This window comes from Motilimonas sp. E26 (assembly GCF_021278025.1).
Classification (GTDB): Bacteria; Pseudomonadota; Gammaproteobacteria; order Enterobacterales; family CBDFNC01; genus Motilimonas.
The window spans coordinates 1-115343 of sequence record NZ_JAIBHJ010000014.1; the positions used below are offsets into that span (position 1 = coordinate 1).

General features: G+C 44.4%; 101 protein-coding genes and 1 riboswitch (1 of these 102 running past the window's edge). Of the genes, 42 read left to right on the plus strand and 59 right to left on the minus strand.

Translation table 11 applies throughout. The annotated features are described in order from the left end of the window. The 4 genes from K1M91_RS12675 to tkt form a co-directional block, all read right to left on the minus strand. Window positions 1-3999: retention module-containing protein (locus tag K1M91_RS12675; RefSeq protein ID WP_232802138.1), on the minus strand; the 3999-nt coding region annotated here is incomplete at its 3' end. A gap of 343 nt (window positions 4000-4342) precedes the next feature. Beyond that, the gene (gene fbaA, locus K1M91_RS12680; RefSeq protein WP_232802139.1) at window positions 4343-5419 is read right to left on the minus strand and encodes a class II fructose-bisphosphate aldolase; all 1077 of its coding nucleotides are present in this window, start codon (window positions 5417-5419) and stop codon (window positions 4343-4345) included. Window positions 5420-5525: 106 nt separating this feature from the next. Beyond that, the gene (locus tag K1M91_RS12685; protein WP_232802140.1) at window positions 5526-6692 is read right to left on the minus strand and encodes a phosphoglycerate kinase; all 1167 of its coding nucleotides are present in this window, start codon (window positions 6690-6692) and stop codon (window positions 5526-5528) included. 522 nt (window positions 6693-7214) lie between these two features. After that, window positions 7215-9206: a transketolase gene (tkt, locus tag K1M91_RS12690; RefSeq protein WP_232802141.1), complete on the minus strand. Its 1992-nt coding sequence runs from the start codon at window positions 9204-9206 to the stop codon at window positions 7215-7217. Window positions 9207-9510: 304 nt separating this feature from the next. Between tkt and K1M91_RS12695 the strand changes: the two genes are divergently transcribed. From K1M91_RS12695 to ruvX, 8 genes are all read left to right on the plus strand, one after another. Then, complete coding sequence (locus K1M91_RS12695; protein ID WP_232802142.1) at window positions 9511-10770, plus strand: chloride channel protein; 1260 nt, start codon at window positions 9511-9513, stop codon at window positions 10768-10770. 226 nt (window positions 10771-10996) lie between these two features. Then, a complete protein-coding gene (metK, locus tag K1M91_RS12700; RefSeq protein ID WP_232802143.1) occupies window positions 10997-12151 on the plus strand; it encodes a methionine adenosyltransferase in 1155 nt (384 codons plus the stop codon). 18 nt (window positions 12152-12169) lie between these two features. After that, window positions 12170-12685: a SprT family zinc-dependent metalloprotease gene (locus K1M91_RS12705; protein ID WP_348983266.1), complete on the plus strand. Its 516-nt coding sequence runs from the start codon at window positions 12170-12172 to the stop codon at window positions 12683-12685. 88 nt (window positions 12686-12773) lie between these two features. After that, entirely contained in the window at window positions 12774-13475 is a 702-nt protein-coding gene (locus tag K1M91_RS12710) for an endonuclease (protein ID WP_232802145.1), read from the plus strand. 40 nt (window positions 13476-13515) lie between these two features. After that, window positions 13516-14253, plus strand: coding sequence for a 16S rRNA (uracil(1498)-N(3))-methyltransferase (gene rsmE / locus K1M91_RS12715; RefSeq protein ID WP_232802146.1), 738 nt, complete (start codon window positions 13516-13518; stop codon window positions 14251-14253). Between the two features lie 3 nt (window positions 14254-14256). Beyond that, complete coding sequence (gshB, locus tag K1M91_RS12720; RefSeq protein ID WP_232802147.1) at window positions 14257-15207, plus strand: glutathione synthase; 951 nt, start codon at window positions 14257-14259, stop codon at window positions 15205-15207. A gap of 98 nt (window positions 15208-15305) precedes the next feature. Continuing rightward, entirely contained in the window at window positions 15306-15866 is a 561-nt protein-coding gene (locus K1M91_RS12725) for a YqgE/AlgH family protein (RefSeq protein WP_232802466.1), read from the plus strand. A gap of 58 nt (window positions 15867-15924) precedes the next feature. Further along, window positions 15925-16347, plus strand: coding sequence for a Holliday junction resolvase RuvX (gene ruvX, locus K1M91_RS12730; RefSeq protein ID WP_232802148.1), 423 nt, complete (start codon window positions 15925-15927; stop codon window positions 16345-16347). Window positions 16348-16432: 85 nt separating this feature from the next. On the opposite strand, the gene K1M91_RS12735 is transcribed toward ruvX, so the two are convergent. Both K1M91_RS12735 and K1M91_RS12740 read right to left on the minus strand, forming a co-directional pair. After that, complete coding sequence (locus tag K1M91_RS12735) at window positions 16433-17215, minus strand: OmpA family protein (protein WP_232802149.1); 783 nt, start codon at window positions 17213-17215, stop codon at window positions 16433-16435. Between the two features lie 237 nt (window positions 17216-17452). Then, window positions 17453-18868, minus strand: a complete 1416-nt coding sequence (locus tag K1M91_RS12740) for a sodium:alanine symporter family protein (RefSeq protein WP_232802150.1) — start codon at window positions 18866-18868, stop codon at window positions 17453-17455. Window positions 18869-19133: 265 nt separating this feature from the next. Between K1M91_RS12740 and tal the strand changes: the two genes are divergently transcribed. The 3 genes from tal to K1M91_RS12755 all read left to right on the plus strand — a co-directional run bounded on the left by tal (window position 19134) and on the right by K1M91_RS12755 (window position 21582). After that, the gene (gene tal, locus K1M91_RS12745) at window positions 19134-20087 is read left to right on the plus strand and encodes a transaldolase (protein ID WP_232802151.1); all 954 of its coding nucleotides are present in this window, start codon (window positions 19134-19136) and stop codon (window positions 20085-20087) included. Between the two features lie 141 nt (window positions 20088-20228). Continuing rightward, window positions 20229-20402: a DUF3545 family protein gene (locus K1M91_RS12750; RefSeq protein WP_232802152.1), complete on the plus strand. Its 174-nt coding sequence runs from the start codon at window positions 20229-20231 to the stop codon at window positions 20400-20402. A gap of 139 nt (window positions 20403-20541) precedes the next feature. Continuing rightward, entirely contained in the window at window positions 20542-21582 is a 1041-nt protein-coding gene (locus K1M91_RS12755; RefSeq protein WP_232802153.1) for a carbohydrate-binding protein, read from the plus strand. 82 nt (window positions 21583-21664) lie between these two features. Here the strand turns inward: K1M91_RS12755 and K1M91_RS12760 are convergent, their stop codons facing one another. Beyond that, a complete protein-coding gene (locus K1M91_RS12760; protein WP_232802154.1) occupies window positions 21665-22147 on the minus strand; it encodes a YajQ family cyclic di-GMP-binding protein in 483 nt (160 codons plus the stop codon). A 105-nt stretch (window positions 22148-22252) separates the two neighbouring features. Here K1M91_RS12760 and K1M91_RS12765 point away from each other — a divergent pair, with 105 nt between their 5' ends. Then, window positions 22253-22630 carry a VanZ family protein gene (locus K1M91_RS12765; protein ID WP_232802155.1) on the plus strand — a complete coding sequence of 126 codons (378 nt, stop codon included), beginning with the start codon at window positions 22253-22255 and terminating at the stop codon, window positions 22628-22630. Then, window positions 22627-23532, plus strand: a complete 906-nt coding sequence (locus K1M91_RS12770; RefSeq protein WP_232802156.1) for a 2-dehydropantoate 2-reductase — start codon at window positions 22627-22629, stop codon at window positions 23530-23532. Before K1M91_RS12765 ends, K1M91_RS12770 begins: the two co-directional genes overlap by 4 nt. Here the strand turns inward: K1M91_RS12770 and K1M91_RS12775 are convergent. From K1M91_RS12775 to pomA, 8 genes are all read right to left on the minus strand, one after another. Further along, window positions 23505-23840, minus strand: a complete 336-nt coding sequence (locus K1M91_RS12775) for a hypothetical protein (RefSeq protein WP_232802157.1) — start codon at window positions 23838-23840, stop codon at window positions 23505-23507. The two genes, K1M91_RS12770 and K1M91_RS12775, sit on opposite strands and share 28 nt — an antisense overlap. Before the next feature lie 102 nt (window positions 23841-23942). After that, entirely contained in the window at window positions 23943-24977 is a 1035-nt protein-coding gene (locus tag K1M91_RS12780; RefSeq protein ID WP_232802158.1) for an iron ABC transporter permease, read from the minus strand. Between the two features lie 7 nt (window positions 24978-24984). Further along, window positions 24985-25920 carry an ABC transporter substrate-binding protein gene (locus tag K1M91_RS12785; RefSeq protein ID WP_232802159.1) on the minus strand — a complete coding sequence of 312 codons (936 nt, stop codon included), beginning with the start codon at window positions 25918-25920 and terminating at the stop codon, window positions 24985-24987. An 8-nt stretch (window positions 25921-25928) separates the two neighbouring features. After that, entirely contained in the window at window positions 25929-26729 is an 801-nt protein-coding gene (locus K1M91_RS12790; RefSeq protein ID WP_232802160.1) for an ABC transporter ATP-binding protein, read from the minus strand. Window positions 26730-26794: 65 nt separating this feature from the next. Continuing rightward, a riboswitch (cobalamin riboswitch) is annotated at window positions 26795-26998 on the minus strand. 68 nt (window positions 26999-27066) lie between these two features. Further along, window positions 27067-27192 carry a hypothetical protein gene (locus tag K1M91_RS21415; RefSeq protein ID WP_282561146.1) on the minus strand — a complete coding sequence of 42 codons (126 nt, stop codon included), beginning with the start codon at window positions 27190-27192 and terminating at the stop codon, window positions 27067-27069. Window positions 27193-27290: 98 nt separating this feature from the next. Continuing rightward, window positions 27291-28745: a tRNA uracil 4-sulfurtransferase ThiI gene (gene thiI, locus K1M91_RS12795; RefSeq protein WP_232802161.1), complete on the minus strand. Its 1455-nt coding sequence runs from the start codon at window positions 28743-28745 to the stop codon at window positions 27291-27293. 115 nt (window positions 28746-28860) lie between these two features. Beyond that, window positions 28861-29769 (minus strand): flagellar motor protein MotB, encoded by a 909-nt coding sequence (locus tag K1M91_RS12800; protein WP_232802167.1) that lies wholly within the window; start codon window positions 29767-29769, stop codon window positions 28861-28863. 11 nt (window positions 29770-29780) lie between these two features. Continuing rightward, a complete protein-coding gene (gene pomA, locus K1M91_RS12805; RefSeq protein WP_232802175.1) occupies window positions 29781-30542 on the minus strand; it encodes a flagellar motor protein PomA in 762 nt (253 codons plus the stop codon). A 215-nt stretch (window positions 30543-30757) separates the two neighbouring features. Between pomA and xseB the strand changes: the two genes are divergently transcribed. Genes xseB through dxs form a run of 3 tightly spaced genes read left to right on the plus strand, consistent with a single transcriptional unit; the run spans window position 30758 to window position 33781 of the window. Further along, on the plus strand, window positions 30758-30997 hold the full coding sequence (xseB, locus tag K1M91_RS12810) for an exodeoxyribonuclease VII small subunit (RefSeq protein ID WP_232802177.1): 240 nt from the start codon (window positions 30758-30760) through the stop codon (window positions 30995-30997). A 3-nt stretch (window positions 30998-31000) separates the two neighbouring features. Beyond that, window positions 31001-31891: a (2E,6E)-farnesyl diphosphate synthase gene (gene ispA / locus K1M91_RS12815; RefSeq protein WP_232802179.1), complete on the plus strand. Its 891-nt coding sequence runs from the start codon at window positions 31001-31003 to the stop codon at window positions 31889-31891. A 6-nt stretch (window positions 31892-31897) separates the two neighbouring features. Then, complete coding sequence (gene dxs, locus K1M91_RS12820) at window positions 31898-33781, plus strand: 1-deoxy-D-xylulose-5-phosphate synthase (RefSeq protein ID WP_232802181.1); 1884 nt, start codon at window positions 31898-31900, stop codon at window positions 33779-33781. Window positions 33782-33828: 47 nt separating this feature from the next. Here dxs and K1M91_RS12825 read toward each other — a convergent pair whose 3' ends face one another. Further along, window positions 33829-35430 carry an ABC transporter substrate-binding protein gene (locus K1M91_RS12825; RefSeq protein WP_232802184.1) on the minus strand — a complete coding sequence of 534 codons (1602 nt, stop codon included), beginning with the start codon at window positions 35428-35430 and terminating at the stop codon, window positions 33829-33831. A gap of 64 nt (window positions 35431-35494) precedes the next feature. Continuing rightward, entirely contained in the window at window positions 35495-36073 is a 579-nt protein-coding gene (locus tag K1M91_RS12830; protein ID WP_232802186.1) for a hypothetical protein, read from the minus strand. Between the two features lie 224 nt (window positions 36074-36297). Between K1M91_RS12830 and K1M91_RS12835 the strand changes: the two genes are divergently transcribed. From K1M91_RS12835 to K1M91_RS12845, 3 genes are all read left to right on the plus strand, one after another. Next, window positions 36298-37557 carry a paraquat-inducible protein A gene (locus K1M91_RS12835; protein ID WP_232802188.1) on the plus strand — a complete coding sequence of 420 codons (1260 nt, stop codon included), beginning with the start codon at window positions 36298-36300 and terminating at the stop codon, window positions 37555-37557. 76 nt (window positions 37558-37633) lie between these two features. After that, window positions 37634-39238: an intermembrane transport protein PqiB gene (gene pqiB / locus K1M91_RS12840; protein WP_232802190.1), complete on the plus strand. Its 1605-nt coding sequence runs from the start codon at window positions 37634-37636 to the stop codon at window positions 39236-39238. Then, window positions 39238-39837, plus strand: coding sequence for an ABC-type transport auxiliary lipoprotein family protein (locus tag K1M91_RS12845; protein ID WP_232802192.1), 600 nt, complete (start codon window positions 39238-39240; stop codon window positions 39835-39837). The genes pqiB and K1M91_RS12845 overlap by 1 nt, the downstream gene beginning before the upstream one ends. Window positions 39838-39902: 65 nt before the next feature. Here the strand turns inward: K1M91_RS12845 and K1M91_RS12850 are convergent, their stop codons facing one another. The 10 genes from K1M91_RS12850 to glyA all read right to left on the minus strand — a co-directional run bounded on the left by K1M91_RS12850 (window position 39903) and on the right by glyA (window position 48635). After that, window positions 39903-41177, minus strand: coding sequence for a sodium:proton antiporter (locus K1M91_RS12850; protein WP_232802194.1), 1275 nt, complete (start codon window positions 41175-41177; stop codon window positions 39903-39905). Window positions 41178-41321: 144 nt separating this feature from the next. Further along, entirely contained in the window at window positions 41322-41819 is a 498-nt protein-coding gene (locus K1M91_RS12855) for a phosphatidylglycerophosphatase A (RefSeq protein WP_232802474.1), read from the minus strand. Beyond that, window positions 41797-42774: a thiamine-phosphate kinase gene (thiL, locus tag K1M91_RS12860; protein ID WP_232802196.1), complete on the minus strand. Its 978-nt coding sequence runs from the start codon at window positions 42772-42774 to the stop codon at window positions 41797-41799. Before thiL ends, K1M91_RS12855 begins: the two co-directional genes overlap by 23 nt. Window positions 42775-42833: 59 nt before the next feature. After that, window positions 42834-43259: a transcription antitermination factor NusB gene (gene nusB, locus K1M91_RS12865; RefSeq protein WP_232802202.1), complete on the minus strand. Its 426-nt coding sequence runs from the start codon at window positions 43257-43259 to the stop codon at window positions 42834-42836. An 11-nt stretch (window positions 43260-43270) separates the two neighbouring features. After that, entirely contained in the window at window positions 43271-43738 is a 468-nt protein-coding gene (ribE, locus tag K1M91_RS12870) for a 6,7-dimethyl-8-ribityllumazine synthase (RefSeq protein ID WP_232802204.1), read from the minus strand. A gap of 143 nt (window positions 43739-43881) precedes the next feature. Beyond that, window positions 43882-44991 carry a bifunctional 3,4-dihydroxy-2-butanone-4-phosphate synthase/GTP cyclohydrolase II gene (ribBA, locus tag K1M91_RS12875; RefSeq protein WP_232802213.1) on the minus strand — a complete coding sequence of 370 codons (1110 nt, stop codon included), beginning with the start codon at window positions 44989-44991 and terminating at the stop codon, window positions 43882-43884. 12 nt (window positions 44992-45003) lie between these two features. Continuing rightward, window positions 45004-45663, minus strand: coding sequence for a riboflavin synthase (locus K1M91_RS12880; protein WP_232802215.1), 660 nt, complete (start codon window positions 45661-45663; stop codon window positions 45004-45006). Window positions 45664-45710: 47 nt separating this feature from the next. Beyond that, complete coding sequence (gene ribD / locus K1M91_RS12885; protein WP_232802217.1) at window positions 45711-46838, minus strand: bifunctional diaminohydroxyphosphoribosylaminopyrimidine deaminase/5-amino-6-(5-phosphoribosylamino)uracil reductase RibD; 1128 nt, start codon at window positions 46836-46838, stop codon at window positions 45711-45713. Beyond that, a complete protein-coding gene (gene nrdR / locus K1M91_RS12890; protein ID WP_232802219.1) occupies window positions 46810-47259 on the minus strand; it encodes a transcriptional regulator NrdR in 450 nt (149 codons plus the stop codon). Before nrdR ends, ribD begins: the two co-directional genes overlap by 29 nt. Before the next feature lie 122 nt (window positions 47260-47381). Then, window positions 47382-48635 (minus strand): serine hydroxymethyltransferase, encoded by a 1254-nt coding sequence (glyA, locus tag K1M91_RS12895; RefSeq protein ID WP_232802226.1) that lies wholly within the window; start codon window positions 48633-48635, stop codon window positions 47382-47384. 363 nt (window positions 48636-48998) lie between these two features. On the opposite strand from glyA, the gene K1M91_RS12900 reads away from it, so the two are divergent. Next, entirely contained in the window at window positions 48999-50306 is a 1308-nt protein-coding gene (locus K1M91_RS12900) for a DASH family cryptochrome (RefSeq protein ID WP_232802241.1), read from the plus strand. Between the two features lie 119 nt (window positions 50307-50425). Here the strand turns inward: K1M91_RS12900 and rraB are convergent, their stop codons facing one another. The 9 genes from rraB to nudF all read right to left on the minus strand — a co-directional run bounded on the left by rraB (window position 50426) and on the right by nudF (window position 61000). Next, a complete protein-coding gene (gene rraB / locus K1M91_RS12905) occupies window positions 50426-50791 on the minus strand; it encodes a ribonuclease E inhibitor RraB (protein WP_232802244.1) in 366 nt (121 codons plus the stop codon). Beyond that, window positions 50788-51537, minus strand: a complete 750-nt coding sequence (locus K1M91_RS12910; protein WP_232802245.1) for a 1-acylglycerol-3-phosphate O-acyltransferase — start codon at window positions 51535-51537, stop codon at window positions 50788-50790. The genes rraB and K1M91_RS12910 overlap by 4 nt, the downstream gene beginning before the upstream one ends. A 15-nt stretch (window positions 51538-51552) precedes the next feature. Beyond that, entirely contained in the window at window positions 51553-53859 is a 2307-nt protein-coding gene (gene parC, locus K1M91_RS12915; protein WP_232802247.1) for a DNA topoisomerase IV subunit A, read from the minus strand. Between the two features lie 46 nt (window positions 53860-53905). After that, window positions 53906-56281 (minus strand): EAL domain-containing protein, encoded by a 2376-nt coding sequence (locus tag K1M91_RS12920; protein ID WP_232802248.1) that lies wholly within the window; start codon window positions 56279-56281, stop codon window positions 53906-53908. 329 nt (window positions 56282-56610) lie between these two features. After that, window positions 56611-58509 carry a DNA topoisomerase IV subunit B gene (gene parE, locus K1M91_RS12925; RefSeq protein WP_232802250.1) on the minus strand — a complete coding sequence of 633 codons (1899 nt, stop codon included), beginning with the start codon at window positions 58507-58509 and terminating at the stop codon, window positions 56611-56613. A gap of 10 nt (window positions 58510-58519) precedes the next feature. Further along, window positions 58520-59098, minus strand: coding sequence for an esterase YqiA (gene yqiA, locus K1M91_RS12930; protein ID WP_232802252.1), 579 nt, complete (start codon window positions 59096-59098; stop codon window positions 58520-58522). Beyond that, entirely contained in the window at window positions 59098-59925 is an 828-nt protein-coding gene (gene cpdA / locus K1M91_RS12935) for a 3',5'-cyclic-AMP phosphodiesterase (RefSeq protein ID WP_232802254.1), read from the minus strand. The genes yqiA and cpdA overlap by 1 nt, the downstream gene beginning before the upstream one ends. Continuing rightward, window positions 59912-60367, minus strand: a complete 456-nt coding sequence (locus K1M91_RS12940; protein WP_232802257.1) for a DUF1249 domain-containing protein — start codon at window positions 60365-60367, stop codon at window positions 59912-59914. Before K1M91_RS12940 ends, cpdA begins: the two co-directional genes overlap by 14 nt. Further along, entirely contained in the window at window positions 60368-61000 is a 633-nt protein-coding gene (gene nudF / locus K1M91_RS12945; RefSeq protein ID WP_232802259.1) for an ADP-ribose diphosphatase, read from the minus strand. A gap of 198 nt (window positions 61001-61198) precedes the next feature. Between nudF and tolC the strand changes: the two genes are divergently transcribed. Then, window positions 61199-62521 carry an outer membrane channel protein TolC gene (tolC, locus tag K1M91_RS12950; RefSeq protein WP_232802277.1) on the plus strand — a complete coding sequence of 441 codons (1323 nt, stop codon included), beginning with the start codon at window positions 61199-61201 and terminating at the stop codon, window positions 62519-62521. Window positions 62522-62772: 251 nt separating this feature from the next. On the opposite strand, the gene hldE is transcribed toward tolC, so the two are convergent. Further along, window positions 62773-64212, minus strand: coding sequence for a bifunctional D-glycero-beta-D-manno-heptose-7-phosphate kinase/D-glycero-beta-D-manno-heptose 1-phosphate adenylyltransferase HldE (gene hldE, locus K1M91_RS12955; protein ID WP_232802279.1), 1440 nt, complete (start codon window positions 64210-64212; stop codon window positions 62773-62775). 213 nt (window positions 64213-64425) lie between these two features. Here hldE and lpxL point away from each other — a divergent pair, with 213 nt between their 5' ends. Continuing rightward, entirely contained in the window at window positions 64426-65349 is a 924-nt protein-coding gene (gene lpxL / locus K1M91_RS12960; protein ID WP_232802281.1) for an LpxL/LpxP family Kdo(2)-lipid IV(A) lauroyl/palmitoleoyl acyltransferase, read from the plus strand. A 113-nt stretch (window positions 65350-65462) separates the two neighbouring features. Here lpxL and K1M91_RS12965 read toward each other — a convergent pair whose 3' ends face one another. Both K1M91_RS12965 and glnE read right to left on the minus strand, forming a co-directional pair. Next, on the minus strand, window positions 65463-65723 hold the full coding sequence (locus K1M91_RS12965; protein WP_232802283.1) for a hypothetical protein: 261 nt from the start codon (window positions 65721-65723) through the stop codon (window positions 65463-65465). 49 nt (window positions 65724-65772) lie between these two features. Then, window positions 65773-68634 carry a bifunctional [glutamate--ammonia ligase]-adenylyl-L-tyrosine phosphorylase/[glutamate--ammonia-ligase] adenylyltransferase gene (glnE, locus tag K1M91_RS12970; protein WP_232802291.1) on the minus strand — a complete coding sequence of 954 codons (2862 nt, stop codon included), beginning with the start codon at window positions 68632-68634 and terminating at the stop codon, window positions 65773-65775. A 238-nt stretch (window positions 68635-68872) separates the two neighbouring features. Between glnE and K1M91_RS12975 the strand changes: the two genes are divergently transcribed. From K1M91_RS12975 to K1M91_RS12990, 4 genes are all read left to right on the plus strand, one after another. Continuing rightward, a complete protein-coding gene (locus tag K1M91_RS12975; RefSeq protein ID WP_232802293.1) occupies window positions 68873-69286 on the plus strand; it encodes a DUF2170 family protein in 414 nt (137 codons plus the stop codon). A 19-nt stretch (window positions 69287-69305) separates the two neighbouring features. Beyond that, complete coding sequence (locus tag K1M91_RS12980; RefSeq protein ID WP_232802295.1) at window positions 69306-69992, plus strand: PspA/IM30 family protein; 687 nt, start codon at window positions 69306-69308, stop codon at window positions 69990-69992. Window positions 69993-70082: 90 nt separating this feature from the next. Then, window positions 70083-70727, plus strand: a complete 645-nt coding sequence (locus K1M91_RS12985) for a hypothetical protein (RefSeq protein WP_232802298.1) — start codon at window positions 70083-70085, stop codon at window positions 70725-70727. A 5-nt stretch (window positions 70728-70732) separates the two neighbouring features. Next, window positions 70733-71056 carry a hypothetical protein gene (locus tag K1M91_RS12990; protein WP_232802300.1) on the plus strand — a complete coding sequence of 108 codons (324 nt, stop codon included), beginning with the start codon at window positions 70733-70735 and terminating at the stop codon, window positions 71054-71056. Window positions 71057-71123: 67 nt separating this feature from the next. Here the strand turns inward: K1M91_RS12990 and K1M91_RS12995 are convergent, their stop codons facing one another. The 8 genes from K1M91_RS12995 to K1M91_RS13030 form a co-directional block, all read right to left on the minus strand. Continuing rightward, entirely contained in the window at window positions 71124-71528 is a 405-nt protein-coding gene (locus K1M91_RS12995) for a DUF2057 domain-containing protein (protein ID WP_232802301.1), read from the minus strand. 77 nt (window positions 71529-71605) lie between these two features. Continuing rightward, complete coding sequence (locus K1M91_RS13000; protein WP_232802303.1) at window positions 71606-72463, minus strand: STM4011 family radical SAM protein; 858 nt, start codon at window positions 72461-72463, stop codon at window positions 71606-71608. After that, on the minus strand, window positions 72460-73836 hold the full coding sequence (locus K1M91_RS13005; RefSeq protein ID WP_232802311.1) for an STM4012 family radical SAM protein: 1377 nt from the start codon (window positions 73834-73836) through the stop codon (window positions 72460-72462). The genes K1M91_RS13000 and K1M91_RS13005 overlap by 4 nt, the downstream gene beginning before the upstream one ends. 48 nt (window positions 73837-73884) lie before the next feature. After that, the gene (locus K1M91_RS13010; RefSeq protein ID WP_232802313.1) at window positions 73885-74748 is read right to left on the minus strand and encodes an STM4013/SEN3800 family hydrolase; all 864 of its coding nucleotides are present in this window, start codon (window positions 74746-74748) and stop codon (window positions 73885-73887) included. Then, window positions 74748-75374, minus strand: coding sequence for an HAD family hydrolase (locus tag K1M91_RS13015; protein WP_232802315.1), 627 nt, complete (start codon window positions 75372-75374; stop codon window positions 74748-74750). The genes K1M91_RS13010 and K1M91_RS13015 overlap by 1 nt, the downstream gene beginning before the upstream one ends. Further along, window positions 75365-76501, minus strand: coding sequence for an STM4014 family protein (locus K1M91_RS13020; RefSeq protein WP_232802317.1), 1137 nt, complete (start codon window positions 76499-76501; stop codon window positions 75365-75367). The genes K1M91_RS13015 and K1M91_RS13020 overlap by 10 nt, the downstream gene beginning before the upstream one ends. Then, on the minus strand, window positions 76501-77436 hold the full coding sequence (locus K1M91_RS13025; protein WP_232802324.1) for an STM4015 family protein: 936 nt from the start codon (window positions 77434-77436) through the stop codon (window positions 76501-76503). The genes K1M91_RS13020 and K1M91_RS13025 overlap by 1 nt, the downstream gene beginning before the upstream one ends. Window positions 77437-77635: 199 nt before the next feature. Beyond that, window positions 77636-79882: a carbohydrate-binding family V/XII gene (locus K1M91_RS13030; protein ID WP_232802327.1), complete on the minus strand. Its 2247-nt coding sequence runs from the start codon at window positions 79880-79882 to the stop codon at window positions 77636-77638. Window positions 79883-80247: 365 nt separating this feature from the next. On the opposite strand from K1M91_RS13030, the gene K1M91_RS13035 reads away from it, so the two are divergent. Further along, window positions 80248-80946, plus strand: coding sequence for a DNA alkylation repair protein (locus tag K1M91_RS13035; RefSeq protein WP_232802329.1), 699 nt, complete (start codon window positions 80248-80250; stop codon window positions 80944-80946). On the opposite strand, the gene K1M91_RS13040 is transcribed toward K1M91_RS13035, so the two are convergent. Then, the gene (locus K1M91_RS13040; RefSeq protein WP_232802343.1) at window positions 80943-81650 is read right to left on the minus strand and encodes a UTRA domain-containing protein; all 708 of its coding nucleotides are present in this window, start codon (window positions 81648-81650) and stop codon (window positions 80943-80945) included. The two genes, K1M91_RS13035 and K1M91_RS13040, sit on opposite strands and share 4 nt — an antisense overlap. A gap of 262 nt (window positions 81651-81912) precedes the next feature. Between K1M91_RS13040 and K1M91_RS13045 the strand changes: the two genes are divergently transcribed. The 12 genes from K1M91_RS13045 to oppF all read left to right on the plus strand — a co-directional run bounded on the left by K1M91_RS13045 (window position 81913) and on the right by oppF (window position 94017). Next, the gene (locus K1M91_RS13045; protein WP_232802353.1) at window positions 81913-82968 is read left to right on the plus strand and encodes an ABC transporter substrate-binding protein; all 1056 of its coding nucleotides are present in this window, start codon (window positions 81913-81915) and stop codon (window positions 82966-82968) included. Window positions 82969-83087: 119 nt separating this feature from the next. Beyond that, window positions 83088-83234, plus strand: a complete 147-nt coding sequence (locus tag K1M91_RS13050; protein WP_232802355.1) for a hypothetical protein — start codon at window positions 83088-83090, stop codon at window positions 83232-83234. After that, window positions 83231-84052 (plus strand): alkaline phosphatase family protein, encoded by an 822-nt coding sequence (locus K1M91_RS13055; RefSeq protein ID WP_232802370.1) that lies wholly within the window; start codon window positions 83231-83233, stop codon window positions 84050-84052. The genes K1M91_RS13050 and K1M91_RS13055 overlap by 4 nt, the downstream gene beginning before the upstream one ends. Continuing rightward, entirely contained in the window at window positions 84045-84932 is an 888-nt protein-coding gene (locus tag K1M91_RS13060) for an ABC transporter permease subunit (RefSeq protein WP_232802372.1), read from the plus strand. Before K1M91_RS13055 ends, K1M91_RS13060 begins: the two co-directional genes overlap by 8 nt. Then, window positions 84919-85734, plus strand: coding sequence for an ABC transporter permease (locus tag K1M91_RS13065; RefSeq protein ID WP_232802374.1), 816 nt, complete (start codon window positions 84919-84921; stop codon window positions 85732-85734). Before K1M91_RS13060 ends, K1M91_RS13065 begins: the two co-directional genes overlap by 14 nt. Before the next feature lie 10 nt (window positions 85735-85744). Continuing rightward, on the plus strand, window positions 85745-86764 hold the full coding sequence (locus tag K1M91_RS13070) for an ABC transporter ATP-binding protein (protein WP_232802377.1): 1020 nt from the start codon (window positions 85745-85747) through the stop codon (window positions 86762-86764). Window position 86765: 1 nt separating this feature from the next. Beyond that, the gene (locus K1M91_RS13075; protein WP_232802378.1) at window positions 86766-87431 is read left to right on the plus strand and encodes an HAD family hydrolase; all 666 of its coding nucleotides are present in this window, start codon (window positions 86766-86768) and stop codon (window positions 87429-87431) included. 1051 nt (window positions 87432-88482) lie between these two features. Next, window positions 88483-90102 carry an ABC transporter substrate-binding protein gene (locus tag K1M91_RS13080; RefSeq protein WP_232802379.1) on the plus strand — a complete coding sequence of 540 codons (1620 nt, stop codon included), beginning with the start codon at window positions 88483-88485 and terminating at the stop codon, window positions 90100-90102. Between the two features lie 76 nt (window positions 90103-90178). Further along, the gene (oppB, locus tag K1M91_RS13085; RefSeq protein ID WP_232802381.1) at window positions 90179-91099 is read left to right on the plus strand and encodes an oligopeptide ABC transporter permease OppB; all 921 of its coding nucleotides are present in this window, start codon (window positions 90179-90181) and stop codon (window positions 91097-91099) included. Between the two features lie 15 nt (window positions 91100-91114). After that, complete coding sequence (gene oppC, locus K1M91_RS13090; protein WP_232802383.1) at window positions 91115-92023, plus strand: oligopeptide ABC transporter permease OppC; 909 nt, start codon at window positions 91115-91117, stop codon at window positions 92021-92023. Window positions 92024-92032: 9 nt separating this feature from the next. Further along, on the plus strand, window positions 92033-93022 hold the full coding sequence (locus K1M91_RS13095; RefSeq protein ID WP_232802385.1) for an ABC transporter ATP-binding protein: 990 nt from the start codon (window positions 92033-92035) through the stop codon (window positions 93020-93022). Then, window positions 93019-94017 (plus strand): murein tripeptide/oligopeptide ABC transporter ATP binding protein OppF, encoded by a 999-nt coding sequence (oppF, locus tag K1M91_RS13100; protein WP_232802387.1) that lies wholly within the window; start codon window positions 93019-93021, stop codon window positions 94015-94017. The genes K1M91_RS13095 and oppF overlap by 4 nt, the downstream gene beginning before the upstream one ends. Window positions 94018-94083: 66 nt before the next feature. Here the strand turns inward: oppF and K1M91_RS13105 are convergent, their stop codons facing one another. The 5 genes from K1M91_RS13105 to K1M91_RS13125 all read right to left on the minus strand — a co-directional run bounded on the left by K1M91_RS13105 (window position 94084) and on the right by K1M91_RS13125 (window position 106251). Next, window positions 94084-102438, minus strand: coding sequence for an Ig-like domain-containing protein (locus K1M91_RS13105; protein ID WP_232802393.1), 8355 nt, complete (start codon window positions 102436-102438; stop codon window positions 94084-94086). A 226-nt stretch (window positions 102439-102664) separates the two neighbouring features. Continuing rightward, a complete protein-coding gene (locus K1M91_RS13110) occupies window positions 102665-103282 on the minus strand; it encodes a tail fiber protein (RefSeq protein WP_232802407.1) in 618 nt (205 codons plus the stop codon). Between the two features lie 147 nt (window positions 103283-103429). Further along, the gene (locus K1M91_RS13115; protein ID WP_232802409.1) at window positions 103430-103906 is read right to left on the minus strand and encodes a hypothetical protein; all 477 of its coding nucleotides are present in this window, start codon (window positions 103904-103906) and stop codon (window positions 103430-103432) included. A gap of 149 nt (window positions 103907-104055) precedes the next feature. Beyond that, entirely contained in the window at window positions 104056-105006 is a 951-nt protein-coding gene (locus K1M91_RS13120; RefSeq protein WP_232802411.1) for a formyltransferase family protein, read from the minus strand. Window positions 105007-105012: 6 nt separating this feature from the next. Then, window positions 105013-106251 carry a hypothetical protein gene (locus K1M91_RS13125; protein ID WP_232802418.1) on the minus strand — a complete coding sequence of 413 codons (1239 nt, stop codon included), beginning with the start codon at window positions 106249-106251 and terminating at the stop codon, window positions 105013-105015. A gap of 458 nt (window positions 106252-106709) precedes the next feature. Here K1M91_RS13125 and K1M91_RS13130 point away from each other — a divergent pair, with 458 nt between their 5' ends. Genes K1M91_RS13130 through K1M91_RS13140 form a run of 3 tightly spaced genes read left to right on the plus strand, consistent with a single transcriptional unit; the run spans window position 106710 to window position 108749 of the window. Continuing rightward, the gene (locus K1M91_RS13130) at window positions 106710-107225 is read left to right on the plus strand and encodes a hypothetical protein (protein ID WP_232802420.1); all 516 of its coding nucleotides are present in this window, start codon (window positions 106710-106712) and stop codon (window positions 107223-107225) included. Window positions 107226-107284: 59 nt separating this feature from the next. Next, window positions 107285-107902, plus strand: a complete 618-nt coding sequence (locus K1M91_RS13135; protein WP_232802422.1) for an alpha-ketoglutarate-dependent dioxygenase AlkB — start codon at window positions 107285-107287, stop codon at window positions 107900-107902. 49 nt (window positions 107903-107951) lie between these two features. Continuing rightward, a complete protein-coding gene (locus K1M91_RS13140) occupies window positions 107952-108749 on the plus strand; it encodes a hypothetical protein (protein WP_232802435.1) in 798 nt (265 codons plus the stop codon). Between the two features lie 150 nt (window positions 108750-108899). On the opposite strand, the gene K1M91_RS13145 is transcribed toward K1M91_RS13140, so the two are convergent. From K1M91_RS13145 to K1M91_RS13170, 6 genes are all read right to left on the minus strand, one after another. Then, window positions 108900-109742 carry a phytanoyl-CoA dioxygenase family protein gene (locus K1M91_RS13145; protein ID WP_232802443.1) on the minus strand — a complete coding sequence of 281 codons (843 nt, stop codon included), beginning with the start codon at window positions 109740-109742 and terminating at the stop codon, window positions 108900-108902. Window positions 109743-109745: 3 nt separating this feature from the next. After that, window positions 109746-110594, minus strand: a complete 849-nt coding sequence (locus K1M91_RS13150; protein ID WP_232802450.1) for a DNA-binding domain-containing protein — start codon at window positions 110592-110594, stop codon at window positions 109746-109748. Then, entirely contained in the window at window positions 110591-111601 is a 1011-nt protein-coding gene (locus K1M91_RS13155; RefSeq protein WP_232802458.1) for a DUF692 domain-containing protein, read from the minus strand. Before K1M91_RS13155 ends, K1M91_RS13150 begins: the two co-directional genes overlap by 4 nt. Window positions 111602-111678: 77 nt before the next feature. Continuing rightward, the gene (locus K1M91_RS13160) at window positions 111679-113796 is read right to left on the minus strand and encodes a ferritin-like protein (protein ID WP_232802460.1); all 2118 of its coding nucleotides are present in this window, start codon (window positions 113794-113796) and stop codon (window positions 111679-111681) included. A gap of 243 nt (window positions 113797-114039) precedes the next feature. After that, a complete protein-coding gene (locus K1M91_RS13165) occupies window positions 114040-115245 on the minus strand; it encodes an SAM-dependent methyltransferase (protein ID WP_232802462.1) in 1206 nt (401 codons plus the stop codon). A 97-nt stretch (window positions 115246-115342) separates the two neighbouring features. Further along, on the minus strand, window position 115343 holds a 1-nt sliver of the coding sequence (locus tag K1M91_RS13170; RefSeq protein ID WP_232802464.1) for an MFS transporter. 1169 nt of this gene lie beyond the right edge of the window; just 1 of its 1170 coding nucleotides falls inside the window; the start codon falls outside the window, past its right edge; the stop codon is cut by the window's right edge — 1 of its three bases falls inside, at window position 115343.

Sequence of the window (115343 nt, forward strand, 5' to 3'; positions counted from 1 at the left end):
GTCGCTGCCATCTGCTGTGCCATCAACCAATGACAAAGTTAACACACTGCCCACCGCCGCTTTACCCACATTAACCGCGAAGGTCGCTTGCTCACCTTCTATAACGTCAACGTTGTTGGCATTGGTGTTCGGGTTCACTATCAGGCTAGTAGTATCATTATCAGCAATAGTGGTGGTAACAACACTGTTGCCTTTAACGAGGTTTTCAAAACCACCGCCAGTGGTGGTGCCTAACGTGACGTTAAATAGTTCATTACCTTCAGTCAACTCATCATCTTTAGTATCAACAGTAAAGTCTGTGGAGGTGGAGCCTGCTTTGATCACTACATCTTGCGTTTGTGCAATCACATCACCGTTATCGGTGGTTATGTGGCCAGTAATTACTTGGACCGTTAAGTCTGTTGCGGGCGCGTTATCAACGGCTATTGTATAAGTTGCACTTTCCCCTTCCACCACCGTCGTCGCACCACCTAAGGTTAAAGTGGCGTCTTCCGGCGTAGGCGGCGTTACCACACTGTCGTCGGTAATAGTCGCGGTACCCGCTGCGTTTAAGATATTGGTGCTGCTAGCTAACTCAGCATTCAGTGAATAGGTTTCTGGCGATTCTTTGATGATGTCATCAGTGGTTTGCGTGCGCACGAGCACTTCTTGGTCGCCGCCATTAGTCAAGACGACTTGGCCGTTTGATGCCGACCATGTTTGGCCGCCATCTAAACTCACTTCAAAAGCGGCTTCATAGTCACTGCTATCCGCCGTGCCGTCAGCCAATGACAGGGTTAACACGCTACCCACAGCCGCTTTACCCACGTTAACCGTGAAAGTCGCTTGCTCACCTTCTATAACGTCAACATTATTGGCATTCGTGTTGGGATTAACACTTAAGGTAGTATTACTATTATCATTATCAACAATAGTTGTTATGACAACGCTATTACCTTTAACGAGGTTATCAAAGTCACCACCAGTGGTTGTACCTAAAGTCACGCTATATTGCTCATTACCCTCAGTTATAGCGTCGTCAATCGTATTGATAGAGAAAACCGTTGAGGTTGTGCCCGCTTTGATCACTACATCTTGCGTTTGTGCAGTCACGTCACCGTTATCAGTGGTTATGTGGCCAGTAATTACTTGTACGGCTAAGTCTGTGGATGGCGGTTTATCGACGCTCACGGTGTAGCTGGCATTTGTGCCTTCTTCTACAACCGTTGCACCACTTAATGTTAATATCGTCGCTACTACGCCATCTGTAATAGTTGCCGTGCCTGAAGCTTGCAATGTGTCAGAAGCACTATCTAATTTAGCATTCAATAAATAGGTTTCTAGTGCTTCTTGGATCGTATCTTCAATCGTTTGTGTACGAACTAATACGGTTTGATCACCACCATTAGTTAGCACTACTTGTCCATTCGATGCCGACCATGTTAGGCCGCCATCTAAACTCACATCAAAAGTGGCTTCATAGTCAGAGCTATCCGCAGTGCCGTCAGCCAATGACAAAGTTAACACACTGCCTACCGCTGCTTTACCCACGTTTACAGTGAAGGTTGCTTGATCACCTTCTAGTACGTCAACGTTGTTAGCATTATTGTTAGGGTTCACTGTCAGGCTAGTGTTATCATTATCAATAATCGCTGTCGTAACAGCGCTATTGCCTTTAACTAAATTCTCAAAGCCACCGCCAGTGGTTGTACCTAAGGTAACGTTATATTGCTCACTCCCCTCAGCAATAGCATCGTTTGTCGTATTGATCGAGAAATTCGTTGAGGTACTACCTGCTTTAATTACCACATTTTGGATTTGTGCTAGCACATCACCGTTATCAGTGGTGATGTGACCGGTGATCACTTGGACGGTTAAATCGGTCGCAGGCGCTTTATCCACACTCACGGTGTAGCTAGCACTCGCCCCCTCAGCCACAATGGTAGCACCGCTTAAAGTTAGTCTGGCGGTGTCTTCTGTGCCGGGTACTCTATCGCTACCCGTTTGATCATTAATGGTGGTTTCGATTACCGAGTTACCTTTCACTAGGTGCTCGTAACTGCCGCCAGTCGTGCTACCCAATGATACGTTGAATTGCTCGCCGCTATCCGCAATGGCATCATCTGAGGTGGCCACGGTGAAATTAGTTGATGTTGTTCCGGCTTGGATCACCACATTCTGCGTTTGTGCAATAACATCACCGTTATCGGTGGTAATGTGCCCTGTGATTACTTGTACGGTTAAGTTCGTGGCTGGCGCTTTATCCACGCTCACTGTATAGGTTGCACTTTCTCCTTCAACCACGTTAGTAGCACCACTTAAGGTTAAGGTAGCTGTGTCTACAAGGGTGGGCGGAGTCACCACACTGTCGTCGGTAATGGTCGCGGTACCCGATGCGCTCAAGGTATTTGTGCCACTAACTAATTCAGCATTCAATGAGTAGGTTTCAGGCAACTCTTTGATGGCATCATCAATCGTCTGAGTGCGCACCAATACGGTTTGGTCACCACCATTGGTCAACACAACTTGGCCGTTTGACACAGCCCATGTTTGACCGTCATCTAAACTTACTTCATAAATGGCTTCATAATCTGAACCATCTGCCGTGCCGTCAGCAAGTAATAAAGTTAACACGCTACCAACCGCAGCCTTGCCAACGTTAACCGCGAAAGTCGCCTGTTCACCTTCTAATACATCAATATTATTTGCATTGAGACCCGCGTTAACAACAAGTGATGTCTCGTCATTGTCAATAATATCTGTGGTCACGGAGCCTTGGTTTGGCTCGATTACAACCGCTTCGAATGCACCGTCATTATCGGTAATAGATTTAATTGAAACAGTAATCGTTTCTGTTGACTCAGGAAGTGCATCTTCAAGAGTGGTGAGGGTGAATTGACCTGAGCTGGCAGGCCCTGTTAATACAACCGATGTAACACCTGTAAAATCAGAACCGTCTTCAGCAGTTCCCGTATATTCAAATTCAACCGTAATTGTTTTACCTGCAGGAATCGCCTGACTTAGTGTAATGTTATACGGCGATGTTGTTTCACCTTCTATCACCGACACTGGGCCATCTAAGCTGACAAATACCGTATCGCCTGCCTCAGGTGCTGGGGGGGGTGCGATAGCGTCCTCTCCAGCATCGTCATAAATAGTGCCATCAATTACCGCAACTTGGGTGTTATCACCTGTGACTAATGTGGCTTCAACTTGGAACGTTTCCGCTACTTCACGGATCGCATCATCTGTGGTATCAATGCGAACCATTACAACCGAACTACCGTCTAGTGCAATAGGTGTATCGGCATATTTATTCCAAGTCACCCCATTATCAATACTAATTTCAAAATCTGCATTGTAATCACTAATACTTAATGCTGAGCCATCTTTAACAACCAGAGACAATAAAGAGTCTTTTGCATTACTCACTAGCACTGAAAAGACGGCAAAATCTCCTTCAGAAACAGTTACATTCTGCGAGTTGATACTGGCGTCGGCTGAGGTTAAGATAACCGATGGAATAGTCGGAACACTAGGCACAATGTCTGCAGCTGGGATGGGATCAACTGAATCAGCGCTTTCTGGAACGGGAAAATCAATGCCATCTGTATCATAGCCTGCGCCAGATAGTAATTGCTCACCTGTTCTAGAAATACCTGAGCCACCGCTGATACTAGAGCCTGTAGCGGCCTCTTCACCTGCAGCTGGCGCTTCAAAATCATCGAGCTGTGTTGGATCTGCACCAGCCAATAGGGCTTGCTGAAGCGCGGCAATTTCGCTTTCAACAGCGCTCGGTATATTGCTATCGCCATCACTCACTGTTGCGGCTTGGAACACCTCAGGGTCGTCAACTGGCTCTAAGTCAAAAGCATCAAAATTCGTTGCTTCTATTACCTGACCGGGTTGGACTTTATCACCAAGCTTCAATAAGGTTTTAGAGCCATCACTATTAACTAAAAAAACCTTTCCATTTACAGCACTAACAACAGAAACTGACTTAACAGATAACGAAACCATAGTTTTCCCTCGGTATTCCATTCAGGCTATCCAACGCTTTGGACCCAATCCATGGCCGCCTTACTATTCCTTTGTAGGTATCAATATTTTTACGTACTATAGTATGAATAACACTAATACTCAGGAGTCTATAACATATCCAAAACAGATAAAACATACACGGTCAATAACCTGAGTCAGTCTCACTTATGTAGAGTAAGTATTAAGGTAATTATGCTACATGTCACATATATTATGGGCATAATAGCAGGTGGTGTATAGGCAGGAAAGAGAGTGAATTTAGCTTTAAAAGCAAAAAAGCCAGTCATTAAGACTGGCTTTTGCAATTTAATGACAGTTTAAATTATAAAACGTCGATTGCGTTTAGGTCAGAGAATGCTTTCTCAAGACGAGTAACCATAGAAGATTGACCAGCACGTAACCAAACGCGAGGATCGTAGTATTTCTTGTTAGGTGCGTCAGGACCCGTTGGGTTACCGATTTGACCTTGTAGGTATTCACGGTTAGCCGCTTCGTATTGACGAATGCCATCCCAAGTTGCCCATTGCGTATCAGTATCGATGTTCATTTTGATAACACCGTAGCCGATTGACTCTTGGATTTCTGCTTCAGTTGAACCAGAACCACCGTGGAATACAAAGTTAAGTGCATTTGGCGCAATACCGAATTTCTCAGCACAGTAAGCTTGAGAGTCACGTAGGATAGTCGGCGTTAGTTTAACGTTACCTGGCTTGTATACACCGTGTACGTTACCGAAAGAAGCAGCGATAGTGAAACGTGGGCTAACTGCGCTTAGTTTCTCGTATGCATATGCAACATCTTCTGGTTTAGTGTATAGCTCAGACTCATCCATATCAGAGTTGTCTACGCCGTCTTCTTCACCACCAGTACAGCCTAGTTCGATTTCTAGTGTCATGTTCATCTTAGCCATACGCGCTAGGTATTTAGCACAGATTTCGATGTTTTCTTCTAGTGATTCTTCAGATAGGTCGATCATGTGTGAAGAGAAAAGTGGCTTACCAGTTTGTGCGAAGAACTCTTCACCCGCATCTAATAGACCGTCGATCCATGGTAGTAGTTTTTTAGCAGCGTGGTCAGTATGAAGAATAACAGGTACGCCGTAAGAGGCAGCAACTGCGTGAACGTATTTAGCACCCGCTACTGCACCAAGAATCTGTGCGCCTTGACCTTCAAGTTTCACGCCTTTACCAGCGAAGAAACCAGCACCGCCATTAGAAAACTGAACTACAACTGGCGCTTTAACCTTAGCAGCGGCTTCTAATACACCGTTGATTGAGTCAGTGTTAACTACGTTAACCGCAGGAAGAGCGAATTTGTTTGCTTTAGCGATTTCGAATACTTTTTGTACGTCGTCGCCAGAGATAACACCTGGTTTTACAAAATCAAAGATCTTAGACATGAATATAATCCTATTTATCTGTCACACTGAATAAAAGATTTTCGGCGCACATTATACACAAAAGCACGCCATAAAAAACGGGGGCATGAGCCCCCGTTCTATTTAATTACGCACGCGACTCAAGCATCGCGACAGCTGGAAGTACTTTACCTTCAACAAACTCAAGGAAAGCACCGCCACCAGTTGAAATGTAAGACACTTGGTCTTTAATACCAAACTTATCGATAGCCGCTAGTGTGTCACCACCGCCCGCGATAGAAAAACCTTCGCTCTCAGCAATTGCTTGAGCAATCACTTTAGTACCGTTAGCAAAGTTTTCAAATTCAAATACGCCAACAGGGCCATTCCAAAGAATTGTTTTAGCTTCACGAATGACCTTAGCAAGTGCTTCTGCTGAGTCAGGACCTAAATCGAAGATCATATCTTCGTCAGCAACATCACTAGCAGCCTTAATAGTGCCTACTGCTGTTTCTGAGAACTCAGTACCCACAACAACATCTGTCGCCACAGGAATAGCACACTCTTTCATTAGTTTTTGTGCTGTAGGGATCAAGTCTTCTTCACATAGAGACTTGCCAACATTTTTGCCTTCAGCAGCAATGAAAGTGTTTGCAATACCGCCACCAACAACTAGTTGGTCAGCAATTTTAGAAAGGGATTCAAGCACTGTTAGTTTAGTTGACACTTTAGAGCCACCCACAATCGCAATCATTGGACGTGCGGGCTTATCCATTGCCTTGCCTAATGCTTCAAGCTCAGCAGCAAGAAGAGGACCGGCACATGCTACTTCAGCAAATTTTGCAATACCGTGAGTCGACGCTTGTGCACGGTGAGCCGTACCAAATGCATCCATTACGTAAACGTCACATAGCGCAGCAAGTTGCTTGCTTAATGCTTCGTCATCTTTTTTCTCACCTTTGTTAAAGCGAACGTTTTCAAGAACAACCACTTCGCCTTCATTTACTTCAAGGCCGTTTAGGTAATCTGTTGCTAAACGCACAGGCACATCTAATGCTTCGTTTAGGTAATCAACAACAGGTTGTAGGGTAAAAGGAGCATTCTCTTCAGCGGTACCACCTTCAACAGGACGGCCTAGGTGAGAAGTGATCATAACTTTAGCGCCTTTTTCTAGGGCTAATTTGATGGTTGGAATTGACGCTAGAATACGTGCGTCAGATGATACTTTGCCGTCTTTAATTGGCACATTAAGATCTTGACGAATAAAAACACGTTTGCCGGCTAAATCCTGTTCAACCATTTTTTTTACTGACATGTTCTGTCCTCTAACTGTAAGTTATGAAAATTAAAATCAACACAGGAAAACGCCTGTTTTCCTTTATAAACTCTAAAAGCTGTATCTAACTAATGCCTTTTATTAGGCACCAATTTGGTTACATTTAGCTTGATTTACATCAGTAACTGTAACTTTTTTTCTTTTTTGTCGTTTAAATGCCATTTATTCTGATTTTGTCGACCTCTAGTACACACGAAGAAAGCAACATATCACACGCAATAAAACAACATATCCACCACTTATAGCTTAATAAAACCTGAATAGGCAGAATTAAATATCACCATTCCACTAATTGGCGTTATTTTTTGACAAAATAAACGAATTAGCATTGGCAAAATCTGTAGTAATACTACCACATTATTTTGAAATCACACTAGCTAGCACAAAAAATGAAGTGGCTATGATTACCGCTACAGGGCAAGAAAACATCAACGAGAGGGAAAGCACAATAAAAAAGGCCGCTTATTATAAGCGGCCTTTTATTAGACAGGTAATAGCAGCTTAAAGGCTTAACGCCTGCTCCACTACATTTTCAACGGTGAAGCCAAACATCTTAAATAGTTCGCCAGCAGGAGCTGATTCACCAAAGGTAGTCATACCGACAATCTTGCCGTTCAGACCAACGTACTTGTACCAGTAATCTGCAATACCAGCTTCCACAGCCACACGTTGTGTTACTGCTGATGGTAATACAGACTCTTTGTATGCTGCGCTTTGCGCATCAAAAACGTCAGTACAAGGCATAGATACCACGCGAACCGCTTTACCTTGAGCCGTTAACTCTTTCGCAGCAGCGACCGCTAGCTCAACCTCTGAGCCCGTTGCAATCAGGATAATGTCCGCTTGGCCATCACAATCAACTAATACGTAGCCACCTTTTGCTGCATCAGCAAGTTGCTGTGCATCACGCGCTTGTGGCGCAAGGTTTTGACGACTGAAGATCAATGCAGTTGGGCCATCAACACGCTCAATCGCGTATTTCCAAGCAATAGCAGATTCAACCGAATCACATGGGCGCCAAGTGCTCATATTAGGAGTTAAACGTAAGCTAGCAATTTGCTCAACCGGTTGGTGGGTAGGGCCATCTTCGCCAAGACCAATAGAGTCATGAGTGTAAACGTGGATAGCGCGTTGCTTCATTAATGCTGCCATACGCAGCGCGTTACGCGCATATTCCATAAACATCAGGAATGTTGCACCGTAAGTCACAAAACCACCGTGCAGAGCAATACCGTTCATAATGGCAGACATACCAAATTCACGTACGCCATAATGAATGTAGTTACCACTAGCATCTGTTGCTTCTAACGCTTTTGAACCCGACCACATAGTTAGATTAGAAGGTGCAAGGTCAGCAGAGCCACCCATGATTTCAGGCAACAATGCACCAAATGCTTCTAAACAGTTTTGCGATGCTTTACGTGTTGCTACGTTTGGCTGGTCAGCCTGTAGTGCAGCGATGTAAGCTGTTGACTTCTCTTCCCAGTCACTAGGTAGTTGATTGTTAACACGACGTTCAAATTCAACAGCTAGCTCAGGGTAGGCCGCTTTGTAAGCTGCAAATTTTTCATTCCAAGCTGCTTCTGCAGCCGTGCCTGAATCTTTGTTATCCCATTCACCATAAACATCAGCTGGAATATCAAATGCTTCGTGCTTCCAACCTAGGAATTCACGCGCTGCTTTAATTTCATCTGCGCCTAATGGAGCGCCGTGACAATCGTGACCACCTTGTTTGTTTGGTGAACCATAACCAATAATCGTTTTACAACAGATTAATGTAGGACGCTTAGTTTCAGCTTGAGCCGCTTCGATCGCCGCTTTAATCGCCGTTGCATCATGGCCATCAACACCTGCAATAACATGCCAGCCGTAAGCTTCGAAACGCTTCGGCGTATCGTCAGTAAACCAGCCTTCTACGTCACCGTCGATTGAAATACCGTTGTCATCCCAAAAACCAATCAACTTGCCTAGACCTAATGTACCGGCTAGTGAACAAGCTTCATGAGAGATACCTTCCATTAAACAACCGTCGCCCATGAAAGCGTAAGTGTAATGGTCAACCACATCGAAATTATCACGGTTAAACTGAGCAGCCAGTGCTTTTTCCGCTAAAGCCATACCAACAGCATTAGTGATACCTTGGCCGAGTGGACCAGTAGTGGTTTCAACGCCTGGTGCATAGCCGTATTCTGGGTGCCCCGGTGTTTTTGAGTGTAGCTGACGGAAATTCTTCAGATCATCAATAGATAGGTCATAACCTGATAGATGCAATAGAGAATAAAGCAGCATAGAGCCATGGCCATTTGATAACACGAAACGGTCACGATCCGCCCAGTTAGGGTTAGTTGGGTTGTGCTTTAAAAAGTCACGCCATAGCACTTCTGCTATGTCGGCCATCCCCATAGGGGCGCCAGGGTGACCAGAATTGGCCTTTTGAACTGCATCCATACTAAGAGCACGAATGGCATTTGCTAGTTCATTACGAGAAGGCATGAGATCTCCTGCATTAATCTAAGTGTTGCTTGGATTTGGGGTTTCTGGTTGATAAACAAGCTTTACTTAGATTGAAAAAGTAAGACCTGTATTTTCGAACCAATATAGAGGGGTCGTATTCTCCCAAGATGCCTGAGCTAGTGCAATCTTCTTTTGTAAAAAAAATAAGCAATTTAGCAAAATAACGAAACTGTCAAACATTCTTAACCTATGCTGTTGTCAGCGAAGCCTATTAATCAACTATCATTTAGCCTAAAATATACCCGCTTTAAAGAACCTATCAGATTGTTAAATAAGAGTAATAATGCAGAATGCTAGCATCGGGATAAAACGCACATTATTAATTACCATCATAGGTAGCATGCTCTGTGTCGGTTTAATCCTCATCTTTAGCCACCTGTCAAAAATTGAACTGATTAGTTTTATCTTGCAATACTCTTGGCTGTATCTCGCCATCCCTTTTATTGGCGCCATATTCCTAGCCTTACTTTTCCGTTATTTCAACCGCTACGCCAAATCAGGCTTACCGGTAGTCGTGATGGGGTATCATTTTGGCGATGGTAAGTTTCAGTTGGGCAATGCGGTGTTTCAATATGTCGCAGCGATAATAGCCTTGGTCTCAGGCTTTGCGGTTGGTGCAGTCGGCCCTGCCCTTCACGTTGGCGCGGCAAGTATGAACTTGTTGGGGCAATATTTTCATCTTAACGAAACACGATTAAGACAATTAACGGCTTGTGGCGCAGCCAGTGCCATGGCTGCGTTGTTTCACACACCTATTACCGCCATCTTTTTTGTGCAAGAAACCATCGTGCGCCGTTTTAATTGGCAAACTTGCTTCTTAGTCACTATTTGCGCGTTCTTTTCGGCTTGGATTGCTCGACAGCTGGGGGCATTTGAGTTTCATATCGACACCCAAAGCTTTAGCTATCAATTAACACTGATCCCTGAACTCATCGTAGTGGGTGCTGTCTGCGGTACGCTTGCCACCTTAATGCTTAAATTAATCCGCTTAACAGCAGATAATGTGATGTTATCTTATTGGGGCAAATTCTTATTAGCTGCATCAGTTACCTCCCTAGCCAGTTTGTTTGGTACGGAAGTCCTTGGTCTCGGGAATCAATTGCTGGAAGTATTGCTTTATGCCGATATCGGCTCACAGCTGGTATTAACTTGGCTAATCGTGCGTTTTTTAATTAGCACTATCGCTATCGGTGCCGCCATTCCAGGGGGAGCCCTAGGTCCAAGTTTATTACTTGGCGCACTAACGGGGCACTGGCTCGCCTACCTACTGCCTAATGAGACTCCGCAAGTGTTTGTTTTGGTCGGCATGGCCGCTTTTTTTGGTGCGGTGCTAAAAAGCCCCATTTCAGCTACTTTATTGGTAGTAGAAACTACGACTAACTTCAACCTCGCCTTACCCTGTTTAGTAGGCTCAGTGACCGCGCATTTAGTGCAAACTCGCCTCCTCAAGCAAACGAACCTGATAGAGCTACTACTGGCTAGGCAAAATATCCTTTTAAAGAATAGCCCTAGTCTTTTAGCTAAAAACAAAAATCCCCCATAATTGGCAATGAGAACATTACAAAATAGTTAATTAGGCTAACTTTTAATATTAAACCGCTAGATAACACCATTTTTCAAAGAGATTACCGACACTTTCATCCTGTTGACTCATAATTACGTATCAGAACTTGAAAAAAATCTGGAATTATTCTCAACTATGAATAGAATAGACGTCCAGATGGTAATACATCCAAAAGTTTTCATTTATTTAAAGGAGCCACCGTATCATGGCCAGACATTTATTTACTTCTGAATCCGTATCTGAAGGTCATCCAGACAAAATTGCAGACCAAATTTCCGATGCTGTGCTAGATGCGATCCTAGAGCAAGACCCAAAAGCACGTGTAGCATGTGAAACTTATGTTAAAACCGGTATGGTGATGGTTGGTGGCGAAGTCACCACCTCTGCGTGGGTTGATATTGAAGAAATTACGCGTAAAACAGTACGTGAAATTGGTTATACCAGCTCAGACATGGGCTTTGATGCTGACTCTTGTGCGGTATTGAACACAATTGGTAAGCAATCGCCTGACATTAATCAAGGTGTTGACCGCAGCCGCCCAGAAGATCAAGGCGCGGGTGACCAAGGCCTAATGTTTGGTTACGCGTCAAACGAAACCGACGTGTTAATGCCTGCAGCGATTACTTATGCGCACCGCCTTGTGAAAAAACAAGCCGAGGTACGTAAAAGCGGCAAGCTAGATTGGCTACGTCCCGATGCAAAATCACAAGTCACTTTTCAATACGATAACGGCATTATTACCGGTATCGACGCAGTGGTACTTTCAACGCAACATAAAGACTGTGTGACTACCGCAGATTTACGTGAAGCAGTAATGGAAGAAATCATCAAGCCGGTATTACCCGCTCAGTGGTTAAATAAAGACACGCAATTTCACATTAACCCTACGGGCCGTTTTGTTATCGGAGGCCCAGTAGGTGATTGTGGTTTAACTGGTCGTAAAATCATCGTAGATACCTACGGTGGCATGGCACGTCACGGTGGCGGTGCATTCTCAGGTAAAGATCCATCTAAAGTTGACCGCAGCGCAGCCTACGCTGGTCGTTACGTGGCAAAAAATATCGTGGCAGCAGGCTTAGCCGATCGTTGTGAAATTCAAGTGTCTTACGCTATCGGTGTGGCAGAGCCAACATCTATCAGCGTTGAAACCTTTGGCACCGCTAAAATTGATGAAGACAAACTGACACAGCTAGTGCGTGATAACTTCGATTTACGCCCATATGGCATTTTAAAAATGCTAGATTTAGAGCGCCCAATTTACCAAGCGACAGCGGCTTACGGTCACTTTGGTCGTGATGAATTTCCATGGGAAAAAACCGATAAAGCAGAGCAATTACGCGATGCAGCAGGCCTAAAGTAAACACTTCCATCTTTTAAAGTGTTAACCACTAGCCAAAAAAAAGCACTCGAGCTGCAGGTGGAAGCCTGTTATCAACAAGCCGAGTGCTTTTTTGATCGCGCCTTTCCTCGTCCCAGCGTACTGTTTACCCAGCGCGGCAAAATTGCAGGTACTGCACACCTACAAAAGAACTTATTAAAGTTTCACCCCATCCTGTATCAAGAAAACCAACAGGCTTTTCTTACCGATGTAGTACCACACGAAGTGGCCCACTTACTGGTTTATCAAATTCATGGTCGCACTGCACCGCACGGACTGGAATGGCAAATGATGATGAACAAGGTAATGCAGCGCTCACCAGAACGAACTCACCAGTTTGATATCAGTTCAGTGCAAGGCAAAACTTTCGCCTATCAATGCCAGTGTCAACAACATCAACTCAGTATTCGTCGTCATAACAAAGCCAGTAAGGGCACGATTTATCTATGCACCGCATGTAAAAAGCCATTACAGCCCCTTAACCCTAACAAACCAAGGTTAAATATTAATCTGTAATAATGCTTTTTATTATTAGAAAGGCCTGTGTTTTGTTATTTTTCAAGCATGATACTCTTAGCGCAATTTTAACCAACGATGTTCGACCATGCGCCTTTGTATTACTTTATTACTTTTATTCATCAGCTTACCTAGCTCAGCAGAAATAAAATCCTTTCGCCAAGCCAAAAAAGCCATCAGCATTATCTACCAACAGCATCCCATTAGCTTTTACTGCGGCTGTGACATTAACCAACAAGGTAAAAAGCTCATACCGGATCACCATTCTTGCGGCTACCAAGTACGTAAACAAAAAACACGTGCCGCTCGCATTGAGTGGGAGCACGTAATGCCAGCATGGGAAATGGGCCATCAACGCCAATGCTGGCAAAATGGCGGTCGTAAAAACTGCACCAAAAATGACAACACCTTTAAGTTAATGGAAGGTGACATGCATAATTTAGTGCCTGCGATTGGCGAGGTAAACGGTGATCGCTCCAACTATCAATTTGCAGAATCACGGCAACAACCGTTTCAATACGGCCAATGCCAGATGGTTATCGATTTTAAAAACAAAAAAGCGACCCCTCCAGACTTGCAAAAAGGTGCTATCGCCCGCATCTACTTTTATATGCAAGATCAATATGGCGTGCGAATTTCACGTCAACAAAAGCAGCTTTACCAAGCATGGGACAAACGATATCCCGTTACAGCTTGGGAGTGCCAACGTGATAGACTGATTGCCAAACAGCAAGGGAATAATAACCCTTACGTAACCAATGCATGTGCAAATGCCACTTTTACGCAATAGTCGGCATGGCTTTTAGCAACAACAGATTGAGAATAAATAAATGCGTGTACCTAGAATATATGAGCCGCAAGCGCTGAGCCTAAACGCACAGTTAGACTTGAACGATGACGCCGCCAATCATGTCGGCCGGGTATTACGTTTAAATGTGGGCGATCAAATTTGGCTATTTAATGGTGAGGATGAAAATCAATATTTAGCCAATATCGTGCAGAGCAGCAAAAAGCACGTACAAGTTGAAATTATTGAATGTCAAACAACGACCAACGAAAGCCCACTTAACATTCACCTTGGCCAAGCTATCTCACGCGGCGATCGCATGGATTTTGTGATTCAAAAGTCGGTTGAACTCGGCGTGGCAGCCATCACCCCTATTTTCAGCGAACGTTGTGGCGTCAAGCTGAGTGGTGAGAGGTTAGAAAAAAAACGTCAGCAATGGCAAAAAATAGCCATTGCTGCCTGTGAACAATCAGGCCGAAATCGCGTTCCGGCAATCCATCAACCTATCGCCTTTAATGATTGGATCAACCAACAAGACGAAGCCGTTAAATTAACTCTACACCCAAGAGCTAGCTATCGCATTAATACCTTGCCAGAGCCCAAGGTGAGACAAATTCGTTTATTAATCGGTCCTGAAGGGGGATTCACCGACGATGAAGTGAATTTAAGCGAGCGAGCCGGATTTATCGAAACCTTGCTCGGGCCAAGAATTTTACGCACTGAAACCGCCGCTCTGACGGCAATTACTGCATTACAATGTCGCTTTGGCGATTTAGGATAAGTTATGACCATAAAACTCGGCATCGTGATGGATCCCATCACCGACATAAAAATTCATAAAGACTCTAGCTTTGCGATGCTACTCGAAGCGCAGCAACGAGGCTATGAACTTTATTATCTAGAAATGTCTGATTTATATTTAGACAATGGCCGCGCCTTTGCCACAACGAAACAACTTAAAGTTCAACGAGATCCGAAAAACTGGTTTGAACTCGCCGAGCAAGAAACCATCGCCTTATCCGATCTTGATGTCATTTTAATGCGCAAAGATCCACCCTTTGATACCGAATATATCTACGCCACTTACATTTTAGAACGCGCTGAGGACGAAGGCTGTCTTATCGTTAATAAACCACAAAGCCTTCGAGATGCTAACGAAAAGTTATTTACCTCATGGTTTAGTGAATTTACGCCAGAAACCTTAGTCAGTAGTGATGCTGCTAAAATCCGAGCATTCTACGCCAAACATCAAGACATCATTTTAAAGCCCCTTGATGGCATGGGCGGCGCTTCCATATTCCGAGTTAAACCGAATGATCCTAACCTAGCCGTGATCATTGAAACCTTAACTAATCACGGTCAAAACTATTGTATGGCTCAAGGGTTTATCTCGCAAATTAGCGACGGTGACAAACGTATATTAGTGGTTGATGGCGAACCCGTGCCTTATTGCCTTGCGCGCATCCCAGCGAAAGGCGAAACACGTGGTAATTTAGCAGCAGGCGGTCGCGGTGAAGCGCGTCCTCTCACCGAGAGTGACTGGGCAATAGCTCGTACCATTGGTCCAAAACTAAAAGAAAAAGGCTTAATATTCGTTGGCTTAGATGTTATCGGTGATAAACTGACCGAAATAAATGTAACCAGCCCAACCTGTATTCAAGAAATTGAAAGCACCTTTGATGTGTCTATAACCGGCATGTTAATGGACGCCATTGAAGTACGTTTAGGCCGCTAATTTAGTAAACTCTTTCATTGTTAGCCCTTATTATTTTAGGGCTATCTACCATACTTATTTCTAACACCTTGCTAAACGAAGAATATTTTATGCTGGAGATGCAAAGTTTAAAAAATCACTTTTTAATTGCGATGCCGAACCTAGAAGGCCCGTATTTTGAGCGCTCGGTGGTGTATTTATGCGACCATAATGAAGAAGGAGCCATGGGGCTAGTCGTTAATCTGGCCATTAATCTTAAGCTAGGCGAGCTACTGGATCAGCTTGAGATAGTTCCAGATCCCGCACACCAAAAATCTTTAGCTAAGCCAGTCATGCAAGGCGGCCCAGTCGCAGTCGATCGCGGCTTTGTGATCCACTCACCTATTGAAGGATTTTCCAGTAGTTTGAAAATGTCAGACGACATCATGGTTACTACATCAAAAGACATTTTGCAAACACTCGGCACTGATAATGAGCCAAAACAGTTTTTAATGGCTTTGGGTTACGCCGGTTGGGAAGCAGGGCAATTAGAGCAAGAGATTATCAATAATGGCTGGCTTATCGTCCCAGCCAACAGCAAAATCATATTTGATACACCAATTCATCGCCGCTGGGAAGAAGCTGCTAACACGCTGGGGATTGATGTTTGGCAACTTTCTAGCCAAACTGGCCATGCATAGAGTTTATCATTAACACAACCCTTGGCTTTTACCAACCTGTTTACCTATAAGGCTTCCCATGACACAAACAATACTAGGCTTTGATTTTGGAACTAAAAGTATTGGAGTGGCCGTAGGCCAATCTATCACCGGTTGTGCCAACCCGCTCAAATCCCTTAAAGCACGCGATGGTATTCCTAATTGGGATGAAATAGCTGAATTAGTAAAGCAGTGGCAACCGGATGCTTTTGTGGTGGGTTTGCCCCTTAATATGGATGGCACCATGCAAGATGTGAGTTACGGCGCTAAAAAGTTTGCCAACCGGCTCAACAACCGTTTCAATAAGCCATCACACCTTCAAGACGAGCGCTTAACCACGGTTGATGCGCGCGCAGAGATTTTTAGTCGAGGCGGTAGTAAAGCCCTCTCTAAAGATAAAGTAGACGGGATTTCAGCCTGCTTAATTATTGAAGGCTGGTTTGAAGCACAATACGGCGAGTAAAGAGTTGAAAGTTTAAGTAAAAATATTTTTAAACAAAAAAGCCGATAGAAATCCATCGGCTTTTTTGTACAAGCTGAACTGCGTTTTACCAGCCCGATGCCTCATCGTCACTTAATTCATCAAACAACTCATCAGTCGATTCAACTGCTACTGGTGCTGTTTTTGGCATCGCAGGCGAGGTTTGATTTTTAATCACAAAGTCAACCCGACGATTTTGGCTACGCTGTGCTTCCGTGTCATTATCAGCAACTGGGTTATCAAAACCATTAGCGATTGGCTCTAATATAGTGGCATCAACACCTTTCGAAACCAAATATTCTACAGCAGATTTAGCACGCTTTGCTGACAACTCTTTATTATAAGCGGCACTACCCACTGTATCAGTATTGCCTTGAATTTCTAAGCTTAAACCACTTTCATTAGTGGCCGCTGCAATACAGTCAAGTTGATCAATCAGAGCTTTATCAAGTTTCCATTCATTGGTAGCAAAACGAATAGGTTTAAGACCTACCACTTTAAAGTCAATCACATCTACAAAGGGGGCACATTCGTCGCTAATGTCAACTAAGGTCTCAACAATCGGTTCAAATGGGTCTTCTTGCAGCATAGGTTGGCGCACTTTTATATGTACCGTATCCACAATAGGAGCCAAATAACGCGGCATTTCAGCCTGATCTTGCTCCGTCTGTACCGTGTTAGGTAAAGCGCAACCTTGTGCGTCAACAACACTACCTGAAGTTGTATCTGAACATTCATCTAAGCCATTAACCACACCATCGCGGTCAAAATCTGGGCTAAATGATGCACTGCATCCTAATAGCAAACTACTTGCTAACATTAATGCACCATACTGAGCACCTAATTTCATATTATTTTTCTCTGCAAAACTGGGCTAACTATACAAGGCAAAAAGCATTTCGAAAAATGAAATGCTTGCTGCTGTTAATTTTAGTCAGATTTTAGAAAGAATCTAACTGCGCGATCGTGGCTAAATCATCGCATTTTTATATCTTTGAGTACATAGCAAAGACCTTAACCACTGTACTTACTGCTCAATTTTGCACAGTTAGACACTATTTATCACGATAAAAACACGTTACGTAAGCTAATCCACTTTTGCATTCCAAATGCCCGGCTCAATATTTTTTTCAAGCTCAGGATATTGACTGGCATCAAAAGTAGGCAGCTTGTTTTGCGCCCGCTGCGCGTTGTAGTCCTTCGCTAGCTTAACCACCACATTTGACAGCATTAAAATGGCTACAAGGTTAATGAGTGCCATTAATCCCATCGAAACATCAGCCATCGCCCACACTAATGGCGATTCAGCTAATGCACCAAACATCACCATGACCAGTACCACACAACGAAAGATGTTAATACCCATCTTATGATTATGTTCAAGAAAGATAAGGTTCGTTTCAGCGTAAGAGTAGTTCGCCACAATCGACGTAAACGCAAAGAAGAAGATAGCAATGGCAATAAAGATACCGCCCCATTCACCCACTTGCGAGGTTAATGCTAATTGCGTCAGCTCAATATTAGTAACCCCAGAGCCAGGCTCTAGCTGGCCAGAAAGAATAATAATTGCAGCCGTTGCGGTACAAATCACTATGGTATCAATAAACACGCCCAACATTTGTACATAGCCTTGCGACGCTGGGTGTGGCGGATAAGGCGATGCACTCGCAGCCGCATTGGGTGCACTCCCCATGCCCGCTTCATTAGAGAACATGCCACGTTTTACGCCATTCATTATGGCCGCGCCTAACGCTCCCGCTCCGGCTTCTTGCAAGCCAAACGCTGACTCAAAGATATGCACAAACATTGCCGGAATTTCACTGATATTGATGATCACAACATAAGCCGCAATTGAGAGGTAAATCAGCGCCATTGCGGGAACCACTAGCTCAGCGAACTTGGCTATTGTGCGGATGCCGCCAAAAATAATGGCTGCCGAGATGCCCACTAACACTAAGCCAACCACCAGTTTAGGCACACCAAAAGCAGTGTGCATCGAGTCTGTGATTGCGCCCGCTTGCACGGCATTAAATACCAGCCCAAAGGCAATAATCAAACAAATAGAAAACAACACGCCCATCCAACGCTGACCTAAGCCTTTTTCCATATAATAGGCAGGGCCACCGCGATAGTTGCCGTCGTCATCTTTAACTTTATATAGCTGCGCTAAAGAACTTTCCGCAAAGCTTGTCGCCATGCCAATCAATGCAATTAACCACATCCAAAAAACAGCACCCGCCCCACCTAAGTAAATAGCCACAGCGACACCGCCCATGTTACCCACTCCAACGCGGGCTGCTAGGCTCGTCGCTAGTGCTTGAAACGGTGATATGCCTGAGCTATCTGACTTTCGGCTATTCTTTAACACCGAAAACATATGGCCGAAATGACCAAATTGAATAAATCTGAGCCGCACCGTGAAATAGATGCCGGTGCCGACCAATACGGCAATTAAAATGTAGCCCCATAACAGGCCACCGATACTGTTGACTATATCTAGCATTTACATCCTCAAAATACTTTCCATTTAGTTATATAAACCAAAAATAAACCTTAAACATTAAATTAACTCTAAAATTAAACCACAAAACCGCACCATACATCCAAGTTAGTTCGAGAGGATGGCTGAATAATTCAAGATATCGAGGCAAATAAGCCAAAGGAAGTAATAAGGATTTGATAAAATTAATATTGCATTTTTGATTGTGAATTGATGACAAATATGCCAAAAATAAAAACAATTAACTCATCAATAACAAGGTTTACACATGACTAACCTGCTGACACAACTAAAAAAGATGACTTCAGTCGTAGCTGACACTGGCGATTTTGAAGCCATTAAACAACACCAACCCGAAGACGCGACCACGAATCCTTCTTTGTTACTAAAAGCTGCTCAGCTGCCTCAGTATCAAAATCATATAAAAAGTGCGATAGAGGAGGCAAAAAGCCTTACTGATGACCCAATACAACAGGTAATTGAAGCCAGTGATCGATTGGCAGTGAAAATTGGCGCTGAAATTTTAGCCGTTATTCCAGGTAAAGTGTCTACCGAAGTAGATGCCAGACTCTCATTTGATAGCACCAAAACTATCGAAAAAGCCGAAAAATTAATCAGCTTATATCAGCAAGCTGGTATAGATAAGTCGCGTATATTGATTAAAATTGCCGCTACTTGGCAAGGGATCCGCGCCGCAGAAAAGCTGCAACAGCAAGGTATCAATTGTAACCTCACTTTACTATTTAACTTTGCCCAAGCACGCGCTTGTGCCGAAGCCGGTGTTTTTCTAATTTCTCCTTTCGTTGGTCGTATATTAGACTGGCATAAAGCCAACCAACCTGAGCAAGACTTTTCTGGCGACAATGATCCTGGCGTGATCTCGGTCAGCAATATCTATCGCTACTACAAACAGCACGGCTACAACACCATAGTGATGGGTGCCAGTTTTAGAAATACCGATGAAATTATCGCTCTTGCCGGTTGTGACAAACTGACAATAGGCCCAGATTTGTTAGAGCAGTTAAGTCAGCAACAAGGTGAGCTGATCCGCCAGTTACAAGCAAATGTTACAACGACTCCCGCCCCTGCACCATTAAGTGAAAGCGAGTTTCTTTGGCTATTCCACCAAGACCCGATGGCCGTAGAAAAATTAGCACAAGGAATACGTGCTTTTGCACAAGATCAGGAAAAATTAGAAACATTAATTCTATCAATTAGTTAAATAAAACTAGAGATCAGCGGCAAAAATATTTATGTAAAATTGATAAAAAACAAACTCAGTTAACATAAATGAAACAATTAAATTTTACTTTGATAAGGCCTGTGATACTAAAAACATGTTAATCAGTAAGAGGAAATCGGTATGGACGAGCTTGACTTTAACATTGCACCTAACTCAGATGCCCCTCAACGTGGTAAAACTAAAGAAAAACGCCGCTGGCGTGAGATCGAAGCAATCAAAGAAGAACAAAGGTTGCGTAAAGAGCTTATGGATATCAACCCTATTTTTGACGAATTGGTTGAGTATAACTATTAACTAAAACTTCTGTAATAGATCAAAAACCGCAGCTTATTGCGGTTTTTTTGATTCAGTTAAAAGCACCATAATAATCATATTCATATAGTACTATTTTCTGATATAAGTAAGGCTCACTTATTCAGGAAGACAAGTGCAAATGAAACTAAAATTTTTATCGAAACTGATTATTACAGCCTTAGCAACCACCTCTGCAGTACAACTTTACGCACAGCAAGCGCCTTATCAATACTCAGCATATAAAACAACTCAAGCCCCAGTGTTAGACGGTAAGCTTGACGACAGCGTATGGCAAAGTATTGCAGCCAGTGAAATATTTGTTAACCACAATGACAACAGCGTTGCAGAGCAACAAACGTGGGCCAAACTCGCCTATGATGAACAATATTTATATGTCGCCTTTAACTCTCAAGATCATGATATCGCTGCCACACTAGGGCAACAGGATGATCCCACTTATGAATATGATGACACACTAGAAATTTTTCTCGACCCAACCAGCCAAGGCAAAAATTACTACGAGATCGGCATTAGCGCGTTGACCTACTACGACAGTGTGATTAACTCGCCTGAGCCATGGCAAGATGACGTGCCTTGGGATATTGAAGGCCTTGAATACGGTATTCAGGTTAACGGTACGCTTAACGATAACACCGATGTTGACCAAGGCATGACAGTAGAGCTTAAAATTCCACTGGCGTCATTGAACTACTCAGGTCAGGACGAAGGCAGCAATCCATCACAATGGCGTTTTAACTTCCATCGCGCCGATTACAGTACTAATAGCCCACAATGGGAAGCGAATGCATGGTTAGCCTGGAGCCCAATGGGGTCGTTTGGCTTCCACCAGCCGACTAAGTTTGCTTACCTCAACTTTAAGCAGGATGAACTGTGGCAAGCTGGCACAGCTTACACGCAAAATGACCAAGTCAGTTACCTTGGCTCACTTTATCAAGCTCTTTACTACAGCAGCCAAGCACCGGGTAAAAGCCGTCAAGACGGTTGGCGCATCAACAGCGCAGAGCCTCAGGCATGGCAAGCTAACTTAGTTTACCTAACTGGCGACGTGGTGAGTTATAAAGACCAATTATGGCAAGCGCAATGGTGGAGCCAAAGCCAACAACCACAACAAGCGCAAGACTGGTTAGCGGTACCTGCTCAATCGGTACCCGTTGAGTAAGTAAAGATAAACCTCGGAACAAAAAAGCCGCTTAAGTAAGACTTAAGCGGCTTTTTAGACAACGAATTAATCGTAACAGGAATTAGTCACGGAAGTTGTTAAACTGAAATGGTTGACCTAGATCCGCTTCCTTCGCTACGCGCATCGCAGCTTGTAAATCATCACGCTTTTTACCTGTCACGCGCACAGACTCACCTTGAATAGCCACTTGCACCTTCAGTTTGCTGTCTTTGATGAGCTTCACTAGCTTTTTCGCGATCAGGGTTTCAATACCCTGCTTAAAGGTTACTTCTTGGGTGAATGTTTTACCCGAGTGGATCCCCTTACCAATTTCCATTGCCCGCGGGTCTACATTACGCTTGGCTAGGCTATTACGTAAAATATCAGCCATTTGTTTTAACTGAAAATCGTTTTCAGCCGACATTTTTACGGTTAACTCTTTCTTAACAAAGCTTGCTTCTACGCCACGAAAGTCAAAGCGTGTCGATAATTCACGAATTGCATTATCGGTAGCGTTACTCAGTTCTACCGCATCTACTTCTGAAACAATATCAAATGAAGGCATGTTAAATTCCTATGTCATGGTCATGGGATAAAATAATTGGCATAATTTACCAGATCTCACGCAGATATGCCTATTATCAGCGTCACTTTTCCCTAAGAGGCACCAATGTTATTAACTACCGCAGCCAAAATCAGTTTTGTTAGCCTTCTCGTCGTGATCAGCTACCTTGCATTTTCACCGGCCCCGGTGCAAATACAGTTTAATAACATGGATAAAATCAACCATCTTGCCGCCTTTGCTAGTCTTGCTTTAGTTGGCCGCTGCGCCTTCAATTTTCATGCTGGCTGGCTATTTGGCTTACTCACAGGCTTCGGCGCATTAATCGAACTGGTTCAATCACAGATTCCGAATCGCTTTGCCAGTGGCCTTGACCTTCTCGCGGATATGTTAGGTATTATAATAGGGCTGGTGTGTTACCGCCTGCTCCAACCTTGGTTAGCTAAGCTTGATTACTGTGCGCCACTGGCTAAGGTGAATAAATGAATTGGCAAATTTTAGGCGCGGGTGCCATCGGTAGCTTATTTGCCAGTCACCTTGCTCAACAAGGGCAACAGGTAACCTTGCTCACCAAAACGCAGCAACTAAGGCAACCTCTCTGCCTCACCAAGCAAGACGACACCACGTACACTTGCAGCTTAAATGCCTTCACTCAAGTGCAAGACGATACCCAAGTGCTATTAATATGCCTAAAAGCCTTTCAAGCGTTACCAGCCATCACCGCCCTCACTGACTCCTTGCCCAGCACCACTAGCTTAGTCCTGATGCACAACGGCATGGGCACCCTTGAGCCATTAACCAAGCTATTGCCAGAACAAACCATTTTCAGCGCCACCACCACCCATGGCGCGCTACTCACCGCACCTTTTAGTGTGACTCATACTGGCACAGGCTATACCATCATCGGCGGTAACGAGAAAGATAAAGCACTTGGTCAAGTCATTGCGGCGCAGCTAAATCACGCCCTGCCGAGCGCCAATTGGAGCGATAACATCACGCAAAAACTCTGGTTAAAGCTGGCAATAAACTGCGCCATCAATCCGTTAACTGCCATCCATCAAGTTAAAAATGGCGCGCTATTACAGCCGCAATTTCAACCCATGTTGGCACAAATTTGTCAGGAGTTTTGTCAGGTTGCGACACGGCAAGGATGGCTATTTAACGCTGAGGAATTATTACAACAAGTACGGCAAGTAGCGCAGGCCACAGCGGATAATTACTCATCAATGAATCGAGATATTCATCATGGCCGCCGCAGCGAAAATGACGCAATATTAGGTTATTTACTACAATGCGCCGCGCAGCATCAGCTCAAACTGCCGCAATGCCAACAGTTATACCAGCAAATCCAACAGTTAAGCTATTCGCCTAGCGCTTCAGGTCGATAATCCGCTTGCGGCCAAATTTCATTAATTTCATCCGCTTGCTGCTGGGCATTAAAGCGCTCCCATTTTATGCCGTTCACGTCTAACTCTTCGCTAAATTCAGTGGCGCTAGCATCTTCCCAGCCTAAATGGCGCAGCTCTCCAGGCGGACAAGAAGGATCTTGGCGCACCGATAGATTTAACGATTCGGTGCGCCATAAGGCATATTCATTTTCAATATATGAGCAAGGCGCCGCGCCAAGACGAACAGAATAGTCAGCAATAGTGGCTGCAATTTGATTGGTTGAAAGGGCGATATGTAATTTTTTCATGGTGATATTCGCAAGTTAGCTAAACGGCCTAACAAGCTACCATCAATTTAAAATCAAAACCATCTAGGCCATTTAATTTAAATTTAGGAACTGTTGAGTAAGTTACTTTCTTGCCATTAAATAAATAAAGAAGCTACCACCCAGCATCGCGGTGATAATGCCCACAGGTAAATCTTGCGGCGCAATCAGCACTCGTGCGCCTGCATCTGCCCACACCAATAGCAGCGCGCCGAGTAACGCGCTAACAGGCAGCACTTTGCGGTTATCCGCCCCCACCAGCATTCGCGTTAAATGCGGCACCATTAAACCAATAAAACCAATCGCGCCACTAAACGCCACCATTACCCCCGTGACCAAGGCTGAGACCACCAGCACCGCCATTCGCATGCGATTAACATTGATGCCTAAAGTAGCCGCCGTTTCATCCCCCGCCATCATGGCATTTAAGCGCCCAGACCATAGCATCATCAACACCAATGCCAAACCCAACACCACAGCAGGAAAGACCAAATGCGACCATTGCGCCATGCCTAAGCCGCCAAGCATCCAAAACATCGCTGAGCCGGCGGCTTTTTGTTCGCCAGCAAAAATTAAAAAGTTAGTCAGTGACATCAAGATAAAATGCACTGCTACCCCCGTCAGCAGCAATTTTTGTTGCGATAAGCCATGCCCTTGCTGGGCAATAAACACCACCAATAACATAGAGCAAAGAGCGCCAATAAAAGCCGCTAACGGCAAGCTATAAGGGCCAATGAACAGGCCGACATGTAAAATAACAATCACAGCGCCCAGCGAGCCTCCTGCCGAGGCGCCAAACAAGTAAGGATCAGCCATTGAGTTGCGGGTAATGGCTTGCAAGCAAGTGCCGACTAACGCCAGCCCTGCGCCCACCAATACCGCGAGTAAAATTCGCGGTAACCGTATATCCCAAATAATCGCTTGTTTGGCTTTGCTGATCCCCTCGCCCATCTCTGTCACCTGCGCCCAACTTGGCAGTAACTTATGCCCTAAGATGCTGCTCACTTCAGCAAGAGATAAGCTAGCCGCGCCCAAGGTGATTGAGACTAACGCCGAGCAGATTAAAACGAGACTCAGGCCAATCAGCAGCGCCGTTGTACGTGTTATTTGAGTCAACATGGTGTCATTACTTAAATCGCTGCGGATATAAGTCTTTCGCCAACAGCTCAACCGCATCAATGTTTTCAATGCCCGGCGTGGCAGCGGCGTAACTTAAAATAGTAAAACTATCATTCACTACTGCTTTCACCCCTTGCGTGGCAGGAAAACGTTTTAAAAATGCAATTTTTTCCGCAGCGCTAGGCTGACCGTAATCAATGATCACTATATGCTCTGGGTCGGTTTCAACCACGGCTTCCCAACTGACTCGGGTCCAACTTTGCTTAACGTTCGCCATTACATTATGGCCGCCAGCCGCGGCAATGATCGCGTGAGGCACCGCCAAGGCGCCAGCGGTAAAGGGCTTATCTTGGCCACTGTCATAAACAAAGACCGATTTACTTGGTACGCCAGCTAATCGTAATTCAACCTCAGCTAACCTTTGCTTAAAGCCATCATTGAGTACTTTAGCCCGCCCAGAAACATTAAAAATAGCGCCTATGCTGTCAATGTCATAAAAGGTATCTTCTAAGCTAATATGAGGGCGCGTTTGCACATGGGCGCACGACTCTTTAATCGCATAAGTCGGGATATCATATTTAGCTAGCGTACTTGGCGTCACGGCGCCACCTACTTCCATGCCGTAATTCCAACCGGCAAAATAAAAATCGGCATCGGCATTAAGTAAATTTTCCATGCTCGGATATTTCGGCGCGATCTCAGGTAAGTCTTTTACTGTTAACGCCAACTCATCGGGCATTTTATGGTGTGCCGATACGCCAGAATACCCCGCCATATTGGCGGTTAAGTCCAATGCCAACATGATCTTGAGCATATTGATGTCATTGGCAATAGCGCGTTTCGGCACTTGCTTAAATTCCACCACTTCGCCGCACACATCAATAGCAACATGAGCTTGTACTACGCCCGTTAACAAACCTAAAGCCACCACAATTGATTTCATCACTTTCCTTAATTTAATGCGTTATTGAATGGAGTATTCGATGATGGGATCACCGACAAATAGTTAATCCGGGGAATAGTGTGATGCACTTGCTGATCTACATGAGTGCGCATTAAAAACTGCTCCGCCAAATGCTGTTCGGTTAACACCTGTGCTGGGCTGCCATGCTGTTGAATAATGCCGTCATTAAGCAGGTATAAATAATCACAGTAACGTGCAGCAATATTAAGATCATGCAAGCTGCACAGCACAGTAACGCCTAATGATTTAATTAAATCAAGTAGCTGAAATTGATAGTGAATATCTAAATGATTGGTTGGCTCGTCTAAGATCAGCAGCTTAGGTTGCTGGATCAACGCCCGCGCCAATAAACAGCGCTGCTTTTCACCGCCCGACAAGCTATCAAAGTTAGCCGCACGCAAATCCAATAAACCCACCGTGGCTAATACTTGATCAACTTGCTGGCGATAACGGCGAAAGCCACTGAGCAATGACACATGCGCGGTTAAGCCCATACGTACTACTTCTTCAACGGTAAAACCAAACTCCGCTGGAAACTCTTGCAACACCACCGCCACTTGCCGCGCGAACGCCTTGGCTGACAACTGATGCACATCCTGCCCCGCCAATAACACTTGGCCACAGCAAGGCCGATGCTGACGATAGACACACCTGAGTAACGATGATTTACCCGAGCCATTTTGACCGATTAAGCCAACAAATTGTCCTTGGTTTATCTGCAAGTTAATCTGCTGTAACACGGCTTTATTGGCCACAAACCAACTAAGATCGCGAATTTTAAGGTGCATAAGCGCCCTCAAACTCACGTTGAGATAACAAAAACATACCACTCCTGTAGGGCACACCCCGTCCCGAATTTTGTTTAGGTTATGGCAGGTCTCCTGGCTCACGTCTCATCATTTTTTGTGACCTTCCCAGTCCATGGACCAGTGGTTTCGCTGAATTGGCATTGCAGCGCAGACAAAAAACTACTCGTTTACAGTTGCGGGGGCAGCCACGGCTTAAACCGTGTTCCCATATTATGACCAAACTGGTCACCATAACGCGGAGGATTTTAGCACAGCAAACATCAATTTATATCGGGATTTAAGCTAAAACTATTATTAATAGAAACAATAGTTAACCTCAGCTTTGCTGAAGCCCATCACGGTCGATAAAGAGATGAGCAAAATCCTCAATGGTTTGGCAAATAAAATCCATATTAGTGGCTAATTGCCACGACATCGGCATTTGTACGATACCAATCTTCAAAGTACATTCCTCTTCGGATTCATTGGCTCGTGAAATGCATGGCAGAAACAAAACAAGCAGCCGAGGCTGCTTGTTTTTAGTTCACACTCAGCTCAAAACTAAGGGCGATACACTTTCACATTAGTAAAGCCGGCTTCTTTTAAGTACAAGGCTTGTAGTTTACTCATCACGCCACGGTCGCAGTAAAGCAAATACGTTTTGCTTTGATCTAAGGTGTCAAACTGAGTACCCAGTTTAAAGAACACCATGCTTTCAACGGTGGCGCCTTCAACTTTTAGCGGCTTGTCTTCACGCTCATCATCTGAGCGAATATCAAGCACCACTTCATTTGGCGCAAATTGCGCCGTGGTTTCCACCTCAGTGATCTCAGCATCGGTTTGTTCGCCAATATCACGAATATCCAATGTCATGGTGGCTTCCACCACTTTATCAATCAGCGCCATATCAAACTTGGCTTCTTGCTCTTCAATCTTGCTCATTACCGCTTTCACGGTAGGCTTATTGGAGATCACGCCGCAATACTCGGGAATGGTCTCTGAAAACTCTGCCGTACCAATTTGACGCGCCGTGTTGATGATATCTTGCTTATCCATCGCAATCAGGGGGCGTAAAATTAAGGTATCGGTCGATTTATCAATCACCGATAAATTACGCAACGTTTGACTCGATACTTGGCCCACCGCTTCACCCGTTACCATGGCATCTAGCGCTAAGCGCTCGGCTAATTTAGCGCCGGTGCGCATCATCATACGCTTTAAGATCACACCCATTTGGCCGTCTTCGACCTTTTCAAGGATCTCTGCAACAACTGGCTCAAACGGCACCGCTAAAAACTTCACGCGATGAGATGAACTAAAGCGATCCCATAAGTGATGAGCGACTTGTTTAACGCCAATTTCATGAGCGGCGCCACCTAAGTTGAAGAAGCAGTAATGCACGCGCATACCGCGTTTCATCATGATGTAACTAGAAACACCTGAGTCAAAACCGCCTGAAATCAGCGACAAGACACCTTCTTGTGAGCCCATAGGGAAACCGCCGAGTCCTTCATGGCGCTGCTTAACAATGAATAAGTCTTGATGGTCAATTTCAAGTTGCACTGTGACATCAGGCTTTCTTAATTGCACACCAACTGCGTCGGTGTGTTGGTTTAAACCACCGCCAACATAACGTTCAACTTCTGTTGAACTAAAGTCATGTTTACCGCGACGTTTCACGCGTACACAAAAAGTTTTACCCGCTAGTTTATCCGCAACTAACGGCAGTACTTGTTCGTAAATATCATGTAAATCTTCAAATGGCGATTGCTGCACTTCTAAAAAGAACGCCACCCCCGGCGTGCTCGACAACAGTTCAATCAGCTTGGCGCGATTTTTGTCGGTGTCGTTGACCGTTTTAACGATGATATGATCCCACTCTAAAATGACTTTCACGTCATCGTCATAGCGTCTTAATACATTACGGATGTTGCCCTGTAACATTTTGCAAAAACGCTTACGAACAGACCTGCTCTTCATCAGGATTTCAGGGAAAAACTTAACGACAAATTTCATCGGCTTCACTTAGGGTAAAAATTAGGGTGCGGATTATACCCTGAGAATGTGAGGACTTAAAGTGGTGGTTTTTTGCCCTGCAAGTTTGCCACTTACAGGGCGGGGTAATGGAGACTTATTGCGTGACGTTTATTTCGTCAGACTCTTGTGCTTTACCTTGCATCACTGAAATTTCAACGCGGCGGTTTTTACGACGATTAGATTGATCGGTATTGTCGTAAAGAGGCTTAGTATCGGCATAACCCACCACCATTAAACGCTGTTGATCAAAACCTTTTACCTTGATCATTTCATGGGCAACCGATACCGCGCGCTGTGTTGACAAGTCCCAGTTAGAGCGATAAAGCTCAGACTTGATGGCTTCATCGTCAGTATGTCCAGATACCGTAATTTCGCCAGGGACATCTTTTAAAATTTCCGCTACTCGCGTGATCACAGGACGAAATTTAGGCTGTAAAAAAGCCGATCCAGACGGAAATGCGCCTTTTTCACGAACCCGAATAATCAGTTGCTGCCCGAGGGCTTCAATTTCAATAGCGCCATCTTCAATTTGATCTTTCATCTTTTGTGCTATGGTTTTCGCCAGTTGATTTTGTGCCGCTTGCTGTTGCGCTTCCATTTGGCTTTGAATGGCTTGTGACGCGGTCATGCCACCGTCTTTATTGCCTTCATCTTGTTTTTGACCACCGACTTCTGCCGCTTCACCGTCTTGGAAGTCCAGCTTAGCTTGGGTCATATCAATGGTTTGTTGCATGATGGTTTCAATTGGCGTTGGCTCAGGTCGGCCAGGGCTGAACTCTTGTGCTATTACAGATGTCCCTTTTGGAATATCTTTCACTTCAAGCAGATTTTGCACCCCAAAAGCATACTTCATCGAACCAGCAATTTGCTTGAACTTGAGCACGTCCATTTCAGAAAATGCCAGCAGCAACACAAAGAAACACATAAGCAGTGACATTAAGTCGGCAAAAGTGCCCATCCAAGCGGGTAGTCCCTCAGGAGGACATTTACAAGGTTCTTCCATTATCGCCTCCTCTACTCGGTGGTGTTTACTTCTCGTTTAGATTCTGCCAGATAGTTTTTCAATAAACCTTCAATAACCCGTGGATTCTGGCCATCTTGAATACCTAATACTGCATCCATGATCAACACGCGGTTGAGCTTTTCTTCTTCGGCGCGTAATACTAATTTCTCGCTCATAGGCAAGGCCACCATGTTAGAAAGTATGGCACCATACAGAGTTGTTAGCAGCGCAACAGCCATCGAAGGGCCGATGGATTTTGGATCATCCATGTTGGAGAGCATGGCTACCAGACCAATTAAGGTACCTATCATACCCATCGCGGGCGCAACATCACCAATGCTCTTAAAGATACCCGCGCCCATTAAATGGCGTTCGGAAGTGAGGGAAATGTCTTTCTCTAGAGTAGCACGCACTACGTCGGCGTCGTGCCCGTCTACCAGCATATCGATACCTTTTTGCATAAAAGCATTGGATATTTCTGCTTCTTCTAATGCTAGAAAACCACCTTTACGCGCGGCATCTGCCATTTCTACTGATTTGGTGATCAAATCTTCTGGCTTTTCTAGCTTGAACATAAAGGCTTTCATGCCTATCTTAGCCGCGCCTAAAAATTGTCCTAAATTGTACTTCATCAATACCACAAACATTGAGCCAACAAATACAATTAAAATAGAGGGAACGTCAATAAAGGTTGAGAGCTCACCGCCCATCAACATCGCCATGACAACAAACACAAATGCACCTATGATGCCGATCAAAGTTGCTAAATCCACGCTTTATACCCTCAATTTTTAAAGCAAAACAAAATGCCGTTTCGACTTGAGCCTGTTTATCTCATTTTCGTATATCAGCCAATTAACAGCAAGTTAAAGAAACTGGCAATTGTAACTTATATGGTATCGGCAACATTTGTTAAATATTTATAGTCAGCTTATTTGACCCATCACAGTCTCACAGGTAATCTTGGCGCGAATTGGGAGAATAGACAATGGCCGCAAAAAAACCTGAAAACATGAGCTTTGAAGAGTCACTGGGCGAACTGGAGCTGATAGTAAAGAAATTAGAATTAGGTGAACTCGCACTCGAAGATGCATTAAAACAATTTGAACGCGGCATAACTTTGGCGCGTATAAGTTCAACTAAGCTACAGTCAGCCGAGCAGCAAGTGCAGATATTACTTGATCAAGACGGCGAGCAAACACTTGCTCCCTTTCAGGAAGATGCCTAATTCATGAACCTGCTCGAACAATATAATTCAAGCTATAGAGCCCGTGTTGACACAAGCTTAGCCCGAGCCCTTGAGCAACGTGAAGTGCTTAGTGAAACACTTCAGCAAGCTATGATCTACGGCACTATGCAGGGTGGCAAACGCATTCGGCCTTTTTTGGTTTATGCCACGGGTAACATTTTTAATATCGCCCCCGAAAAGCTCGACAAACTCGCCGCAGCCATTGAATGTATCCATGCCTACTCTCTTATTCATGACGATTTACCTGCCATGGATGACGATGAGTTACGCCGCGGCCAACCCACGTGCCATATCGCGTTTGATGAAGCCACCGCTATTTTAGCCGGAGATGCCCTGCAAACCTTAGCATTTGAATTAATTGCCGAAGTCGATGAAAACTTTACTCCCGCGCAGCAATTAGCGATGGTGAGAGTACTGGCTAACGCCTCTGGCTTAAGTGGTATGTGTGGAGGTCAAGCTCTTGATCTGGAAGCAGAAAACAAGAAAATTGACTTAGCGGCATTAGAGCGTATACACAGCGGTAAAACAGGTGCATTAATTCGCGCGGCGGTCACGTTAGGCGCGCTGAGTTACGCCGATGTCACACAACAAGAGCTAGCTTTATTAGACCAATTTGCTCAAGCCATCGGTCTAGCGTTTCAAGTACAAGATGACATTTTAGACATTACCAGTGACACCCAAACATTAGGCAAGCCACAAGGCTCAGATCAAGCTCTGAACAAATCTACCTACCCAGCTTTGCTTGGGTTAGCCGGCGCAAAAGAAAAAGCCCAAGCTCTTTACCAAGAGTCGCTACAAGCCTTGGCCAAGTTAGATTACAATACCGAATTACTAGAGCTGTTCGCGCATTACATTATTGAACGAAATAAATAAGCATTTATGAGCCTGGATTTGAAACATTACCCAACATTGGCCATGGCCAATTACCCAGAAGACTTACGCTTATTGCACAAAGATAAGTTAGTTGATCTGTGCGATGAATTACGCCAATTTTTACTGAGCTCAATCAGTAAAAGCAGTGGCCACTTTGCGTCTGGTTTAGGGGTGGTTGAACTGACTGTCGCCTTGCATTACGTTTACAACACGCCATTTGACCACCTAATTTGGGATGTAGGCCATCAAGCCTACCCCCATAAAATACTAACGGGTCGTCGCGATAAGCTACATACCATTCGTCAGTATAAAGGCTTGCATCCTTTCCCTTGGCGTGAAGAAAGTGAATATGACGTATTAAGTGTCGGTCACTCTTCCACCTCAATTGGCGCAGCAACGGGCCTTGCCATTGCTGCCGAAAAAGAAGGCAAAGGTCGCCGCGTTGTCTCTGTAATTGGTGATGGCGCGCTCACTGCGGGAATGGCATTTGAGGCATTAAATCATGCCGGTGCACTGCACAACGATATGCTAGTAATCTTAAATGATAACGAGATGTCCATTTCTGAAAACGTGGGCGCATTAAACAATCATCTCGCACAGCTATTATCAGGTGAGCTTTACACCAGCATTCGCGAAGGTGGTAAAAAAGTACTTTCAGGCCTGCCTCCAATAAAAGAATTAGCAAGACGCGCTGAAGAGCACCTTAAAGGCATGGTGGTGCCGGGCACCTTATTTGAAGAATTTGGCTTTAATTACATTGGTCCGATTGATGGTCACGATGTGAATGGCTTAGTGGAAACCCTGCGTAATATGCGCAATTTAAAAGGGCCACAATTCCTTCATATCATGACTAAAAAAGGCAAAGGTTACGCACCAGCGGAACAAGATCCTATTGGTTACCATGCGGTGCCTAAGTTTGACCTTAGCCAAAGCCAATTACCAAAAAGCAAAGGAGCCCTCCCGACCTTTTCGCATATTTTTGGTGATTGGCTATGTGACATGGCAGCCCAAGATGACAAATTAATGGGAATTACCCCAGCGATGCGTGAAGGCTCAGGCATGGTCGCGTTTTCTAAACGTTTTCCAGAGCAATATTTTGATGTCGCCATTGCCGAACAACATGCGACAACCCTTGCGGCTGGCCTCGCTATTGCAGGCTTAAAACCGGTGGTCGCTATTTACTCCAGCTTCTTGCAACGCGCTTACGATCAAGTGATCCACGATGTTGCTATCCAAAACTTGCCAGTGCTGTTTGCTGTCGATCGCGCCGGCATCGTTGGCGCCGATGGCCCCACTCACCAAGGCGCGTTTGACATCAGCTTTATTCAAACCATTCCCAATATGGTAGTGATGACGCCAAGTGACGAGAATGAATGCCGCCAAATGCTTTACACCGGTTATCAACTAAACCAACCGGCAATGGTTCGTTACCCGAGAGGCAGTGGCTCTGGCGTGACAGCAACGTTAGAAATGAAGGCCCTAGCCCTAGGCAAAGGGGTGGTGAAACGCCAAGGTAAAAAAGTCGCAATATTATGTTTTGGTACTTTACTCAATTCAGCCATTAGTGTGGCGGAAGAGCTTGATGCCACATTAGTGGATATGCGTTTTGTTAAGCCCCTTGATAAAGAGCTAATCACTGAATTAGCTGCGCAGCATGACTACTTAGTCACCTTAGAAGAAAATGCAATTTTAGGCGGGGCTGGCAGTGCAGTGCTTACTTTCTTGGCACAACAGCAAATTCTTAAGCCTGTACTTAACTTAGGGATTCCTGATTATTTTGTTGAGCAAGGCACTCAAGCGCAAATTTATCAGCAACTAGGCCTAGATAGCGCAGGGATATTAGCGCGTATTTTAAATTTCGTTAATGGCAAATCACATACTTTAGTTTAGCCTTATCTGCTCTGCCATAGATTAGCCCATTGAAATCATTGGGCTTTTTATTGTCTTCTCGATCGCAGTAAAGGCAAAGAAGGTGGGTTTTCAAACTCATCCACTTGTATATCGCCGAGATACGGCGTGTTATCAGGATTAACCACATCCTTTAAGCGAATATTTTTCTTTGCTGCCCAACCTAGCCTCTCCCAATGTAATGGCACAAATGCGGCATCTTCATAAAGCATGAGTTCAACTTCACGCAATAGCTGTCCCCTTAGCATAGGATCAATTTCACGGTTGGCCTTTATTACATACTCATCTACTTTAGGATTTGAATAATGGCCACAGTTGTATTGCCCCCGCCCCGTATCAATGTTTCGAGTCATGGTTAGGTATTCACTGAAGTTGGCGCTATCTCTGGTATCGGACTGCCAACCTATCATTAAAATATCGGCATTACAGCGATCAAACTCCGGCCAATACTCATTAATGGGGAAAGTGTTTAGGGTTACCTTAATATTAATTTTTTGCAGCATTGCCACCACAGCCTGCGCGACTTTTACATCATTTATATAGCGCCCTTGCGGTGCAATCATGGCGAGATTTAGACCTTTTTCATAACCAGCTTGTTTCATCAACTGACGTGCTTTGGCTAAGTCATAACGTACACTGAGATAAGGGTTATGGCCTACATAGCCAGGTGGGCTTTGCTGGGAAGCGGATGTGGCGAAACCTTGCATCAGCTGTTCGGCGATACCTTGGTTGTTAATGGCATAAATAATGGCTTGACGGACTCGGCGATCTTTTAACGCTGCATTTTGCGATTGATTCAACTGTAAAGAAATTAAGGTCGTTCCAGGCCAAGTTAACGCGGTAAACCTAGGTTGCTCTAATAGACTGATATACTCCTTTGGTGCTACAGGGCTAATCATGTCAACATCACCCGAAAGTAAGGCTGCAAGTCGCGTAGCCGGCTCTCTAATCGGGATCAAGGTTAACTTAGTTATGTTCCCTAATGATTCATGGTCCCAATAATCCTGAAACCTGACTAATCTAAGTTGCATCCCTTTTTCTCGCAGCGCTACTTGGTAAGGTCCTGTTCCCGATACATGAGTGGCAGCGAAGGTATTTCCTTGTTTCACAATTCGGCTCTTATCAAAGCCATTTTCATCAACACCGGTATAAAAAGCGGAATCAAGCACAAACAAATAACTGGCAAGTTGATTAACTAAGGGATAGGGCGTTTTTGTGATCAAATCAAAAGTGAGTCCATCAATAATTTTAATATGATCGACTCGCTCAAATAATCCTTTGTAATCAGCACTGCTTTTTAAACGCGCTAAGGTCCACTTCACATCGTGGCTAGTAAGTGGGTTACCTGAATGAAACTTAACGTTAGACCTTAATGTAAAGCGCACAGTTAAGGGATCAATTCGCCGCCATTTCTCTGCCAAACGAGGCACATACTGCAGTTTTTGATTACGCCGAATGAGCGGATCAAAGACTAAATGAGAAAACTGAACGATATCTTCAGATAAGCTTTCGTGAATATCTAATGAAACAGGATCATGACTCACGCCAAACGTGATTTCTGCATCGTAGGCAAACACCGAATAACTGAGCATTAAGCTTATCAATCCAATAATGGAAATATATTTTTTCACTACCAATTCCTATTTCCAACTGTTTCGCATATCTTTGTAATTCATATTTTAAACGGAATGAGAACTACTTAACCTGAACCTTATAATCAGCTAAATCTTGCTTTAGTTGTTTCAAATCAGCGCGTATACCAGGGATTAAATGTTGCTCAACCTCATTGTTGGCCGCGATGACTTGCTCTAGACCTTGTTGCGTACTCAATTGATGCGCCGCCATCTTACGCCAAATACGCTCTATTTGGCGATAATACCGTCGTACGCCAGCTAATAAATGTGAAGGCACTTCCATGGTATTTGCCGAGTATTGCATACTCTTCCAAACATAGTGATCGAGGGTTAAATCATCTCGACTGGGATCATATCGCTTGTATTGGGCTTGCTGCAAAATATCAACCCGCTGCTGCACCAAAACCAAATTATCTTCTAATTCCAGTAACATTGAACGACGTAGATAATAATTCGCTTCTGTCGTATTAATATCATCAAATGTCATCGCTTGGCGAAAGCCCTCATTTGATGCTAAAAAAACGCCAATAATAGTCGCGACTATCATGCAAACATTGGTGATCCAAAAGCCTGTATTAAGTAAGTCTTGATTGTTAACATGCTTTAATCGCGTACGTAGTCTCGCTTTTTGCTCTGTCATTTACCTCCCTCCAATCAAGCTGTCCTAAGTAACTATCATACATAACATTTCACTATCAAAGAAAACAATATCATTTATTTAATAAGCTGGGCTCTGCGCAATGAGCACGAGTACGGCTATTCATCTTATGCTAAGCACCCTGCACTGATGTTGAATCTCGCTTATTTAAGTTGCTTGGGTATATACTGTGTCTAATCAACAACTAGAACCAATCACAGCGCGCGATGAAGGAAAGAGCAATCAAAAAAATCGAAACAGCTTGCGAAGAATGTGATTCTCTACTCTCTGACACTTATATTCATAGTGGTACTAGCTTGTCATGCCAACGCTGTCATCATACTGTCTCTAGTCGACCGAAACAGCCAGTAGAGCAGCCTTTAGCCTTTGCGCTAACCAGTATATTAATGCTCGCCTTGGCCTACTGCTTTCCTTTTATGAGTTTTAGTGCTTCTGGCGTGACCAAGCAAATCTATTTTTATCAAGCAATGAGTTCATTAGCCGATAACGGCTTTACTCCCATCGCGATTTTTTTATTTTTGTCTCTTACCCTACTCCCCCTAGTTTGCTTAATACTGATTATTTCATTACACCTAAATATGGAGCGAAACACTCCTAATAGAGCGGCTATAAGGCGCTTAAAAATGCTAAAGATAATTAAACCATGGGTCATGGTAGATGTATTTTTAGTCGGGATTCTAGTTGCTCTGATTAAAATTATGTCTATGGCTGAGGTTGGCTTTGGTTTATCTTTTTGGGCGTTTTGTTTGTTTACTTTAGCTTTTCTAAAAACCTTACTCAGCATTGATATGCACTGGCTTTGGCACCAACATGCCGGCCCCCTTAGCCAGCATACTATTGAGCAAAGCGCTGCCACCGCCAAAGATGCCAACTTAGCACGTTGTCACCATTGCGGAGAACTTCATCCAACTGCTGATTCACGCTGTCGCCGATGCCATTCAATATTGTCCATTCGAACTCAACATAGCATCCAAAAAACCGTAGCATTACTTATTGCCGCCGCGGTATTTTATATTCCAGCTAATGTATTTCCTATTATGGATACGCGCTTTTTAGGTCAAAGCGAACCTTCCACTATTATCGGCGGCGTTATCTTACTTTGGCAACTTGGCTCTTACCCGGTAGCATTGGTGATATTTTTAGCTAGTGTTATGATCCCAATAGCTAAGATGCTAGCGATTGCTTGGTTATGTTGTACTGCAACACGAAACAAGCCAGAACACGCCAGTATGCAACTTAAAGTATATCGTATTACTGAAACCATTGGCCGCTGGTCAATGATTGACGTTTTCGTTGTCGCTATTTTAGTTGCTTTAGTGCACCTCGATGGTTTGGTCGTAGTGTATCCAGGCAATGCTGCTTTATCCTTTGCCATGGTTGTTGGCCTTACTATGCTATCAGCCCTTTCATTTGATCCTCGCATCATTTGGGATCCCTCACCCACTTCGGAGCAAAAATCGTGTTAAACAATCAACTTGAGATAACCTCTAACGTTTGCCCTCGGTTTATCGGAAGCCCATTCTCTTCTGTGGAGCAAAAATCGTGTTAGAAAATAAACCTGAACGCATGTCTAAAGTTTGGCTAGTGCCATTACTGGCGCTGATGATTGGCGGATGGATGTTGTATCAACACATTTCCAGTCAAGGTTCCTTGATTCACTTAGAAATCAGCAATGCTGAAGGCCTCGAAGCAGGAAAAACCAAGGTTAAATCCCTCAGTGTTGAGATTGGTTTAGTTGAGGCCATTGAGCTAAGTGATGATTACAGCAAAGCCATTTTAAGTGTAAGAATTGACCCTCACGCAGAAAAAATGTTGGTAGAAGATTCTGTATTCTGGGTAGTTAAACCACGAGTAGGTACCACAGGCGTATCTGGTTTAGGTACCTTGTTCTCTGGCGCTTATTTAGAGCTCAAACCGGGCAGTAATAGCAAACGAATCAGCAAATTCCAGGTCATGGAGAACCCACCTTTAATCAGTTCTGATACGAAAGGGCTACGCTTACGTTTAACCAATAATGCCAATAAAGCATTATCAGATGGCGCACCTATCAACTTTCGCGGTTTTGAAGTGGGGCGAATTGAAACCGTCTCTTATGATATTGAAAGTCGCCAGACTCAATACGATATTTTTATTTTTTCTCCTTATGATGCCTTAGTCACCAGTAACACTCGTTTTTGGATGAAACCAGGGGTTTCCCTAAACCTTGATGCTAAAGGTATTCAGTTTGAAATGGACTCACTTGAAAGTGTGATTACCGGTGGCATCACATTTGGTTTACCAGCAGGTTGGGAGCCTGGCGAAACCATTAGTGAAAACAGTCAATTTTATCTGTTCACCGATGAAGCCACTATTTTAACTGAGTCTTACGATAACTATATTGAATATGTACTGTTTTTTGACGAATCTATTGCAGGCCTAAATGTTGGCTCACCCGTGCAATTTAAAGGCATTCAAGTTGGACAAGTTAAGGAGATTCCTTACCTTAAGTTGGCGCCCAATTATCAATATGAATTCCAAGACATGATCCCAGTATTAATTAGAATTGAGCTGGATCGTTGGCGCACCACTAATAATGGCAACGTGGAATACTGGCATAAAGTAATAGATAGGATGCTTAATCGCGGTCTTCATGCCCGTTTAAAAACAGCAAACCTGCTTACGGGAGCAAGGCTTATCGATCTTTCGGTACAAGAGGACGCGGTCAGCGATCCCAATCAACTCAAGTTAGCCCAGCAGCTAAAGGTTAAGATCATTCCAACCATGAAAGGCGGTTTTGACCAACTAGAGCAAAAAGTAAGCCAATTACTCGATAAAATTAATAACCTTGAGATTGAGACAACTATCCATAATGCCAACGCCTTGTTAAAAACAACCGAACAATCAATGCGTGCCATTGATCAGATGATGACTAATGAAGAAACCCAAAGCCTACCAAAAGAGTTTAATAATACCTTAGTGCAAGCTAACGAAACTTTACGCAGCTACTCTAAAGATTCACAATTGCATAAAGATCTCAGTCAAACGGTACGTGCCCTAGAGCAATCATTGCGTGAGCTACAACCCTTCTTACGTAAAATCAGTGCCAAACCTAACGCTATTATTTTTGATGGAAAACCCCAACGCGACCCTCGCTTGGAGAATAAATAATGAAGAAGTTAAATCTAGCCACCATAACTATTATTAGTGCCAGTTTAATAGGATGTAGTCAAACACCAGCGCTACCGAGTCATTACTATGCCTTAGGCGCTGATGATTTGTCGGTTGCGGCTGTCACGCCAGCTAGCCAGGGTACCTTGGTACTCAAGCCAGTTGAGCTGCCCGATTATTTAAACAGTAATGGCGTGGTTATGCAGCTCGATGACAACCAAGTTCATATTGCCGAGCAGCACTTATGGGCAGGCGCATTAAATCAGCAATTAGATCGACTGAGCAATGAAGCGATGGCTTTGTATTTACCGCAGTGGAGTGTGGTGGAAAGTGCAGAGTTTTACCCCGAATCAGACCAGCAATATTGGATCCTGTCGATTTCAGTTAATCGCTTTCAAGGCCGCTTACAAGGGGTCGCAGTAGCCTCGGGACAGTGGAATTTAGTGGCTCCCAATGGCAAAGTAATTAAAGACGAGCGCTTTAATTATCAGCTTGATGTACCCAGTAAAGACTACCCAGGCATTGTTGAAAAACTAAAAACGAACTGGCTAACATTAAATCGTGATATTGCCATACAACTCAATAAAGCGGCTCAATAGCTAAAAAAACAGGGCATCTTAAATGCCCTGTTTTGTTATTGATTAGTTCATATTATTTAGATTAGTTAAGATTTTTCCAGTACTTTGGCGCGCTCTATCATACCAGTGATGGTGGAGCCTTGGACTAAGATAGAAAATACTACAACTGAGTAGGTCATAACCAAAATAATCTCTCTAACATCAATGCCTTTTTCGGGTAACACCATCACACCAGCTGGTATCGCCATGGCCATGGCTAACGCCAGACCGCCACGTAGCCCGCCCCAAGTTAGAATTTTTACCGATAAAGGATTATAAGTACGAAAGCGATTAAAGCCTAAATAGCAAAAACGAACACTTAAATAACGTGCAATTAACACCAATGGGATGGCAAGTGCCATTAAGACCCAATCTTCACTATGGAATGAGAAAGTCAGCATCGTTAAACCAATCAACAGAAATAGCACCCCGTTTAAAAATTCGTCTACCAGTTCCCAAAAATGATCTAGATGATCTTGGCTTTCCTTTGAAAAGCCAGTTTCACGGGTCCAGTTACCAATAATAATGCCGACCACCACCATCGCTAGTGGGCCTGAAACGTGCAGCTGCTCGGCAATAACATAACCTGCCGTTGGAATACAAAATGTCAGTAACAGCTCCATTGAGTGATCATTAGTCGCACTGATTAAATAGTGGAAAATTAAACCGAGCACAAAGCCATAAGCAATGCCGCCTAATGCTTCTTGAGCAAACAAAGCCGCTACACTGCTAACCGTTGGCACTTCAGTGCCAAACGCAATGGTAAATAAGGTCACAAAAATAACTAAGCCAAAACCATCATTAAAGAGTGACTCACCTTCAATTTGAGTTGAGATTCGTTGTGGCGCATTCATCTTCTTCACGATAGCCAGCACGGCGATGGGATCGGTAGGTGAAATAAGCGCACCAAACAGCAAGCAATAAATAAAACTAAGCGGAATACCTATGGCTTGGCAACCAAAATAAAGCACAATGCCAATAAAGAAGGTCGACACTAATGTCGCCACGAGCGCCAGTACTGTGATCTCCCATTTTTGGTCTCGCATATGGGATAACTCAATACCTAAACCACCAGCAAAGAGTAAGAAACCTAAAATCCCTTTAAGTAGGAAACTCTCGAAATCAATGTCGGTAATAACTTGTGCGGCCACATCCTCGAGATGAAACCAACTATTTTGACCTGCGATAACAATAATCAGTGACAGTAAAATTGAGCCCGCAGTGATCGCAATCGTGGTCTGCATTTTACCAATTTTATGGTTAACAAACGCAATCAATATCGCCGCGAGCGCGAAGTAACATAAGGTATTATAAATAGGCATGCTCACCCTCAGGTGAATTAATGGTTAACAGGGTGTCAAAATATAAGGGGTGAGGCAGTTAAGATCTAGTAAATTTTGTGTTCAATTAAGTTAATACTATTGTCAACTAAATCACTGCCTGAAAAAAGGGTGCTTTGTAAAATTTTATGCTAAATACATCGCTAATAGCTGCATACTGGCGAGTGCGGCAACCCCTGCTAAAACATCATCTAACATAATTCCAAGACCACCATGCACATGTTTATCAAGCCAGCTAATGGGCCAAGGTTTAAGTACATCAAAAAAACGAAACAAAACAAAACCAATAACCAGCCAAACCCAACCTGCTGGCGCAGCCAACATAGTGATCCAAAAGCCAACAAACTCATCCCACACAATCGCTTTATGATCGTGTACCCCCATGTCGCGGCTAGTTTGATGGCAACACCAAAAACCCAGTAGCGTTGCCGTCACCAACACACCCACATAAACCGACACGCTCAGCTGAGCCAATACTAAATAAAAAGGAATAGCAGCCAATGTGCCAAAAGTGCCGGGGGCTTTAGGCGCAAGGCCACTGCCAAAACCAACCGCCAGCAAGTGTAATGGATTGCTCAGTTTCAACCCTACCAAATCGGCTCTATTTTTTATCACTAAAATGATCCCAACCAGCAAGTGGTAGCTGGTAATTTTGATTGTCCAATTTAAGCGTTAGCTCAGGCTTCCCTGCCACTAAACGTCCGATACAAGTAAGGGGAACGCCAGCATTACCCGCGATTACTTCAATTTGGCTTTTTTGCTCTTCGGGCACAGTAAACAGTAATTCGTAATCGTCACCGCCGGCTAAACAGCGCTGACAAGCTGCTTCAAATGAAAGGGCGTTCACAATATCGATGTTAAGAGGCAACTTTTCTAGATGAATGTCAGCACCGCAGTGGGAAGCGGTCAATATATGACCTAAGTCCTGTGCCAAGCCATCAGAAATATCAATACATGCTGATGCTAATCCACGCAGCGCGGTGCCAATGACCACCCTTGGCGTAGGTTGCTGTAAGCGATCAATACAATGTTGTTGCGTGTCTTTTGACAAGCCATTGACAGCTAACCCTTGTAGCAACTGCAAGCCTAACGACGCTTCGCCGGGTTGGCCTGATACATAGATCCAGTCACCCGCTTTGGCTTGATGGCGCGTCAAAGCAGTACCTTCAGGCACATGGCCGTGTACGGTGACGGTAATACTTAACGGTCCTTTAGTGGTATCGCCGCCAACTAACTGCATACCGTAATACTCAGCTAGGGCTAAAAAGCCCTGCGCAAATTCACTTAGCCAAGCCTCGTCTAACTCAGGTAAGGTAATGGCTAAAGAAACCCAAGCAGGCGTCGCGCCCATTGCCGCTAAATCACTGATATTAACAGCTAACGCTTTGTGCCCTAAGGCCCGCGGATCGACGTCAGCAAAAAAATGTACGCCCGATACTAAGGTGTCAGTGCTCACTGCAAGTTGTGCCTTTGCCGGCATACTGAGTAAGGCGCAATCGTCACCAATACCAAGTACCACATCTTTGCGCTGAGTCACTTGCTGAAAGAAATACTTATCGATTAAATCAAATTCGCTCATAGCTACCACATAAAAAAGCCAGCAAAATGCTGGCTGTTATTGAGCTGTTTTTGCTCAGCTTATTTGTCTGATTGACGCATTTTTTGACTAACTGCGTACTTATCTAATACACCATTGACGTATTTATGGCTTTCGTCAGTAGCAAAATCTTTAGCTAGTTCAATCGCTTCGTTAATAACTACTTTGTATGGGATATCACTACGCTTGGTTAACTCAAACATAGCTAAACGCAATATAGCTTTGTCAACCTGATCCATATCGTTTAGCTTTCGCGCTAAATAAGGAGCAAGTATTTTATCCAGTTCTTCACAGTGTTGTATTACACCCGACACTAAATCGCGGAAGTAATCTAAATCTGTTTTGGCCAAATCTTGATCAATCAAAAACTGGTCAATGATATTGGCTACGTTGGCTTGCGTCATTTGCCATTGATAAATAGCTTGTACAGCAAACTGGCGCGCACGGCGTCTTTCAGCGGGTTTCACAGGGCAATTCCTTAATCTAGCTGAGCTAAAACATTAACCATTTCTAACGCGCCTAAAGCAGCTTCGCTGCCTTTGTTACCCGCCTTGGTACCAGCACGCTCAATGGCTTGTTCAATGGTGTCAGTGGTTAACACACCAAAAGCCACTGGCACATCATAGTCCATTGATACCTGTGCCAAACCTTTATTACATTCACCAGCCACAAAATCAAAATGCGGGGTACCGCCACGGATCACGCAGCCTAATGCAATAATAGCATCGTATTTTTTACTTGCCGCTACGCGTTTAGTGGCCAGTGGCAATTCAACTGCACCCGGTACGCGTACAACGGTGATGTTTTCATCTTTCACTTGACCTGAACGCTTAAGCGTATCCAGAGCGCCAGCTAGTAAGCTTTCATTAATAAAGCTATTAAAGCGAGAAATTACAATGGCAACCTTTGCATTTGGCGCCGCAATCACACCTTCAATCACATTCATTTCAGATCCTGTTTCTTAACTTATAAATCGGCGCGATTCTAGCATAGATCAAACGCAGATTTCAGACATAAAACGTCTACTCAATAAAAATAATCACCCAAGCCAACAGGCTCAAGTGAAACCGGTATAGTATTTTGCTTAGTTTACTCGCTAATGTATTCCACCACTTCTAAACCAAAGCCTGAAAGCGCGTGGTATTTTTTCGGTGAGCTTAACAAACGCATTTTATTCACGCCCAAATCGGCTAAGATTTGCGAACCTACACCAACACGGCGACTCGCACCTTGAGGTTTAGCGACAGCACGTGTTTCACCAGCATCTTCAGCTTGGTAATGCTTCATACGCTCAATCAGCTGCGCTGAGCTTTCTTCGTTACCTAGCACCACCAGTACACCACCTTCTTTGGCGATGCGCGCCATGGCTTGCGCCAAGGGCCAAGTTTGTGGCGCTTGGCGGTCTGACAATAACACATCGCCCATCACGCTCTGCAAATGCACGCGAACCAGCGTTGGGTCGCTAGCATTAATATCACCCTTAACTAATGCAAAGTGGGCTTGATTGTCGATAGTGTCTTGGTAAGTCACTAAATCAAACTCGCCATATGCTGTCGGCAATTTACATTGTGCTACGCGCTCTATGGTGGTTTCGTTATTATTACGGTATTCAATTAAGTCAGCCACTGTGCCTAATTTTAAGTCATGCTTTTTCGCAAACACTTCTAGATCAGGACGACGCGCCATGGTGCCATCTTCATTTAGGATTTCAACAATTACACCCGCTGGCGAAAAGCCGGCTAAGCGCGCTAAATCACAGCCAGCTTCAGTGTGACCCGCGCGGGTTAACACACCGCCATTTTGCGCTTTTAGTGGAAAAATATGGCCTGGCATAACAATATCATTAGGAGTGGCATTGGGTGCCACTGCGGCTTGTACAGTCACCGCGCGATCGGCAGCACTGATACCGGTTGTTACGCCCTCAGCTGCTTCAATCGACACAGTAAAATTAGTTGAAAATGCAGCGCTATTGTGATCAACCATTAATGGCAGCTTTAGTTGCGCACAGCGCTCTTCGGTCAAAGTTAAGCAGACTAAACCACGGCCATAGGTCGCCATAAAATTGATGGCTTCTGGGGTCACAGCATCAGCCGCCATGATCAAATCGCCTTCATTTTCACGGTCTTCATCATCCATTAAAATGACCATTTTACCGGCGCGAAGGTCTTCAATTATTTCTTCTATTGTATTAAGTGCCATGACGACTTTCCCTTATTTTAAGAAACCTGACTCTGCTAACAAACTCATGGTAACACCTGACGGTGCCTTTTCTGCGGCTTTATCGCCTAATAATAAACGCTCTAAATAACGTGCAATTAAGTCAACTTCAAGGTTCACTTGAGTGCCCGCTTTAAAATGGGTAATAGTAGTTTCACCGCTGGTGTGAGGCACGATAGTCAACTTAAACTCACAACCATTAACCTCATTTACCGTTAAGCTAATGCCATCAACGGTAATGGAGCCTTTGTGGGCAATATATTTAGCCAACTCAGGTGGACAGCTTAACCAAAACTCTGTGGCACGGCCTAAGTCATGCCGAGAAATAACTGTCGCCACGCCATCAACATGGCCGCTAACAATATGGCCACCAAAACGAGATTGCGGCATCATGGCTTTTTCTAGGTTCACCAAGCCGCCTACTTTGGCATGGGCAAAGCTACTTAATTTAAGGGTTTCCACACTTAAATCAGCACTAAAGCTATTTGCCCCAAGGTCGGTAACCGTTAAACACACACCATTCGTGGCGATACTGTCACCCAATTGCACGTCTGATAAATCCAGCTTGCCAGTATTGACCGTTAAACTAATGTCTTTACCTGTGGGTTTAATTTTACTTATGCTTCCCACTGCCGCCACGATTCCAGTAAACATGTTTCACCTGTCTTTCAATGATTGCCGCTTGTAGCGACACCTATTCGTTATTGTTTGGGTACGCAAATTAATCTTAAGTCTGGACCAATTAAATCAACTTGCTTAAGGCTTAACTCTGGTACTTGGCTCATTTGCGTATATTCGGGTAAGTCTACTAAACCTCGGCTACTCGAGCCCATTAGTTTCGGCGCTTGATACAAAATAAACTCATCAACCAGATTTTCAGCCAATAGCGCGCCCGCTAATGTTTGCCCAGCTTCGACCCAAACACTGTTAAATGATAGCGTGGCTAGCTTTAGCATCAATTGTGATAAACAAACATGGCCATTTTGCTCTGCAATCACAAGGGTCTTGGCTTGGGTATTTTTATGCTCGCTACTGGCCACCAGAAAAGTATCCCCCGGCAAGCCAAATAGTTGATAGTGCTGATCAAGCTGCTGGCGATTATCAATGATCACCCGCGCAGGCTGGCGCAGCTGATCTTGACTAATTATCGAATGCAGTGGGGTAAGCTCTGACCAACGCACATTCAATGAGGGATTATCTGCAACCACAGTGCCTGAGCCCGATAAAATCACATCACTTTTGGCGCGAAACAGCTGCACATCAGCACGCGCTTCACTGCTGGTTATCCATTTACTTTGACCATTTTTTAACGCAGTGCGACCATCTAAGCTAGCGGCTAATTTTAGCCTTACAAAGGGGCGCCCGTGTTGGCGGCGAAACCATAAATCATGATTAAGCGCTTTTGCTTCTGATTCAAGTAGGCCGATTGCAACGGCAATATTGCCTTGTTCACATACGTTGCGCCATTCAGTTTGCTCTGGCTCAAGTAAACAAGCCAGCTGCAACTGTTTAATGCCTAACGTCACTAGGATTTGTGCTAGTTCATGACTGGGCTCAGAGGTTAAATAAACCGTATCGCAATCTTGTTCAGAGCGCAGCAAAGCTTGTGCTTGCCGGCAAATAGCACAGGGCTCTATTGAGGTTTTCCGGGCGCTGCTTGCGACCACGTTACCAGCGAAGGTAAACACCCCGGCAAAGTTAGCCGCAGGAGCTGTGGTATAAATGCCCGTCGCTGCAAGCTCAATGGCTTGCGCCATTAAACGGCGCTCTAAGGTCTGGTTAGAAGTGTCAGACAAGGTGTTATTTTTCCAGCTTGGCGATTTCTTCACCAAATTCTTTCACGTCTTTAAATGAGCGATACACAGAAGCAAAGCGTACATAAGCCACTTTATCTAAATTTTTCAACGCTTCCATGACTAGCTCACCAAGCATTTTTGATGGCACTTCTCGCTCACCTGTCGCGCGTAATTGCGACATTATTTGATTCACTGCTTTATCGACAGCTTCGGTAGATACGGGACGTTTTTCTAATGCGCGATGCACGCCACCCATTAACTTATCTTCGTTAAACGGCTCGCGGCTGCCATCGGATTTAATGATCCTTGGCATCACCAACTCGGCTGATTCAAAGGTAGTAAAGCGCTCTTTACACTGATTACATTCGCGACGACGACGAACCTGATGACCATCAGACACCAAGCGGGAATCAATCACTTTGGTGTCTTGAACACCACAAAAAGGGCAATGCATCAAAAATCCCTAATAATCAGTAAGCAAACAGGCGTTCAGTTTACCACTTACTGCATAAAAAAAAAGGCTGCCCTTGGGGCAGCCTCTATTGCAGTCATAATGCGAAACTAATCTTGGATTAATTAAGCGTAAACAGGGTTCGCTTTACAAAGCGCAACCACTTTACCTTTAACCGCTTCAATAACCGAGTCGTCATTGATATTGTCTAGTACGTCACACATCCAACCCGCTAATGCTTTCGCGTCGTCAACTTTAACGCCACGACGTGTTAGTGCTGGTGTACCAATACGTAGACCAGAAGTCACGAACGGTGAGCGAGGATCGTTTGGTACTGAGTTTTTGTTTACAGTGATGTTCGCGCGGCCTAGGGCTGCATCCGCATCTTTACCTGTGTATTCTTTGTCGATTAGGTCAACAAGGAATAAGTGGTTGTCAGTGCCGTCAGAAACAATTTTAAAACCACGTGCTTTAAATACTTCAACCATGGCTTTAGCGTTGTCTAGTACGCCTTGCTGGTAAGCTTTAAATTCTGGCTCCATCGCTTCTTTAAATGCAACCGCTTTTGCCGCGATAACGTGCATTAAAGGACCACCTTGACCGCCAGGGAATACTGCTGAGTTTAGTTTCTTCTCAATTTCTTCGTTAGCTTTAGCAAGGATAAGACCACCACGTGGACCCGCTAATGTTTTATGCGTTGTGGTTGTGGTTACGTCAGCAATTTGCACTGGGTTAGGGTAAAGACCCGCCGCCACTAGACCTGCTACGTGTGCCATATCAACAAATAGGTAAGCACCTACTTTGTCTGCGATATCGCGAAAACGTTGCCAATCAACAATGCCTGAGTATGCAGAGAAACCAGCAACAACCATTTTTGGCTTATGCTCAACCGCTAGGCGCTCGATTTCGTCGTAATCTAGTTTGCCCGTTACTGGGTCAATGCCGTATTGAACAGCGTTGTAGATTTTACCTGAAGAGCTTACTGATGCACCGTGAGTCAAGTGACCACCGTGTGCTAGGCTCATGCCTAAAATAGTGTCGCCTGGGTTAAGCAGCGCTTGATAAACAGCAGCGTTTGCTTGAGAGCCTGCGTGCGGCTGCACGTTAGCGTAATCAGCACCAAACAGCTCTTTAGCACGGTCAATCGCTAATTGTTCAGCGATATCAACATATTCACAACCACCGTAGTAACGCTTGTAAGGGTAACCTTCAGCGTATTTGTTAGTCAGTTGGCTGCCTTGCGCTTCCATTACACGTGGGCTGGTATAGTTTTCTGACGCGATTAATTCAATGTGTTCTTCTTGACGAACCACTTCATTGGTCATGGATTCCCATAACTCTGGATCATAATCGGCTATGTTCATATCACGCTTAAGCATCCGTATCTCCTGACTAAATGCAAATTACAACTGAGTTGACAACGATGTTTACAACTTTGTTCAGTTTTGAAGCTGCGTATTTTACCTGCACTGGCTCACATTTCCCAGCCCCAAATGTTGAATAAATCTCATCAGGAAAGTGAAACCAATTAATACGAGGCGAGTTATTTACCAGAACAAGTCTTTTTCAGCGGTATTCATCCGTATTTATCACCCTCAGCCACTTAATTGAACCTTAGCTAGCTTTCACATTATCTCAGCCAAGTAACTGCTCTTGAGCATCTTTACTTAAACCATCCTCTGATTGATCAAACAAACTAGACTACGCGTATGCTGTATTTTCAATTTGCTCAAGGGCGCACCATGACAACACGAGGCATTTACTTCTTTTCGAACGATCTTCGTTTACATGACAACGCATTGTTAACACAAGCAGCGGATGAGGTAGATGAACTGATATGCCTCTACATTGACGATACGCTTCTGCCATCGACGCGATACCGACCTGAACCATGGTCAACTAAGCGCCAAACATTCCACGAGGCCAGCCTGGCCGCCTTGGAAAGTCAATTAGCCAACTTAGGCCAAATGTTATGGCGCTATCAGGCTCGCTCACTGCAGCAGCTTAATGCCTTAATAAGTCACCTTGAGATTAACCTTGCTTATGTCAGTAAACAGGTAGGATGGTTTGAACAGCAAGTGCTCCATCAAATTGCCAACAACGCGCCCCAGCTAAGCTGGAAAATAGGTAATAATCACACGCTGTGGCGTGAAGAAGATTTGCCCTTTAAGCTTTCAGATCTGCCTGCTAGCTTTACCGAATTTCGCAAAAAAGTTGAACCTCTTGCTATCAAATCCCCACTGATTAAACTAAACAACCTACCGAAACCGATGCATGTTCAATCGGATAAATTTAGTTTAAGCCGGCAAAACCAAGTGAGCCAAAGCAATGAACTTTTTATCGGTGGTGAGCAGGCAGGATTAACACACCTTAGACAATACTTTGATTCTCGAGCCCCTTCTTACTATAAGACCGTCAGAAACGAACTCGATGGCTGGGGAAATTCAACCAAATTTTCACCTTGGCTGGCTAATGGCTGTTTGTCTGCCAAGCAAATATTAACCGAGCTCAACAATTTCGAACGCCACCATGGCGCCAATGAATCGACCTATTGGATCTACTTCGAGCTGTTATGGCGTGAATATTTTCAATGGTATGGGCATCGCCATCAGCAGCAATTATTTACCTTCACTGGCATTAAAAAGCAGTCGCCCTTAACCAGCCTTTATCCTGAGCGATTTGCCAAGTGGTGCCAGGGGCAAACGCCCTACCCACTCGTGAATGCTTGTATGAAGCAGCTGAATCAAACCGGTTATATGTCTAACCGAGGCCGTCAAATTGTTGCCAGCTGTTTGGTGAATGAATTGCAAATCGACTGGCGCTATGGCGCACGCTATTTTGAACAACAGTTAATTGATTATGACGTAGCCAGTAATTGGGGCAATTGGCAATATTTAGCGGGCGTCGGCGCCGATCCGCGAGGGCAAAGACATTTCGATTTAACCAAACAAACTCAGCTGTTTGATCCGAAAGGAAAATTTATTGAAAAATGGCAAGGTCAATGTGATTTACCCCTCGATAGCGTTGATGGCGCAGACTGGCCTTGTTAGCCAGTAATAAAAAAGCCACGTCAATGCGTGGCTTAGAAATTAATCTCAGTTTTGCTTAAACCTGTCATCACAGAGCAGTGCCGCTTTTACAGCAAAAATCGAGTGACACAAGGCTAAGGCTATTCTTCGTCACCTTCAAAGTAAGTGCCCCAGCCATCATAAGTCACGTCAAATGATTCACAGATAGCTAAAATTGCGCTGACATCTTCCATGATTGCCTCAGGTGACAATTCCATTTCCACTATCACGTCAAAGCTGAAGATAGTTTCGCCATCTTCGGTTTCCACTTCTTCTGGATCAGTCACTTCGTAGCCTTTCTTAAAACAGGCAATAGCCACTTTTTCCAGCACATCGAAATCAGTGGATGCAACATGGTGCTCTATCATATATTCCGCATCAGGATCACTGCCATCTTCTAGCAGGTCATTGATGGTTTCAAGGCTTTCTAATTCAAACTCTTTTAATAACTCTTCAAAGCTGCTCATGCGAGATCCCTTTTAATTGCGCCGTCACCATGACGGTGAGCTTCGGCGCTGATTTCTTGGTATTTTTCTTCCATACGCTGCTGGCAAAGAGCCATCAACTCACGGACATTTTCTTTGTTATAACCAGTCGTATCGATTGGCTCAAGCATTTCAACAATCACTTCACCATTATTCCAGCGGTTCCACTTTACCTGATCATGGGTGTCTGACACGACAGTGGGTACAATCGGCACACCGGCTTGAATGGCAGTATGAAACGCGCCCGTTTTAAACTTCATTAAGCCACGACCACGGCTACGTGTACCTTCTGGGAACATCATCACCGACAAGTGGCCCTGTTTAATCTTATTGGCCACAGTATTGATAGTATTAACGGCACGGCCACGGTTATCTCGATCTAATAATATGTTACCTGTTAACCAGTAAAGTGGGCCAAAGAACGGGATCCAAACTAAACTCTTTTTGCCGATCGACACCACATTAGGCAGCACCGCCGCAGTGAGTGTCACCATGTCGTAGTTATTTTGATGATTAGCTATATGCACTGCAGGGCCAATTTTTTCGGCATTTTCTGGCATGCGTACAACGAGGTTAATCCCCATAAAGCGAGATGACTTAGCGAGTAAGTTTGCAATACGATAACAATTCTTTGGGTTGCGCGGTCGCAATAGCGACCACAGCGAGCCAAAAATTGACACTAAGATAAAAAAGAGGCTTAAAAAAATACCTCTTAAAATTAATAACATAAATACCCCAATAACCTATTCATTGCTTTCATTAGTCGATACGCCAGCGTCACCTGCGGCAACATCAGGAATGGCTTCAATCACAATACTGTCTACGCGCTGTAAGCCACGTGGCAACTTGTTACCTCGACGCCCCCTTTCGCCTGCATAGTGCTCAAGATCGTTAGGTTTTAAGGTTAACTTACGTTTACCTGCAAACATGGTCACATTGGCACCTTGTGGCACTATCGCAATTTGAGTGACAAATTCTTCTCTTGATAATACCCGAGCACTTGGAATGCTAATAATCTTATTGCCCTTTCCTTTACTTAATTGCGGTAAACTGCTTACCGGGAAGAGCAACATTCGCCCTTCATTGGTTATGGCTAAACAGCTATCACTGGCTAAATCATTGACCGGATACGGCACCATCACTTTTGCCCCTTTAGGCAAGTTGAGTAAGGCTTTACCATTTTTATTGCGGCTGACCATATCACTAAACTGGCCGACAAAACCATAGCCTGCGTCAGAGCAAATAAGATAATGGGCCTGATCATTGGCCATCAAGGTACTAACAAAGTGCGCCCCCGGATTTAAATTAAAACGCCCCGTTAACGGCTCACCTTGAGAGCGCGCCGACGGCAGCGTGTGAGGTTCAAGGGCAAATGCCCGCCCCTCACTATCAAGGAAGACACAAGGTTGATTACTGCGACCTTTAGCCTGCGCTAAAAATTCATCACCCGCTTTATAACTTAAACCATTAGCGTCAACATCATGACCTTTAGCACAGCGCACCCAGCCTTTTTCTGATAATACAACGGTGACCGCTTCACTTGGCATTAATTCTTTTTCAGACAGGGCTTTCGCTTCTTGACGCTCAATGATTGGGGAACGTCGGTCATCACCATAAGTTTTCGCATCAGCCAGTAACTCTTTTTTCAGCAGCGTTGACATACGACGCTCAGAGCCTAGCGTTAGTTCCAGTTTTTCTCGCTCTATATTAAGTTCGTCTTGCTCACCACGGATCTTAATTTCTTCAAGCTTGGCTAACTGACGTAATTTTATCTCTAAAATCGATTCGGCTTGAGTAGGCGACAAGCCAAAGCGGCGGATCAACTCAGCTTTAGGATCATCAAAATTACGGATGATCTCTATGACTTCGTCAATGTTAAGATAAGCAATCAACAAGCCATCTAAAATGTGTAAACGCGCTAAAATTTTATCTAAACGATGTTGCAAGCGACGGCGCACTACTTCTCGGCGATAAACCAGCCACTCACTCAATATCTGGCGCAGGCCTTTCACTTGTGGGCGGTTATCTAGGCCCAGCATGTTTAAATTAACGCGGTAATTTTTTTCTAAATCCGTTGATGCAAAGAGGTGTTGCATCAATTGCTCAACATCAACACGATTGGAGCGTGGGATAATCACTAAACGAGTTGGGTTTTCATGATCCGATTCATCGCGTAAATCCGCCACCATCGGCAGCTTCTTCGCCTGCATTTGCGCTGCAATTTGCTCTAAAACCTTGCCACCGGAACATTGGTGAGGTAATGCAGTAATGATTATCTCACCTTGCTCATAGCTGTAAACCGCACGCATTTTAATGCTGCCACGACCGCTTTCGTAGATTTTTTGAATATCTCGGGTCGGCGTAATAATTTCCGCTTCGGTTGGATAATCAGGCCCTTTCACATGAGTCATTAGCTCGTTGATATCGGCTTTTGGGTTTTCCAATAACACACAACAAGCTTGAGTTAACTCCCGTACATTATGAGGTGGAATATCAGTCGCCATCCCCACTGCAATACCAGTAATGCCATTGAGTAATATATGGGGTAAACGCGCAGGTAAAACCTTAGGCTCTTTCATGGTGCCATCAAAGTTAGGCGACCAATCACAGGTACCCGAACCTAACTCTGACAGTAGCACTTCCGAAAACTTAGATAATTTCGCTTCGGTGTAACGCATTGCTGCAAACGATTTAGGATCGTCAGGTGCACCCCAGTTACCTTGTCCATCAACTAATGGATAGCGGTACGAAAACGGCTGCGCCATCAGTACCATGGCTTCGTAACAAGCGCTGTCACCATGGGGATGGTATTTACCTAATACGTCACCCACAGTACGAGCTGATTTTTTATATTTGGCATTGGCCGACAAACCCAGTTCGCTCATGGCGTAAATAATACGTCGTTGTACTGGTTTTAAACCATCGCCAATATGAGGCAAAGCGCGGTCCATAATGACGTACATGGAATAGTTTAGGTAGGCTTGTTCGGTGAACTGCCGCAACGGCAGTTGCTCGACGCCATCTAAACTCATGTCAACGGCATCAGTCATATTGAATTCCTTAAGATAATTACTACTGCAAGAGCATGATGAAGAACTAGTTTACTTGCTCAGGCCAAGCCATGTCAGGCGGCACCGGCTTACCGATATAATACCCTTGGGAATAATCCACTCCGAAGGAAACCATCATGTCATGAATTTCTTTATTTTCTACAAACTCGGCAACCGTTTTGTGGCCAAAATTGTGAGCAATGTTAATCAAGGCTTTGATAAACACTTGATCATCAGGTCGCTTCGGACAATCTTTAACAAACGAGCCGTCAATTTTAATGTAATCCAAAGGCAGGGATTTTAACGAATGAAACGAAGAATAACCAACCCCAAAATCATCAAGGGCGATTTCACAGCCTAATCCCTTAAGAACATTAATGTGTTCAACAGCTTGCACTAAGTTAGACAATGCCGCTGTTTCCGTTATTTCAAAAATAATTTGACTGCCTTGTACACCACGCCTTTGCATTGCCTGTTTTATTTGCGCGATCACAGCTTCATCACTGAATGACTTGGCTGATAAGTTAATGGCGAGCCGCTGTTCAATGCCTCGCTCTTGATTAATCATGAGTTGGTCCAACGCCGCATTAATCACCCACAAATCCAGCTGTGAAATATAACCATTTTTCTCAGCTGCTAAGATCAACTGATAAGGAGAGCGCAATATGCCTTCTTCGTCACGCACTCGTAGCAATACTTCCCAGTGACGCACCTCTTCGCGTTGATTATCAAATAACGGTTGAAAATACAGGGTAAGCAACTGCTCTTCAATGGCGCGCTGCGCTTTCGCCAACCAGTACCAATCGTTGTTAACTTTAGTTCCGACATTTTCGCTGTGATAAATCGCTAAACGGTTTTTACCCAAATCTTTAGCTTGATACATTGCAATATCTGCTTTGGATAGCAGTTCTGAAATATCCGTGCCATGCTCAGGAGAAGCAACAATACCTATGCTGGCAGAGGCTTTGTGAATTTCTTTACGCCCAGCCACGCACACTTCACCAATTAATTGCAAAATACGTTGACCGACAACTTCCGCCGCAGCTAAATCAATATCATTTAAAAATACCGCAAACTCATCCCCACTGACTCGAGCAAGTAATACGTTACTTGGCAGTAAGCGCTCTAACGTGGTCGATACTTGAGTGAGCATGGTATCGCCCGCTTTATGACCACTGATGTCGTTAACGTATTTAAAATTATCTAAGTCCATAAATAACAAGCAACCATTGGCATTATTACTTAGTCGCTTAGCTATTTCGGTGTTAAACATGCGACGATTCGGCAGTTCAGTGAGAGGGTCATGATTAACTAACCACTCTAACTCATTAGCACGTTGAGTGAGCTGACTTTCCAAAGTTTCTAATTGGTGAGATAAAGAAATACTAGCTTCACCTAACTCGTCAGACTCATCGGCAAACTGCTCTTGCTTACCTTGCTCTTCAACGATATGACGAAAGTCATGATGACGAGAAGTCGCCAATAAAGGCAATGATTGAATAACAGTACGGATCCGCTTTAAGGGTTTACGCAACAAATAAAGTAATAAAACGATAGCCAGAACCAGTGCGCCAAAGCCGTAAATAACGTTATTGTAAGTTGCACTACGTAGCAAATTAGCTAATTCATTTATATCATTAACAATGAGTAAATAAGCTTGACCAGATAGGTTTGTATTTTCAATTGGGTAACCACGAAACTCGTAGATCCTACCGTTTATATTGATATCCCCCTTTCCTTGTAGAATATCGGGCACATTTAAATGAGGAGTTAGCTGGTTGAAATCAAAATTGCGGATACGTCGACTGAATACCAAATTAAGCGCTTGGTCAGACTTTTCTTCTAACAATATTTGAAAGCTGCGCACATCTGATTTAGATATCGGCGTCATTTGATGATAAGGAAAAACAAAAATAAGGCTTTCACCAAAGCCAAATTGAGTTTCACTGCGTACCAACAGCTGACACGAATTGCGACAATAAACAAACCAATTGTCGGCATCGTCAACTTGCGCCAATGCGATCCAACTTCGGGTTTTATCATCTAATAACATCTCATTTGAGCTGGCCGTTACTTGTCCCTCAATATCCACTAACAATAATGCCGATATAGGCAACGATTTACGTCCACTGACCTCTTTTACTATCTCTTTAAGTTCAACATTATTAGCAAGTCTTACTGCTCGTAGACGGTTACTGGATTTTATTTGGTTGGCGACTGAATCGACTCGGCTATATAGCTCTTCGTAGTAGGTAGAAATTTGATGCTGCTGGTAGCTGAAAACAACACGACGCTCCAACTGAAAGAAATTAGTCAAGTTGGTTAAATTAAGGTAGGTGTAGCCGCTGAAAATAAGCAATAAGAGCAAAAAGGTCACTCCCATTACTTTACTGCCCAAGCCTAAGCTATAGCTTTTCTTCAAAACCAATCCCTATTAAGCACATAAATGTTTCGCCAGAAATAAGCAACGAGAATCATGACTGTCAATGTCATAGAAATACGCAGGCAAACAAGTTGAATAAATCCAGACCATAGAAAAATTCTAGCTACATCAATACGCTTTGCATAGCTACAAAATCACAGAATTAGCCATAATGACAAAGATAATATGATGTGATTGATTATTTTGTATTTGTTTTGAGCAAATTGTTCTTTTAATGATATTTTAATTGATAAAAATAGCGTGGGAGGGAAGTAAAGGGGAATGAATTCCCCCTTCTTATGATTTAGAGAATGTTAGGTAAAAAGCTGTTAATCCTCAAAAATAGCAGAAGCCATATCACCTTTGGTTTCTAGCCAGTCACGGCGATCAGAGGAACGTTTTTTCGCCAATAGCATATCCATTAATTGCATGGTTGCTTCAGCGTCATCAACCGTTAATTGCACTAAACGACGAGTATTTGGATCCATGGTCGTTTCACGCAATTGCAATGGGTTCATTTCACCCAAGCCTTTAAAGCGTTGCACGTTGACTTTGCCTCGCTTTTTCTCGGCTTCAATGCGATCTAATATGCCATTTTTTTCATCTTCATCTAAAGCGTAATACACGTCTTTACCGACATCGATACGATACAGTGGCGGCATGGCAACATAAACATGCCCAGCATTAACCAACGCGCGAAAATGGCGTACAAATAAGGCACACAGCAAGGTTGCAATATGCAGCCCATCTGAGTCAGCATCGGCCAAAATACATATTTTGCCATAGCGTAATCCAGATAAATCCTCAGAGTCAGGATCGAGACCGATTGCTACCGAGATGTCATGAACTTCTTGAGAGGCAAGCACTTGGCCAGCTTCAACTTCCCAAGTATTAAGAATTTTACCTCGCAGCGGCATGATGGCTTGAATGTCACGATCCCGAGCTTGTTTTGCACTGCCGCCAGCTGAGTCCCCTTCCACTAAAAATAACTCACCGCGCATCGGGTCTTGACTTGAACAATCAGTCAGTTTGCCCGGCAAGGCTGGGCCTTGGGTGACTTTTTTACGTGCGATTTTTTTGCTTTGGCGTAAACGGCGCTGCGCGTTGTTAATGCACACTTCCGCTAATTGTTCTGCAATATCGGTATTGCTGTTTAACCATAAGCTAAATGCGTCTTTTACTACACCAGAAACAAATGCCGCACATTGACGTGAGGATAAACGCTCTTTGGTTTGGCCAGCAAACTGTGGGTCTTGGATCTTAACGGATAAGATGTAAGCACACCGATCCCAAATATCATCGGCAGTTAGCTTCACTCCCCGTGGTACTAAATTTCTAAATTCACAAAACTCACGCATCGCCTCTAGCAAGCCTTGGCGTAACCCATTAACGTGGGTGCCACCCTGAGCTGTAGGGATCAAATTGACATAGCTTTCTGTGATTAAATCACCGCCTTCCGGCAACCAACACAAAGCCCAGTCTGCAGCCTCACTATTGGCTGAAAAAGCGCCTACAAATGGTGTATCTGGTAAGCTTGGCCACTCCTTTACCGCTTCAATTAAGTAATCAGTTAAACCATCTTGGTAGCACCATTCATGCTCGTCTTTGTTAACTTTATCCTTAAACTTAATGTTTAAACCTGGACACAAAACAGCTTTAGCTTTTAAGTTATGTCGTAAACGCGAAACGGAGAACTTTCCGGAATCAAAATAGCTCACATCTGGCCAAAAATGCACACTGGTGCCCGTATTGCGTTTACCGCAAGTGCCGGTGATGGTTAACTCTTCAACTTTGTTACCATTCTCAAAAGCTATTTCATACACTTGCCCATCACGACGTATCGCTACCTCAACCCGCTTTGATAGAGCGTTAACAACAGATATACCCACACCGTGTAAACCACCCGAAAACTGATAGTTTTTCCCCGAAAATTTGCCGCCAGCATGAAGTTTACAAAATATTAACTCTACCCCTGAAATCCCCTCTTCTGGGTGAATGTCCACTGGCATGCCGCGGCCATCATCGATGACTTCTAATGAATGATCGTCATGTAATATCACCGTGATACTGCTGGCATGACCCGCTAAAGCTTCATCGACACTGTTATCAATGACCTCTTGGCCTAAGTGGTTCGGTCGTTGGGTGTCGGTGTACATGCCGGGACGGCGACGAACAGGCTCAAGGCCATTTAATACTTCTATGGCTTCGGAGTTATACTGATTACTCATTGAATTTCCGTTACAAATCTAAAAATCGAAGGACAGGATCCAAATAGCGTTCGAAACCAATAAAAGAATGGTCCCCGCCTTGCTCTATGGTTGTTTTACTTAGTTGATGTTTATTCACAGCTTGCCGATAATCGAGTATCTCATCTCCCATCTGCGTTAATAGCCAAAGCCGCTCGGGATGCGTTACAGGCTCCACCTCAAGGGATTTAAGGTCTGCCATGTGTTCAATAGTCAGAGTATAAACTTGTTCGGTGTACGGGTGGGTATTTTCACCTAAATAATCCACTAATAATTCATATGGCCGTACCGCAGGGTTAATCAGTACCGCATTGGCGCCAAATTCAGCGCTCGCTTTAGTGACTAAATACCCTCCCAAAGAACTGCCAATGAAGCCTAACTTATGACCGGGGTAACGCGCCACAATGGATTCAATCAGAGCCCAAGCTTGAAGCGGGAAGCAAGGCATTTGTGGACATTCAAAAATAATGTCCGGCCGCTGCTGCGCAACATATTGCTTCATCTGTTGCACTTTCTGCGACAATGGTGAACTATGAAAGCCGTGAATGTAGATGAGTACTGGCGCCAGCATTAATAGCCTGTGGCGTCAGCATCGCCTGAATAAAAAGCACCATTTAATCTGTGTACCTGAGTGTCAATATTGCCATTTGGCAATAAAGCAAGGTAACGCCAACCAGGCCCTTGCTTGTCTAAAGCAAACTCATCTGAATTAGGCTTAAATTGAATGCAGGTTGACGGCGTGGCCAACAAACGTAATTGATCGTATTGCTGGTCCATCTCTTGATGAATATGACCACAAAGCAATCCTTTTACTTGTTGGTATTGACCTAATAGATCAAACAGTTCGTCGGCATTTTTCAAATCATGTTGATCCAGCCAAGCACAACCTGCGGGTATTGCATGGTGATGCAATAAAACTAACGCATATTTTTCTGGATATTCGTCCAAGGCCGTTTTTAACATTTCGAGCTGCGCGGTGCTTAATTGGCCATGTGGCACACCCATTACCTGGGTATCCAACAAAATCACTTGCCAATATTCAGAGACTAGCTGCTTAGCAGGAGCAATGCCCGCTTGGTCAAATGCCGACATCATCGCTGGTTGAAAGTCATGGTTACCCGGTAACCAAAAACAGGGCTCAGAAAGGTTTTGCATCTGCTCAGCAAACAGCGCATAAGATTCTGAGCTGTGGTCTTGAGAAATGTCTCCCGTTGCCAATACCGCCTGAATCGATCTTTTTTGCGCAGCCACTTCACCCATTACAGCTAAAAAGCTGTCACGAGTATTCACACCTAATAACTCGCCTTCAGGCTTCCCGAAAAGGTGGGTATCAGTAATTTGTAAAAAAGTTAATACCCCATCGGCATCAACGTCTAACTGGGTTTTATTTTGAGTCATTAGCTTTGAATATTTGTTGGCGGCAATAGCCATGTTCAATACAAAACTTCAACCAATCTGCCAAAAACAAATTCACTTGAAGCTTTTCATCCTTGTGATGCATTTTATCATTCGGGTAATCATATTTCGGCTGTAAATGAAAAATATGCTGACTAGCACACACTTCGGCGAGTTTTGCATCGTGATAAAGTCGTATACGGACGATCGGGGTCATAAAATCAGGCTGATTTTCACATGACTGACGCATCCTTAACAAGCTGGTGTAAGGGCTTTGTTCCAAAACATCGATCTGATAGTCAATATTTTGTCCTGCTGAAAAGGAATAACATTGGCGGCGCGCAAAACTTGCCGGCAATAGTTTAATTAATTGCAGGTAATTCGTTTCACATAAGCGCATAAAGCGTGATAAATCAGGCGTGTATTTTTTAACCACTATGCCCACTCACGACCCCCATTCTGCTGTTACTTGATCAAAATTTAGTGCTAACCACTGTAAAGCTATCACAGTTGCCGCATTATTTATAACGCCTTGTTGCAACAGTTTCATTGCACCGCTGCGAGATATCACTTGCACCCGAATATCCTCGCCTTCATCAGCAAGGCCATGCAAACCACTGGCTTGACTTGAATCCACCTCAGCTAAAAACAACTCTAGCCGCTCAGTTGAACCACCTGGGCTAGCTAAATAACTTAGCATCGGCATCATTCTTCCAGGCGTCACCCCCGCTTCCTCTACCGCCTCTCTGCGCACTACTTCATCCGGTGCCTCACCAGGCTCGATAATGCCCGCCACCATTTCCAATAGCCAAGGATTGTCACAAGTCTCCAATGCGCCAAAACGAAATTGTTCAACCAACACCAACTTATCACGAGGTAAATCATATAACAGCACAGCCGCAGCATGGCCACGCTCAAAAACTTCCCGCTCAATTTCAGCACTCCAACCTCCGGCAAATAAGCGATGCTTAAAGCGGTAGCTATTGGCTTTAAAAAAGCCTTTATATAGGCTTTTTTGGCTTAAAATCTCCACATCATTACGATTAAATGTGTTTTTTTGCTGATTATTATCACTCATGATTTACTTAATCCCGAAAAGCTTGATATTGTTAACAATAAATTCTTACATTAGAGCCAAAACGATACGCTATCATAGTGCTTTAGACCAAGCATCTATGAGAAGTCATTGATAAACGTTTAGCGGTTCATCCATGCACTTCATTCATCGTAGCCAGTGGCCATTTAATTATCTCAGATATAAATAGGAAAAGTTGAAATGAAACGAACCTTACTCAGTATCGCTACTTTAGTGGGTTTATATAGCCTAAGTAGTTTAGCCCTTGCCGATGACATTCAACAAATTTATGAACAAGCTAAAACTAAAGACCCCTTGATCTTACAAGCACTGGCCAACCGCGATTCTGCATTTGAGAAAATAAACGAAAGCCGCGCCAGCTTATTACCGCAAATAGGTTTAGGTCTTAGTGCAGGTTACACTGTAACGAACAAAAATGATGCCGGCACCAAAAGTGACCTTGGTGGCCAAGTTCAACTAAGTCAGGCGCTTTACCGTGAAGATTACTGGACCACATTAACCTTAACCGAAAAAGCCGCTACTCAAGCCGATACCATTTACGGCAGCCAAGCACAGCAACTGATTCTACGTACCTCAAAAGCGTACTTTGATGTACTGCGTGCAAAAGACGCTTTATCTGCGGTTGAAGCAAACAAGCGTGCTGTTGCTCGTCAACTAGAACAAACTAAGCAACGCTTTGAGGTTGGCCTAACTGCAATTACCGACGTACATGAAGCGCAAGCGGAGCATGACCGCACCTTAGCCAATGAAATTCAAGCGCGCAATGCTCTTACCAACAGCTATGAAGCACTGCGTGAGCTAACGGGGGTTGAAGTACGTGAAATCAACGAACTAAATATCGAGCGTTTTAGCCCGATTATGCCAGAAGGTAACTCTGCACTCTGGCTAACCAAAGCCGAAAACGAAAACTTACAACTGCACACTCAGCGTATTGCCAAAGACATAGCTAAAACACAAATTGAGTTAGCTGAAACGGGTAACTCTCCGACGGTTGATTTTGTTGCTGGCGTGGGGGTAAATAACTCAAACTACAAAAACAACAACCCAAGCGACGGCTCATTAAGTAGCGGCAACATAGGCGTTAACTTCAATATGCCACTTTACACTGGTGGCGCAGTAACGTCTCGTGTCAAACAAGCGCAATTTAACTATGTTGCTGCGAGCGAAGAGTTAGAACGTATTTACCGTAACGTTCAAACTGAAATTCGCAGTAACTACAACAACGTAGGCGCAGCAATCAGTACAATCAAAGCTTATGAACAAACAGTTGTTTCTTCAGAAAGTGCGTTAAAAGCAACGGAAGCTGGTTTTGAAGTGGGCACTCGTACCATTGTTGATGTCCTCGATGCCACTCGTAAGCTGTATGAATCGAAAGACTTATTATCAAACGCTCGCTACGATTACATTCTAAGTATGCTTAACCTTAAATTTGCAGCGGGTGATTTATCTGAAATAGATATCGCGACCATCAATTCTGGCCTGCAGTCGCCAACAAGCAACTAAGTTAGTTCATCAGAAACAAAAAACCCGCCGCGGCGGGTTTTTTATTGGTGTGCCTTCAATGGCTATTAGTTTTAATCATTGAAAAATTTTAGCCTCGCTCGTTACGAATAGTTTTGATTATTTCAGTTGTTGAGCAACCATCTTCAACGATTACAATGACCAATTTTAGAAATTTTCGCCTCGCTCGTTACGAATAGTTTTGATTATTTCAGTGGTTGAGCAACTATCTTCAGCGATTACAATGACCAATTTTAGAAATTTTCGCCTCGCTCGTTACGAATAGTTTTGATTATTTCAGTGGTTGAGCAACCATCTTCAAATTGCAGCACTTTTACCTCACCACCATTAGCTAATACTTCGGCACCGCCCGCAATTTGTTCTATTTTATAATCGCCACCTTTTACTAAAATATCCGGCAATACCTCTCCAATTAAACGCTGCGGCGTGTCTTCACTGAACGGCACTACCCAATCAACTGCGCCAAGGCCTGCAAGTACAGCCATGCGGCGATCAACGGGATTAACCGGACGCCCCTCTCCTTTTAATGCCCGTACTGATTCATCTGTGTTTACAGCAACGATTAAGCGTGCGCCCAATTCGCGAGCGCTGTTTAAGTACGAGACATGACCAGCATGAATAATGTCAAAACAACCATTGGTCATCACCACTTTTTCACCACGACTTTTCGCGGCGGCCACTGCCAATTTTAGCTGTGGCTCAGATAACACACCAAAGCCTGTCTCTTGTTGGCTATAAACAGCATTGGCTAGCTCAATTAAACTCACCGTTGAAGTACCAAGTTTACCCACTACAACGCCTGCCGCTGCATTGGCAAGGGCACAAGAAGTTTCAATCGTTGCGCCAGACGACAACGCAGAAGCCAACACCGAAATCACGGTATCCCCAGCACCTGTTACATCAAACACTTCTTTGGCTTGCGCAGGTAAATGAAGCACAGTTTGATCATCTTTAATCAAGGTCATGCCGTGCTCACTGCGAGTAACTAATATCGCTTTAATCTCGAACTTGGCTAGCAATGCTAGGCCTTTCTCTACAATTTGTTCATCAGTTGTACAACGACCGACCACAGCTTCAAACTCTGAGAAGTTAGGCGTTAATAGTGTCGCGCCGCGGTACTTCTCAAAGTCAGATCCTTTTGGATCAACTAGAATTTGCGCGCCCACGCCTTTAGCCGCTTTTATCATTTGCGCCACTTCAACTAAAGCACCTTTAGCATAATCAGAAAACACTACCACAGGCGCATAGTTAATATTTTGTGCCACACGCTCAAGTAATGGCTTGGGATCCGTTTCGTGAAATTCTTCTTCAAAGTCTAAGCGGATCAACTGTTGGTGGCGACTGATCACTCGTAATTTGGTAATAGTCGGAAAGCCTGCTAAGCGCTCAAAATCCGCACTAATGTGCATACTCTCTAATTTTCTGGCTAAGGTTTCAGCCGCTTCATCTTGCCCTGTTAAACCGATTAATTTAGCTTTACCACCTAATGCTGCCACGTTTAATGCCACGTTAGCCGCACCACCTGGTCTATCTTCGATTTGCTCAACCTTAACGATGGGCACAGGCGCTTCAGGAGAAATGCGCGCTGTTGGTCCATGCCAGTAGCGATCTAACATTACATCGCCAACAATCAATACATTGGCGTTATCAAAATCAGGGAGCGTAATTTTCATTGCTTGTTCTCATTCTATTAGCTGCCATAAGTGTATCATAAGGCAGTAAAAAACTAACACCACCCCCTAACAAGCAGATTCAGAGCATTAAAACACCACAAAATACTAAAACGACAATGGCCCCACTAACAAGATTCCGTATAAGTAAATGGGATTATTCGTTAAACTAAGGCGTTATTTTTGCCGATCCATTAAACCGATAAAGTTGATTATATGAGTAAACCCCAACTTGAGCCTCGCTTTGCCCATCCGAAATACTGGGGCGTATGGCTTGGCATTAGCACGATGTTTTGTTTATCACTGCTGCCGTATCGTCTGCAACTTTGGCTGGGCGCGAAACTTGGCCGTTTAGCCATGAAGCTGATGAAGTCGCGCCGTAAAGTGGCGCAGCAAAATCTCGCTTTATGCTTTCCTGAATTATCCGATGCCGTGCGCGCCGACATGCTAAAGCAAAATTTTGAAAATACCGGCATCGCGCTATTTGAAATTTGCATGGCTTGGTTTTGGCCAGACTGGCGTGTGCGTCGCCATTTTATCGTAGAAGGCAAAGAACACTTGTTTAATGCTCTTAATGGCGGCAAGGGCGTGATTCTCATTGGTGCACATTTTTTAACCTTGGAAATGAATGGCCGTATTGGTGGCATGGTACACCCAGGCATTGGCATTTACCGTAAGCACAATAATCCGTTGCAGGACTTTTGGTTCTATTGGGGACGCACCCGCGCCTTAAAGAACTTACTTGATCGCAGTGACTTTCGCGGCATGGTGCGCGCTTTGCGCCAAGGTGAAGTGATTTGGTACGCACCCGACCATGACTACGGCAATCGTCGCTGCGCCTTTGTGCCATTTTTTGCTGTGGAGAAAGCCGCTACGGTCACTGGAACATCAGCTCTTGCTCGCACTAAAAACACTGTGGTGATCCCATCATTTGCGCAGCGCTTGCCAAAAGGACAAGGCTATAAAATGATTTTTAAAGCGCCACTAGAAAATTACCCGACGGGGGATGATATTGCCGATGCAGCAACAACTAACAAAGTGATTGAAGACATGGTGCGCAGCGCGCCAGAGCAATATATGTGGCTACACCGCCGTTTTAAGACTCGTCCCGAAGGCGAGGCATCTTTATATAAAAAGTAGCTTTTAGTCGTATGCACGCCCATATTTGAGCGTGCATCGTCACTATCTAAGGTTAGTTCTGCTTAAACTGTCGTAGCCGAATAGTGTATGTTTCACAGCAAAATTTGGCTTACTTAGATAGCTTGCACACCAAGCGACACCAACGCTGCGATAACACTATCAACAACCACATTACTGCTTGGGTCAATCGCATAAAGTTGTGGATCGTTTTCATAGAAATACAATGCTTCTTTTGTCGAATCAGCAGCAATCACCTGACTGCTAATATGAAAGCCTTGCTCGGTCAACGCCTGAAACTCCTCCTGCGCATCTTGTGTCCCGCACTCTACCGTGACCAGTACTTCTTCTTTACATAAGACCACATAATTTGGCATTAAACTTTCCTTATATTTACTTCGTGAATAACTTCAAACTTAAATTTATTTATTCGGCATCAGTGGGATAATGGCAAGCCACCAAGCTATCCCACAAGGCGATAACCTCAGCGCGATCATCTCTGTAGCGCTCGGCTGACACAATCCGCGTTTGCTGGTTCAAAGTTAAACGATGCGCGGCGTCACGAATATGACAATAGCTTTCCGACAATAATTCACCTTGTGCCGGGGTCAACAAACCTTGCTCAACACAGGTCTCAAAAATACGGATATTATCAGACCAATGGGCTAACTCAGGTAGCCGCTCGGTGTTTGCTAGCACCAAGAATTGCGCAATAAATTCAATATCAACCATGCCACCAGGTGACTGTTTTAAATCAAACTGCGTTTCATCGGCGCGCAATAGATGAGCACGCATTTTATTGCGCATATCCACCACATCCTTGGCTAAAGCTGTCACATCACGAGATTGAGATAAAATAGCCAACCGCGTATCGGTAAAGGCTTGGGCTATTTCTGCATCACCATACACACAACGCGCGCGCACGAGGGCTTGATGCTCCCATGTCCATGCATTTTGTTTTAGGTATTGCTCAAATGCTGCCATTGAGCTAACTAATAAACCAGAATCACCTTGAGGACGTAAGCGCATGTCCACTTCATATAAAATACCGGATGAAGTGCGGGTACTGAATAAATGCAAAATGCGCTGACCAAGGCGTAAATAAAACTGCTTGTTATCTATCTCTTTTTTACCATTGGTATAGCCCGACACTTCAGTATCATGTAAGAACACCACATCTAAATCAGAGCCATATCCAAGTTCAATGCCACCTAACTTACCGTAACCTATCACCGCAAAGCCACGGCGATCAGCCCCTTTAACATTAGAAGGTTCGCCGTATTTTTCGATCATTTGCTGCCAAGCAATATTAACCACGTATTCCATAATGGCTTCGCCAAGGTACGTTAAGTGATCGCTCACTTTCATCAAGGGTAACGCCCCAGCTATATCGGCAGCAGAAATACGCAAGCGTTGAATTTGCTTATATTGACGCAGCCCTTCCATTTGTTGCTCCATGTCCTCTTCAGGGATGCGCAACATGTATTGGCGTAAATCACTTTTGTATTCTAAAAACGGGGTTGGATTATACAAATGCTGCGGATCAAGCAGCTCATCAAGCAATATCGGGTGGCGCGCTAGCTGCGCGGCAATTCGTGGACTGGCATCGCACAAGCGCACTAATTGTTTCAGTGCACCATGGTTTTCATTAAGTAGCTCAAGGTATGCGGTACGTGTCATCACATTAGCAAGTAACTCAACTAAGCGCTCAATTAATGCCACTGGCGCATCTTTTGCTAGCGCCTTACAAGTGAGTAAAGGCATCAGCTTTTTAAGATTTTCACGGCCTCTTGGACCCACCGCACGGCGCTGTGTTTCTTTTTTAAAGTCAATCACAATGCGGTAGAATTTTCGTGCATCTGCTTCGCTTAGAGCAAATTTTTCCAATACCGTTAATGCTTCTTCTTCTTCTAAATCATGTAACCACAGTTCAGTAATATCGCTGTCTAAATCGGAGTCTTGTTGTTCGCTTTCACCCACCACCCAATCAAATTCTTGGTTGACCTGCTTCATCACCTGATTCAAATCTTGGTAGAAAACCTCCCAATTTTTATACCCTAGTGCAGTGATCAACCGCTGCTTGTCGAGCTCATCATCGGGTAACGTTTGAGTTTGCTTATCATCAATTTGTTGCAACACATTTTCGGTGCGACGTAAAAAATCATAGCTTTCCAGTAACGTGTTTACTCGCGCCTCTGGCATCACATCTAAGGTAATTAATGCACGCAAGGTTTGCCTTAATCCCTTTTGTTGCAGTAACGGCTCTCGACCGCCGCGGATCAACTGAAACGCTTGGGCCACAAACTCGATCTCACGAATACCACCCGCGCCCAATTTAATATTGTCTTTAAGGCCTTTACGGCGCACCTCGGCACTGATCATAGCTTTCATTTGACGCAGTGATTGGATCGCGCTGAAATCAATGTAACGGCGAAATACAAAAGGGCGCAACATGGTTTCAAGCTCGTCTTTATAAGGCGTTTGTGGGCCTAATACGCGCGCTTTTACCATGGCATAACGCTCCCAGTCTCGCCCTTGAGTTTGATAGTAATCTTCAAACGCGGCAAAACTCATCACCAAAGGACCAGATTCGCCAAAAGGACGCAAACGCATATCCACCCGAAACACAAAGCCATCAACCGTCGCTTGGTTTAGGGCTGCAATAACTCGTTGTCCTAAGCGAATAAAAAATTGCTGATTGGATAGTTCTCGGCGACCGCCATGAGTTTCGCCATTCTCGGGAAAAGTAAAAATCAGGTCGATATCAGAAGAGAAATTTAACTCCTTACCACCCAGCTTACCCATCGCCAAAATATAAAAAGGCTGCGCCACATCGTCTTCACTTCTAGGCTCGCCTAATTCGCTACATTGCTTGTTATAAAGCCATAAACTACTTTGACTAATCAGCTCATCAGCTAAGCAAGAGGTATGCTCTAAGCTTTCTGATAAATCAGATCTTCCCAACAATTCTCGCCAAGCAATAACCAACATGTGCTTACGACGAAACTGCCTTAATAAAGTATGTAACTTGGCTTCATCCTGACACGCCGCTAACTGTTCACTTAACTCCGTTGCAATGCTGCCACAGCGACTATTTTGCTCGAATAAACCACCGTCGAAACACTCTACTAGTAATTCCGGCTGTTTATAAATACTGCTAGCAATAAAGTCGCTTAAGCCAAAGGCTTGTCTAAGTTGCGAGGTTTGCTCCGAGGTTAATGTATTTAGGTCAATCAACTCTCCTAAACGTTGTAGATGGTTGTCAGCGGCTTGTGTCAAATGATCCATATAATCCTTCTCTGCTTCTTCACCTTGGCATAATCTCTTCACTCTACCAATTCAGCTAGATATCGCCAGCTATTTGCTGTTAAATCAATTAAATTGACACAGCGGCACAGATATTTTAGCGTGAGCTCATAATTGATTATTTATTGATTTGAATAAAAACTCACCAAGACGCTTGACATATTATGTCTAGCGTTCTAAAGTTAACTTCATCAGACATATTATGTCACACAGGAGACGTATGAATATTCATAAGATAGCCACATACTTAAATGGATTAACCGATCAGTCTGATACTGGATTAATTTTTGATTGTGTTCCCATCGCAGGCGAAGTTGATGTATTGCGAGTGGACATTCAAGGCCGTGAAGAAATTCCGGTGTTCGTATCAGTAACCGGTGATCAAATTCTTTGCATTTCCTACTTATGGGGCGAAGACGAAGTCATCGAAGGTAAAAAAGCCGAAATGATGGAAGCCATGCTTGAAATGAATATTCCAATGCCGCTTTCTTCTTTCGCCCGAATTGAACACAAATATGTGATCTTCGGAGCATTGTCAGAGCACTCAACATTAGCTGACATCGAACATGAAGTTAGTGTACTGAGTGATAACAGTTTGGAAGTCATTACCGAAATGGCTGACTACCTCAAATAAACGCTTGAAGGAGTGACAAATGAGTATTTTAAAGAAAATTATTACTGCCGTTCGTGGTGGCGCACGTGAGGTTGGAGAAGAGATTATTGACGCTAACTCAACGCGTATTTTTGAACAAGAAATTCGTGATGCGGAAAACCACCTCACCAAAGCAAAACGTGATTTAACTGAAGTCATGGCTAAACAAATGCAAGCAAGCCGTGAGCTAGAGCGTGTTAAAGGCGAAATTAAAGAGCATGAAGGTTATGTTGCACAAGCGCTTAGCCAAAATAACGAAGCGCTAGCGCTTGAAGTGGCTGAAAAAATTGCACAACTTGAAGTTGAGCTACAAGAGCAAACAACATCTCACAGTAGCTATGAAAAAGCGGCTTTACGCTTGAAAGATTTAATCAAGAAGAGCGAGCGTCAATTGGCTGATTATCAACGTCAATTGAGCATGGTGAAAACCACTGACAGTGTGCAAAAAGCCACTGCGGCTATCACCGACAGCTTTACTTCAAGCAACTCTAGCCTACTAAGTGCAAAAGAGTCACTTGAGCGCATTAAGCAAAAGCAAGCGATGTTTGATGACAAGTTGGCGGCTGCGGAGCAACTACAAGCTGAGTCAGGTGACCAGTCACTTAAAGACAAGCTGAAAGAAGCCGGCATTGGTCAGCAACAAAGCAGCGCTAACGCTGTGTTGGAAAGACTCAAAAATAAAGGCTAATAATACCAGCCGGCAAAACAGGTGGCTTAGGCCGCCTGTTTTTGTTTATGCTAGGCGGTATTGCCGCACAGACGTGATCGCGAGGACAACATGAATATTTTTAAAAAATTATTTGGCAAGCCTGCTGAAAAAGTAGGGCGTGAACTGACTCGCCCTCACCAACTGCAAGTGGGTGATTTACTAAAAATGAGTGATAGCTTTGGTTTGGCTGAATCATTTCGTAACCAGCAATTTGAAGTGCGCGAAGTTCATACCCAAGAGTTTCAATATCGCCAGCAAGCGCAATTGATTTGCCAAGGTGCAGCCCGCGAGCCGGTATTTATACTCATCGACGAAAAAGACCAGCAGCATATCACTCTCAGCACACTATTACGCCGTGCGGATGTTGAGTCCTTATTTGATATGGATGCCTTTTCCGAAATTTTCGATGAGCCCGGCAAAGCACGTCTTACACCACTAACTCAAACCAGCCCATGGCAAGCCTTTTTAGCCAACAATTATGTGCAACAAGACTTCGCTACGGTTGGCTACTACCACCAGCAAGATTATCGTGGCACGAAACCACCCGCCTATACAGACCAGTCTCACGGCCGGCAATTTGAGTACTTTTCTTTGTTTGGCGAGCAAGAGCAGCGCTGGATTGAAATATATGTATTTGAAAATGGCGACACAGACATATATCTTTCAATAAAACGTCCTTTAACCGACATCGCAGAACTCTGGCCTAAAGACTAATTATTATGACGACAGATAGAAAATTACCCGAAAAATGGGCAAAATCAGCCAAAGCCGCCAAAGCCGTACAAGTGGCTTTTGATATGGATGAAAAAGTGCAATACAGCATCCGTAAAAGTGCGTTAGATGAAGGCATTAGCCCATCAGATCAAATTCGCCATATATTAGATTTACCTGTCACCCGCAAACCGAAACGTCCGCGCTTAACGGTTTCTCTTAGCGCAGAAGATTATGAGCAGCTTGGTCAACGTTACGGCTTAGCCGCCGAACAACAGCTCGAAATAAAGCGTCGCGTAATGGAAGAGTTAGCGACTTTTTCAAACAAATAATTAAACAGGTAAAAGCATCCCCTAAGATGCTTTTCTTTAGCTTAAGACAGAGATTCAGATATCTCAATCACTGCTCTTGGTGCTTATAATATTGCAGTTCAATGCGAGAGCCTTTCTCGTAAATTTTAGCACTCCACATCTCATTAATGATCTCAGGTTCAAGATAATACGACTTTCCCGCTTCAGCGTTAAAATATACAACTAATGGTTCGGTCGACCAGTATCGGGTATCCCAGTCTGTCATTTTTAAATTCACAGCTAATTGACGCTCACCTGGTAATAAATGAAAGTTGGCACCTTTTAGCCACACTCTTTCACCATCAATAGAATGCATATTTGAATCATAAAGAGAGAGAGCTGCAACTTCATTTAATGAACGACTCTCCCCTTGATAAGCAGACGAAGTACATGCCGTACTCAGTAATGAAAATAGGATGACCAGTGCTTGTCTGTAAGAGAATATATATGGCATAACGTTACTCTAAAAATTAAAAAGTGGCATTATACCTATCAAAATCACCTCAACAACTTTTGCTCGTATTTTTCCCTTTATTCCTTTATTGGTATCCGCTCTAACAACCTGTCGCCGTATACTTTTTCTAGCTTCAGGTGCGACAAGTGGCGATAGCCAATGTAACAATCACAGCTTTGATTCGGACATAAGTAATGTTGATTCAATAAACTATGCAACTCTTGTTGGTAAACATTACCCAAAGTTTGCTTAACAAAATGGCACGGCTGAATATAGCCTTCACCATCCATGGATAAGCTGGTCACACTAGCACGACATTCACGATTTAAACTGGGATAATTTTGCTGATTAAGATGAAACCAAGGGTCCAACTGGGCATAAAAATCACGTTCATCTGGCAGATAATAATCGAGCTGATCTTTATAAGCATTCACCCATAAATACACCTCTGGATGCAGTTGTTCGCGCAGCGCTTTAGCCTTAGGTATATTTTCTTTAGTGCCAACTATACCGACACTATAACTCACCCCTAACCGATCAAGTTGTTGGGTTTTCATGACAAAATCAGCCAAGCTAATTTCACTAGGGTGATAGGTGATCCACAAGGCTAACTTGTTCAGGTTAGCCTGCTTTAACCAATCTATCGCCACGCTCATATTGGTTTGAATCACTACTTTTTCAACATGTTCCAGATGTGACAATGTCACCAAAGCTTGACGATACCAACTGCGTACTAATGCCTCCCCCCAGGGGGTAAATAATAGCCTAAAACTATCCTTAGCTTGTCGCGAACTAACCCAAGCAACAAACCGCTCAATTGCCAACTTGTCTTTCGCCCGAGTAGCGGCGTCATCAAACGTTTTGGCAAAAGGACAATAGTCACAATCGTAATTGCAACTGGCTAACGGGCCGCGATAGGTGATATCTAGCCTCATTGCAATTGATACTCGCTCATGGCTTGTTTTACTTGTTGTGAAGCAAACCAAGGGCCAATGCTATCAGCTCGCTCAAACCCCGCCACGGTAAGCAATAGTAATGCCCCGGCCTGCTGCACTAAGCCAGCATTAATTAATGTCGTTAATGCTGGAAAATCAACCAAGGCACTGCGCTTAAAACGTTGCTCATATTCCCTTAGGTTTAACCCATCAGCAATCAATAACGATTGCATCACAAAGCGACGCTTACGTTCATCAAGCGTTAACTTAATGCCGTAGTGAGCATGGCTAAAGTCTGCCTCGGTTTGCTGAGTAAAATGCCCAATAATATCTTTAACGCCATGGCGCCCAACGGCATATTCCGATGAATAGTGTAAGGTTTGAGTATATGAACGAGCACCGGCTCCCAACCCTAGCATGCCGTCTTCTTGGCAAGAGTAATGAGGCAGATCTAACTCAGTCAACTCGGCACGTCTAAACATGCGCATCGACACTTGTTGATAGCCATGAGCGAGCAAAAAGTCACGCCCAGTTCGATACAAAGCCAGCATATCTGTATCAGCCAAGTCCGGCGTAAAACGCGCTTGCTGCTTCACCTTGCCAAGGCCCGTTGCTTCTCTCACGTATAACGGATACAAATAAAGCTCTTCAGGATTAAATTGCAACGCTTGCTCAAGAGAATGCAGCCAAGAGCTCACCGTTTGTCCAGCAATGCCATAGATCAAATCAAGGTTCAAATCCGCCTGACTGTACTGACGTATTGTTTCAATCGCCTTAAACACCTCTTGCTTATTTTGCTTACGCGCTAAGTTTTTCACTTCCAGATCAGTGAATGATTGGATCCCCATACTAATACGGCTAACGTTACGCTCTGTTAGCAGCTGAATTTTACCCGCCGTAATGGTTTCAGGTGAAGTCTCTATCCCAATGGGAGTATTGGCCTGTATCCCAGCAAAGTCGGTTAAATCAAATAAACGCGCTAACTGTAATTCAGTTAAAAAAGTTGGCGTGCCGCCGCCGATGGCATAGCGAGCAAACTGCGCTTGCTCTATTACCGGCGTTAACGCTTTAATTTGCCGCTCAAGCGCATCTAGGTATAAATCGGGTAAGGTTTTTTCAGGCTTAACTAAGGTAAACAAGTTACAAAAGCCGCAACGCATACTACAAAAAGGAATGTGCACATATAAAAATAGCGCATCTAATTTCTCTTGTTGCCATAAAGGAGCTAACGCCACCCGCTCTTCAAACGGGCGATATGCCGTTTTATGGGGATAAGAATAGGCATAAGCTTGATAAACGGGGCCATCTAATATTTGGGCTAAATCAGTTGCCGCTGCACTACTTGGCTGCGCCGTTACAGGGTTACTCTTCATAAATCTCAAAGCCTATAAAATGCGTGGGAATAATCCCAATAAAAATACTTATTGCGCGGCGCGCTGAATAAACTGCGCATAAGGTACAGTCCATACAGTTTCATGAGCGAGCCGGTGGCCGCTATAGCCCTGCTCGCCATAGCAGGTACCGTGATCTGAGCACAATATAAATAAGGTGTCGCGGCGCGATTTAAAATAATCAAACAGCCGTTGTAACTGGCTATCAACATAACACAAAGCTGCGCCATGAGAGCGCAGATCATCCTCCTTGCAGCCTTGTTCAAGATGCCTAGCACTGTAAAAATAATTAGGCTGATGAATCGCCGAAATGTTAATGAATAAAAACGCCTTTTGTGCCACGGGCGCTTGCTTGAGCAAATGTATGGCTTGATCAATTTGCCGCTCGGTTGAGTCAGGTGCCGTTACCCCTGTTTGCTCCGACCAATAGCTATGCTGAAACAAATTTGGCAAGGTTTGACCAAGGGGCGTCAATTTATTAAAAAAGCCAACGCCGCCAATGCACAACGTTTGATAACCTTGCTCGGCCAAACCTTCCACGATTGTCGCCTGCTGAAACACTTGTGTGTTTTTATCAATAGAGCGGCTACCGTGAAAATCTACCGCCATTAACCTTGGTGCCAGAGGATCATCTATCGGGGTAGGAAAAAAACCACTAAAAATAGCGTGATGAGCCGCGTAAGTGAAGCTGCCAGGACTGTGCCTAGGTTGCCATGCGCTAATAAACTGGCCTAACACTGGCAGCTCGCCTTGAGTTAATAACGTTTGCGCCACATCAAAGCGCAAGGTATCTAAGGTCAACAACACAATATCGTGGCTGCCCACAATCTGATTCATGTTCAATGAAATAGATTCATCTAACAGACTCGCTTGACCATTACTTCCGCTGGGCATCACTCAAGCACCTCAGTTAGCAGTTCGACATTCGGGATTTGATAGTCGATTATGTCAGGTTCAACTTGTCTCTCAACATTAACCCACACAGTTTTCATTCCTAATTTTTTCGCTGGGATCATATCCCGCGCAAAATCATCACCAATCATCACGCAATCACGAGCATGAAAACCAGCCATACATTGACGAAACACCTCAGGATCGGGTTTATGTAAGCCCACCTCAGCCGAAACAAATATTTTGCTAAAATAAGGCGCTAGCTGTGCTTGGGTTATTTTTTCCCGTTGCATCAAGCTTGAGCCATTAGTTAACAAATGTAAGGAGTGGCGTTGCCCCAATGACGCCAATAATGACTGAAGGGATGAGTCTGGCTGGATGTATTGGGGTAGCATTTCAAAGTAACGCCAAAGTTGTTCGTATTGCTGTGGCAAGTCTGGAAAAGTGTCCATCAAATACTGACAAAATTCAGCGCGCGGCGTGCGACCCGAATTATCTTGCTGCAACATTCCTTGCCACTGTGACTCATCCAGTGTAATACCCAAGGTCGTAAATAGTTCGGTTAAGCATTGCTGAAATGCGCTATCACGATCAATTAGCGTATTGTCTAAATCAAAAATTAATAACATTGCATTGCCTTCACTTGCGCCTGATAACTACTGAGCCCTTGATAACTCACGTGAGGGAGTAAATCACCAAAGCCATTTAATTCAACCACCCTCGCCTTCGACTTACCACAAATCACATCTGCGCCAATGCAACCCGCTTCAGGAAAAATACTTGCCGCTTGTTCGGCCACTGCAAATGCTTGCTGTAACATGCGCTCACCATCATGATGGGCCAATATGTCACCGCGTTGATTGCCTAAATGCAAATTAGTCATCGGAGTTAAGCTGGTACGTGTCACGTAATGCCCCGCCTTACCATTAAGCAACAAGATACGTAAATCAAACTGACGCCCATTAATTTGCGGCTTAGGAACCCAAGCCTCGAGATAAGCTTGCTGCAAAACAATTTGCTGCAAAAGCTCGGCAATTTGTTCTGGCTCGCGATACGTTTTTACCTTAAGGGAGTTATAAAAGTGAGAGTGAACACCATCAACCACTCGCTCTAAACTGGTTTTAGCAATCAAATCACCTGTTTTCGGGTTTAGCCTTAATGCCATGACTCCTGACGCTGAAGAGCCATAACGGCTTTTTACAAACACTTGATAGCAGCGCCGCTGTCGCATTTGTTGCACCAATTCAGGTAAGTTATTGATTGGCTCAAACAACAAAGGCGTCGGCACCTGATGCTGACGTAAATACTGCTGGCACTCCCATTTATCCGCCATCGCTAAAATAGCCCGAGGGGAGTTCAGATATTGTAATCGCGAATTCACATCATCCGCTATTTGCTCAATGGCATGGGCAACTTCAGTCAGTAAGCTTTTAAAACCTAAAAACCACTTATCAACATGATGAAAACGCCCCTTGTCGTTGGCAAGTTGAGCAAATTGATTGGGATTAATGCGCTGTAACAACGCCTTTTCAACCGCGAAATTCTCCCCCGCTGAGTCGATTTTCACCAACCATGGCCGTCCCAAAAAAGACCTTAATCGCTGCGATAAAAATAAAGATAAATGAGGCGTTTGTAATAATTCCAAATAGCTTAACAGCAAATAATCGGCATCGTTAGGCAGCGCTTGTTGAAACAAATGCTGCCTACGGTTCTCTGGATTACAAATTAATATCCAAAGTGGTTTAGCCGTTGACATTATTCAGCAACAGACACGTAGCGGTAAACATCACCGTCACCATCATCGTCAGCTTCTTTTTGATCATTAACTTGAATATCCAAGCCTGAAGCCTGCAGCTTTTCAACCACTTCAGCAGAGAGGAAGTTTTCCGACACGTCTATTTTTTTACCTGCCAATAAGCCTTGATTCGCTATCAATAGCTCAGCGCCAGCATCGAGCATGATCCCCATCGACAAGTCGATGTCGGTTAATTGGCCTAATAAGTCACTCTTAACTAACTCAGCCACTATTTCATTTTGAATTTCACTATTTTTTAATGCAAGACTGGTTAGCTTAGGAAAAAGTTGTTGCGACATCAGCGGCGTCACCGTGCTGATATCACCATCCCAACCATAGCTTTCATCACCGAGCCATAAACCTAACGTTTCCAGTGCGGGTAGCTTCGCATTAGCCACGGCAGCGATCACATCACGGCCTAAACCGCCACTTTCAATGATCAAGGTTTTTAAGTTTGAATGGGCGATGTCACCTAATTCTAATCCTTCTGCGCCACGAATTTGCAAATGTTCAAGCGCTGGGAATGCCGCCCAAAAGCGGCTGTAGTTACCTTGGTTAATCCAGGATATTTCATTTTCTTCATAAGTCATTTCACCAATAAAAATGGCTTTTAAGCCACTTAAAGCCGCGGCGTGCTCAACCAAAAAGTCCACGTATATACCAGCATCATTTTCATAAGCCTCTTCCCAACAGCCAAGTATCAAAGCTTGGATTTGATTCACTTTTGGACCGTTAATCAAACGCGCTAGTACATCAATCATTTCAGCGCCATCTTCCGCGGCATCGTAATCTACTTCAAGGCGTATCGCAGCATTTGCATTTTGCACCCCTTTGTCGGCGTCAAACTGCTCAATTGGCAAATCATAAAAACGTTCAATATGAGAAGAGATAGTCATGGTTACACTCCAAATAAATATATGTTTGAGATAAAAAATACACAATGAGTTGATAGAACACTAAGATACATATTTTGGGTCAGAAAAGCAGTAAAGAGAGCAAAAATGATGAAACTAAGATGCCATAAAAATAAGATGTAATAGACTATAAAAAACGCCGCTGTCTCTAGCGGCGTTTTTGTTTATTCAATATCGGCGGTTACTGGCGACGGCGGATCCTTTCTCGATGAACACCTTGCTGGCGCGCACGATTAGCACGTTGCATGCTTTGATGGTTAACCGCTGGGCGCTTATTTACCGCGGGACGGGTTTGTGCTCGATTCTGCACCTTGTCACGCACAGCTGGCGCAATCACATCATGTTGCTGTACTTTTTGCTTAACCTGCATTTTTTGCTCGTTACTCAGTTGCGTTTTTTGCAGATTATCAAGTTTTGCCTTTTGCTCACTACTTAGCTGAGGCTTTTCAATATTATCTAGCTTAGATTTTTGTGCATCGTTTAACACCGGTTTTTGCACGTTCTCTAATTTAGATTTATCGAAATCTTTCGCCTGTTCTTTCCAGCTACCATTAGTACGATCTTGCCACTTATTATCCTTCACCCGGGCTATATTTCCGTTGGCGTCAGCAAATACGTTATTTTCACGACTGCGGTTCGCTCGGGCTTTTTTCAAGTCACGACTAACTTGTGCCGGTGCAGCATTACGCACTCGGTTTGCATCACGATTGTACAAGTTAGTTTGGCCAATCCGATTTTTTGTAAAGCGTTTATCCTTAGCAATCGTATTACTAATTTTAGCCCGGTTACCAATATTAATATTATTGCCGATGTTAATATTACCAGTATTAATTACCACTGGTGGACGACGATATCCTCCGCCATACCAGCCACCACAACATCCCCAAGGGCTATAGTGATTGCCCCAACCGGCACTCCAACTGGCACCAAAGCTAAAGAAACCTCGGCTCCAAGTGACGCCAAAATTCCAGCCTGTCCAAGGATTATAACCGACATGGAACCCCCAAGTAGGCGGTCTTGGGTAATACATTCCTCCCCAGTGAGGTTGGTAGTACCAACCACTACCATAAACTGGCACTCCGTAATAAGGGAATGACCAGAGATAGCCAGGGGTATAGCCAACATACACAATATCAGGCGTGGAGTCGTAGATTTGCACATAAGTAGTGTTATAAACGGGGGAGCTAGGTGGTATTTGAGCGATTTCCTCATTAGGAATATCATCGGCAACTTGCCAAGGCCCAGTTGCAGTATCAGCAACAAACCAAACACCATTATCAACCGCGTAATAACGGTTTTTAATTTTAAGTACTTGCGCGCCAGTGTTAACCGCATAAGCCACGTTAGTACCCTTGATCGCTTCAAACTTTGGCTTGCCATCGTATTCAACGGTTAGTGTGGTATCGGCACGTTTTATCGCTGCGGTTTGTGGCACTTGTGCTTCAAGCACAGCTTGATCAGCTTCTTCCGTCCCCGCTACCGACACACGTAAGCCGCCAATATCAGAATCAGGAGGAATAGATTGAAAGCTTTTCGGCAATTGATCCGCTCTAACAAAGGTCCACGGGCCTTCCGTGGATTTAGCGCGATACCAACGCCCAGAAAGCAAAACATACATCTGCCCTTCACTAAGCTCTCGCAGCCAAGCTGTTTCAGTGTTTTTCACGTAAAGTAATTCACCACCCACAAGACTTTGCCAATCGGGTTTTCCTTGCGTTGCGACCAACTCGGTAGGTGACGTAACCGCAATAATTTCAGGTACAGTGACTGGCGGCGCTTCATCTGATTTAGGCGCTAGTTTCACTAAATCAGCTGGCGGATTGGTCGTTTGCTGCCAAGGGCCTAATGCATTATCTGCCTCGTACCAAAGGGCACCGCTACTCAAATAGACTTTATTGCTGGATTTATCTTTAGCCACAGCAAATGGCGTATTAACCACTCGCTCGTAAGACGTATTTTCAATTGGCGTAAACTTAGGTTCACCGTCATACACCAATAGCACCGCTAATTGCTCTTTAAAAATAATATTGGGCGCATCATTTTTAATTTGCTCTAAGCTGCTCTTTACTTGCTCAGCATCTTGCAAGCTGGCCGATAAGCGTGACAAAGAAATGTCAAACTGAGATTGCGCCACAGATTGCTCAACAATTTGGCTAAAGCGAGCTTCATCTTTCTCTTGAGAGTCAGGCCAGCTGACCTTCGTTACCTCAACGTCACGAATATTCGCTAAATCATTGTCACTATCGGTGTCGATTTTTGCCGTAAACCAAAATGCACCAAAAATCGGCTCATCACTACTATTTAGCTCCAACGACATGGCCGCACGGCCTTGTAACACATTACCGGTCAAGGTTTCCGGTTGAGGCTGATACACAACAATCGTGCCTTCATCGGCGCTAATGTCTTGCGGCCAATCAATAGCTAGCACTTAAAATGAAGCTAGATAAAACCAAGTAGCGAGCATCATATTTAAACAATATCGAAAGCTGCTGGGTATGGGTTTTAGTGGAACTGGCATAGCGAGTCCTTATCTATTATTTTATGTCACTCATAAAAGAGGGAATGAGAAAAATCACTCGGTACTGCTCTTTACATAATTGAACTGTCAGAAATGTCCACCAGTATCCGCTCATTTCATTCGCCATTTAGAGCTTGTAACAAGTAACGAGACAACTAAGATCAAGATTAACAAACAAACAACAAATAACAAAAATAATAATCAAACCGTGGTCAAACTCAGATTCAACCACAATAATATTAAGTGTCCAAAATAGTGCGAATGATAGGCGTAAAATGAAAGTATTATTAAATGAACTAAAACAACATATTGAGCCAGATAAAGCTGCATTTTTTCCGCAGTTCTTTAAAGCATTCCCTGGCGGGTATGGGGAAGGCGACCAGTTTTGGGGCATTCGCGTACCACCGCTGCGCCAATTAGCTAAAAAGTATCGTCAGCTACCTTTAAATAAAGTTGAAATACTTATTACGTCTCCCATCCATGAGCAACGTTTATTAGCCCTATTCATCCTGCGGTTACAATTTGAAAAAAGCGATACTGATACACAACACGCCATCATCGATTTCTATTTAACGCATTTGGCTGGAGTTAATAACTGGGATCTAGTTGATGGCTCAGCGCCCTATTTACTCGGCACTTGGCTATTAGATAAAGATACGCAATTACTTTGGACACTGGCTAACAGTGAGCAGCTTTGGTCACAGCGTATTGCCGTGATGAGCAGCTTTGCTTTTATCAAACAAGGTCGATATCAGCTCACCTTAGACCTAGCCGCGCACTTATTGCAACATCCCCATGATTTAATGCATAAAGCCATCGGCTGGATGCTGCGTGAAATCGGTAAGCGCGATTTAGCAACTGAGCTAGCTTTTTTAGATCAGCACTACACAAACATGCCGCGCACTATGCTGCGCTACGCTATTGAAAAATTTGATGAGCCACTACGACAAGCCTATTTAAAGGGGACGCGTTAACCGTGGCTATCTATTGAAATTTGCACCGCATCGGGACGCCAATATTCAAACTCACAATCCATTAGCTCGCCATCTTGTTTATAATTCACTCGGCATATTTTCAGCACTTGCTGCCCCGCCGCTAAATTAAGCGCCTTAGCAACATGGCTAGGGGCGGCGCTGGGCACGACATCAAAGCGCGAACGCGTAGTCACATAATTGAATTTTTCTTGGTATAAATAAGTGAGCGAGCCCGTCAAGTCTTGCTCTAACACATCAGGAAATAATCGCGCAATTAAGCAGTTTTCCACAAACAATACCGCCCGACCATCGATTGAGCGTAGTCGCTCAACAATATGGATCGGCGTTAACCTATCCACCTCTAGGGCTACCGCATATTGTTGCGACGCCATCACACTGCGTACTGATAGCAATTGGGTTTGCGCAATACGATTTTGCTGCTGGATCATTTGATGAAAATGACTACGCGAAAGCGGGTTGTATTGAATGCGAGGTGGCGAGACAAACCAGCCGCGGCGTTCTTCTCGATAAATAACCCCTTCCGTTTCAAGGGCGACTAAGGCGTCTTTCACTGTGATCCGGGTGGTTGAAAACAATTCGCTTAACGCTCGCTCCGAAGGCAATTTATGCTGAGCGGTTAATTCTCCGGCGGTAATTTGTTCACGTAAAGATCCCTTTATTTTACTCAGCTGAGTCACTGGCATGGAATCTGTCTTCTCACTCCGAGAGTAAGAAACATTTATCGAAGTCACGTTTGGTCTATTCCAATCTAACAAACAAAAATGACAACCTAACTCACTAAGATAACAAATTAATGACAACAATGGTCTTTGTAAACAACCACACTAGCGCAATAAAAATGACATAAAAAAACACCCTAACTGTCAACTTTATTACACCAAATTTTCATATTGGATGCTTAGCATAACTTTCGAACTCACTGACCTAGTCCAGAAGGATGTAACAATGAAAACCTTGCTAACGGGCGCCACCCTATTGGCGGCCACTTTATCTACATCGGTATTCGCTGACAGTAATACTAAAATTGAAGCGTTAATCAAAGCAGCACAACAAGAAGGGCAACTTTACAGCGTTGGTATGCCTGACAGCTGGGCGAACTGGAAAGACACTTGGCGCGATCTTGAAGTGATGCACGCAATTAAGCATCAAGATACGGATATGAGCTCTGCGCAAGAAATTGCCAAATTCGAAGCCGAAAAAAATAATGCTACGGCAGATATCGGTGATGTAGGCTTTGCATTTGCTCGCGTCGCAGTGAAAAAAGGCGTCACCCAAGCTTACAAGCCTAGTACTTGGGACGACATTCCTGATTGGGCTAAAGACCAAGATGGCCATTGGGCACTGGCTTACACTGGCACCATCTCTTTCATCACTAATAATAATTTAGTCGAAAAAGCGCCAACCACTTGGAACGACTTACTAACTGGTAAGTACAAAATCAGTATTGGTGATGTTGGCGTTGCTGCGCAAGCTAATAATGCAGTATTAGCGGCTGCTTTTGCTAATGGCGGTGACGAAACGAACCTTGATCCTGCTATCGAATTTTTTGCCAAGCTAGCCAAGCAAGGTCGCTTATCTTACACCGACCCAAGTATTGCTAACTTAGAAAAAGGCGAAGTAGAAGTGGCGGTATTATGGGACTTTAATGCCCTAAACTACCGCGACCAAATTGACCGCAGCCGCTTTAGCGTGACCATCCCACAAGATGGCTCAGTGATCTCTGGTTACACCACTATCATCAATAAATACGCGAAAAATCCAAATGCAGCGAAGCTTGCGCGCGAATACATTTTCAGCGACCAAGGTCAAATTAACCTCGCTCAAGGTTACGCTCGCCCAATCCGCAACAATGTCACCTTACCGAAAGAAATCCAAGACAAATTAATTGCCAGCAATCAATACACCAATGTCCACCCGGTATCTGATTTCAGCGCATGGGAAAAGTCAGCGCGTAAACTGCCACGTCAATGGCAAGAAAGCGTGTTGATCCACCAGCAATAAGGTGACCATCACCTAATGCTAGGCTGCGCAGCTCAATCAGCTCGCAGCCAATTTTTTGTTTTTACACATTCATCATCAGTCACATCGCCCGCATTAGAAATGCAATTATGAATAACAATATGAACAATAATATTAGCAATAAAGTGATCTTAGTCGTGCTTGATGGACTCAATTACCAAGTCGCTCATGATTGTATTATTGGCTATTTAAACGGCTTAATTGAATTTGTCATCAGTCACATCATCAGCAGTAGAAAGCAATTATGAACAACAAGATGAACAATAAAGTGATCTTAGTGGTGCTTGATGGACTCAATTACCAAGTCGCTCATGATTGCATGGGTTATTTGAATGGCTTAATTGAGCAACAGCGCGCTAGTCTATCACCCATTCAAAGTGAATTGCCGTCACTCTCACGGCCACTATATGAATGCTTATTAACTGGGGTGCGCCCCATTGACAGCGGCATTGTCAGCAATAATATCGTTCGACGCTCTAAACACGACTCCATATTCAGTTTGGCTAAAAACCAAGGCCTGAGCACTGCCGCAGCGGCCTATCATTGGGTCAGTGAGTTATACAATCGCGCACCTTATCAAGCCGTTCGCGATCGCTTTACCCAAGACGAAACTCTCAATATCCAACACGGCTGCTTTTACCAATGGGATCATTACCCTGATGAAGCGGTATTTTTAGATGCCGAACAGTTACGCCTTAGCCATCAGCCAAACTTTTTGTTGATCCACCCGATGAATATCGACGATGCCGGCCACAAATTTGGTTTAGACTCGTCGCAATATCGCAACAGTGCACGCCATGCCGATGTACTGTTGTCGCACTTTATTGATCTTTGGCTAGCAGATGGCTATCAAGTACTGGTTACCAGTGATCACGGCATGAACAATGACCGCAGCCACGGCGGAACACTCCCCGAAGAGCGCGAAGTGCCCTTATTTATGATCGGCTCAGCATTTGCTCACCACGGCGCACATATCAAGCAAACCGATATTTGCGGTTTATGCTGCGAGTTACTCGGCCTTGACCATCAAAAACCTTACCCAAAAGAGAGCTTGCGTTATGACTAGCAGCGTCATTAATACTCAACCCCGATTACGCCAACAAACTAAAGTTAAATGGCTTAAGCTACTCAAACCCGGCTTATGTTTACTGCCTTTTGCGGTGTTCTTTTACCTATTCCAACTTGCCCCTATGTTGTGGGTGGTGGTGAACAGCTTTTTAGTAGAGCAAAGTTGGTCGCTGGATCATTACCACGAAATCTTTAATTCATCTTTTATTCAACAAGGCTTTCGCAACAGTTTGTGGTTAGCGACATGGTCGAGCGTAATTGGCCTAGCCATCGCTGTGTTACTGGTGTCGTCACTGCGCCGAATCAACAGCAAAATACGCGATGGCGTGATCGCCTTTACCAATATGAGTAGTAACTTTGCCGGCGTGCCACTGGCCTTCGCCTTTATCATTATTCTGGGAGTCAATGGCGCATTGACTCTGTTATTAAAACAATATGGCTTGATTGATAGCTTTAACCTGTATGGACAATGGGGCCTGCTGGCCATGTATGTGTATTTTCAAATACCACTGGCAGTGCTACTGCTATACCCCGCATTTGATGCCCTAAAGGACGATTGGCAAGACGCCGCCGCATTACTTGGCGCAAGCAGCTGGCAATATTGGCGCCGCATCGCGCTACCGGTGCTGTCTCCTGCTTTGCTAGGTACCTTGATCATATTAATTGCTAACGCCATTGGCGCTTATGCCAGTGTTTACGCGCTAACATCAGGTAATTACAACGTGGTCACCGTGCGCATCGCCAGCTTGGTATCAGGTGATTTATTTCTTGAGCCGAATTTAGCTGCCGCCATATCCGTGGTACTGATGTTAATCCTCGCCTTCATTACCCTTATTAACCAATGGTTAATCGCAAGGAGCTACCATGCCAAAAGCTAACGTTAATTCTAATCACAGTGCTATTTGGCATAAAACCGTGGTTTATGGCATCGTCTCGGTGATGTTACTGCCTATCTTGGCTACCTTAGTCTATTCCCTTTCATCAAGCTGGGGCGCGACAATTTTACCTGATGGTTTCACCCTTGACTGGTATGGCCAATTACTCAGTGATCCACGCTTTTTAGCCGCGTTTGGTCGCTCACTATTAATTTGCAGTGCCTCACTCGCGCTCAGTGCTATTTTGGTGATCCCAGCCATTTTTGTCGTGTTTTACTACTTTCCTAAACTCGACAAACTCATGAACCTGCTCATTTTGCTGCCCTTTGCTGTGCCGCCAGTGGTGTCGTCAGTGGGGTTATTACAACTATATGCCGACAGCGCTTGGCCGATTGTCGGCACGCCTTGGATCTTAATTGGCACTTACTTCACGATTGCCCTGCCCTTTATGTATCGCGCGATAGCCAATAGCTTTAGTGCTATTCATTTAAACGATTTAATGGACGCGGCTCACTTACTGGGTGCCAGCACATTTCAGGCATTTTGGTTGATCGTACTGCCGAACCTTAAAAAAGGCTTATTGGCTTCGCTGTTTTTGTCCTTCTCTTTTTTACTCGGCGAGTTTGTGTTTGCCAACCTACTAGTAGGCACGCGCTATGAAACCTTACAAATTTACTTATACAACATGCGTCAAACCAGTGGTCACTTTACTTCTGCGTTAGTCATGACCTATTTCTTGTTTGTATTTCTTCTCACTTGGTTGGCCAGTCGATTCAGCGCCAAACCAGCCGCCATTTCAGAATGAGCCTAATACTATGAGCTACGTAAACGTTACCCAACTCACCAAACGCTTTGCTGACAATACCGTATTTAACGATATCCATTTCACTGTCGAGCAAGGCGAGTTTGTTACCCTACTAGGCCCCAGTGGCTGTGGTAAATCCACCTTGCTGCGCAGCTTGGCCGGGCTAAATCCGGTTGACGGCGGCGAAATTTGGGTGAATGGTGAAAACATTACTCATCATTCGCCGCAACAGCGTGGCATTGGCATGGTGTTTCAGTCTTATGCCTTGTTTCCCAATATGACCACCGCCGAAAACATTGCTTTTGGCTTGAAAATGAAAGGCATGGGGCAGCAAGAAATACAAACCCAAGTGCAGCAGGTTATTGAGTTAGTGGCATTAAAAGGCAAAGAAAAACACTACCCACACCAACTTTCCGGTGGCCAGCGCCAGCGTGTTGCCTTAGCGCGCGCCTTAGTGGTTAAACCACGTATTTTATTACTTGATGAGCCATTATCAGCACTCGACGCGAAAATTCGTAAGCATTTACGCCAACAAATTAGAGACATTCAAACCGAGCTCAACCTCACCACAATATTTGTCACTCACGATCAAGAAGAAGCGATGATCCTATCGGACCGGATCTTTTTGATGAATCAAGGGAAAATTGTGCAACAAGGCTCACCAGAGCAAATCTACACGCAACCTGCTAATGAGTTTGTCGCGCAATTTATGGGTAACACTAATCTAGTGTCAGCCAGTGCGGCTAAGCAATTGTTCAATTTAGACACGCCTCATAAGGTCGCCATTCGCCCAGAATCCATTTACGTGAAAGAAGCCGGTCGCCACTACGAGCCCCATATCTCTTCACCACAACTTGGGGTGATCAAGCAGCATCAATTACTGGGTAATGTTATTCGTTATCAAGTTGAAGTACACGATTGTGAGTTGTCAGTCGACTTACTCAATCGATCTTCAGAGCGATTGCTCGCCAACGGCAGTCAACTTGAGCTACTGTTTAACCTTAATGAAATTCAACCAGTGAGCGCCTAAAATGACTCAGCCACTCTATGTATTTGATTTAGACGACACCTTAATCAATGGTGACTGCGCCATGATTTGGAGTGAGTTTTTGGCCGATAACGGCATTGCTACTGATCCCGACTTTGTCGCCAACGATCGCGCCCTGATGAGTCAATACGCTAATGGCACGCTTGATATGGCGCAATACCTTGAATTTGTCATGGTGCCATTAAAAGATGTGCCCGTGGCGCAAGTTCATCAGCTTGCCGAGCGCTGTGTACAGGAAAGGGTGCTGCCTAAGCTCTACCCCGAGGCTCAGCGTCTGATTGAAAATTTACACCGCGATAATATCGCCACCTTAATTATTTCCGCCTCGGTCGATTTTATCGTGCAGGCGGTGGCACAAGAAATTGGTATCTCTCAAGCCATAGGTATTGAACTAAAAGTGGTCAATCAAAGGTATACCCACGAAATTCAAGGAATCCCCAGTTTCAGAGAAGGCAAAGTGACACGCATCAAAGAATGGCTAGCCAACAGGCCGGAACACCATGGCGAAGTGCATTTCTTTACCGACTCGATTAATGATTTACCCTTGTGTGAATACGCTGATCAAACCTATTTAGTCAACCCTTGCCAACAACTAACCGAGCATGCCCGGCGCACGCAATGGCCAATTTTAAATTGGGGAAACATTTAAATCCTCTTAGTAAAACGCAACTTAGGGAGGTCACTCCCGCCCAGACAAATAAGTAAAAACCGCCTATGACTCAGGCGGTTTTTGACTCAAAAAGAACGGGTTTGGGAATTATTCTGCCTTTAAGGCAAATCGATATTGGTCATATAGCTTTTTATCTACTTAATCAGAGCTTCGAGTTGAGCCTTTGGCGTACCACACAAATAGCTCTCCAGATATGACACTACTGCGCTCTTGCGCTGGACTGCAGTTATCTTTCCATTGCTGCAGACTAGTGAAGGAAGCAGGTGCAGCAGTCAAGGTGAATTCAGGGCATACATAAACTGCATACCAGGCTCAAAACCAACCGACCCTGTATCACTATCTCAAGTGTCATAGCCTAAGCCACCAATATCGACTTAAATTATGCCAATATTTTGCTACCGTTCGGCTCTTAAGCAAGGTGCTTTTAATAAAAATCGCCTTCATTACGACCACCGAAAGCACAACAATAATTCGATTTAACCTATAGAGCACAGCAGCATAATTATTTAACAAAGACGACTAGACGCAGGACATTGAGTTAATTTTAGAGCGTTACATCTGTTTACTTAACAACTCGCATTCTGACTAGAGCTCGCAGGAAAATGTCTTAAACCAATTGAATAGAGATCACAAAGAGAATAATAATTTATAAAAGTAATTGTCAGCAAAACCACCTAATCCGGCATTATATTTTCCGGTTAAGCGACAAAAAAATTCTTACTACCAACAAAATTTAGATTAAATATCATATTCTTAATTAGTAACCACTTACCAACTCTTTAACCACGACTAGGGGCTATTACCCCGCCAATGCCAGCTTGATCCTGATCATTCAAGCTATCATTTATTCTAATAATATTTGTGTTCCACCCCATATGCTTTGTAAATTGACTTACAAAGAAAGGGTTTATCACTATATTTACCTTTCAAAAACAATCATAACTAGATAATTATTCATTTTAAGCAATCACCTATAATATTTTTACAAATATCAATAATTGCTTAAAAACCTAAGCATATGGAGATAATCATGAAACGGAAACAGTCCCTCATCGCATTTTCAGTGATAACAGCATTCGCCTTAAGCTCTCAAGTACTCGCAGCCGATGTACCAGCAGGAACTGAACTCGCAGCCGTACAAGAACTGGTAAAAGGCAATGGCGCAGAAGTCGCGACTCTTGATCCACATAAAGCAGAAGGTGTGCCTGAGGCTAACGTGTTACGTGATTTATTTGAAGGCTTAGTCACTTCAGGCCCTAATGGTGAAACCCTGCCCGCCGCTGCTGAAAGTTGGGAAACAGCAGATAATAAAACGTACATTTTCCACATGCGCCAAGGCGCAAAATGGTCAAATGGAGACCCAGTAACCGCACACGATTTTGAATATGCGTTTAAGCGCGCTGTTAATCCAGCAACCGCTTCACCCTATTCTTGGTATTTCGAAAAAGCCACCATTAAAAATGCCAAAGCTATCATCGCGGGCACCCAAGCAGCAGAGCAGCTTGGGGTTAAGGCAAAAGATGATAACACCTTGATTATTGAACTAGACAAGCCTTTGCCATACTTTGTTTCTATGCTTTACCACACTTCTACCAACCCAGTACACAAGGCAAGTGTAGAAAAGTTAGGCGATAAGTGGACCCGTCCAGGTAATATGGTCAGTAATGGCGCTTACAAACTCGATACTTGGACCGTGAACGAGCGTATTGTCTTGTCACGTAATGAACAATATTGGGACAATGCCAACACCGTAATCAACAAGGTAAGCTACCTACCGCTACAATCACAAAACGCGGAAATGAATCGCTTTTTAGCTGATGAAATTCACATGACTTACGAAATGCCGATAGAGCACTTCAAGCGTCTGAAAAAAGAATACCCTGAGTCAATTCGAGTAACAGGCTATGTAGGCACCTATTACTACCAGTTTAACACCAAGCAAAAGCCGTTTGATGATGTTCGCGTGCGCACCGCACTGTCTTACACCATTAACCGCGAAGCCATCGCCAACTTTGTGTTAGGTCAAGGGCAAACACCTGCGTATTCGTTTACCCCTAAAATAGTCGATGGCTTTGAGCCAGCACCACAAGAATGGGCTGGGTTAAGCCAAAAGGAGCGTGATGCTAAAGCGAAAGCATTATTAGCCGAAGCCGGATACAACAAGGATAATCCGCTGAAGTTCTCACTGCTCTACAACACCAGTGAGAACCACAAGAAAGTCGCTATTGCAGTGTCATCAATGTGGAAAAAAGGCCTCGGCGTTGAAGCCAAACTTGAAAATCAAGAGTGGAAAACCTACCTCGATTCAAAAAAACAAGGTAATTTCAGCGTTGCTCGTGCCGGTTGGATTGCCGATTACAATGAAGCCTCGTCAATGTTGAGTTTGCTGGAAAGTGACAACGGCAATAACGACGGTAAATACAATAGTCCAGCCTACGACAAGTTAATGGCAAACAGCCGTATTACCACCGATCCTGTTGAGCGTGCTAATTACTACCAGCAAGCTGAAACTATCTTAAGTAAAGACATGCCAGTGGCGCCTATCTACCAGTATGTTACCGCCCGTTTAGTCAAACCTTACTTAGGCGGTTACCCAAACAACCCACTGGATAACCTGTACAGCAAAGATATGTACCTAATCAAACAATAACCATTAACTCCTATGGAACAAAACCACTCAAGTTCACTTGAGTGGTTTTTTGAGTGTCAGCAATGGAAGCCATCCGATGACTAAGTTTATTTTTAAACGTTTACTGGAAGCGATCCCGACCCTATTGGTGCTTATTACCGTGTCATTCTTTTTGATGCGCTTTGCACCGGGTAACCCGTTTTCAAGTGAGCGCTCACTCCCGCCTAAAGTAAAGGCTAACATCGAAGCCAAATACGGCCTCGACAAACCAGTAATTGAGCAGTATTTCAACTACCTTAAGAACCTAGTACAAGGTGACTTAGGCCCTTCGTTCAAATACAAAGATTATTCGGTCAACGAGCTAGTGGCACAAGCACTGCCCGTGTCAGCCAAAATTGGCGCCACCGCATTTGTGCTAGCGGTGTTTTTTGGTGTTAGCTTAGGTACGCTCGCCGCCTTAAAGCAAAACACATGGCTTGACTACTTTCTGATGTCAGGGGCTATGGTTGGGGTGGTTATCCCTTCCTTTGTGCTTGCGCCAGTGTTGGTACTGGTGTTTTCCATCAGTTTAAAATGGCTACCCGCAGGTGGCTGGAACGGTGGCGCATTGCAATTTATGGTGCTGCCAGTGATTGGCATGATGATGCATTACATTTCATCAATTGCCCGCATTATGCGCGGCAGCATGATTGAAGTGATGAGCTCTAACTTTATCCGCACTGCGCGCGCTAAAGGTTTGTCCATGTCCTACATCGTTATTCACCATGCCCTGCGCCCTTCCATCTTACCCGTGGTGTCTTATTTAGGCCCTGCGTTTGTTGGTATTATTACCGGCTCTGTGGTGATTGAAACCATATTTGGCTTACCCGGCATCGGCCAGCTATTTGTTAACGGCGCACTGAATCGTGATTACTCCATGGTATTAGGCCTCACCATTTTGGTTGGCGCATTAACCATTACCTTTAACGCTATCGTCGATATCCTGTACGCAGTGATAGATCCGAAAATTCGTTACTAGCCTTGGAGTATTAATATGTTCGTTACCAAAGAGAAACGCCAGGCGATTGAAAGTGCGGCGGAAAGCTTAGAAATAGAAGGACGCAGCCTGTGGCAAGATGCCCGTCGCCGCTTTTTTCGTAACAAAGCAGCAGTGGTCAGTCTGATTATCTTAACCTGTATTACCCTGCTGGTAATTATTGGCCCACATTTAAGTGCATATGCCTTTGATGATACAGACTGGTCAGCCATGCATGTTGGGCCAAGTATTGAAAACGGCCATTACTTTGGCACCGATAGCTTGGGTCGAGATCTTTTTGTGCGCACCTTGATGGGTGGACAAATATCCTTAATGGTCGGCCTACTTGGTGCGGTCGTTGCCATGATCATCGGCACCCTCTATGGCGCAACTTCAGGCTTTATTGGTGGCCGCGTTGATCAGCTAATGATGCGCGTGCTGGAAATTTTATACTCATTTCCGTTTATGTTTTTTGTGATCTTATTGGTGACCTTTTTTGGTCGTAATATCTTACTGATTTTCCTTGCCATTGGCGCGGTATCTTGGCTCGATATGGCGCGTATCGTGCGCGGCCAAACCTTAAGTTTAAAACGCAAAGAGTTTATTGAAGCAGCCCATGTGTGTGGCGTCAGTAAATGGAAGATCATCACCCGTCATATTGTACCCAATGTATTAGGAATAGTGGTGGTTTACGCTACCTTACTGGTTCCAAGTATGATCTTATTTGAATCTTTCTTAAGCTTCCTTGGCCTTGGTGTACAAGAGCCCATGACCAGCTGGGGCGCGCTACTCAACGAAGGCTCACAATCCATGGAAATTGCTTTATGGCAACTGCTGTTTCCCGCAGGATTCATGGTCACTACCTTGTTCTGCTTTAACTTTGTCGGCGACGGTTTACGTGACGCCTTAGACCCGAAAGACCGCTAAGGAGCCAGCATGAAACTGTTAGATGTAAAAGACTTAGAAGTACAATTTGCCACCCCTGAAGGCAGCGTCGTCGCGGTAAACAAGCTGAACTTTAGCTTAGATAAAGGCCAAACCTTAGGTATCGTTGGTGAGTCTGGCTCAGGAAAAAGCCAAACCGCGTTTGCCTTAATGGGCTTATTGGCGAAAAACGGTACCATCAGCGGCAGTGCTAAATTTGAAGGCCAAGAAATACTTAACCTGCCGGAAAAACAGCTCAACAACATTCGCGCCGAGCAAATTGCGATGATCTTCCAAGATCCCATGACCTCACTGAACCCCTACATGAAAGTAGGTGAACAATTAATGGAAGTGCTGATCAAACATAAAGGCATGAGCAAACAAGATGCCTTTAATCACAGCGTGCGCATGCTCGATGCGGTTAAAATGCCGGAAGCACACAAACGCATGGCAATGTATCCTCATGAGTTTTCTGGCGGTATGCGCCAGCGCGTAATGATTGCCATGGCGTTGCTATGTCAGCCTAAATTGCTGATTGCCGATGAGCCGACCACCGCACTTGATGTAACGGTACAGGCGCAAATAATGTCACTGCTGAACGAGTTAAAAGACGACTTTGGCACTTCTATTATCATGATCACTCATGACTTAGGCGTGGTGGCAGGTATTTGTGACTCAGTATTAGTGATGTACGCTGGGCGCACCATGGAATACGGCAGCGTGCGCGATATTTTCTATCGCCCAACCCACCCTTACACTCAAGGTTTGCTCAAAGCCATTCCGCGCCTGGATACTGAAGGTGAAATATTGCCAACCATCCCAGGCAACCCACCTAACTTATTGCGCTTACCAATGGGCTGCCCGTTCCAACAACGCTGTGAATTTGTCAGCGAACAATGTCAGCAAAGCGCACCCGATTTAACGGAATTTGCAACAGGTCGCCAACGTGCCTGTTTTAATCCACCAGCAGTGATTACCACAATTTCTGGGAGTGAAGCATGAAACAAGTTAACGAAGCGGCAAACGCCATCCTAGAAATAGAAAATTTAAAAGTACAGTTTGAAATAAAGCAAAAAGGCGGCTGGCCTTGGACACCACCAGCACAGTTAAAGGCTGTTGATGGTGTTTCCATTAAGCTTTACCAAGGCGAAACCTTAGGCGTGGTTGGCGAGTCAGGCTGCGGCAAATCTACCTTTGCCCGCGCCATTATCGGCTTAGTGAAATCTTGTGCTGGCAGCATCGTTTGGATGGGACAAGATCTCACCAGTCATAGTGAATCAGAGCTGCGCGCAGTGCGCCAAGATATTCAAATGATCTTCCAAGATCCGCTAGCTTCCCTTAACCCACGCATGACAGTCGGCGATATCATTGCCGAGCCATTGCAAACTTTCTTTCCGCAGCTAAGCAAAACAGAAGTGCGCGCCAAAGTGAAATTGATGATGGACAAGGTAGGCTTATTACCTAACGTAATTAACCGCTATCCTCATGAGTTTTCTGGTGGTCAGTGTCAACGTATCGGCATTGCACGAGCGCTGATCTTAGAGCCAAAGCTGGTGATTTGTGATGAGCCAGTGTCGGCACTGGATGTCTCGATTCAGGCGCAAGTGGTTAACCTACTCAAGTCGTTGCAAAAAGAAATGGGTTTATCGTTAATCTTTATTGCCCATGATTTATCGGTGGTGAAACATATTTCCGATCGCGTGTTGGTGATGTATTTAGGCAATGAAGTGGAGCTGGCCACCTCAGATGAGCTGTTTAATAACCCTAAACATCCCTATACTCACGCGCTCATGTCAGCCGTGCCCCTGCCCGACCCCGATAAAGAGCGCAATAAAACCATCGCATTATTGCCGGGCGATTTACCCTCGCCAATCAACCCGCCATCAGGCTGTGTATTTCGTACCCGCTGCCCACAGGCCCAGCCGCAATGCAGTGAGTTGAAGCCGCAATTAAAAGGGAATGAACAACACCAAGTGGCGTGTTTGTTAGTGAGCTAATATAAAACAGGCGCTAACGATAACTTGCTAGCGCCTGTTATTTATCTACGACCTAAGAGCGAGCGTTTATCGCTCATCAACGGGCCATAGCGGTTTATTACGGCGTATAACCACTGCTGCTAGCATTAACCCCACGAAGACAAACCCTATACTGCCTCCTGATGATTTGCCTCCATCCGTTCCCTTTTGATACACCGTTACTGATACTTTCACCTCTCCCTGAGCCCTTGCGCCAAGTTCATCTTGAATGATGTAAGTAATAATATCGACACCTTCAAAACCCAGTTTAGGACTGTAAGTCAGTGTACCATCAACGCCCACACTTACTTGCCCTTGCACCGCTGAAGCACTCAACACTGACAACACACCACCTTCGGCATCACTGTCGTTACTCAGCACATTAATCACAATACTGACTTGATCGGTCGTGGTGGCACTATCGGCATTGGCTACAGGCGGATTATTAACCACCACATCAACTGTAACGGTATTGCTCGCCGTGCCGCCTTGTTGATCTGAGATGCCATATTGAATGGTGGCTCGGCCAACAAAATTGGTTGCAGGAACATAAAGTAGCTGATTACTCACAATGCTTACCGAGCCAAAATCAACGGTGGCACTGGTGATGACTAACGCATCACCATCGGCATCCGAATCATTTGCCAACACATTAATGGTGATGGAATTGCCCGCTGCGACGTTGACGGCATCGGCTTGCGCCAGTGGCAGGTTATTACTTGTTCTCATAATCGCCACGCCACCGGGGTCAACAATAGTGCTGTTAATCACCCCGTCATCATCATTAGGGCCACCATCAACAATTTGCAATTGCACACACCAATGGCCTTCGGTCAACCCTTCGGCCCAAGCCGCATCACCCGGAGGTGGACAATAGCCAGCCTCACCTGGCGATGAAAACACCCGATCTTCAGCGGTGCTCACAAAATCGCGCCACTGGCCAGAGAGATACTTACGGTAAACCGCATTGGCTGGGATAGGCAATCGTTGCGGCAATACCACTCTCATCGCATCACCCGCTTGTGGCAGCTCAGTGATGATAAAATCGAATATACCGCCCGTGTTCTGCGCGGCCTCATCAACTGGCGTTTCACTTGCGAGTAATTGCGCGCCACCTGTTTGGTTTTGCGCCACCGTTGCACCTTTTCTTAAACAGCCCCCGGGTTCACCTTCAACTAAGAATTGCGTTGCATCACCAACCTGCTCTTGCAACACATTACATTCATTAATCGAATCGAGATAATCAGGAATACCGTCTTTGTCGGTATCACCATAGCCCTCTTTATCATCAGGGATCAGGTCGCCATCTGTATCTTGTTCAGTCAATGCAACTAAACTGCTGACCACTTCAATATAAACATCACTTCGAGAGCTCAAGCTCGGAGTACCATCATCCGTTGCAGTCACCGCTATTTTATAAACGCCAACCGGTAACTGCGCTGGAGAGAAAGTAATAATGCTTTCTTCATTGGTAGGGATAAGCGTGATCGGCCCATTAGCTGTGAAATCTAATGCCACACGGTCAGCAATATTGATGTCCGTTGCCGTCGCGGTCAACGTCACTAACTGATCGTTGGCAACCACTAAGTGTCGTGTTTGACCATCTTGTGTGACCGCCACTTGTAGTTTCGGCGCCACATTTTCTTCAACAATGCTGATCGTCATCGTCGACTTCGCGCCAAGGTTAATGCCATCAAGTAATTGCAGTTGAATGGTCTCGGTGCCCTCTGCGACAGCGTCGTCAAACACATTAAAGGTTACCTCGCCTACCAATCCTTGCGTGATGATGATTTCACCGTCGCTTAAATCATGGTCGCCACTATCAGCGCTGCCCAACACGGTATAAGGCACTGTCACAGGGTAGCTCGGCGCGGGACCATTTAAATACACCTTAACGGTCGTACTCATCCCCTCCACCACTTGGCTGTCTTTTTGCATCGAGATCAACGGATTAACCTTAACCTCTTGGCTAGCAATAGCTTGTCGCCCTTGGTTATCGGTTGCTTGCCAATACACTAAATGATTACCCGGTGTAAATACGGGAGCTCCGCTCGCCAAGGACACAGGGATCGGATTACCCAGACTGTCTGTTGCCACCGCTGTGCCTAAATTCACTTTTGTAAACAGCCCTGTTGCATTAACAGTAAGATCCGCTGGTGTGACAATAGTTGGCTCATTACCACCACTTTTACCATTGATGATGATATTAGCATTAGCTTGGGCACGGGCTTGGCTTCCATTTTCAATTATATAGCTGACAATTATCGGCCCCTGTGTATTGCCTGGGGTTTTCAAAGTCAGTTTGTTGTTCTCAATGAGTACGGTGCCAATGGACGCTTTAGCTCCAGTTATTTTCAATGCTCCACCGTCTGGGTCTACGTCGTTGTCTAACACGGGTAGTGCATACTCATTTGATACAACCGCATCGAAAATAAAGGTATCGTCTAATGCGATAGGCTCATCATTGACGGCACCTATATTCACTGTGATCGTAGCAATGTTCGACTTAGCGCCTTCACTATCCATAATCGAATAATTAAAGCTATCACTCCCCGTTTCATTGGCATTAGGTGTGTAAGTGATCGTACCATTAATTAGGTCCACAGCCGCATTACCCTTCATAGGCAAGGTTTCAAGGGTAATAGCCCCTGTTGGGTGAGTGTCCTCAATATCCGTTGCACTGGCTCTCACCGTCAGGGCCTCTGTTGCGGTATCCTCCTCTATACTTGGAGTGAAATTAGCCGCAACAGGCAAATCATTGATAGCGGTAATCGTGACAGATACTGTTGCTGCATTAGACTCCGCTTGTTCGGCATCTTTCACCGTATAGGTGAAAGAATCCGCGCCATTGGCGTTGGCGTTCGGGGTATAAGTGACAATACCATTACTCACCGACACTTGCCCTTTCGCTGGCGCCGATTTAATCGTGACTAATGAAGCCACTATGTTGCTCTCTGGATCAGTATCATTACTCAGAACATTGATTTGATTAGCACTGTCCTCATTCGTCGTCAATGTGTCATTCACCGCCGATGGTGCAACATTGTAGCGCTTTGTCACCGTATCACTGAATGCTGAACTGATATTACCTGCGATATCTTTTACTAATACCGTTAAGGTGAGTGTACCTTCGGCTAAGTTACTAACATTGATTCCCGATACCCGTTGGGCGGTACCCGAAACTGCCACTGCACTTGTGCTATTTACCTTATTCGTTCCATCTGAAATTTGATAGGTAAAAGAACCACTCCCTGCGCCTTCTAAACCAGATAAAGAGAAGCTCAATGCCGTTTCATTGTCTGCATTTATGCTACCCTGCTCGATAGATACCGACACCCCGCTCGGTGCCACCGCATCAATATTGATTGACAGACTAGCACTATCCGTCGTATTGCCTGCGGTATCCGCTGCGCGTGCCAATACCAGGTGAGTACCCGCTGTCATCGCCGAATTCACCGTAATGGACCAAACACTTCCTGTGACTATCGCACTGCCAAGCATGCCATCTACATCCGAAATCAGTGTGATGGTATCGCTATTTGTCCCTTGGCCGGTAAACGTGGGGGTTGTATCGCTTGTGATATTATCGGTATTTGAGCTCCCATTGTCTGTACTGGATGTCATGTCCGGTGTACTTGACGCATTGGGAGACTGAGTATCAATCGTCACGTTTAATGCACTAGAGCGCCCACTGACATTATTCACACTGTCTGTGGCCTCTGCTGTAATCGCATGCGTAAGACCCGATGTGAGCGCAGCAGTCGTAATTTGCCAGTTGCCACCCGTGGCGACAGTTGAACCGATTACCGTATTACCACTACCAACCTGGCTACTGTATAGCTTCACTGTTGCGCCACTTTCTGCGCTGCCACTTAACGTCGGCGTGGTGTCATTGGTGATATTATCGGTATTTGATGGGCCATAATCTGAAGCGGAATCTAAGTCCGGAGTCGAAGGTGCACTAGGTGCAACATTATCAACCACTGTAATAGTAAATGACTCTTGGAAAGTCGCATTACCGTCACTGGTTTGAATACAAATAGTGTAACTACCGGGTTGCGTTGAGACTTTTGTTTGCAGCGTATTAGCGGTAAATTGGAAGCTACTATTACCACTACTTGCGCTACAACTACCACTATCACTCGCATTGGCATTAACCAAACTATAACTATGACTGTCACTGCTATCTATATCAGTGCTGGTTGCGGTAGCCACCGCGGCCCCTGTCCCTGTTGCTGATTGATTAATGCTAGTGGCCGACAGCGCGATATCCGTCGGCGTATCGTTTTGCGCCGTAATATTAACAACGGCTTGGTTACTGCCCGTGCTATCAATGGAGCCATCATTAAAGGTGAAATTAAGCGTAACAGATGAGGCAGGATCTTCAGAACTGTTACGATAGCCTATCGACTGTAATACACCATCAACGATGGCTGAGGTAGCACTACTGTTAAAGGTAAGTACCAAGGTGCCGGCTGAATTTGTCGTTACCGTTCCCACCGAGCTTGCATTGTATGTAAAGGTATTGCCTTGTACTAAGCTGCCCAACAGCCCGGTATGACTAAACACATCCTGACTATTCGCACCACCAGAGCGCGCTAAGGTTACTGTTGCGCCATCATAGTTACCATTGCCGCCATTAAGGGCATCTAATTCAGTATCAGCAACCGTCATATCGTTATCAATGCTAACGGCAGAGCCATTTTCAACAAAGGTAGCGCCACCATTTAAGCTACTAAATACGGGCACCTCATTTGGCGCAATAAAGGTAATGACGGTATCACTGCCACTGTCGGCAACGGTATAAGCCAAACTGGCAGCAGGAGCATTGGTTAAAGATAAGGAAAGCTCTGAGATATTAAAATCGGTGGCATCGGTATCCACCTCCAATGTACTGGTGCCGTTAAACCGCACATTCGCACTCGATAGTCCAGTCACGCCTGTAATGGTTATTTGATCGCCAATGGCTAAGTCCGCGATAGTATCGCCAGATAAATCTGAGGCGCTTCCGATAAAGTTATCACCACCTGCATTACCCGTCATCGTATCGGTGCCAGCCCCCGGACGAATAATATCGGCCCCGCTGCCGCCAACAAAGGTATCGTCACCGCCTAAATCGGTGGCCGTGATTGATAATACATCACCAACAAATGCTGAAGCATTAATTGACAAGTCATTGGTGATGGCACTGCCTGTGGTGTTAGTAATAGCAACGGTTTGCCCATCGGCATTAAAGTTGTCTGTCAAGGTGATGGTTGATGCGCTATTCGTCCCTATAGCAATCGCGTCTATGGCAGAAACAGAGGTAGCTGAGAAGTTAAATGTCCCACCATCCATTAGCTTAAGGGTTTCACTGCCACTCGCACCGTTTATGGCACTAGTAAAGTCACCAATATTGGCTGAATCAATGGCAACTGTTGCACCGCTATTCAAAGAAAGGGTGCCTATGTTGAAAAAGCTGCCGCCCGTTATATCTGCGCCATCAGACACTTGCACCTGATCAGCCACTGTATTTTCACCGCTTAGCGTGCCAGTGAATGAACTTCCACCAATGGCAAAAGTAACCGCGTCAGTCGCTGAGTTAGCGGTGACACTGGTTGCATCACTTGCCACAGTAATGGTTCGGGTATTACTGCTATCATCACCTAAGTTGTAATTTTCAATACCTGCTAAGGTGGTGACATTACCATCACCAATTAAGCTGATAGTTTCTACGCCAGCAGCGGTTAAAGTACCGGTAAAGTTACCATGCTGAGCTAAAGTCATGGCTACCGATGCGCCCGAAACCAAGGTTAAATTAGCAACACTGTTAATCGTTGCTCCGGTAATATCAGCGCCCGAACTAAGCGAAAGTGTATCTGGCGTTGTACTATCCCCGGTGATGGTAGCGGTATAAGTGAGCGCCCCTAAATCAAAAGTCACCGCATCACTCGTCGAGGTGCCCGTAACTGAATGGCTGCTATTACTGACTGTCACCGTTCTCGTATTAGTGCTGTCATCCGCTAAGGTGTAGCTTTCTATTGCCGAAACCGTAGTGATATCGCCATCACCGGCAATGGTTAATGTTTCACTACCGGCCCCAGAAATCGTGCCACTGAAGGCAGATAACTGCGCGGCATCAATACTGGCAGCACCACCGTTGGCCACCGCCAAGTTTTCAAAACCACTCACGGTTGCGCCTGCAATGCTACCACCATTATCAATCGATAGCGTATCGGTACCAGCACCGCCCGCTAAGGTCCCTGTTGCGCTTAAGGCGCCGACATTCACCGTATCATCGCCGCCACTGCCGGTTAAATTCTGCCCGGTACTGCCAAGGATAAAAGTATTGGCCGTCGCTAACACATAGGTTTCAATAGCGCTATTACCGGTTAAACCATCCGTTGCTGAACTAATCGTAATCGTTTCTGCGCCAGGCGCTGTCACAGTAGTAAAACCATCATGCTGCACCTCGGACATCGTAACACTTGCGCCACTGGCAAGCGTTAAAGACTCAAAGGCTGAAAAAGTCGCGCCGCTAATATTTGCACCATTACTTAGTTGCAATGTATCTGTGCCAGTGCCGCCACTTAAGGTACCCGTTGCCGTCAAGGCGGCGATATTCACGGTGTCGTCACCGCTACTACCGGTCACATTTTGTGCTGCCGTGGCCGCGTTAAATGTCATCGCTGCGCCAAGCACATAGGTTTCAATATCGGCATCACCTGTTAGCGATTGATCGCCATTCGCACTGGCTATGGTAAATTGGTTGTCGCCCGTGCCATTAATAGTACTAAAGCTTTCATGCTGTGATTCGCTTAACGTTAATGCACCATCGTTGTCTGGTGTGAGCGTCTCAAAATTAGTCAAACTTGTCAGGCCAGTCAAATCAACATTATCCACAGCAAATAATGTGTCTGTACCATTCCCACCATCCGCTGTTGACCCTGTAGCATGGCTTGTGTTGGTAATAGCTAATGTTTCGTTGTCGTCGGTAAAGGTAATCGCAGGTGATAAATTAGTACCGTTTGTGGTGTTAAAGCCAGCGGCGGTGCTATTGGCAGAAGTAACATTACTAACGCTAATCGTCGCCGTGCGACTAGTGCTATTTGCAGTACCGTCGTTTATCACAACCGTTACTGTTCTCGCTGTCTCATTGGGTGAGCTAGATGTGTTGTTATAGCTAATGTTCTGTAAGAAAGTCTGTACTTCAGCAGCCGATGCCGTTGCCCCAGTCACAGAGATGGTATCTTGTAATGTAATGTCTGACGAACCCGAAATACCCGTTAACGCGTCTTGCACTGCAGCGGTTACATTTAGCCCTTCCGACGCACCATCTTGGTCATTGGTCAAACTCACCGTAATGGTCGTTATTGTATCGCCATCAGCCTCTGTGACCGTAGCACTTGGAGCGATATTTAAAGCACCACTGCCCTCAGTAAACGACACGCTATTATCATTACCGCCAGTGCCTGAGTTCAAATCCACATCTGGAATAGTATTGGCTGTAGAGAAATTAAATGTAGTATCGTCACTAATCCCGGCAAAACTGTTACCCGATGTATCATCAATCGCAGTTGCATCAACTCGAATAGCATAATTACGGTTTCCAGTTAAGTCACTCGTTGGGTTTAAATATACTTTATCGTTTACAATACCAATACGCCCCGCGCCAGGGCTGCTATTTGCACCGTCACTTTCTGTGGCTACGTTAAACACTTCAGCATCACTGCTACCTGTGACATCGCGAATCGTAATATTACCCGTACCCAGTGTAATATCCTCATCAAAATCGATTACAATGTTATTACTTACAGACACATCCGTGGCATTGTCATTAGGGGTCGAATTACCACTGTCAAAAGTGGGGGCAGTCGAATCAGTTGGGGCAGCAGTAAATTGAATATTATCAACGCCCACATGAGACGAATTAGAAGGGTAATCATAACTCATTGTTACAGAATTAACCGATGTCCAGTCACCTGGTGTTAAGGTGGCAACAGAGCCAACAATAGCCGGATCATCCGCATCAATACTGACCGCCGTACCACTATCTGGTGTAAAAATATAAATACCATCTGATAGATTAGAAATTTCACCCATTTGAAACTGGCTTATATTTATCGGTGAGCTAAAGGTAATGGTCCAAGTATCACTATTGTTAGAGATGCCAGGATCTAAAAAGCCCGCAGTAAGGGTTATATTATTACTGTTTGACTGAGTTGCTGTTAATGTAATACCGTCTACCGTGGTCGTTAGCGTTGGTGTTCCAGAGCCAGATACTGAACTAAAATTATATGTCCCTGCAGCAGCATGAGTGCTATAAATGATGGACATAAACAAGGCTAGTTTTGTCATTTTATGATAGTTAACACACATACTCTGTGGGTTAACATACTTGGGAAATGCGAAATCAAAGTGCATTGTTTAAATCCTCGGTATCTACTCATTCATTTAGTGACTGCCATACATAACTCTAACTGGCGACCCTAAAATTTGTGCTTACTTTTAGCGAAAGTTCAGGCTGTTGAACGTATATCATCGCCACTAATGCCGATGATATACTTTCTCACTGAAACTAATTGCAGGTTAATGGTTGCTACTAGCGCTATTAATAGCACCTTAGTTAATAACTTAACTAAAGTGAGTGCTAACTTCTTGATGGGTAAATCCCCTGCAGAGCTACTAACCAGTTAAGAGGTAACAAGGGATTAATTATTCCAATTGGTTCGGAACCTCCCGTTGTGCCTACAGTCACGGTTCCACCCTCACTGCCACCACCAGTTACTGTAAGACCCGGTATGTCTACTAAGTCAACCCCAGCTAACCCAGGCGCCACATAGTTATTACTAGCACTACCCGCTGCTAAGTAAGTGCTTGTACTTGGCGTTGTAGATGTACCTCCATTAGTTGCAACTTCAAGTTTTGCTGCAATAGGGCTCCCACCACCCGAGGACGTAAAAATAGCAGTATGAGAATGCGCTGGCATCTGGCTTGTAGCCAAACTTATACGCTCAGTCCCCATCATTATACCTTGTCGATAATCATGCCCTCCTCGCATCTGCCCTTGACCAACTGGGCTACGGCCTCGTAAATCTGGCAAAGCAAAGGTGGTACGAGCATCGCCACCATACATCGTCCCAAACAATGAAAACAAAGCCGTATTCTCGCTAATTGCCTGCATCTGCCCCCAACACACACCCCAATTTTCAATGGTAAAAGTACCGCCGAACGCAGTAAGTGTGCCAATAAATGGTTCAGTAGCCATATTTAATTCCTCATAATTTGTTTTATACTCTTGTTGCAAAACAACACAAACAGAGTGTGTAATTTAGTTTTGTTCTCAGTTATAACCCTGTCGCGAACTGATCGCGATGTGTGCTTACATACAACTTAAATTCACAATGTAAGCCGCCTACTCTGCCTGTGACTCTTGTTCATCAACGCCACTAGGCAAAAATACTGGTGGTATAAAAAACTCTGGTAGTGAAACACGCCGAGCTTCTCCTGATAGCACTTTGTCTAAGCACACGGTACCAATATCATTCACGCTTAGCTCAAGTTGTGCATCGTCACTGCTTGGAAATCGCCAATAAAGTTCAGTTGTTTTGTAACGTAGTAATGCCATTTGTTCGTACTGATCAAACTCACTGGGGCTTTCACAAGCTCTATCATGAAAGTTCTCTAATTTTTGCTTACCCAAAAACTGCACTAACAAAGACCCCATACCTGGCACATCAATGATTGCATTTTCTCCAGAGGCTATCGTGAGCTCTCCTTTGCCCTCAAGTGGTGCTATTTTTTCTCCATTGTCAGGATATGCACCACCGTTAAAAGGGTAAGCTATCAGCTCATATCCATAACGGTTGGTTAAACCTATCTTAATATTCATATCTATCTCGCTTCTGAAAGTTAAGTTCAGAGCATAGTTAGACTGCAGAATTGATAAACTACAATGGCCTTAACCATTTATCGTATCTTTCTCAACTAAGCCACCATAAAAAACCAATAAATCAGGATTAACATTCTCCTGCTTAGCGCCTAAGCATCATCACAAGCGTTGATATTTTCAATTACCTGCCCAGGCTCTAAGCCAAATAAAAGCGCAAATCGATAACCATCAAAACAACCTTGCGAAGACCCTACAATATCTAATTTAACGCCACCGTCATGGGTTTTTACAATTAAGCCCCGGCTACTATCAAGCTCCACAATGGTACCGGGACGAATCCCTTTCAATGAACAGTCAATTTTAGTGGCTTGCAGTAATTGAAATGTGCTTTGACGAAATTGAAAATACGCACACAAACTATCAAAATTACCCGCTCTAGCCATATTGACAATGTCACTAGCACTGGTTGTGTACCAGTTAATGAATAAATCGGATTGCAGTAATGCGGGGGCCTGTTTAAAACCTTCTTGATCTTGTTTACGCCACTCTATTTTGTTTTCTTGATCCAATTGACAGAACTGTGAAATCAAATAAGGTAGGGCTTGAGCTGTTTTTTGATATAAGCAGTGAGTCGTATCAAAGGGATGTATTTCTATATCAACATCCAGTGCAATATCACCACAATCTACTTCTTCCGAGACCTTGTGTAACGTTAGTTTTGTGAAAGTTTCGCCATTTCTTATCTGCCAATATAGTGGTTGCGGCCCTCTGTATTCTGGCAAAGGACTTGGATGTATATTTACTAGTCCATCATTAAAATATTGGATCAAAGGCGATCTTATTATGTGGCGAAATAAGTAAATCAAACCACGGTTAACTGCCAATCTATCCAGCTGCGCAACCAGCACTGAATCTTCGGTTTTATTGTATGATAGTGTTGTAACTTGATGATGCTGCAGCCATTGTTGTAACTGCACTAAATCAGGGTTCGGCTCAGCATCAACCAACACCACACAGGCCAGCTGGCTTGTTTGCAGCAAGTATTGAATGGCGGGTAAACTTTGGCAACTTCCGCTAAAAACAGCATATCTTTGCATCATCAGCTCCTATATTTTTACCGGCACAAAACCCGGTAAGCCCGTTAACTGATAATAAAACTGCACCGAGTCACCACTGTTTGCTACAAAGTGAGTATGCTCAACATCACGAGGCTTGGTATCAATATAAAACGTCATATCGGGCCTGGGGTGGGTGATCCCTGAGTCATATTGCCCAACTCCCTCCTGTGCAAAAGTATCAATATGAGCATAAACCGCTAGAATACGCTTATCCATATCGTCAACGCCAACGGGCAAGGTAACTTGGCTTGCCGGAATAACCTTGACGCCGTCTTGCAGTTCCAACTCTTGCATGTTGAACAGCGTCGATTTGTTTATACTCATTAGCTCGCCAAGTTCGACCCTATCTCGCTGTGCATCGGTATCGGTATTTAGCGAGTGGCTATATTCCACTTCTTTCCATTGCTGATTAAATTCCGTTTCACCTATGACCATCATGCCTCGGATCGAAATATTCTGCGGGATCATCCAACCATCTATTTTCAGAAATTGCACTAAGTGCTTAGCAATACTGAGCTGCCCTTCTTTGGTAAAGCCATGTTGCATCGCTTCTAGCACAAGTAAATCAATCGATTCTTCAGGCCTATATTCAGTGGCATCAACCTCTTCGATACGAAGAATGTAGTCATCCAGTTGTAAGTCTTTAACTAATTGCTTAAGTGTCATAATGGCGCCGGGATGAACATCAGCCAAAATAACTTGGATCTGCTGTCCAGTGAGTTTTTGGCTATCTTTGTAGTAACTTAATAAAGGCAATAGCAAAGGGGCAAAAGGGCCACATGCAGGATAGAGAACGGTAATTGAAGACACATGTTTTAATTTACTTTGTATTGCTTGGTCAATGCCTCGGGCATATCCTTTAATGCGATAAACATCCTTGATGGTATGCTTACAATTGTGGGGAGACATAATTAAACCCGATGCCGACACATATTGCCGTGTTAACTGTGCTTGGCTCAGCTCAGCTAATGCCATTGATTGCACGGCTTGGTCGTACATAGCGTCAAAGGCTTTAACTAGCGCTTGATGCTGCGTTTCTGTATCACTTAGCACTAATGTCATTGCATTAACAAAACTTTGTTGTAATTGCTGCACCCGTTGTTCAACTGTGAGCTGCTGCTTTAACAAAGATTCAAGTTGCGTTCGGACTGAGTGCTTAAGCAGGGCGTCAACTTCAGGCTCTGCGAACGGCAGACCCGAGGTAACCTGTAAATGTTGTGCTTCCATGGTCAAATATCCTTAAGAACTCATTTTGATTCGCACCAAACAGCGCCGTCATTTTCGTGATGACTAAAATTAACAACCTAGTTTAAAATGATATAAAATCAACATTTAATTGACAAAAGTCAATATGAAATCACACTCATCACTTTTTATTTCAGAACGTTTCGATAGTCATCATATTTACACCATTATCGCTATAGATGATGAAAACACTATTTGCTGTGATATTTAGCAAAGCGGAGTTAATTTTACATATTCATAACAATTTTCATCAAACACCTATTCACCTACCAAAGCGCGCGGGCAAGCGCATTTCAAGCAACCAATCGTAGAGTGTTGGAGAAACTTTGCTACATTGATAAGACTTTTACTAAAACATGACTAGCACAACCAAGTGATATTCTCTCATAGGGCTAAAGCTCACTGGTTTATTGCCAGCCTAATCATTTAAGGATAAGTGGATGAATGAAACCATAACTCAGATTTGTGATTTTTTGCACGCGATCAACTTACCATTCTCCCTAACGTCCATTGAGAATGAAACATTCTTACTTGGTGTGAACCTTAATCAGGGCGCTTTACAAATTGATATAGACAAGGTTAAGTATGCTGGTGATATTCTTCACGAAGCTGGTCATATCGCAGTTTGCGAGCCAATATACCGAGCTCAATTACAAGGTAATGTGTATAAAAATGGCCTAAGAAATGGACGACAAAAGCAAGCCATGCATGGTGAAGAGATAGCGGCAATTGCTTGGTCAGTCGCAGCGGTGAAGCGGTTAAATTTACCGATGAAAACTGTTTTTCATGATGATGGCTATAGAGGCGCTTCACACTCTTTAATCAATGCTTTTGATAATGGGGCACTGTTGGGGCAACCTTTGCTTGATGTATGGGAAATGACCAGTTCTGTATATGGCTTCCCAACCATGAAAAAGTGGATCAGAGAGTACCGCTGGATAAAAGAATTACCTTAAAAATAAACAACATAAATACCTACTATCTCTTTTTAAGTCTGACTTTAAGGAAGTAAACAGTGAAGTTACCGTTAAATTGCAATGCCCAGTACTATTCACAGTTTATGTCCTCCAAACAAAGTAGCGCGCTGTTTAATTGGTTAGTAGCAAATCTTGACCTTAACCAACCTGAAGTTATTCGACTACCCAATGGCAAGGAAACACACATTTTGCCTTGGCGGATGATTTTCTTAGATCCACAATTAGCGCAATCTCAACTTTTTCCTTCACAACATGGCCGATGCGCCACTTGGTTTTCTTTGCTGACCCAACTGCAACAACAGATAGCTGACCTGACAGGCATCACGTTTTCTGTCGCTGTGTGCTTGTACTACCCAGATGGTGAAGAAAGCTTGGGTTTTCATAGCGATTTACCCGCCTTTGGCGCCACCGATGTCATTGCTTCTATTAGTTTAGGAGCCGAGCGAGCGTTTTTGATTCGCAGCCAAGATGATATCGAAAAGCAATATGAACTAAACCTTGAAGATGGCTCACTATTGGTAATGGGCAAGGGGTTTCAAGATAATTATGAGCACGCTCTCGCCAAAGGAAACAAAGCCACAAAGCCTAGGTTTAACATCTCGTTTCGACAATTTAGTTGGCCAGATGAGCACTCGCTATCCCAAAATAAAGAATAAAAAGCTGAGTAGAAAATTTGTAACTGATGCCCACAAATGAGTAACCCCAATGTCGAATAACAAACTGACCCAAGAGCAACTTAATCTATTGTGCCAAGACTTAGCACAAGTGCGGTTAATCGCGGATTTAAACCTCGCGCCGCAATTTCCCTTTTTTGCTAAGAAGCCCTACCCCATTGGTCGCTGTAGAGAAATCAGAGATGAGGTTTTCCGCTTATTGCAACAAGAAATATTCACCACCACTAAACCCGGGTTGAGCCTATTAAGAGAGCATATCAATCAAGGTATTGATTTAAAAAAAGCGTGGGGATCGCTGCGCGATGAGTATTTTCAAAATGCGTTCATTCTAGGCAAGTGGTACATAGATGTCGCCAACGATACGGTGAATCCGAGTAAGCCGAGGGTAGAAATCTTACCGCTCGCCTCAGCGCAATTTACTGCCATTAAGAGCTTTACACAATTTGCCAAAATAGCGCGTTCATACTGGCAAGTTGAGTTATATCGCAATACGGTTTGCCCAGCCTTGGCACCTTACATGCCTTTGCTTTGCGTGGGAAAAAATGGCGCCAGTTGGTTAGCAGCCGCGAATGACGATATGCTGAATGTAGCCATTAACAGCCGCTTTGAAGAGTCGAAAGTACCCTTAATTGAGATGCCGAATCCACCAGCGCACATCGCAAAGCGTTGGCAACAAGTGTTATCGGTTCATTCAAGTAATCCGTTTCTCGTCAATCAGGGCGATCCCGTTGAGTACTGTGAGAAATACGTAAATAACGGCCATCACACCGATGTCGCAAAACGCGATGCGGCGGTCATTGCTTATAGCGCACTGCCAAAAACGGTATAGGTAAAGTGGGAGCTGTAGACTAGCTCAGACTAATTCGCTCCTGATTATTAAGGTACGAAAGTTTCAACATTATTTACTCATGACTTATCTACTCATTCCCTTAGTGCATTAATAACAGTCACTACAGATATGATTACGGCTCGTGTCGACTTATGCTATACAATACTCAGCGGGTTCTATGCGTATCTGTTCAACATAAAAATCATTTGGCAGCTGAAAATCACTTTGTATTTTGTCTGGATTAAGGCTTTTAACTTGAGACATGAGTGCTTGGCGTTTTTCAATCCAACAGCTCGAGAATCTAGGATTATTAATGAAATGCGAAATAGCCCTAAACTCAAAATAAATCGTTCTTCGTATGGTAGAGCTAGCCTGTCGATCTGATGCGTGAACGGTATTAACATGATGAATAATGACGTCACCTGCTGTAGCCGCTACATCGACACTCTTTGACTTTTTTTTAGTCAGTTGCGCTTTTAGCTCAGAAACAGTCAATTGACTGGTATGAGATTGAGGTATCACTTTTAAGGCACCCTGATCTACTTTCGCTTCATCTAAATATATACCGACAGTGAGCACAGGTTCTTGCGACCTATCTCCAATATCGCGGTGCCAATCAAACCCGTGCCTATCTAAAGGATGCTTAATAACAAGGGATTCGTAGCTTGGTAAAACGGACTCACCGATAATGGCTTCTACGCTATCCATAAGTCCAGTGTGCGCAAGTAGATAAGCAAACTGCGGCTGAAACTGAAACAGATTATTAACTCGAGATACAAAATAACCTTTGTGAGTTTGCGTAATAGCGATATTTTCCAGTTGCAGCCTATTCGCATGTTGAGATTCCGTATCGTCGATTAAGCACTGACAAAGGTGCCTAAGCCTAATGATTACACTAGGTTTAATTAACTGCTTAATTAATACAAAACCATGTTGGTTTATGTGATCTAATAATAATTTGGTTGGCATATTTTCTGTTTCATTAGTTAACACTATTCACGCCTCCGCTATGTTCAATATTATCTGGCTTGCTGCAGCGGCTTTCGGCAACCAAAGCGTTAGCTTTGAGAGTAACTGGCTTTCAGTTAGCTCTGCACGTTGCGCAACCGCTGGCCAATTCACATCACAAGGCTCCGAATACGACAAAGCATTAATCACATCACTCTGCCACTTTTCAACCCTCATAAAAGCGACTCGAAAATGATTGCGATAAACCAAAATATGCTCTTTTTGTAACGAGGGGGGTTGCGGGGCAATTGCTTCTTCGCCTTTATCTCGCTTCGCAAGGTAGCTATCAGACTTTCGCATATAATCAAAAAGACTAAAGTCTGTGTCCACTAGGATACTGGTCTCAGGCAAAGAAAGTAATGGCCAAATCATGAATGAATCAACAGTAACTTTATTACGGTGTTCACAGCCTTCAGCCCTTAATGACACAGCTCTTGCTCTCTCTAACAGGGCTAATTGCTCCGGGATTTTAAGCTTTTCTGCGACCTCTTTCGGCACTTGCTGTGGTTGCGGTCGGGTGGAAGCTAAGAACTCAGCAAAGCCATCGCCCAGCTCATACAAGCTATAGTGCTTGGATGGGTTAACCGAAAGAAACCCAACGACAAACAGGTGAAACACCTCTTCGCCAAGAAACAAGACGAGCGATGGAAATTCAGCCTTCATGCATTCAATCAAGCGAAGCCGAAACCCCTGTTGATAAATAGCTAGCTGATGCTCAATAGCAAGGGGGCCGGTAGCAGCCATATTTTCTTCTAAATATTGATTTTGCTGTACGCCACCAAGAATGCGCTGCATTAACCACTGTTGTCGCTCGACTAGGTTATACGCTCTACTCATTGCTGCTCCAAAAACATGGAAGGTGCTTTTTCTAAATGTGCGGACAAAGGCGTAGATAGCTGTACAGAATCGGTGTTTGCCCCCGGCCGCAATGAGTCTGCTCGTTCTGGCATATCTCCTCTTATAACCCCCTTGGCCAAATTCAGCTCGGCGACCAACTCAGGAAAATCAGGTATGTCGGCGTCCCATTCCAGCAATGTGGAAACATTTCGTCCACATCTATCAATTAAGTCTCGGTACAGCGCCCAAACCTTATGATGTACTGGCTTATCATGTGTATCTATGATGTGTGTAGCACAATCAGTGTGCCCGGCCAAATGGCATTGAACGATTGAGTCTAAAGGTAACCCGTCTAGGTATGTTTGGGGGTTGAATCCCTGATTCACACTGCTCACGTAGATATTGTTAACATCAATTAAAAGCTCACAGCCTGTGCAACTTACCAGTTGATTTAGAAAATCCCACTCAGCGTAATCATTACCAGCAAAACACATATAGGTGCTCGGATTTTCTAAAACCAGCTTCCGCCCTAAACAGTCTTGCACCTTATTTACTCGCTCTGATACATGTTTTAGGCTCTCTTCAGTTAGGGGAACGGGCAGTAAATCGTGACTGTTTACGCCATTTACTCCAGTCCAGCACAAGTGGTCAGAAACCAATGCGGGTTGTAGATCGCCACACAGTTGACGTAACGATTTGAGGTAGGCTGTATTCAAAGGATCAGTTGCACCAATCGACATTGACACACCGTGAAGCGCAATGGGGTAATGCTCTCTCAGCTTGAATAAAAAGTGGCGAGCATAACCTTTATGATCGAGAAAATTCTCGGTAATTGCTTCAAACCAATCAACACCTGAATCACGAGGTAATAAGTGCTGCTCAAGCCATGGGAAGTGACAAGTTCGCAACCCTACCCCGTAGCCTAAACAAGCTCGTGGTTTGTTGAATCCCGGATCATATAAGGGCCTTATATCTGTATGATGTAAAAATGAACAATCTGATTTCATTACTTTTTCCTCTTTATCGACCTAAAACAAGGCTCCCCACCTACAAGGCGAACAGGGAGCCCAAAAATGTATTCACGTTAGGTTGACGGAGGAAACGCTAATCGCATATCAGACTGAGTGGTCGGTTTTTCACCTGGATTTTTACCCTCATGGCTCATGACCTTACTGTAGGCTTGCCACGCAATGTCATAAACCGCATCTCCTTCTTTAAACTCCACTCCCTCATTTGAAATTCGCTCTGTAGAGCCCGGTCTCAATTGATAAATAGGCATCAGGCCATTTTCAGGAAATAACTGTGATGCAGAGATGGGAACGGCACAGCCACCTTTGGTCGCACACGCATTATCTGCAGGAGGTGAATAAAGTGTCGGCGTAGGACATCCCGCACTTAATCCATCTTTGGATGCTGTTATTGCTAGTGTATTACAACCTGCTCCGCCGCCATCAATATCCTGAACAAAACCACACCCTCCTTCAGCCTTACAGCTATTTGAGCCCCGGCAAGTGTGGAAAATTTCTTTTGATGCACAGCTATTGCTTTCTTCTTGTGGGTCTGGCATTAATGCCATGCCTTGGCAAGCGTGGTAGAGATAATCTCGCTTCGCCTCTGGAATTCGCTCATATTCGCCGAGTGATAAGTCTGGCGCTTTACCAAAAACGGCCCAACATATGGACACCCTGTCTCCAGATCCAGACATTGAAGGAAACGGGAAACCAGTTTCGCTGTTACTCCAAAATTCATTCAAAACGGTGGTGATGCCTGCAATTGCGCCTGCAGCAACTCGACTCATTTCTTGCCAACTCGAGTCACCTTCACTTTTAAGATTGTTCAATGCATTGGCGACCGCCTCTGCTGAGGGCAAAGTACCTTTATATTTATTCTTTTCAAAATCTTCAGTTTGTAAGTCGCCTGCAGCCCACTGATTTTCCTGGTTGTTGTGCCAGTCTGCCCACGTTGTTATCTCGCCAGATTCTAATAACCCTTTAACCTGCTGAAAGCGATCATAATGATCAACTACGCCGCCAAAGTATCGGGCATGAGCACTCGCGGACATAGGTAGCGGCGCTCCGTTTTCGTCATATTGCACGTAATCTTGCTGAAGTGCTTGAAAGTTAGGTTGATAACTCGAACTGACAGGCGCGCCCACTAACCCTTGAGGCAAAACGGGCTCCGGGTCCACTTTCATCGTCGCCCCTTCACCCTGGTCAGTGATAGCATTCATGAGCTGAAAGATCTGTTGCTTCGCTTCATTCGCTGTTTTTGCATCAACCACCGTTTTCATCCTTGGAAACTCAGCCATAGGGTGGCCTTCACCTTCGGTATTAAACAGGTCTTGTTGCAGAGAAGTTGAATCAAACAGCACCTCAAACAATGTCATGCCATTTTGGTAGGTAATGTTCAGGTATGAAGCGAGACACTCATACATAGTGGCAATGGTGCCAAACTGCGGCAATTGGGATTCTGTTGATGTTGCTGACCAATCAGCAAAAGGCACAGCCCCAACAACGCCATCAGGCTGAGTGGCGATGTATTTACTTTTGGCTGATTCTTTAATTCTACTGGCCAATACATCTGACGGCTCTTCAATGAGTAAGAATAGGTTGAGGCTATTTGTATCAAGGCCACCAAGCGCGACCTTAACCGCACTATAGATCGGGTCTGAAAGGTCTTTAAGATCTAAAATATGGGGGATTTCCGTTTTATCTGGTCCATAACATATCCAGCCGTTATTTTGGTTTACCAACAATGGCGAAGTGAAGCTGGCAGCTTTTGCTTTTGATTCAACTGTCGGAATATAGCACCCCGATTTAGCTGCAATATCGGGGTAATTAACGGTCTTACCTAAGGCATTATGAATATTCGCAGCCATTTGCAAATGCAGCATTTCCTGAATAAACACGCTAAAGACTAAGTTACAGGCTTGTTCGTTCGCCGTCTGCGGACTGGCGGTTGGCGCAATTCCCGGCCAGCGGCGACCTAGATATAACGCGTTACCTTTACCTGTGATTGAGTGCATACCTTGTATCGAATACATAGTTGTCATGTACAAAGGTATGGTAAACAATTCCACATTGATAGCTGCCTGAGTAAGGCATCGCACCGCATTGACATCTGTAGGTAGATTGGTGATTTCTCGATTGGTTAACGCTGAATTCTGCTCAACATACATTCCAGCCAGACGTTGAAAGTCCATATTGCATCCTCACTTACTCTCTTTGATGGTTGTTCCTCAGCGGCCATATCAAACGATCTCGCTACCGAGGCATTCAGAGTGAAGTATAAGCACAGCGACGCATTTTGTGACTTTTGTTTTACATATATTTAACAAAAAATAACATTAGGGTGCTCCCGTCAAGGCCCCAGTGATAAGGCGATAAGCCCTCTCAAGATATTAAGTAAGGTATCGCAGCATGACTGCTGCGCCTACGCTCTCAACCTATTGCGCGAGCAAGCTCTCAAGGCACTGTTCTTCAATGCCATAGAAGGCTTTGATGTCAGCAATTTGCTGCAATATCGCCGTGTTATCGCGCGGCTGTTTGCGCTTTTGCGCCAGAATCATTTTGTTTTTACTGGTGTGTTCAAGGGAAATAAATTCAAACACTTGAGTATCATAACCATGAGCTTCAAGGAGCAGTGCGCGCAGGCCATCGGTGACCATTTCCGCTTCTTGGCCCATATGAATGCCATGTTGCAATAGTGGCGCTAGGGTTTGCGGACTCTTCATTTGCGGGCGAATTTGTTTATGACAACATGGCGAGCACATGATGATTTCCGCGCCGGTGCGAATGCCCATGTGCAACGCGTAATCGGTGGCAATATCACACGCGTGCAGGGCAATCATAATGTTGATGCCTTGCGCTTTAAAATGCTGCACATCGCCTTGTTCAAACTTAATGCCGGTTAAATCGAGCTTTTGCGCGGTTTTATTACATAAGTCCACTAAGCCTTGGCGCAGTTCAACGCCTGTTACTTGGGTCGGCACTTGCAGCTTATCCATAAAGTAATCATGCACGGCGAAGGTTAAATAGGCTTTACCTGAGCCGAAGTCAGCAATGTGAACTTCGCTGCGCTTGGCGAGGCCAGTGTTATCAATGGCGCGCGACAGCACTTCAATAAACTTATTGATTTGTTTCCACTTGCGCGACATGGCCGGAATAATCTCGCCACTAGCATCGGTAATGCCTAACTCTTTTAAATAGGGGCGAGTTTGTTCAACAAAGCGTTTTTTCGCGCGGTTATGAGGCGTTTCTAGATTGGCTTCGCTCACTACGCCCACTTTGGCGGTATTTTTATTGCGGTATTTGTTTTGCAGCACTTTCCCCTTTTTGCTAATGCTTAACTGAATTTCCCATTCATCGGTGATCAAGTGGGCATTAGAAAATTCGCTTTCTAGCCATTGCTGGCAAAGACTGATGGCCTCATCTGGCGCAACATTTTTGGTGATGTGGTTAGTGCGATATTCATATAAACAAGACACCAATCGCTGACTTTTTAGCTCAATAGGCCGAAAAGCAATACGCTTAAGCTCTTTATTGTCGCCGCGATATTTTGAAAACACCAAGCGTTGCAGTTGATTGTTAGCCATCGCATTGGCACATTCTTGTACAAAGGGATGAAGCTCAGCAGTATTCACGTTCGACATGGGGATCTCGTTTACATCAAAATTGGACAGCGCATTCTACACGATCTAACACTTGAAGATCTTGCCTCGCAGTAAATTAGTCAACTTGCCACGCTCGC

Coding starts and splice junctions, on each gene's coding strand:
- fbaA (WP_232802139.1), bottom strand. CDS start 5,419: ATGTCTAAGATCTTTGATTTTGTAAAACCAGGTGTTATCTCTGGCGAC.
- K1M91_RS12685 (WP_232802140.1), bottom strand. CDS start 6,692: ATGTCAGTAAAAAAAATGGTTGAACAGGATTTAGCCGGCAAACGTGTT.
- tkt (WP_232802141.1), bottom strand. CDS start 9,206: ATGCCTTCTCGTAATGAACTAGCAAATGCCATTCGTGCTCTTAGTATG.
- K1M91_RS12695 (WP_232802142.1), top strand. CDS start 9,511: ATGCAGAATGCTAGCATCGGGATAAAACGCACATTATTAATTACCATC.
- metK (WP_232802143.1), top strand. CDS start 10,997: ATGGCCAGACATTTATTTACTTCTGAATCCGTATCTGAAGGTCATCCA.
- K1M91_RS12710 (WP_232802145.1), top strand. CDS start 12,774: ATGCGCCTTTGTATTACTTTATTACTTTTATTCATCAGCTTACCTAGC.
- rsmE (WP_232802146.1), top strand. CDS start 13,516: ATGCGTGTACCTAGAATATATGAGCCGCAAGCGCTGAGCCTAAACGCA.
- gshB (WP_232802147.1), top strand. CDS start 14,257: ATGACCATAAAACTCGGCATCGTGATGGATCCCATCACCGACATAAAA.
- K1M91_RS12725 (WP_232802466.1), top strand. CDS start 15,306: ATGCAAAGTTTAAAAAATCACTTTTTAATTGCGATGCCGAACCTAGAA.
- ruvX (WP_232802148.1), top strand. CDS start 15,925: ATGACACAAACAATACTAGGCTTTGATTTTGGAACTAAAAGTATTGGA.
- K1M91_RS12735 (WP_232802149.1), bottom strand. CDS start 17,215: ATGAAATTAGGTGCTCAGTATGGTGCATTAATGTTAGCAAGTAGTTTG.
- K1M91_RS12740 (WP_232802150.1), bottom strand. CDS start 18,868: ATGCTAGATATAGTCAACAGTATCGGTGGCCTGTTATGGGGCTACATT.
- tal (WP_232802151.1), top strand. CDS start 19,134: ATGACTAACCTGCTGACACAACTAAAAAAGATGACTTCAGTCGTAGCT.
- K1M91_RS12750 (WP_232802152.1), top strand. CDS start 20,229: ATGGACGAGCTTGACTTTAACATTGCACCTAACTCAGATGCCCCTCAA.
- K1M91_RS12755 (WP_232802153.1), top strand. CDS start 20,542: ATGAAACTAAAATTTTTATCGAAACTGATTATTACAGCCTTAGCAACC.
- K1M91_RS12760 (WP_232802154.1), bottom strand. CDS start 22,147: ATGCCTTCATTTGATATTGTTTCAGAAGTAGATGCGGTAGAACTGAGT.
- K1M91_RS12765 (WP_232802155.1), top strand. CDS start 22,253: ATGTTATTAACTACCGCAGCCAAAATCAGTTTTGTTAGCCTTCTCGTC.
- K1M91_RS12770 (WP_232802156.1), top strand. CDS start 22,627: ATGAATTGGCAAATTTTAGGCGCGGGTGCCATCGGTAGCTTATTTGCC.
- K1M91_RS12775 (WP_232802157.1), bottom strand. CDS start 23,840: ATGAAAAAATTACATATCGCCCTTTCAACCAATCAAATTGCAGCCACT.
- K1M91_RS12780 (WP_232802158.1), bottom strand. CDS start 24,977: ATGTTGACTCAAATAACACGTACAACGGCGCTGCTGATTGGCCTGAGT.
- K1M91_RS12785 (WP_232802159.1), bottom strand. CDS start 25,920: ATGAAATCAATTGTGGTGGCTTTAGGTTTGTTAACGGGCGTAGTACAA.
- K1M91_RS12790 (WP_232802160.1), bottom strand. CDS start 26,729: ATGCACCTTAAAATTCGCGATCTTAGTTGGTTTGTGGCCAATAAAGCC.
- thiI (WP_232802161.1), bottom strand. CDS start 28,745: ATGAAATTTGTCGTTAAGTTTTTCCCTGAAATCCTGATGAAGAGCAGG.
- K1M91_RS12800 (WP_232802167.1), bottom strand. CDS start 29,769: ATGGAAGAACCTTGTAAATGTCCTCCTGAGGGACTACCCGCTTGGATG.
- xseB (WP_232802177.1), top strand. CDS start 30,758: ATGGCCGCAAAAAAACCTGAAAACATGAGCTTTGAAGAGTCACTGGGC.
- ispA (WP_232802179.1), top strand. CDS start 31,001: ATGAACCTGCTCGAACAATATAATTCAAGCTATAGAGCCCGTGTTGAC.
- dxs (WP_232802181.1), top strand. CDS start 31,898: ATGAGCCTGGATTTGAAACATTACCCAACATTGGCCATGGCCAATTAC.
- K1M91_RS12830 (WP_232802186.1), bottom strand. CDS start 36,073: ATGACAGAGCAAAAAGCGAGACTACGTACGCGATTAAAGCATGTTAAC.
- K1M91_RS12835 (WP_232802188.1), top strand. CDS start 36,298: ATGAAGGAAAGAGCAATCAAAAAAATCGAAACAGCTTGCGAAGAATGT.
- K1M91_RS12845 (WP_232802192.1), top strand. CDS start 39,238: ATGAAGAAGTTAAATCTAGCCACCATAACTATTATTAGTGCCAGTTTA.
- K1M91_RS12850 (WP_232802194.1), bottom strand. CDS start 41,177: ATGCCTATTTATAATACCTTATGTTACTTCGCGCTCGCGGCGATATTG.
- thiL (WP_232802196.1), bottom strand. CDS start 42,774: ATGAGCGAATTTGATTTAATCGATAAGTATTTCTTTCAGCAAGTGACT.
- ribE (WP_232802204.1), bottom strand. CDS start 43,738: ATGAATGTGATTGAAGGTGTGATTGCGGCGCCAAATGCAAAGGTTGCC.
- ribBA (WP_232802213.1), bottom strand. CDS start 44,991: ATGGCACTTAATACAATAGAAGAAATAATTGAAGACCTTCGCGCCGGT.
- K1M91_RS12880 (WP_232802215.1), bottom strand. CDS start 45,663: ATGTTTACTGGAATCGTGGCGGCAGTGGGAAGCATAAGTAAAATTAAA.
- nrdR (WP_232802219.1), bottom strand. CDS start 47,259: ATGCATTGCCCTTTTTGTGGTGTTCAAGACACCAAAGTGATTGATTCC.
- glyA (WP_232802226.1), bottom strand. CDS start 48,635: ATGCTTAAGCGTGATATGAACATAGCCGATTATGATCCAGAGTTATGG.
- K1M91_RS12900 (WP_232802241.1), top strand. CDS start 48,999: ATGACAACACGAGGCATTTACTTCTTTTCGAACGATCTTCGTTTACAT.
- rraB (WP_232802244.1), bottom strand. CDS start 50,791: ATGAGCAGCTTTGAAGAGTTATTAAAAGAGTTTGAATTAGAAAGCCTT.
- K1M91_RS12910 (WP_232802245.1), bottom strand. CDS start 51,537: ATGTTATTAATTTTAAGAGGTATTTTTTTAAGCCTCTTTTTTATCTTA.
- parC (WP_232802247.1), bottom strand. CDS start 53,859: ATGACTGATGCCGTTGACATGAGTTTAGATGGCGTCGAGCAACTGCCG.
- parE (WP_232802250.1), bottom strand. CDS start 58,509: ATGAGTAATCAGTATAACTCCGAAGCCATAGAAGTATTAAATGGCCTT.
- yqiA (WP_232802252.1), bottom strand. CDS start 59,098: ATGCTGGCGCCAGTACTCATCTACATTCACGGCTTTCATAGTTCACCA.
- cpdA (WP_232802254.1), bottom strand. CDS start 59,925: ATGACTCAAAATAAAACCCAGTTAGACGTTGATGCCGATGGGGTATTA.
- nudF (WP_232802259.1), bottom strand. CDS start 61,000: ATGAGTGATAATAATCAGCAAAAAAACACATTTAATCGTAATGATGTG.
- tolC (WP_232802277.1), top strand. CDS start 61,199: ATGAAACGAACCTTACTCAGTATCGCTACTTTAGTGGGTTTATATAGC.
- hldE (WP_232802279.1), bottom strand. CDS start 64,212: ATGAAAATTACGCTCCCTGATTTTGATAACGCCAATGTATTGATTGTT.
- lpxL (WP_232802281.1), top strand. CDS start 64,426: ATGAGTAAACCCCAACTTGAGCCTCGCTTTGCCCATCCGAAATACTGG.
- K1M91_RS12965 (WP_232802283.1), bottom strand. CDS start 65,723: ATGCCAAATTATGTGGTCTTATGTAAAGAAGAAGTACTGGTCACGGTA.
- glnE (WP_232802291.1), bottom strand. CDS start 68,634: ATGGATCATTTGACACAAGCCGCTGACAACCATCTACAACGTTTAGGA.
- K1M91_RS12975 (WP_232802293.1), top strand. CDS start 68,873: ATGAATATTCATAAGATAGCCACATACTTAAATGGATTAACCGATCAG.
- K1M91_RS12980 (WP_232802295.1), top strand. CDS start 69,306: ATGAGTATTTTAAAGAAAATTATTACTGCCGTTCGTGGTGGCGCACGT.
- K1M91_RS12985 (WP_232802298.1), top strand. CDS start 70,083: ATGAATATTTTTAAAAAATTATTTGGCAAGCCTGCTGAAAAAGTAGGG.
- K1M91_RS12990 (WP_232802300.1), top strand. CDS start 70,733: ATGACGACAGATAGAAAATTACCCGAAAAATGGGCAAAATCAGCCAAA.
- K1M91_RS12995 (WP_232802301.1), bottom strand. CDS start 71,528: ATGCCATATATATTCTCTTACAGACAAGCACTGGTCATCCTATTTTCA.
- K1M91_RS13000 (WP_232802303.1), bottom strand. CDS start 72,463: ATGAGGCTAGATATCACCTATCGCGGCCCGTTAGCCAGTTGCAATTAC.
- K1M91_RS13005 (WP_232802311.1), bottom strand. CDS start 73,836: ATGAAGAGTAACCCTGTAACGGCGCAGCCAAGTAGTGCAGCGGCAACT.
- K1M91_RS13010 (WP_232802313.1), bottom strand. CDS start 74,748: ATGCCCAGCGGAAGTAATGGTCAAGCGAGTCTGTTAGATGAATCTATT.
- K1M91_RS13015 (WP_232802315.1), bottom strand. CDS start 75,374: ATGTTATTAATTTTTGATTTAGACAATACGCTAATTGATCGTGATAGC.
- K1M91_RS13020 (WP_232802317.1), bottom strand. CDS start 76,501: ATGTCAACGGCTAAACCACTTTGGATATTAATTTGTAATCCAGAGAAC.
- K1M91_RS13025 (WP_232802324.1), bottom strand. CDS start 77,436: ATGACTATCTCTTCTCATATTGAACGTTTTTATGATTTGCCAATTGAG.
- K1M91_RS13035 (WP_232802329.1), top strand. CDS start 80,248: ATGAAAGTATTATTAAATGAACTAAAACAACATATTGAGCCAGATAAA.
- K1M91_RS13040 (WP_232802343.1), bottom strand. CDS start 81,650: ATGCCAGTGACTCAGCTGAGTAAAATAAAGGGATCTTTACGTGAACAA.
- K1M91_RS13045 (WP_232802353.1), top strand. CDS start 81,913: ATGAAAACCTTGCTAACGGGCGCCACCCTATTGGCGGCCACTTTATCT.
- K1M91_RS13050 (WP_232802355.1), top strand. CDS start 83,088: ATGAACAATAATATTAGCAATAAAGTGATCTTAGTCGTGCTTGATGGA.
- K1M91_RS13055 (WP_232802370.1), top strand. CDS start 83,231: ATGAACAACAAGATGAACAATAAAGTGATCTTAGTGGTGCTTGATGGA.
- K1M91_RS13060 (WP_232802372.1), top strand. CDS start 84,045: ATGACTAGCAGCGTCATTAATACTCAACCCCGATTACGCCAACAAACT.
- K1M91_RS13065 (WP_232802374.1), top strand. CDS start 84,919: ATGCCAAAAGCTAACGTTAATTCTAATCACAGTGCTATTTGGCATAAA.
- K1M91_RS13070 (WP_232802377.1), top strand. CDS start 85,745: ATGAGCTACGTAAACGTTACCCAACTCACCAAACGCTTTGCTGACAAT.
- K1M91_RS13075 (WP_232802378.1), top strand. CDS start 86,766: ATGACTCAGCCACTCTATGTATTTGATTTAGACGACACCTTAATCAAT.
- K1M91_RS13080 (WP_232802379.1), top strand. CDS start 88,483: ATGAAACGGAAACAGTCCCTCATCGCATTTTCAGTGATAACAGCATTC.
- oppB (WP_232802381.1), top strand. CDS start 90,179: ATGACTAAGTTTATTTTTAAACGTTTACTGGAAGCGATCCCGACCCTA.
- oppC (WP_232802383.1), top strand. CDS start 91,115: ATGTTCGTTACCAAAGAGAAACGCCAGGCGATTGAAAGTGCGGCGGAA.
- K1M91_RS13095 (WP_232802385.1), top strand. CDS start 92,033: ATGAAACTGTTAGATGTAAAAGACTTAGAAGTACAATTTGCCACCCCT.
- oppF (WP_232802387.1), top strand. CDS start 93,019: ATGAAACAAGTTAACGAAGCGGCAAACGCCATCCTAGAAATAGAAAAT.
- K1M91_RS13105 (WP_232802393.1), bottom strand. CDS start 102,438: ATGCACTTTGATTTCGCATTTCCCAAGTATGTTAACCCACAGAGTATG.
- K1M91_RS13110 (WP_232802407.1), bottom strand. CDS start 103,282: ATGGCTACTGAACCATTTATTGGCACACTTACTGCGTTCGGCGGTACT.
- K1M91_RS13115 (WP_232802409.1), bottom strand. CDS start 103,906: ATGAATATTAAGATAGGTTTAACCAACCGTTATGGATATGAGCTGATA.
- K1M91_RS13120 (WP_232802411.1), bottom strand. CDS start 105,006: ATGATGCAAAGATATGCTGTTTTTAGCGGAAGTTGCCAAAGTTTACCC.
- K1M91_RS13125 (WP_232802418.1), bottom strand. CDS start 106,251: ATGGAAGCACAACATTTACAGGTTACCTCGGGTCTGCCGTTCGCAGAG.
- K1M91_RS13130 (WP_232802420.1), top strand. CDS start 106,710: ATGAATGAAACCATAACTCAGATTTGTGATTTTTTGCACGCGATCAAC.
- K1M91_RS13140 (WP_232802435.1), top strand. CDS start 107,952: ATGTCGAATAACAAACTGACCCAAGAGCAACTTAATCTATTGTGCCAA.
- K1M91_RS13150 (WP_232802450.1), bottom strand. CDS start 110,594: ATGAGTAGAGCGTATAACCTAGTCGAGCGACAACAGTGGTTAATGCAG.
- K1M91_RS13155 (WP_232802458.1), bottom strand. CDS start 111,601: ATGAAATCAGATTGTTCATTTTTACATCATACAGATATAAGGCCCTTA.
- K1M91_RS13160 (WP_232802460.1), bottom strand. CDS start 113,796: ATGGACTTTCAACGTCTGGCTGGAATGTATGTTGAGCAGAATTCAGCG.
- K1M91_RS13165 (WP_232802462.1), bottom strand. CDS start 115,245: ATGTCGAACGTGAATACTGCTGAGCTTCATCCCTTTGTACAAGAATGT.